This is a genomic window from Weizmannia acidilactici, assembly GCF_008974185.1.
GTDB classification, from domain to species: Bacteria; Bacillota; Bacilli; order Bacillales; family Bacillaceae_C; genus Weizmannia; species Weizmannia acidilactici.
This window is the reverse complement of sequence record NZ_BKZP01000001.1, coordinates 1-115,343: the sequence shown is the minus strand read 5'-3', so window position 1 is coordinate 115,343 and position 115,343 is coordinate 1. Positions and strand designations below refer to the sequence as shown.

General features: G+C 46.8%; 118 protein-coding genes, 1 pseudogene and 1 other annotated feature (1 of these 120 running past the window's edge). Of the genes and pseudogenes, 8 read left to right on the top strand and 111 right to left on the bottom strand.

Annotated elements, in window-relative coordinates; all coding sequences use genetic code 11:
• From BpJC4_RS00590 to BpJC4_RS00260, 67 genes are all read right to left on the bottom strand, one after another.
• Positions 1-438: the 5' portion of a hypothetical protein gene (locus tag BpJC4_RS00590; protein WP_151679156.1), read on the bottom strand. The gene continues 114 nt to the left of window position 1, outside the view; 438 of the gene's 552 nt are visible here — the first part of the coding sequence; its start codon is at positions 436-438; its stop codon lies beyond the left edge, outside the window.
• A gap of 45 nt (positions 439-483) precedes the next feature.
• On the bottom strand, positions 484-1,257 hold the full coding sequence (locus BpJC4_RS00585; protein ID WP_151697413.1) for a FliA/WhiG family RNA polymerase sigma factor: 774 nt from the start codon (positions 1,255-1,257) through the stop codon (positions 484-486).
• 84 nt (positions 1,258-1,341) lie between these two features.
• The gene (locus tag BpJC4_RS00580; protein ID WP_151679154.1) at positions 1,342-1,842 is read right to left on the bottom strand and encodes a chemotaxis protein CheD; all 501 of its coding nucleotides are present in this window, start codon (positions 1,840-1,842) and stop codon (positions 1,342-1,344) included.
• Positions 1,835-2,473, bottom strand: a complete 639-nt coding sequence (locus BpJC4_RS00575) for a chemotaxis protein CheC (protein ID WP_151679153.1) — start codon at positions 2,471-2,473, stop codon at positions 1,835-1,837. Before BpJC4_RS00575 ends, BpJC4_RS00580 begins: the two co-directional genes overlap by 8 nt.
• Positions 2,474-2,488: 15 nt before the next feature.
• Positions 2,489-2,917 carry a chemotaxis protein CheW gene (locus BpJC4_RS00570; protein ID WP_151679152.1) on the bottom strand — a complete coding sequence of 143 codons (429 nt, stop codon included), beginning with the start codon at positions 2,915-2,917 and terminating at the stop codon, positions 2,489-2,491.
• A gap of 168 nt (positions 2,918-3,085) precedes the next feature.
• The gene (locus BpJC4_RS00565) at positions 3,086-5,134 is read right to left on the bottom strand and encodes a chemotaxis protein CheA (RefSeq protein WP_151679151.1); all 2,049 of its coding nucleotides are present in this window, start codon (positions 5,132-5,134) and stop codon (positions 3,086-3,088) included.
• A gap of 12 nt (positions 5,135-5,146) precedes the next feature.
• The gene (locus BpJC4_RS00560) at positions 5,147-5,824 is read right to left on the bottom strand and encodes a CheB methylesterase domain-containing protein (protein WP_308689559.1); all 678 of its coding nucleotides are present in this window, start codon (positions 5,822-5,824) and stop codon (positions 5,147-5,149) included.
• A gap of 92 nt (positions 5,825-5,916) precedes the next feature.
• A complete protein-coding gene (locus BpJC4_RS00555) occupies positions 5,917-6,777 on the bottom strand; it encodes a MinD/ParA family protein (protein WP_151679150.1) in 861 nt (286 codons plus the stop codon).
• Positions 6,774-7,928, bottom strand: coding sequence for a flagellar biosynthesis GTPase FlhF (flhF, locus tag BpJC4_RS00550; RefSeq protein WP_151679149.1), 1,155 nt, complete (start codon positions 7,926-7,928; stop codon positions 6,774-6,776). Before flhF ends, BpJC4_RS00555 begins: the two co-directional genes overlap by 4 nt.
• Positions 7,925-9,961: a flagellar biosynthesis protein FlhA gene (flhA, locus tag BpJC4_RS00545; protein WP_151697412.1), complete on the bottom strand. Its 2,037-nt coding sequence runs from the start codon at positions 9,959-9,961 to the stop codon at positions 7,925-7,927. The genes flhF and flhA overlap by 4 nt, the downstream gene beginning before the upstream one ends.
• 32 nt (positions 9,962-9,993) lie before the next feature.
• Entirely contained in the window at positions 9,994-11,076 is a 1,083-nt protein-coding gene (gene flhB / locus BpJC4_RS00540) for a flagellar biosynthesis protein FlhB (RefSeq protein WP_151697411.1), read from the bottom strand.
• The gene (gene fliR, locus BpJC4_RS00535; protein WP_151697410.1) at positions 11,073-11,852 is read right to left on the bottom strand and encodes a flagellar biosynthetic protein FliR; all 780 of its coding nucleotides are present in this window, start codon (positions 11,850-11,852) and stop codon (positions 11,073-11,075) included. Before fliR ends, flhB begins: the two co-directional genes overlap by 4 nt.
• Positions 11,853-11,855: 3 nt before the next feature.
• The gene (fliQ, locus tag BpJC4_RS00530) at positions 11,856-12,125 is read right to left on the bottom strand and encodes a flagellar biosynthesis protein FliQ (protein WP_151679146.1); all 270 of its coding nucleotides are present in this window, start codon (positions 12,123-12,125) and stop codon (positions 11,856-11,858) included.
• Between the two features lie 14 nt (positions 12,126-12,139).
• A complete protein-coding gene (gene fliP, locus BpJC4_RS00525; RefSeq protein WP_151679145.1) occupies positions 12,140-12,805 on the bottom strand; it encodes a flagellar type III secretion system pore protein FliP in 666 nt (221 codons plus the stop codon).
• Positions 12,798-13,481, bottom strand: coding sequence for a flagellar biosynthetic protein FliO (locus tag BpJC4_RS00520; protein ID WP_151697409.1), 684 nt, complete (start codon positions 13,479-13,481; stop codon positions 12,798-12,800). The genes fliP and BpJC4_RS00520 overlap by 8 nt, the downstream gene beginning before the upstream one ends.
• A 23-nt stretch (positions 13,482-13,504) precedes the next feature.
• Positions 13,505-13,867, bottom strand: a complete 363-nt coding sequence (locus tag BpJC4_RS00515; RefSeq protein WP_151679143.1) for a response regulator — start codon at positions 13,865-13,867, stop codon at positions 13,505-13,507.
• A gap of 16 nt (positions 13,868-13,883) precedes the next feature.
• Positions 13,884-15,002: a flagellar motor switch phosphatase FliY gene (gene fliY, locus BpJC4_RS00510; protein WP_151679142.1), complete on the bottom strand. Its 1,119-nt coding sequence runs from the start codon at positions 15,000-15,002 to the stop codon at positions 13,884-13,886.
• Entirely contained in the window at positions 14,995-15,993 is a 999-nt protein-coding gene (gene fliM, locus BpJC4_RS00505; protein ID WP_151679141.1) for a flagellar motor switch protein FliM, read from the bottom strand. Before fliM ends, fliY begins: the two co-directional genes overlap by 8 nt.
• 86 nt (positions 15,994-16,079) lie before the next feature.
• Positions 16,080-16,502, bottom strand: coding sequence for a flagellar basal body-associated protein FliL (fliL, locus tag BpJC4_RS00500; protein WP_151679140.1), 423 nt, complete (start codon positions 16,500-16,502; stop codon positions 16,080-16,082).
• Positions 16,499-16,714 (bottom strand): flagellar FlbD family protein, encoded by a 216-nt coding sequence (locus BpJC4_RS00495; RefSeq protein WP_151679139.1) that lies wholly within the window; start codon positions 16,712-16,714, stop codon positions 16,499-16,501. Before BpJC4_RS00495 ends, fliL begins: the two co-directional genes overlap by 4 nt.
• A gap of 38 nt (positions 16,715-16,752) precedes the next feature.
• Positions 16,753-17,523: a flagellar basal body rod protein FlgG gene (gene flgG / locus BpJC4_RS00490; RefSeq protein WP_151697408.1), complete on the bottom strand. Its 771-nt coding sequence runs from the start codon at positions 17,521-17,523 to the stop codon at positions 16,753-16,755.
• A gap of 73 nt (positions 17,524-17,596) precedes the next feature.
• Positions 17,597-18,004 carry a TIGR02530 family flagellar biosynthesis protein gene (locus BpJC4_RS00485; RefSeq protein ID WP_041818962.1) on the bottom strand — a complete coding sequence of 136 codons (408 nt, stop codon included), beginning with the start codon at positions 18,002-18,004 and terminating at the stop codon, positions 17,597-17,599.
• Positions 18,005-18,015: 11 nt separating this feature from the next.
• On the bottom strand, positions 18,016-18,642 hold the full coding sequence (locus tag BpJC4_RS00480; RefSeq protein WP_253724273.1) for a flagellar hook capping FlgD N-terminal domain-containing protein: 627 nt from the start codon (positions 18,640-18,642) through the stop codon (positions 18,016-18,018).
• A 6-nt stretch (positions 18,643-18,648) separates the two neighbouring features.
• The gene (locus BpJC4_RS00475; RefSeq protein ID WP_151697406.1) at positions 18,649-20,409 is read right to left on the bottom strand and encodes a flagellar hook-length control protein FliK; all 1,761 of its coding nucleotides are present in this window, start codon (positions 20,407-20,409) and stop codon (positions 18,649-18,651) included.
• 34 nt (positions 20,410-20,443) lie between these two features.
• Positions 20,444-21,067, bottom strand: a complete 624-nt coding sequence (locus BpJC4_RS00470; RefSeq protein ID WP_151697405.1) for a MotE family protein — start codon at positions 21,065-21,067, stop codon at positions 20,444-20,446.
• Positions 21,068-21,081: 14 nt separating this feature from the next.
• Positions 21,082-21,522 carry a flagellar export protein FliJ gene (gene fliJ / locus BpJC4_RS00465; RefSeq protein WP_151697404.1) on the bottom strand — a complete coding sequence of 147 codons (441 nt, stop codon included), beginning with the start codon at positions 21,520-21,522 and terminating at the stop codon, positions 21,082-21,084.
• Positions 21,519-22,844 carry a flagellar protein export ATPase FliI gene (fliI, locus tag BpJC4_RS00460; RefSeq protein ID WP_151697403.1) on the bottom strand — a complete coding sequence of 442 codons (1,326 nt, stop codon included), beginning with the start codon at positions 22,842-22,844 and terminating at the stop codon, positions 21,519-21,521. The genes fliJ and fliI overlap by 4 nt, the downstream gene beginning before the upstream one ends.
• Positions 22,841-23,602 (bottom strand): flagellar assembly protein FliH, encoded by a 762-nt coding sequence (fliH, locus tag BpJC4_RS00455; protein ID WP_151697402.1) that lies wholly within the window; start codon positions 23,600-23,602, stop codon positions 22,841-22,843. The genes fliI and fliH overlap by 4 nt, the downstream gene beginning before the upstream one ends.
• Positions 23,595-24,608, bottom strand: a complete 1,014-nt coding sequence (fliG, locus tag BpJC4_RS00450) for a flagellar motor switch protein FliG (protein WP_151679131.1) — start codon at positions 24,606-24,608, stop codon at positions 23,595-23,597. Before fliG ends, fliH begins: the two co-directional genes overlap by 8 nt.
• A gap of 10 nt (positions 24,609-24,618) precedes the next feature.
• Positions 24,619-26,205, bottom strand: coding sequence for a flagellar basal-body MS-ring/collar protein FliF (gene fliF / locus BpJC4_RS00445; RefSeq protein ID WP_151697401.1), 1,587 nt, complete (start codon positions 26,203-26,205; stop codon positions 24,619-24,621).
• 185 nt (positions 26,206-26,390) lie between these two features.
• The gene (fliE, locus tag BpJC4_RS00440; protein ID WP_151679129.1) at positions 26,391-26,702 is read right to left on the bottom strand and encodes a flagellar hook-basal body complex protein FliE; all 312 of its coding nucleotides are present in this window, start codon (positions 26,700-26,702) and stop codon (positions 26,391-26,393) included.
• Between the two features lie 39 nt (positions 26,703-26,741).
• On the bottom strand, positions 26,742-27,191 hold the full coding sequence (gene flgC, locus BpJC4_RS00435; protein ID WP_151697400.1) for a flagellar basal body rod protein FlgC: 450 nt from the start codon (positions 27,189-27,191) through the stop codon (positions 26,742-26,744).
• A 1-nt stretch (position 27,192) separates the two neighbouring features.
• Positions 27,193-27,582, bottom strand: a complete 390-nt coding sequence (gene flgB, locus BpJC4_RS00430; protein ID WP_151697399.1) for a flagellar basal body rod protein FlgB — start codon at positions 27,580-27,582, stop codon at positions 27,193-27,195.
• Between the two features lie 531 nt (positions 27,583-28,113).
• Positions 28,114-28,893, bottom strand: a complete 780-nt coding sequence (gene codY / locus BpJC4_RS00425; RefSeq protein ID WP_151679126.1) for a GTP-sensing pleiotropic transcriptional regulator CodY — start codon at positions 28,891-28,893, stop codon at positions 28,114-28,116.
• A 110-nt stretch (positions 28,894-29,003) separates the two neighbouring features.
• The gene (gene hslU / locus BpJC4_RS00420; protein WP_151679125.1) at positions 29,004-30,422 is read right to left on the bottom strand and encodes an ATP-dependent protease ATPase subunit HslU; all 1,419 of its coding nucleotides are present in this window, start codon (positions 30,420-30,422) and stop codon (positions 29,004-29,006) included.
• Between the two features lie 56 nt (positions 30,423-30,478).
• A complete protein-coding gene (hslV, locus tag BpJC4_RS00415; protein ID WP_151697398.1) occupies positions 30,479-31,021 on the bottom strand; it encodes an ATP-dependent protease subunit HslV in 543 nt (180 codons plus the stop codon).
• Between the two features lie 46 nt (positions 31,022-31,067).
• Positions 31,068-31,970, bottom strand: a complete 903-nt coding sequence (xerC, locus tag BpJC4_RS00410; RefSeq protein WP_151679123.1) for a tyrosine recombinase XerC — start codon at positions 31,968-31,970, stop codon at positions 31,068-31,070.
• 466 nt (positions 31,971-32,436) lie between these two features.
• On the bottom strand, positions 32,437-34,512 hold the full coding sequence (topA, locus tag BpJC4_RS00405; protein WP_151697397.1) for a type I DNA topoisomerase: 2,076 nt from the start codon (positions 34,510-34,512) through the stop codon (positions 32,437-32,439).
• A gap of 437 nt (positions 34,513-34,949) precedes the next feature.
• On the bottom strand, positions 34,950-35,822 hold the full coding sequence (gene dprA / locus BpJC4_RS00400) for a DNA-processing protein DprA (protein ID WP_151679121.1): 873 nt from the start codon (positions 35,820-35,822) through the stop codon (positions 34,950-34,952).
• A gap of 118 nt (positions 35,823-35,940) precedes the next feature.
• Complete coding sequence (sucD, locus tag BpJC4_RS00395; protein WP_151679120.1) at positions 35,941-36,843, bottom strand: succinate--CoA ligase subunit alpha; 903 nt, start codon at positions 36,841-36,843, stop codon at positions 35,941-35,943.
• Positions 36,844-36,910: 67 nt separating this feature from the next.
• Complete coding sequence (sucC, locus tag BpJC4_RS00390; RefSeq protein ID WP_151697396.1) at positions 36,911-38,071, bottom strand: ADP-forming succinate--CoA ligase subunit beta; 1,161 nt, start codon at positions 38,069-38,071, stop codon at positions 36,911-36,913.
• Between the two features lie 99 nt (positions 38,072-38,170).
• Positions 38,171-38,470, bottom strand: a complete 300-nt coding sequence (locus BpJC4_RS00385) for an EscU/YscU/HrcU family type III secretion system export apparatus switch protein (RefSeq protein WP_151697395.1) — start codon at positions 38,468-38,470, stop codon at positions 38,171-38,173.
• Complete coding sequence (locus BpJC4_RS00380) at positions 38,467-39,720, bottom strand: TP0910 N-terminal domain-containing protein (protein WP_151679117.1); 1,254 nt, start codon at positions 39,718-39,720, stop codon at positions 38,467-38,469. Before BpJC4_RS00380 ends, BpJC4_RS00385 begins: the two co-directional genes overlap by 4 nt.
• 49 nt (positions 39,721-39,769) lie before the next feature.
• Entirely contained in the window at positions 39,770-40,540 is a 771-nt protein-coding gene (gene rnhB / locus BpJC4_RS00375) for a ribonuclease HII (RefSeq protein ID WP_151697394.1), read from the bottom strand.
• A 41-nt stretch (positions 40,541-40,581) separates the two neighbouring features.
• Positions 40,582-41,424: a ribosome biogenesis GTPase YlqF gene (ylqF, locus tag BpJC4_RS00370; protein WP_151679115.1), complete on the bottom strand. Its 843-nt coding sequence runs from the start codon at positions 41,422-41,424 to the stop codon at positions 40,582-40,584.
• 70 nt (positions 41,425-41,494) lie between these two features.
• A complete protein-coding gene (gene lepB / locus BpJC4_RS00365) occupies positions 41,495-42,046 on the bottom strand; it encodes a signal peptidase I (protein ID WP_151679114.1) in 552 nt (183 codons plus the stop codon).
• Between the two features lie 197 nt (positions 42,047-42,243).
• Positions 42,244-42,588: a 50S ribosomal protein L19 gene (gene rplS, locus BpJC4_RS00360; protein WP_151679113.1), complete on the bottom strand. Its 345-nt coding sequence runs from the start codon at positions 42,586-42,588 to the stop codon at positions 42,244-42,246.
• A gap of 131 nt (positions 42,589-42,719) precedes the next feature.
• On the bottom strand, positions 42,720-43,460 hold the full coding sequence (trmD, locus tag BpJC4_RS00355) for a tRNA (guanosine(37)-N1)-methyltransferase TrmD (RefSeq protein WP_151679112.1): 741 nt from the start codon (positions 43,458-43,460) through the stop codon (positions 42,720-42,722).
• On the bottom strand, positions 43,457-43,975 hold the full coding sequence (gene rimM / locus BpJC4_RS00350; RefSeq protein ID WP_151679111.1) for a ribosome maturation factor RimM: 519 nt from the start codon (positions 43,973-43,975) through the stop codon (positions 43,457-43,459). The genes trmD and rimM overlap by 4 nt, the downstream gene beginning before the upstream one ends.
• A gap of 4 nt (positions 43,976-43,979) precedes the next feature.
• Positions 43,980-44,372 (bottom strand): YlqD family protein, encoded by a 393-nt coding sequence (locus BpJC4_RS00345; protein ID WP_151679110.1) that lies wholly within the window; start codon positions 44,370-44,372, stop codon positions 43,980-43,982.
• 230 nt (positions 44,373-44,602) lie between these two features.
• Positions 44,603-44,836: a KH domain-containing protein gene (locus BpJC4_RS00340; protein ID WP_151679109.1), complete on the bottom strand. Its 234-nt coding sequence runs from the start codon at positions 44,834-44,836 to the stop codon at positions 44,603-44,605.
• An 11-nt stretch (positions 44,837-44,847) separates the two neighbouring features.
• Positions 44,848-45,120: a 30S ribosomal protein S16 gene (gene rpsP, locus BpJC4_RS00335; RefSeq protein WP_151679108.1), complete on the bottom strand. Its 273-nt coding sequence runs from the start codon at positions 45,118-45,120 to the stop codon at positions 44,848-44,850.
• A 95-nt stretch (positions 45,121-45,215) separates the two neighbouring features.
• Positions 45,216-46,559: a signal recognition particle protein gene (ffh, locus tag BpJC4_RS00330; protein WP_151697393.1), complete on the bottom strand. Its 1,344-nt coding sequence runs from the start codon at positions 46,557-46,559 to the stop codon at positions 45,216-45,218.
• Positions 46,560-46,570: 11 nt separating this feature from the next.
• Positions 46,571-46,876 carry a putative DNA-binding protein gene (locus tag BpJC4_RS00325; protein WP_253693291.1) on the bottom strand — a complete coding sequence of 102 codons (306 nt, stop codon included), beginning with the start codon at positions 46,874-46,876 and terminating at the stop codon, positions 46,571-46,573.
• 107 nt (positions 46,877-46,983) lie between these two features.
• The gene (gene ftsY, locus BpJC4_RS00320; RefSeq protein ID WP_151697392.1) at positions 46,984-47,982 is read right to left on the bottom strand and encodes a signal recognition particle-docking protein FtsY; all 999 of its coding nucleotides are present in this window, start codon (positions 47,980-47,982) and stop codon (positions 46,984-46,986) included.
• 21 nt (positions 47,983-48,003) lie between these two features.
• Complete coding sequence (gene smc, locus BpJC4_RS00315; protein ID WP_151697391.1) at positions 48,004-51,573, bottom strand: chromosome segregation protein SMC; 3,570 nt, start codon at positions 51,571-51,573, stop codon at positions 48,004-48,006.
• A 28-nt stretch (positions 51,574-51,601) separates the two neighbouring features.
• Positions 51,602-52,339 carry a ribonuclease III gene (gene rnc, locus BpJC4_RS00310; RefSeq protein WP_151679103.1) on the bottom strand — a complete coding sequence of 246 codons (738 nt, stop codon included), beginning with the start codon at positions 52,337-52,339 and terminating at the stop codon, positions 51,602-51,604.
• A gap of 233 nt (positions 52,340-52,572) precedes the next feature.
• Positions 52,573-52,806 carry an acyl carrier protein gene (gene acpP / locus BpJC4_RS00305; protein ID WP_151679102.1) on the bottom strand — a complete coding sequence of 78 codons (234 nt, stop codon included), beginning with the start codon at positions 52,804-52,806 and terminating at the stop codon, positions 52,573-52,575.
• A gap of 90 nt (positions 52,807-52,896) precedes the next feature.
• On the bottom strand, positions 52,897-53,640 hold the full coding sequence (gene fabG, locus BpJC4_RS00300; RefSeq protein WP_151679101.1) for a 3-oxoacyl-[acyl-carrier-protein] reductase: 744 nt from the start codon (positions 53,638-53,640) through the stop codon (positions 52,897-52,899).
• Between the two features lie 26 nt (positions 53,641-53,666).
• Positions 53,667-54,605 (bottom strand): ACP S-malonyltransferase, encoded by a 939-nt coding sequence (gene fabD, locus BpJC4_RS00295; protein ID WP_151697390.1) that lies wholly within the window; start codon positions 54,603-54,605, stop codon positions 53,667-53,669.
• A gap of 19 nt (positions 54,606-54,624) precedes the next feature.
• On the bottom strand, positions 54,625-55,617 hold the full coding sequence (gene plsX / locus BpJC4_RS00290; RefSeq protein ID WP_151679236.1) for a phosphate acyltransferase PlsX: 993 nt from the start codon (positions 55,615-55,617) through the stop codon (positions 54,625-54,627).
• A gap of 63 nt (positions 55,618-55,680) precedes the next feature.
• Positions 55,681-56,256, bottom strand: a complete 576-nt coding sequence (fapR, locus tag BpJC4_RS00285; RefSeq protein ID WP_151697389.1) for a transcription factor FapR — start codon at positions 56,254-56,256, stop codon at positions 55,681-55,683.
• A 131-nt stretch (positions 56,257-56,387) separates the two neighbouring features.
• Positions 56,388-58,436, bottom strand: coding sequence for an ATP-dependent DNA helicase RecG (gene recG / locus BpJC4_RS00280; protein ID WP_151697428.1), 2,049 nt, complete (start codon positions 58,434-58,436; stop codon positions 56,388-56,390).
• A complete protein-coding gene (gene sdaAA / locus BpJC4_RS00275; RefSeq protein ID WP_151679098.1) occupies positions 58,429-59,316 on the bottom strand; it encodes an L-serine ammonia-lyase, iron-sulfur-dependent, subunit alpha in 888 nt (295 codons plus the stop codon). Before sdaAA ends, recG begins: the two co-directional genes overlap by 8 nt.
• An 88-nt stretch (positions 59,317-59,404) precedes the next feature.
• The gene (gene sdaAB / locus BpJC4_RS00270) at positions 59,405-60,067 is read right to left on the bottom strand and encodes an L-serine ammonia-lyase, iron-sulfur-dependent subunit beta (protein ID WP_151679097.1); all 663 of its coding nucleotides are present in this window, start codon (positions 60,065-60,067) and stop codon (positions 59,405-59,407) included.
• Positions 60,068-60,113: 46 nt separating this feature from the next.
• Positions 60,114-61,793, bottom strand: a complete 1,680-nt coding sequence (locus BpJC4_RS00265; protein WP_151697388.1) for a DAK2 domain-containing protein — start codon at positions 61,791-61,793, stop codon at positions 60,114-60,116.
• A gap of 16 nt (positions 61,794-61,809) precedes the next feature.
• Positions 61,810-62,172 (bottom strand): Asp23/Gls24 family envelope stress response protein, encoded by a 363-nt coding sequence (locus BpJC4_RS00260; protein WP_151679095.1) that lies wholly within the window; start codon positions 62,170-62,172, stop codon positions 61,810-61,812.
• 307 nt (positions 62,173-62,479) lie between these two features.
• Between BpJC4_RS00260 and rpmB the strand changes: the two genes are divergently transcribed.
• Positions 62,480-62,668 carry a 50S ribosomal protein L28 gene (gene rpmB / locus BpJC4_RS00255; protein WP_151679094.1) on the top strand — a complete coding sequence of 63 codons (189 nt, stop codon included), beginning with the start codon at positions 62,480-62,482 and terminating at the stop codon, positions 62,666-62,668.
• A gap of 97 nt (positions 62,669-62,765) precedes the next feature.
• On the opposite strand, the gene spoVM is transcribed toward rpmB, so the two are convergent.
• From spoVM to BpJC4_RS00175, 16 genes are all read right to left on the bottom strand, one after another.
• On the bottom strand, positions 62,766-62,846 hold the full coding sequence (gene spoVM, locus BpJC4_RS00250; RefSeq protein ID WP_017551496.1) for a stage V sporulation protein SpoVM: 81 nt from the start codon (positions 62,844-62,846) through the stop codon (positions 62,766-62,768).
• Positions 62,847-62,946: 100 nt separating this feature from the next.
• A complete protein-coding gene (locus BpJC4_RS00245; RefSeq protein WP_151679093.1) occupies positions 62,947-63,603 on the bottom strand; it encodes a thiamine diphosphokinase in 657 nt (218 codons plus the stop codon).
• Between the two features lie 238 nt (positions 63,604-63,841).
• Positions 63,842-64,492, bottom strand: coding sequence for a ribulose-phosphate 3-epimerase (gene rpe / locus BpJC4_RS00240; protein WP_151679092.1), 651 nt, complete (start codon positions 64,490-64,492; stop codon positions 63,842-63,844).
• Positions 64,493-64,494: 2 nt separating this feature from the next.
• Entirely contained in the window at positions 64,495-65,382 is an 888-nt protein-coding gene (gene rsgA / locus BpJC4_RS00235) for a ribosome small subunit-dependent GTPase A (RefSeq protein ID WP_151679091.1), read from the bottom strand.
• A 91-nt stretch (positions 65,383-65,473) separates the two neighbouring features.
• Complete coding sequence (gene pknB, locus BpJC4_RS00230) at positions 65,474-67,576, bottom strand: Stk1 family PASTA domain-containing Ser/Thr kinase (RefSeq protein ID WP_151679090.1); 2,103 nt, start codon at positions 67,574-67,576, stop codon at positions 65,474-65,476.
• On the bottom strand, positions 67,576-68,328 hold the full coding sequence (locus BpJC4_RS00225; RefSeq protein ID WP_151679089.1) for a Stp1/IreP family PP2C-type Ser/Thr phosphatase: 753 nt from the start codon (positions 68,326-68,328) through the stop codon (positions 67,576-67,578). The genes pknB and BpJC4_RS00225 overlap by 1 nt, the downstream gene beginning before the upstream one ends.
• 54 nt (positions 68,329-68,382) lie before the next feature.
• Positions 68,383-69,723, bottom strand: coding sequence for a 16S rRNA (cytosine(967)-C(5))-methyltransferase RsmB (rsmB, locus tag BpJC4_RS00220; protein ID WP_151697387.1), 1,341 nt, complete (start codon positions 69,721-69,723; stop codon positions 68,383-68,385).
• Complete coding sequence (fmt, locus tag BpJC4_RS00215) at positions 69,716-70,669, bottom strand: methionyl-tRNA formyltransferase (RefSeq protein WP_151681067.1); 954 nt, start codon at positions 70,667-70,669, stop codon at positions 69,716-69,718. Before fmt ends, rsmB begins: the two co-directional genes overlap by 8 nt.
• Entirely contained in the window at positions 70,666-71,148 is a 483-nt protein-coding gene (gene def / locus BpJC4_RS00210) for a peptide deformylase (protein WP_151681066.1), read from the bottom strand. Before def ends, fmt begins: the two co-directional genes overlap by 4 nt.
• Positions 71,149-71,171: 23 nt before the next feature.
• Positions 71,172-73,577: a primosomal protein N' gene (priA, locus tag BpJC4_RS00205; protein WP_151697386.1), complete on the bottom strand. Its 2,406-nt coding sequence runs from the start codon at positions 73,575-73,577 to the stop codon at positions 71,172-71,174.
• Complete coding sequence (gene coaBC, locus BpJC4_RS00200) at positions 73,574-74,782, bottom strand: bifunctional phosphopantothenoylcysteine decarboxylase/phosphopantothenate--cysteine ligase CoaBC (RefSeq protein WP_151681064.1); 1,209 nt, start codon at positions 74,780-74,782, stop codon at positions 73,574-73,576. The genes priA and coaBC overlap by 4 nt, the downstream gene beginning before the upstream one ends.
• Before the next feature lie 163 nt (positions 74,783-74,945).
• Entirely contained in the window at positions 74,946-75,152 is a 207-nt protein-coding gene (rpoZ, locus tag BpJC4_RS00195; protein WP_151681074.1) for a DNA-directed RNA polymerase subunit omega, read from the bottom strand.
• Between the two features lie 2 nt (positions 75,153-75,154).
• Complete coding sequence (gmk, locus tag BpJC4_RS00190) at positions 75,155-75,769, bottom strand: guanylate kinase (RefSeq protein ID WP_151681063.1); 615 nt, start codon at positions 75,767-75,769, stop codon at positions 75,155-75,157.
• 2 nt (positions 75,770-75,771) lie between these two features.
• Entirely contained in the window at positions 75,772-76,056 is a 285-nt protein-coding gene (remA, locus tag BpJC4_RS00185) for an extracellular matrix/biofilm regulator RemA (RefSeq protein ID WP_151681062.1), read from the bottom strand.
• A gap of 15 nt (positions 76,057-76,071) precedes the next feature.
• Positions 76,072-76,947 carry a YicC/YloC family endoribonuclease gene (locus BpJC4_RS00180; RefSeq protein ID WP_151681061.1) on the bottom strand — a complete coding sequence of 292 codons (876 nt, stop codon included), beginning with the start codon at positions 76,945-76,947 and terminating at the stop codon, positions 76,072-76,074.
• Positions 76,948-77,126: 179 nt separating this feature from the next.
• Positions 77,127-79,808, bottom strand: coding sequence for a cation-translocating P-type ATPase (locus tag BpJC4_RS00175; protein ID WP_151681060.1), 2,682 nt, complete (start codon positions 79,806-79,808; stop codon positions 77,127-77,129).
• A 146-nt stretch (positions 79,809-79,954) separates the two neighbouring features.
• Between BpJC4_RS00175 and BpJC4_RS00170 the strand changes: the two genes are divergently transcribed.
• From BpJC4_RS00170 to BpJC4_RS16425, 5 genes are all read left to right on the top strand, one after another.
• Positions 79,955-81,664, top strand: a complete 1,710-nt coding sequence (locus BpJC4_RS00170) for an Rqc2 family fibronectin-binding protein (protein WP_151681059.1) — start codon at positions 79,955-79,957, stop codon at positions 81,662-81,664.
• Between the two features lie 381 nt (positions 81,665-82,045).
• A complete protein-coding gene (locus BpJC4_RS00165; protein WP_151681058.1) occupies positions 82,046-83,020 on the top strand; it encodes a bile acid:sodium symporter family protein in 975 nt (324 codons plus the stop codon).
• Between the two features lie 139 nt (positions 83,021-83,159).
• On the top strand, positions 83,160-83,597 hold the full coding sequence (locus BpJC4_RS00160; RefSeq protein WP_151681057.1) for an Rrf2 family transcriptional regulator: 438 nt from the start codon (positions 83,160-83,162) through the stop codon (positions 83,595-83,597).
• A 922-nt stretch (positions 83,598-84,519) separates the two neighbouring features.
• A complete protein-coding gene (locus BpJC4_RS16430) occupies positions 84,520-84,672 on the top strand; it encodes a hypothetical protein (RefSeq protein WP_253693768.1) in 153 nt (50 codons plus the stop codon).
• Positions 84,673-84,972: 300 nt separating this feature from the next.
• Positions 84,973-85,224 (top strand): hypothetical protein, encoded by a 252-nt coding sequence (locus BpJC4_RS16425; RefSeq protein WP_253693765.1) that lies wholly within the window; start codon positions 84,973-84,975, stop codon positions 85,222-85,224.
• Between the two features lie 828 nt (positions 85,225-86,052).
• On the opposite strand, the gene BpJC4_RS16420 is transcribed toward BpJC4_RS16425, so the two are convergent.
• The 6 genes from BpJC4_RS16420 to BpJC4_RS00125 all read right to left on the bottom strand — a co-directional run bounded on the left by BpJC4_RS16420 (position 86,053) and on the right by BpJC4_RS00125 (position 91,257).
• Positions 86,053-86,352: a GNAT family N-acetyltransferase gene (locus BpJC4_RS16420; protein ID WP_253724271.1), complete on the bottom strand. Its 300-nt coding sequence runs from the start codon at positions 86,350-86,352 to the stop codon at positions 86,053-86,055.
• Positions 86,312-86,563, bottom strand: a complete 252-nt coding sequence (locus tag BpJC4_RS16415) for a hypothetical protein (RefSeq protein ID WP_253693759.1) — start codon at positions 86,561-86,563, stop codon at positions 86,312-86,314. Before BpJC4_RS16415 ends, BpJC4_RS16420 begins: the two co-directional genes overlap by 41 nt.
• Before the next feature lie 18 nt (positions 86,564-86,581).
• The gene (locus BpJC4_RS00140) at positions 86,582-87,712 is read right to left on the bottom strand and encodes an AI-2E family transporter (RefSeq protein ID WP_151681056.1); all 1,131 of its coding nucleotides are present in this window, start codon (positions 87,710-87,712) and stop codon (positions 86,582-86,584) included.
• Positions 87,713-87,993: 281 nt separating this feature from the next.
• Positions 87,994-89,334, bottom strand: coding sequence for an MFS transporter (locus tag BpJC4_RS00135; protein ID WP_151681055.1), 1,341 nt, complete (start codon positions 89,332-89,334; stop codon positions 87,994-87,996).
• Between the two features lie 13 nt (positions 89,335-89,347).
• The gene (locus tag BpJC4_RS00130; RefSeq protein WP_151681054.1) at positions 89,348-89,905 is read right to left on the bottom strand and encodes a 5-formyltetrahydrofolate cyclo-ligase; all 558 of its coding nucleotides are present in this window, start codon (positions 89,903-89,905) and stop codon (positions 89,348-89,350) included.
• 224 nt (positions 89,906-90,129) lie between these two features.
• On the bottom strand, positions 90,130-91,257 hold the full coding sequence (locus tag BpJC4_RS00125; protein WP_151681053.1) for a transposase: 1,128 nt from the start codon (positions 91,255-91,257) through the stop codon (positions 90,130-90,132).
• Between the two features lie 116 nt (positions 91,258-91,373).
• On the opposite strand from BpJC4_RS00125, the pseudogene BpJC4_RS00120 reads away from it, so the two are divergent.
• A pseudogene (locus tag BpJC4_RS00120) lies at positions 91,374-92,275 on the top strand (nuclease-related domain-containing protein).
• Between the two features lie 372 nt (positions 92,276-92,647).
• Here BpJC4_RS00120 and pyrE read toward each other — a convergent pair.
• The 19 genes from pyrE to pgeF all read right to left on the bottom strand — a co-directional run bounded on the left by pyrE (position 92,648) and on the right by pgeF (position 111,933).
• Positions 92,648-93,271, bottom strand: a complete 624-nt coding sequence (gene pyrE / locus BpJC4_RS00115; RefSeq protein ID WP_151681052.1) for an orotate phosphoribosyltransferase — start codon at positions 93,269-93,271, stop codon at positions 92,648-92,650.
• Positions 93,271-93,978 carry an orotidine-5'-phosphate decarboxylase gene (gene pyrF, locus BpJC4_RS00110; protein WP_151681051.1) on the bottom strand — a complete coding sequence of 236 codons (708 nt, stop codon included), beginning with the start codon at positions 93,976-93,978 and terminating at the stop codon, positions 93,271-93,273. The genes pyrE and pyrF overlap by 1 nt, the downstream gene beginning before the upstream one ends.
• A complete protein-coding gene (locus tag BpJC4_RS00105; RefSeq protein ID WP_151681050.1) occupies positions 93,971-94,891 on the bottom strand; it encodes a dihydroorotate dehydrogenase in 921 nt (306 codons plus the stop codon). Before BpJC4_RS00105 ends, pyrF begins: the two co-directional genes overlap by 8 nt.
• The gene (locus BpJC4_RS00100; RefSeq protein ID WP_151681049.1) at positions 94,888-95,661 is read right to left on the bottom strand and encodes a dihydroorotate dehydrogenase electron transfer subunit; all 774 of its coding nucleotides are present in this window, start codon (positions 95,659-95,661) and stop codon (positions 94,888-94,890) included. Before BpJC4_RS00100 ends, BpJC4_RS00105 begins: the two co-directional genes overlap by 4 nt.
• Positions 95,658-98,864 carry a carbamoyl-phosphate synthase large subunit gene (gene carB, locus BpJC4_RS00095; RefSeq protein WP_151681048.1) on the bottom strand — a complete coding sequence of 1,069 codons (3,207 nt, stop codon included), beginning with the start codon at positions 98,862-98,864 and terminating at the stop codon, positions 95,658-95,660. The genes BpJC4_RS00100 and carB overlap by 4 nt, the downstream gene beginning before the upstream one ends.
• A complete protein-coding gene (locus BpJC4_RS00090) occupies positions 98,848-99,945 on the bottom strand; it encodes a carbamoyl phosphate synthase small subunit (protein WP_151681073.1) in 1,098 nt (365 codons plus the stop codon). Before BpJC4_RS00090 ends, carB begins: the two co-directional genes overlap by 17 nt.
• Complete coding sequence (gene pyrC / locus BpJC4_RS00085; protein ID WP_151681047.1) at positions 99,942-101,228, bottom strand: dihydroorotase; 1,287 nt, start codon at positions 101,226-101,228, stop codon at positions 99,942-99,944. The genes BpJC4_RS00090 and pyrC overlap by 4 nt, the downstream gene beginning before the upstream one ends.
• Positions 101,229-102,122, bottom strand: coding sequence for an aspartate carbamoyltransferase catalytic subunit (locus BpJC4_RS00080; RefSeq protein WP_151697385.1), 894 nt, complete (start codon positions 102,120-102,122; stop codon positions 101,229-101,231).
• Between the two features lie 319 nt (positions 102,123-102,441).
• Positions 102,442-102,981: a bifunctional pyr operon transcriptional regulator/uracil phosphoribosyltransferase PyrR gene (pyrR, locus tag BpJC4_RS00075; protein WP_151681045.1), complete on the bottom strand. Its 540-nt coding sequence runs from the start codon at positions 102,979-102,981 to the stop codon at positions 102,442-102,444.
• Between the two features lie 162 nt (positions 102,982-103,143).
• Positions 103,144-104,055 (bottom strand): RluA family pseudouridine synthase, encoded by a 912-nt coding sequence (locus BpJC4_RS00070; protein ID WP_151681072.1) that lies wholly within the window; start codon positions 104,053-104,055, stop codon positions 103,144-103,146.
• Positions 104,027-104,524 (bottom strand): signal peptidase II, encoded by a 498-nt coding sequence (gene lspA / locus BpJC4_RS00065; RefSeq protein WP_151681044.1) that lies wholly within the window; start codon positions 104,522-104,524, stop codon positions 104,027-104,029. Before lspA ends, BpJC4_RS00070 begins: the two co-directional genes overlap by 29 nt.
• A gap of 109 nt (positions 104,525-104,633) precedes the next feature.
• Complete coding sequence (locus BpJC4_RS16410; RefSeq protein ID WP_253718618.1) at positions 104,634-105,077, bottom strand: hypothetical protein; 444 nt, start codon at positions 105,075-105,077, stop codon at positions 104,634-104,636.
• Complete coding sequence (gene ileS / locus BpJC4_RS00055; protein ID WP_151681043.1) at positions 105,064-107,832, bottom strand: isoleucine--tRNA ligase; 2,769 nt, start codon at positions 107,830-107,832, stop codon at positions 105,064-105,066. The genes BpJC4_RS16410 and ileS overlap by 14 nt, the downstream gene beginning before the upstream one ends.
• A gap of 94 nt (positions 107,833-107,926) precedes the next feature.
• Positions 107,927-108,148, bottom strand: a binding site (T-box leader).
• Positions 108,149-108,203: 55 nt separating this feature from the next.
• Positions 108,204-108,713 (bottom strand): DivIVA domain-containing protein, encoded by a 510-nt coding sequence (locus BpJC4_RS00050; RefSeq protein ID WP_151681042.1) that lies wholly within the window; start codon positions 108,711-108,713, stop codon positions 108,204-108,206.
• A gap of 113 nt (positions 108,714-108,826) precedes the next feature.
• Positions 108,827-109,603, bottom strand: coding sequence for a YlmH family RNA-binding protein (locus BpJC4_RS00045; RefSeq protein WP_151681041.1), 777 nt, complete (start codon positions 109,601-109,603; stop codon positions 108,827-108,829).
• A gap of 73 nt (positions 109,604-109,676) precedes the next feature.
• Positions 109,677-109,949: a YggT family protein gene (locus tag BpJC4_RS00040; RefSeq protein WP_151681040.1), complete on the bottom strand. Its 273-nt coding sequence runs from the start codon at positions 109,947-109,949 to the stop codon at positions 109,677-109,679.
• 5 nt (positions 109,950-109,954) lie between these two features.
• Positions 109,955-110,407, bottom strand: a complete 453-nt coding sequence (locus BpJC4_RS00035) for a cell division protein SepF (RefSeq protein ID WP_151681039.1) — start codon at positions 110,405-110,407, stop codon at positions 109,955-109,957.
• A 21-nt stretch (positions 110,408-110,428) separates the two neighbouring features.
• Positions 110,429-111,112, bottom strand: coding sequence for a YggS family pyridoxal phosphate-dependent enzyme (locus BpJC4_RS00030; protein WP_151681038.1), 684 nt, complete (start codon positions 111,110-111,112; stop codon positions 110,429-110,431).
• Positions 111,109-111,933 carry a peptidoglycan editing factor PgeF gene (gene pgeF, locus BpJC4_RS00025; protein WP_151681070.1) on the bottom strand — a complete coding sequence of 275 codons (825 nt, stop codon included), beginning with the start codon at positions 111,931-111,933 and terminating at the stop codon, positions 111,109-111,111. Before pgeF ends, BpJC4_RS00030 begins: the two co-directional genes overlap by 4 nt.
• A gap of 287 nt (positions 111,934-112,220) precedes the next feature.
• On the opposite strand from pgeF, the gene BpJC4_RS00020 reads away from it, so the two are divergent.
• The gene (locus tag BpJC4_RS00020) at positions 112,221-112,760 is read left to right on the top strand and encodes a 3D domain-containing protein (protein WP_151681037.1); all 540 of its coding nucleotides are present in this window, start codon (positions 112,221-112,223) and stop codon (positions 112,758-112,760) included.
• Positions 112,761-112,800: 40 nt separating this feature from the next.
• Here BpJC4_RS00020 and BpJC4_RS00015 read toward each other — a convergent pair whose 3' ends face one another.
• The 3 genes from BpJC4_RS00015 to sigE form a co-directional block, all read right to left on the bottom strand.
• A complete protein-coding gene (locus tag BpJC4_RS00015) occupies positions 112,801-113,079 on the bottom strand; it encodes a YlmC/YmxH family sporulation protein (protein ID WP_151681036.1) in 279 nt (92 codons plus the stop codon).
• Positions 113,080-113,558: 479 nt separating this feature from the next.
• The gene (sigG, locus tag BpJC4_RS00010) at positions 113,559-114,335 is read right to left on the bottom strand and encodes an RNA polymerase sporulation sigma factor SigG (RefSeq protein WP_151681035.1); all 777 of its coding nucleotides are present in this window, start codon (positions 114,333-114,335) and stop codon (positions 113,559-113,561) included.
• A 156-nt stretch (positions 114,336-114,491) separates the two neighbouring features.
• Complete coding sequence (gene sigE, locus BpJC4_RS00005) at positions 114,492-115,211, bottom strand: RNA polymerase sporulation sigma factor SigE (protein ID WP_151697384.1); 720 nt, start codon at positions 115,209-115,211, stop codon at positions 114,492-114,494.
• Between the last annotated feature and the right edge of the window lie 132 nt (positions 115,212-115,343).

Here is a 115,343-nt window from a genome sequence, read left to right as displayed (position 1 = left end):
CTGGAAAAGGCTTGTTTCTTCTTCAGGGCTTTCAGGAAACAGGTAGTCATCCTGCCCTTCCTGCTCCATATTTTCCGAAAGCGGCGGTTCTGCCGCTTTACGGTATGCGCGGCCCGCAACAGCACGCACAAAAGCTTCTGATTTCACTTCGGCGATTTTCCCGTCCGCGCCCGGCGGCTCATTTTGTTTTACGCTTCCTTCCGCCCGTGGAGATCCGGTGTCTGCAGTTCGGGCAGCCTTTACTTTCCGGATAAAGGCATCATTTTCTTCTTTCATTTCCAAGAGATACGCTGCAAAAATTTCTTCAATTTCCTTCACCATTTTATTATAGTTTTCTTCAGCCTGTACTGTGCGGTTTTGCCGCAAATACAGCAAAATAATAGCAAAAATGGAGAGTACATTCAGAAGGAAAGATAATGCCAGTAAAAAAGCAACCAAGTTTCTTCACCCCCTCCATTGCGGCCGACCGGCGGTATATTTCCATTATGGAAGCAGCTTTTTTTCCAAAGTATTCCTCAATTTATAAATGGCCTTCGAGTGGATTTGGGAAATTCGGGAAGTTGACAGACCCAGGATTTCGCCGATTTCCGTAAGCGTGCATTCTTCGTGGTAAAAGAGGCTTAACACGAGCTGCTCTTTTTCCGACAGTGTCCGGATCACTTCTGCCAATTCCTTCACTGTCTCTTTTTTTACCAATTCGGCTTCCGGCTGGTTGGCATTTTGGTCCTTTAAGCCGAATGGGGATGCGGTTTCGCCTTCTTCGTAATCGGTTCCGATTTCTTCAATGGACAGCACATTGGCAAAAAATTGTTCATTCATTGTTGTATATACCTCTTCCTCTTTCATCCCCAATTCGGAAGCAATTTCTTTTGGGGAAACCGGGCGCATATATTTTTGCTCAAGCTTTTCGATCGTACTTTCAATTTTTTTTGCTTTTTCCCTCGTTCCTCTTGACAGCCAATCTTCTTTTCTTAAACCATCCAAAATAGCACCGCGGATGCGGAAAGAAGCATATGTATCAAATTTCAGCTCACGTGAAGGATCAAATTTGTTCAAAGAATCCAAGAGTCCGAACATTCCAAGGCTTTTCAAATCATCTTTCGATACATTGCGGGGAAGTCCGGCAGCAATCCTTTGGACATGGTAAGAAACGAGCGGCATATATTTTTTCACGAGGGCATCCCCGGCTTTCGGGTCCCGGCAGCGCACCCACAAATCCCAATACTTCTGTTCTTCTTGCTGTACTGGTTCTGCCATGCGGCCATCCCTCCTTGTTGCCTTTATTGGTGAATCGCAAAGCCAAAAATAGGGCCATCAAAAACGTAAACGTCCGTTCCTTCTTTATATATCTATGACCCCATGATTGACAGTTTTGACGGTCAACACCGCCGTTTCAGGATTGAATTCGATCGTGCGCCCACTTTTTCCGCCTGTATCTTCTGCCACAAGCTTGATGTGGTTTTCCTTCAGCTCTTTTTTTACAGCTTCCACATTACGGGGACCGATCCGCATGGCTTCATTCATGGAAGAAAAGGAAAACATCTCGGCCCCGCCCGCAATCTTTGCAAGCAGCCGATGTGCGCTGCAGCCGGCGCGCAGGAGCCTGCCAATCAACTCTTCGATGGCGGTATCCGCAAACTTTGCCTTATTAATATGCTCAGAATTCCTTGCAATTAACGAAGACGGCAGCATGATATGCGCAAGCCCGGCAGTTTTAGCAGGCAGATCATATAAAATAACGCCTACACACGAACCAAGCCCGGTCGTCCTGATAAGGCCAGGCGCCGTTACAATCTTCATTTCGGCAATGCCCACTTTTATGATTTCCGGCCGGCTATCCATCGAGTTCAACTCTTAAGGAACGGAGAAGGATTTCATAAGATCCCGGATCCGGGAAAAGGAAAAAGTGGCCTTTCACATCAGAACTGGACGCTTGTTCGTCGCTTAATACCGTATCAATCACGATCGCATAGTCGCTGACCTGGGAAAGCTCGATCAGCCCATAGCTGATAATGGATCCGAACATATCGATGCTGAGGGCCGGGACAGACGGAAACATATCGAGATGCGTAAAATCGGAAAGTGCAGTCAAATAAGACCCCGACAAAATATTCCCCAATTCCAGCATGGCTGACAACCCTAATTCGGGGTACGGCGGTTTGTCGAACGAAAACGCAGGATCCCCGATCATTTCTTTAATAAATCTTTCCCCCTGGGCAACCGGCACAATGAAAAAGATATTGCCAGGCGCATCGCCTTCAATCCGCAAAAATACGCTCACCACAACGATTTCCGCCCCGCCGATCAGCTCCATAATTTCTTCAAAAGAGGCGATATGGACGTCTGGCACTTTCATATCAATTTTTTTATGCAGCAGTCTGGAGAGGGATGTTGCCGCATGCCCTGCCCCAATGTTCCCAATCTCTTTTAAAACATCCAAGTGGAGTGATGTGATTTTATTTTTGATATCCATATAGAAATACCTCTATTATATTGGCATTAAAATTTTTTCTAAATCAAGCAGCATCAAGAGCCTCTGATCCAAATTCGCCACACCGGAAATAAATTCTTCTTTGCTGCTGTTGACCACTTCGGGCTCTGGTTCGACCGTATCCTCATTTAAATCAAGGACATCAGTTGCCTCATCAACGAGAAGGCCCACTTCAATATCCGAAATCCGGACAATAATCAATTTGCTGTCCCGGATGCTTCCGGCTTCATCGTCTTCTTCCATTCCGAACCGTTTTTTCAAATCAATTACCGGAACGATCACGCCCCGCAGATTCATCACACCGAGCACAAAAGGCGCGGTCAGCGGCACCCTCGTAATATGCTGCAGTTTTTCGATGGACAGCACCTGCTTCACCGGCAGGGCATATTCTTTATCGTTTAATTGGAATACGATCACTTTCTCCAATACTATCAACCTCTTTCTTTTAGGGGATAGAATTTGCTTAGCCTTCTTCGGACCCTTTCGTTGAAGATTTATTGCATTCTGCGGCAAGAGGGCATCGGATCGTTCGCACCGTTTCTTCCTTATCTCAACCGATAGCCTTTTACGACGAATGATGGAAACCTCTCATTTTTATTTAATTAGTACGTTGCAGTCAATAATCAGTGCAACCTGGCCATCTCCGAGTATCGTTGCCCCTGAAATAGCAAACACATTCGTTAAGTAATTTCCCAAGGATTTTAAAACAATTTCTTGCTGGCCGATAAATGAATCAACAACAAAGGCGGCCATTTTCTCCCCTTTGCGGACGATCAGGACGGAAACCAATTCATCACTTGTCTTCGAATCCGTTACTTCAAATACTTCATTCAAAAATACAAGCGGCACAACTTTGCCCCGGAAATCGATCACTTTTTGGTGGTGCGCATTTAAAATCTGGTCCTTTTTGATAATTGCCGTTTCTACAATAGAAGTAAGCGGCACTGCATATTTTTCGGATCCAATTTCAACCAGCATGACGGAAATGATAGACAATGTCAGCGGAAGCTGGATCGTAAAAATGGAACCACGCCCTTCCTCAGAATGGACGGAAATCGATCCCCCCAAAGATTGAATGGTTGATTTAACAACATCCAGACCGACACCGCGCCCTGAAATATCCGAAATTTTATCGGCTGTGGAAAAACCGGATTCAAAAATCAGGTTAAAAATCTGGCTGTCCGTCAAAGCGTTCGCTTCTTCTTCTTTCACAATGCCTTTTTGAATCGCTTTTTCCAATACCTTTTCGCGGTTAATGCCGGCCCCATCATCTTCAATTTCGATGAAAACATGGTTGCCGCTGTGGTAGGCTTTTAATGTAATAGTTCCCGTCTCAGGCTTTCCAGCTTTTAATCTTTGTTCCGGCAGTTCAATACCGTGGTCGCATGAATTGCGGATTAAATGGACGAGCGGATCGCCGATTTCATCAATCACGGTGCGGTCCAGTTCCGTTTCGGCACCGATTATTTCAAGATTCATTTTTTTATGCAGGTCCCTTGCCAATTGGCGGACCAGCCTCGGGAACCGGTTAAACACTGTTTCGACCGGCACCATCCGCATATTAAGAATAATGGTTTGCAGATCACTAGAAATGCGCGACATCCTTTCAACCGTTTCATTTAATTCCGAATGGTTGACTTCCTTTGCAATTTGTTCAAGCCGCCCGCGGTCAATGACAAGTTCCTCGAATAAATTCAGCAGGTTGTCCAGCCTTTCGATATTCACACGGATCGTCTTTGATGTATTTTTATGTTTTTTGGCGGGCGCTCCTTTTATATTAGGCACCGGCCCTTTGTTTTCCTTCTTCTTTAGAGCGGTAGCCTTTTCTTTGCTAAGAGGGGGGGACGGTTCCGCCTTATTGTCCCGGCTTTGTTGTTCTGATTCTATCACAATTGTTTTTGCATTGACTTGTTCGATCTCTGAAACTTTTAAAATTTTTTGCCTGATCTCTTCCCGATCTTCTTTTGATATCAATGTCACCGTAAATTCTTTGTCAAACTGTTCTTCTTCAAGCTGGTCTACCGGCGGATTGGACTGGATGATTTCCCCGCATTTTTCGAGAATATCGAACACCATAAAAACACGTGCCGCTTTTAACAGACAGTCGTTGCGCAACCGGACCGTAAACTGGTAGCAATTGTACCCTTGTTCTCTGGATTGAACAATGACCGTCTGCTTATACTCATCATATACGATTTCGTTGGATTCCGGTTTTTCCGCCACGGGAACGGATACTTCTTTTTCATCCTCCCCAATTGCGTTATCCCCGTTTTCTACCGCATGCAATCGGGCAATGGTTTCACTCACATCCAATTTTCCGTCCCCGCCATTCGCAACGGAATCCACCATCGCTTCCAGATGGTCAACCGCAGTAAATATGACATCAATAGTGGAAGGTGTAACGGTCAGCTTTCCATTCCGGATCGCATCGAGTACGTTTTCCATTTTATGTGTCAAATTGGCCAAATTTTCGAAGCCCATTGTAGCCGACATGCCTTTTAACGTATGCGCAGACCGGAAAATTTCATTGACAATCGCCAAGTCTTGCGGATTCTTTTCCAAATTCAGCAAATTTTCATTTAAAGACTGGATATGTTCTTTGCTTTCTTCAATAAAAACTTCTAAGTATTGGCTCATTTCCATCTATACCACACCTTACTCACATATAAATTTCACGATCGCATCCGCAATATGGTTAAGATGTACAATCTCATCAATTAGATTCGTTGCGATCGCGCTTCTTGGCATACCGTAAACAATGCAGCTTTCCTCTGATTCGGCAATGGCCCTGACATTGCCGCGTTTTTTTAATTCTATCAGCCCCTTTGTCCCGTCCGAACCCATTCCGGTCATGATCACAGCAATTTTTTCATAATGTTTCAAATGGCTGGCCGACTCAAATGTTTTATCGACCGCCGGCCTGTGCCCGTTTACAGGCGGTGATTTATCGAGACGGATCATAATCCGGCCGCCTTGTTCTTCAATCATCATATGAAAATCCCCCGGCGCAATGTAGGCAACCCCCTTTTTCAGCATTTCGCCGTCTTCTGCCTCTTTTACTGTCATGCTGCATATGGTATTCAGACGGTTGGCAAGCGATTTCGTGAATCCGCTAGGCATATGCTGGACAATCAAGACAGGCGCCTCCAAATTTTCCGGAAGAGAAGAAAGCACGGTTTGCAGCGCACGCGGCCCCCCGGTCGATGTTCCGATACAGACAATTTTTTTGTTGTTCATCCGCTCTTTTTGCGGGGATTCCTTCGCAAAATGTACAGGCATTTGATGATGGATCCGTTCTGCCGGTTCTTTACCATTTGTTTTCTGTGTATTCACAAAAACTGCCCCCTACTTTTCAACAACTGTCATTTTATGAATACTTCCGTCTCCCGGCCGGTAATGTTTTTTACACATCGGGCCGGGCACATTCAGTTTTTCAGCCAAAGCCCTTTCAGTTTTCGCACAAAAACGGACGCTCGCGTTGTGGGCCTTTCGAAATTGCCGTTTAAATAACTTTCAAGCAAAGCATCAATTTTTTTAGCGGCAGATGAATGCGGAAAAGCATCGTAAAACGGCAGCTGCCTTGAAACGGCTTTTTTGACGTTCGAATCTTCCGGCACAACCCCGAGAATTTCCACTTCTTTTTGCAAAAACTTCTTTACCGTATATTGAAGGCGGTTTAATGTCAAAATCCCGTCTTTTTCCTTTTCGGCGCGATTGCAAATTAAATAAAGGGCCGAGTCGAACCGCTGCATGCAAATATATTTAATCATGGAATAAGCATCAGTAATGGCGGTTGGCTCCGGCGTTGTCACGATAAAAATATCATCCGCCGACAGCAAAATCTCCAGGCTTGCCGGCGCGGCACCGGCCCCCATATCGAAAATAATGTAATCAAAATCATATTGTAGCAATTCAAGTTCATTGACGAGTTTTTCAATCTCGGCTTCTTCCATTTGGATAATTTCTGCGAACCCGTTGCCCGCCGAAATATAGGAAATGCCGTTTGGCCCTTTGCACATAATTTCCGAAAGCGACATTTCACGGTTGATAAAATCCGAAATGGTATACGGGGCATCAAGCCCGAGCAGCACATGGATATTGCCCATGCCAATGTCAAGATCAAATAAAAGCACTTTCTTCCCCTGTTTGGCAAGCGCCATCGCCATATTGACCGAAATATTCGATTTTCCGACACCGCCCTTGCCGCTTGCAACCGCAAACGTTTTCGCCGGCTGCCCATACTGCATTTTTAGTTTTGCACGAAGCTGTTCTGCCTGGTCCCTCATTTGCCTTTCTCTCCAAATAAGTATTCGACAAAAATTTCCGGTGATGCCTCAAGCATATCGTCCGGGACATCCTGGCCGTTCGTCAAATAGGCACAGCCTATTTCATACTGCTCCATTAAATTAACAGCTGCCCCGTATGTCGTCGTTTCATCCAGTTTCGTGAAGATGAACCGGTCAATCCGGATGCTTTGAAAACTTTCCACAATATCTTGCATGTCTTTCTCCTTCATCGTCAGCGATAAAGTCAGGAATGTTTCCATTTCCGCATTGAAATCGATCAAATTTTCCAACTCGCGGACATATTGCAATTCCCTGTAATTCCGTCCCGCCGTATCAATAAAAATACGGTCAAAATCGGCAAATTTTTCAATTGCTTTTTGGAAATCGGACAGTTTGTATATGACTTCGAGTGGGACGTTCAGCAGATTTGCATATGTTTTCAGCTGTTCGATCGCCGCAATCCTGTATGTATCCGTCGTTACAAAAGCAATTTTTTCTTTTTTGTCCAAAACGGCCTGTGCCGCCATTTTTGCCAATGTAGTCGTCTTGCCGACACCCGTGGGGCCGATAAGATTCACGTATTTTTGCCGGCTCCGCCCGTATGAAAAACGGGACAGCCTTTTTCGGATCAGCGCTTTTCCCCACCGCAAAATCTCTTCTTCAGACGCTTCACCATTTGCTTCATCCCACTTTTTCAGCAACGAATCGCCGACCGGCAAAAGAAAAGAATCATCCAAGCCCTGGGATGAGCACCAGTTTAAAAATGTTTGGATGGGCAGCGGGTATTTTTGGAAAGTGGCATTGGCAAATTTGGAAATTTCATGCACAACCTTTTTCAATTCGGCAATTTCTTTATACAGGCTTTCTTTTTCGGCGTAAGGCGCCGTTTGCTCCATAACGGTCGGAATGAGAGGCCGCTGCAGCTGCTCCGGCTTGGTTTTGGCAGGCTGCGCCGCTTTTTCATGTTTATTTTTTCCCGCTTCCGGATCAACAGCAGCAATGACTTCAATATTCCTCTTTTTCATGAAGCCTAGAAATCCTTTCCGGTGAACGACTTTCGAATTCAGGATCACCGCCTGGTCCCCCAGTTCAAGGCGGATTTGTTTCATTGCTTCAGCCATACTCGGCGCCAAAAATTTTTTTATCTTCATTCAATGTTCACCAACCCTACGCTTTGTACTTCAACATTTGCTTCGAGTTCATTATAGGAAAGTACCGGAACCTGCGGAAAATATCTTTCTATCATTTGCCGCAAATACATGCGGACTGCAGGCGAACAAAGAATAACCGGCGCGCTTCCTGTGAGGGATACCCGCTCCACCTGCTGTGTAACTGACTGAACAATTTTTTGCGAGACAGCCGGGTCTATGGAAAGATAATTGCCGTGTTCCGTATGCTGGACGCCGTCCGCAATGAGCTTTTCCACTTTTCCCGATACAGTGATCACTTTCAAATTCTGCCCGCCCGCTGCATACTGCTCCGTAATTTGCCTTGCCAAGCTTTGGCGGGCATATTCCGTCAGCAGATCAGTATCTGTTGTTAATTTACCATAGTCGGCCAGCGTTTCAAAGATCACCGGCAGTTTGCGGATGGAAACATTCTCTTTTAACAGCTTTGCCAAAACTTTTTGGATATCGCCGATCGACAGCGGATTAGGCGTGACTTCCTCCACTAACACCGGATAGGATTTTTTCAAATGGTCCACAAGGGCTTTTGTTTCCTGCCTTCCAAGCAGTTCGTGGGCGTTCTGCCGGATCGTCTCGGTAATATGGGTGGATACAACGCTCGGCGGATCTACCACGGTGTAGCCCATCATCTCCGCCTGTTCTTTTTGGTCTTCCGTAATCCATTTTGCTGGCATTCCGAATGCCGGTTCCACCGTATCAATCCCTTCAATGGCGCCGTCATCCTCGCCGGGTGCCATCGCCAAATAATGGTCAAGCAATATTTCTCCTTTTGCAAGTACATTCCCGTTTATTTTCAAGTGGTATTCATTCGGTTGAAGCTGGATATTGTCGCGGATCCGCACAACCGGGATGACAATCCCGAGCTCAATGGCAAGCTGACGGCGGATCATGACAATCCTGTCAAGCAGATCCCCTCCCTGGTTGACGTCCACAAGCGGGATGAGCCCGTAGCCAAACTCGAATTCAATCGGGTCAATATCAAGCAAACTCATGACACTCTCAGGACTTTTCAATTCTTCTGTTTGCAGCTCTTCCGCCCCTTCAACGCTTTCTTGTCCCGCTTTATCCGGTATTTTTTGGAGCCGGTATCCTCCGAAAGCAAGGGCGGCTGCGACAGGAATGGTTAAAAAATCGTTAATCGGCGTAAAAAGCCCGAGCAGAAAAATGGTTCCCCCCGCAACATACAGCATCTTCGGGTAGGCCAGCATCTGCGCCATGACATCCTGGCCAAGATTGCCTTCTGAAGCCGCCCTTGTCACCACAATGCCGGTTGCTGTCGAGATTAGTAGTGCCGGAATTTGGCTTACAATTCCGTCGCCAACCGTCATCAGCGAAAACTGGCTGGCGGCATCGCTGATGGAAAGGCCGAGCTGTGTCATCCCGATAATAATCCCGAAAATTAAATTGATTAAAACGATGATGATGCTGGCGATCGCATCACCTTTTACAAATTTGCTGGCACCGTCCATTGCTCCGTAAAAATCCGCTTCCCTGCTGACCTTTTCCCTGCGGGCGCGCGCTTCCTGGTCCGAGATCATGCCTGCATTCAGGTCTGCATCAATGCTCATTTGTTTACCCGGCATCGCATCAAGCGTAAAACGCGCCGCCACTTCGGCGACCCGCTCGGCGCCTCTTGTGATGACGATAAATTGGATAATGATCAAAATTAAAAAGACGACAAGCCCGACAACGATATTTCCGCCTACAACAAATGACCCAAATGTTTCAATGACCCCGCCGGCATTCCCCTTTGACAGGATCGAACGGGTTGTTGAAATGTTCAACCCAAGCCGGAATAGCGTCAAAATCAAAAGTAATGACGGAAAGACAGAAAACTGGAGCGCCTCTTTCATATTCATTGAGATTAAGAGGACCAATAATGCAAGAGAAATATTGCATATGATTAAAAAGCTTAATGCCCATGTCGGAAACGGAATGATCAGCATCGTGACAATTAAAATAACGCCGGCGACCACGGGTAGGTCTCTTGCACCCATCATTTTTTCTCTCCTAACTAGCATGCAAAAACTTAAATTTTATGCTTGATTTTATAAACATAAGCCAAAATTTCGGCGACAGCCTTGAAAAACTGTTCCGGGATCGCATCGCCCACTTCAACCTCCGCATACAATGCCCTCGCCAGCGGGCGGTTCTCCATCATGACAATGTCATGTTCCTTTGCAATCGACTTGATTTTTTGCGCCAGGAAATCCGCCCCTTTTGCAATCACAACGGGCGCATCGCTTTTCGTTTCATCGTATTGCAAGCAGACGGCAAAATGGGTCGGGTTCGTGATCACGACATCGGCATTCGGCACTTCCTGCATCATCCTTCTCATCGCCATTTCCCTTTGCCTTTGCCGGATTTTTGATTTGATGAGCGGATCCCCTTCCGTCGTTTTAAATTCTTCCTTTATTTCCTGCTTTGACATCCGGATATTTTTTTCAAAATCAAAGCGCTGGTACAAATAATCAAGAATGGCAAGCGCAAATAAAGCGATGGATGCGATGATGCCGATGGAAAGCGTCAAATGCCCAACGGACTGCAAGGCTGCACCCGCGCTCTTGAACGACAGCCCGGAAACTTCCGAGATGTTCATCCACAGCACGGCAAAGACGACAATCCCAATTACAGTCATTTTTAAAATCGACTTTAATAATTCCACAAGCGCCCGGATGGAAAAAATCCTCTTTAGGCCGGCAACCGGATTGATTTTGTTTAAGTTTGGCCTCAGTCCTTCTCCGGTAAAAAGGATTCCAGTCTGTGCCAGGCTGCCGATAGCGCCGGCAAGCATCGCCACCCCCATAATTGGTAAAAGCATTGCAGCCATTTGTTTTACGATCTCTGTGAAAATTTTGCGGATGCTTTGCTCAGTAACATCCTGCAGCATATATTTTGTAAACGAATAATGGAGAAGTTCCATCATTGGGCCGCCGATAGAAGATGCACCGAAAGATAAAAACAGAAACACCGCGAGCAGGCTGATGGCCGTTATCACATCCTGGCTTTTCGCCGCCTGCCCTTTTTTCCGAGCTTCCTGCCGTTTTTTTGGCGTTGCTTTTTCTGTTTTTTCACCGGCAAAAAACTGCAAATCCAGCCAGAGGTAATTCAAGCAGATCCCCCCAAAAGCTCCATCACATTGCGCATTGTGTAAAACATCGTTTCAAACAAATGCTCCACGACGATATATACTGTGCCCATTGTGGCAGCCATAACAATAAAACCAACGGCGATCTTAACCGGAAAACCGGCCACAAAAATATTCAGCTGCGGAACAGTCCTAGCCACAATCCCAAACGCAACATCCACCAAAAAGAGAATCGCGACAACCGGCGCTGACATTTGAAAAGCGATCAAGAAAATCCGCGCCAGCAAAAGCGCCAAATATTTTGCAAGATTGGCAGAGCCCAGATGGATCCAAGGCTGGTCAATCGGAATAAACTGATAACTGTAATAAATGCCGTCCAAAATTAAATGATGGCCATTTAAGGAAAGGAGGAGCAGCAGCGCAAAACTGTATAAATATTGACTGGTAAGCGACGTCTGCGCCGCTGTATGCGGGTCAATCACATTGGCCAGCGAAAATCCCATTTGAAAATCAATAAATGTGCCGGCCATTTGGATGGCTGAGATAACCAAATAAGCGGCAAAGCCGATCAGCAAACCGACGAGCGCTTCTTTTATAATCAGCAGAAAATAGGATCCATAAAAGTCAAACGGCCGGACGTGGATCGTATAAGCTATGATAAGCGACATGAAAAAGCCGAGACCGATCCGAAACGGCGTAGGCACGCTCCGGTTGGAAAACAAAGGCATCATGATGAAGAATGTCGTCACCCTGACCAAGACGAGCAAAAAGATGCTGAATGACGGAATCAGTTCGTTCATCTTTTAACCTATATACTGGGTTAAATTCGTGAAAATTTCTTTCGTGTATGAAAGCATATGGCTCAGCATCCAAGGGCCCAATAAAATCAGGCCAAGCAGCACCGCTACAATTTTCGGGATAAACGCCAATGTTTGTTCCTGAATTTGCGTAGCAGCCTGGAACACGCTGACGATCACCCCGACAACAAGCGCGATCAAAAGCAGCGGCCCACAGACCAATAATGTCACCATGACGCCTTTTTCAGCCAACGAAATGACCATTTCCTCACTCAAATGATTCACCTTCTTTAAAAACTTTCAAGCAGCGACTTCACAACGAGATACCAGCCGTCAACAAGAACAAACAACAAAATTTTAAAGGGAAGCGAGATGGTAACCGGCGGCAGCATCATCATCCCCATCGACATCAGCACACTTGCCACAACCATATCGATCACCAAAAACGGGATAAAAATCATAAACCCCATTTGAAAAGCCGTTTTCAGCTCGCTGATGGCAAAAGCCGGAACAAGTGTCGTAATCGGGATATCCTGCACCGACTTTGGCTGTTTCTCGTGCGCATAATCCAAAAACAGCTGCAGATCTTTCTGCCGGGTCTGTTTTGCCATAAATTCCTTAAACGGCACCTGCGCTTTGTCGTACGCCTCCTCAAGCGTTATTTTATCCTTAAACAACGGCGTAAGGGCTTCTTTATTCACCTGCGAAAACGTCGGAGCCATGATGAAAAAAGTCAAAAACAGCGCCAGCCCGATGATGATCTGGTTCGGCGGGGCGGTCTGCATGCCGAGCGAACTCCGGACAAAAGACAGCACAATGACAATACGCGTAAATGAAGTCAACAATATCAGAATGCTCGGTGCCAATGAAAGAACGGTCATCAATAAAAGGATTTTGACGGAGACGGAAACCGTGTCCCCCGAAGTGCTGCTCAACGCGTTCATCAAATCATTCATCTTTCCGTTTCTCCTTTAGTTCCAGCTCTTTCATCGCCGCCGCCCGCTCCTGCTTCATGGCAAGGATTTGCGATTTCAGCAATTCCCCGAATGGCGTCTGCACTTTTGTCGTTTTCTGCCTGTTTTTCAAATAATTCAGAAGCTTTGTGACCACATCCCTCGGCTCCAAAGTCTGTTCCAATTTTTGATTGTATTGGTCGACAAAAGTCTTGACCTCTTCCTGGTCGTCGATTTCTTTTATGAGATGCACATCCTCACCTACGCCCAAAATCAAAATCATGCGCCCCGCTTTTACGACTTGCAGGGATTTATTGCCGCCCAAAGGCGTTCCTCCAAAGTTCTGGATCAGTTTGCTGTTTTGATAGGATCGGCTTCTTTTGTTTATAAACTTTAAAACAACATATAATAAACAAATGACAAAGATAAGTGCGAAAATCATCCTGGCAATATCCCAAATCGTTACCACCGGGCTCGCCGATTCTGATCCGCTGCCGGACTGTTTGGATGATGTTTTTGCGTCCGTTTGTTGTTTTTCGCATTGTTTCGGATTATCAATGCATTCTTTTACATTTCCGTTAAAGGAAGCGGCATGGGCATAGCCGGGCGTATACAGCCCGTATAATAAATACAGGAGAACGCCCAGAAACGTTAGTCCTTTACTAAATTGGCTTTGCAAACTGTTGTCACCTTCTTGCCGGTTTAACTCAATGTTTTTTGAATTGCTTCAATGACGCGGTCAGCCTGGAACGGTTTTACGATAAAGTCTTTTGCGCCCGCCTGGATGGCGTCAATGACCATCGCCTGCTGCCCCATTGCCGAACACATGATGACTTTTGCGTTCGGATCGATTTTTTTAATTTCCTTCAGTGCGCTGATACCATCCACTTCCGGCATGGTGATATCCATTGTGACGAGATCGGGGCGGTATTCCCGGTATTTTTCGATCGCCTGGGCGCCATCAGCTGCTTCAGCGACAACCTCGTATCCATTTTTCGTCAAAATATCTTTAATCATCATGCGCATAAATGCGGCGTCGTCTACAATTAAAATTTTGTTTGCCATATCGTCGTCTCCCCCATTATTTCAATTTTTTTAGCCTGTCTTTCTGGCTTACAATATCTGTCACACGCACACCGAAGTTTTCATCAATCACGACAACTTCCCCGATGGCGATTAATTGATGGTTAATGAGAATATCGACAGGTTCCCCTGCAAGCTTGTCCAGTTCAATGATTGAGCCCGGCCCCATTTCCAAAATTTCCCTCACTGTTTTGGATGTTCTCCCCAGCTCGACCGTAACCTGCAGCGGAATATCAAGCAGCATATCAAGGTTTTTCGTTTCAATATGCGGTTCTGTTTCTTCAAAACTTGTAAATACAGCAGGCTGCACATTTTGGTACGTTTCCTGCTTTATGCTGTCTTTATTGGCATCTGCCTCCTGAACGGGAGAATGGACATGACCTGTACCGGCTTCTTCCCCGCGTTTTTCCTCCTGCCCGTTGCCTCCGGCTATATCGTCTGGCTGAATGAGGTCATGGGCAAGTTTTTTCGCGAATGTAAGCGGCAAAAGCTGCATAATTTGCGAATCAATTAAAGATCCGATCATAATCCTGAAAGATACTTTGACAAGCAGATCCTGATCCGGAAGCTTGTCCGTACCTTCCCCTTCCAAAATATTTAAAACCGATACCGTCGGCGGGGAGATATCGATCCTTTTGTTGAAAATCGTTGACATTGAAGTCGCGGCGGAACCCATCATTTGGTTCATCGCTTCCTGGACCGCGCTTAAATGGATTTCATCAAGGTCGCTGCTTGGATTTTCCCCTGTGCCCCCCAGCATTAGATCCGCAATAATCGCCGCATCTGACTGTTTAATGACAAGCACATTAATTCCGGAAAAGCCTTCTGTATATTTCACTTGAATCGCAACATACGGATGCGGGAATTCATCCGCCAGATTATCGTGCCGGACTATGCTCACTTCCGGCGTCGTAATTTCAACCTTTTGTGAAAGCAATGTGGACAATGCTGTCGCGGAGCTTCCGAAAGAAATATTTCCGATTTCCCCGAGCGCATCCTTTTCCATTGAATCCAAATAATCTCCAACATCCAGGGATTTTGCGGCGCTTGTATCTTCCAGACTGGCATTGCCATTTAGAAGGGCATCGATTTCCTCTTGAGATAGCATATCACTCATACTTTTCTACTTCCCCTTCCTCTATGATGTCCATGATCTGGACAGCCATTTTCGAGCCTGATTTGCCCGGCTGTCCGAGAAATTTCGGGATTTTATCGACTTTAACGACTAAGGGCTCTTCAATTGTTTGGTTTAATCGGATACAATCGCCAATCTCCAAATTCAGAAAATCTTCTATTTTAATTGTTGTCGTACCGAGCTCCACGGCAAGCGGGACTTTCGCGTCTTTAATTCCTTCTTCCAGCAGCCGGATATTCTCCGGATCCGCCTGTTTATCGTTCTGCTGCATCCAGTAATGCCCGGACAGTTTTGGCATCATCGGATCCAGTACGACTTGCGGCAGGCACAAATTAATCATGCCGCTTGTATCCCCGATCGTTGTATTAAGGGAAATCACCACCACGGTTTCATTTGGGGAAATCATTTGCAGAAATTGCGGGTTCACTTCCAATTCCGATAAAAAGGGGGAGATGTCCACAATTTCACTCCATGCTTCCCTCAACTGGTCGATCATCTGTTCAAAAATCCTTGTCATAAGCTTTTTCTCAATTTCGGTGAGCTTTTCGATTTTATTAATGCTGTCCCCGTAGCCCCCCAACATCCGATCCATCATGGTATAAGCGATATTCGGATTGATTTCCATAATGATACTGCCCTCTAGCGGCGGAACGTCATAAACCGTCAAAATGGTCATTTTTGGAATGGACCGGATAAACTCTTCATATGGAATCTGGTCGGCCGATGCCACTGTAATTTGCACATATGTCCGGAGCTGGGCGGACAGGAAAGTCGTCAAGATCCTCGCGAAATTTTCATGTATTCTTGTCAGGCTCCTGATCTGGTCTTTTGAAAAACGGAGCGCCCGTTTGAAATCATATACTTTGACTTTCTGTGTCTCTTCTTTTTTAATTTCTTCGGCCTTCATCTCGCCCGTTGACAATGCGGATAGCAGCGCATCGATTTCAGACTGCGATAAAATCTCCTCTGGCAAAACTCACCCTCCTTTCTTTAAAAACACAGGCGCCGAACCGGGATATTGAACAGCCCCTTGTTTCCTGCACAGACGCCGGCCTGGCATTATTGGATGACGTAAGAAGTAATGTAGACATTTACAACTTGGCCATCCTGCATGATTTTATTTAACCGGTTTTTTAAATCGGTTTTAAATTTTTCTTTCCCCTGGACGCCCTGCAGATCCTGCATCGTCATGCTGGAAAGTTCATCAATCATAATGTCTTTGATTTGAAAATCCCTTTTTGTCAGTTCTTCTTTTGCCTTTTTATCGTTTCCTTCAATTTTGAGTGCGATTTGGACAATATGGTTATCCTTTAAATTGGTTGTCATCGTATCGATATCAACCGAAGAGTTTACAACATCATCAATACTTGGCGATGTTGCTTGCGTTGCCTGATTCGATTTATAAATGACAATGATGGCAATAATGCCTGCGAGTAATATGACGGACATCATTACCAGCATGATACGCACCATTTTATTCATTCCGGCCCCACCTCCCCGGTATTTCTTCCAAGCAAAGAAACGGACCGGTAAAATGCAGTGATTTTATGTTCAACTTCTTTGCTTGATTCTTTCACAATGTAAGAATGGCCGTTTGTTAAGGTAATCTTTGTATCCGGCATACTTTCGACGGTTTCGATTAAGAGAGCGTTAATCAAAAATGCCCTGCCGTTTAATTTTGTCACTTCAATCACAAAGTGCGGGCCGGGGCTAAAGCCCTGGCCCCTGCCCCCTATCGTTTCAGATTGACAAGCTCCTGCAAAATCTCATCCGATGTAGTGATGATCCGCGTGTTCGCCTGGAATCCGCGTTCCGCAACGATCATATTGGTCAACTCTTCGGATAAGTCGACATTGGACATTTCAAGGTAGCCGGATTCGATTGTGCCATTGCTGCCGGAACCTGGAGTAATATTCGTATTTGGATTACCTGAGTTTATACTTTGCCTAAATAAGTTTCCGCCTACCCTTGTCAAACCGGCCGGGTTCGGGAAAGTTGCAATGCTAATGGTCCCAATTGTATCACCGTTTTGATCTGTGATTGTTCCGTCAGATGCGATCGAAAAATTTGAAACTGTTGACGAATTGATTTGTATTGGATTCCCATTTGTCCCTAACACGCTGTAACCATCGGAATTAACAATATTACCATTGCTATCCAAATAGAAATTTCCGGCACGTGTGTAATAAATCTGCCCATCGTTGCCTCTGACTCTAAAATACCCGTCCCCGCTGATTGCCAAGTCGAGCGTACGGCCGGTCGATTCAAAGCTTGTTTCCGTATCGATTGTATCTATGGAACCGATTTGGGAACCAAGCCCTACCTGCTGGGCGCTTGTTCGGGCCGTTGCACCTTGCAGCGTCTGGCTGATCGCATCTTTAAACGTGACGCGGCTTTTTTTGTAGCCGTACGTGTTTACATTAGCGATGTTATTGCCGATCGTATCCAATTTCGTTTGGAAATTTTTCATTCCGCTAACGCCTGAGTATAATGAACGTAACATAAGATAACCCCTCTCATTTTTTGATTTAGCTGCTTCCGTCATTCGGCAGCTGCGGCTTCCATTACGGTCCAGCCTATGATTCTAAAATAATCGCCCCGTTAATATTGCTGAATATTTGGGAACCTGCTTCATTTCGGCCCATTGCAGTAATGACGGTCGAATTTTTCGCGCTGACAATCAATGCTGCATCATTTACAAGAACAAGCGTTTCATTCAATCCTTTTTGTTTTGCTTCCGCTACTTTACTGCCGATTTGCTTCCATGTTGAAGCATCCAATTTAATTCCGCGCTCTTGCAGCCTTTCGCTTGCATGTTTACTAATTTTCAAAGAAACAGGATTGGATGGTTCCATCAGCGCCTGCTGCAAATACCCTGAAAAGCCGCTTGCCTGATTCTGATTCTGCGCGGTTCGGCTTGTTCGACTAAAAGAACGAAAAGGCTCGGATTGCTGCAGTGGAATGGATGGATGCCATTTATCCATTCAATCACTTCCTAGTTTGCAATTTTGGAGAACTGCGCGATTGTAATTTTTTCCCCATTATCCAGTGTGAAGACCGCCGTCCCGTTTTGGATGGAAACAGCGCTTACCGCAGCGGTTTCCTCTTCTCCCGCATCATTTTTATAGGTTACTTCTTTTCCAATTAAATAGCTTGCCTGGATCAAGGCTGATTCAGTGGAAGTACCGCCAATGATTTTCTTAATATTGGAAGAACTGATTTCCGTCCCGTCATTTAACGTGAACGTCACGGAATGATCATCACCGAATGTAACACCGGTAATGGTGCCAGTTCCCGAAGAAGTGGACGTTGTGCCGTCATCCGCAGTCACTGTCTTGCTCCAGGAAACTTCCTTGCCGATGTAAGTTTGCTGTTCCGCTTCAATCAAATTTTCCATGTAGGACGCTAAATTCGTCATTTGTTCCAATGTTGAAAATTGGGCCATTTGCGAAACGAATTCCGTGTCGTCCATCGGATTGGTTGGGTCCTGATTTTCAAGCTGCGCGATTAAAATTTTTAAAAAAGCATCTTTATCATCTAATGTATTGCTTCCACTGCTAGTGTTTTTGGAAGTTGAATGAGCGCTGCTCAATAGCAGGCTTGTGTCAATAGAGGTCAACATGTTCACCTACGCTTCCGTTTCGAATATATTGCTTTGTAAAACAGCTGAAAATCGGCCTGATTCTTTTGCTTTTTGCCGCTTTTGTTGTTGAGGCTGCCGCCTTTCCTGCTCCCCCTGCATTTGCGGCTGGCTGTTTGCATTTTGTGTTACCTGATCTCTATTTAGAACATCCATTTTTGTTAACTGCACATGCTGCACGGCCAAAGCCTCTTTAAGTTGCTGCAGCTGGGAGTCGAGCAAATCTTTTGCTGCCCCGGTATTTGTAATAATTTTTGCTTCCAACCTGCCATTTTGCTCCAAAAGCTCCACCCTTAATGAACCTAAATGCTCTGGTTCAAGCCGGATCAGCAGTTTGGTTGTGCCTTTCTGGTTTGAATAAGCCGCTTTTTGGATCATATTTGTAAATTCCTGGACAAACTTTCGGTACGAAACCGGGCTGTCTTTTTCGCCGGAGGAGATTGTAATGTGTTCGAATTTGCCTGTATTGTTATAAGTTTGGGCAACAGGATCTGTTTCCGTTTTTAAATCTGAATGGGGCCGGGCAATTTCCCCAGGATGCAATTCATCCCCGTGACTAGAACTGGCGTTTTTAACTGCCGGCAATCCGTTGGGATCCTGTACCGTGTTTACCGGCTGCTGCACGCCGGTGCCCTGTATCGAATCCGGTATGGTTGCCCGTAAAAATTCACCTGCCATATTCGGCCGGCTACCCCCCGGCTGTGTCGTTTTAACCTGCCCGGTGTTCTGTGTAATTTCCAGCAAAGCTTTTCCTGAAAGATCATTGAACGGTTTCCCTACGGTTTCCTGCCCGCTTCCCGCAGATTGGATCCCATTGCCGGTTTGCAGTACGGCCCTTTGGGTGGTATTCCCTTCACGATTTAGCCGTCCTGCAAGCGGGATTCTGTTGTTCACGGAAGCGTTTTGCCCCGTATTTGAACTGCCGGAAGCTGCATTGCTTTTTTCCGGTATTGGCCTGTCCAAAGTTTCCTCTGCAAACGGACCGCTGGCAGGCTTTCCATCAGCAAAATCAGACCCATCCGAAAATCCGCCGGTGGCATGCAAATAAGCCGTTTTTAAAATTTCTTCTTTCTCCTGCATGCCCAATCGCGGCTGTTTCCCGGAAACGGTTTGGCCTTGGTCGGCATCATTCTCTATATAGGTTTTTAAATAGCTATCAATTTTTTGGGATAGTTGGCTTAACTGCTCAGACATTTTTACAATTTTAATGCCCATTTCGACGGTGATGGGATATTCTTCCTCAATAGATTTTGCTTGCTCAAGCAGTGCTTCTATATCGGGCAGGCTCAGCTTTTGCAGTGATGCAACAGGCAAAATTCCCATTAAATTGACCATACTCACAACTGCGTCCGCTGAATCATGATTTTCCATCGCAGTCTTCGTTTCTTGCAATAATTTTTTGCTGTTCCCGTCAGCCGGATTGGCTAATTTGGCAAGCAGGTTAGAAAGTTTGGAAATTATTTCCATCCTTTCCCCACCCCCGCTTTCGCTGCTATCCCCATTTGATGGTGCACTTCCAAGGTCGGCTGCAGTTTGATCTAAAAATTCAGTAATCATTTGCTGAAGATTTTGATAAAAATCAATAACGGACAAATCACCCGCCATTTGGCTGCTATTCGCGTTCTGTGCTGCATTGAACAAGTTTAAAACGTTTAAAAAACCTGTTGATGGTTGCAGGGCGGCATTTGCTCCCCCTTGCGCCCCAATTGTCGAAATTAGTATGATTTGTTGCGCCAGGCCCACGTTCATGTATTTCACCTCCTTTCAAGTTTTGCAACCTGCATTATGACCCTTTTTGGGAAAGCAGTTGCGTGTATTTTGCCGCCTTACTGGCACTCATTTTCTCAAGCACGCCGGCAAGCGTTTCAGAGCTGAGCTGCGAAAGAATCTGCGTTGCTTCCGTATCGCTCATTTTCTCAATAATCGCCGCTGCATTATCCGGATTCATATTTTCATATGTGCTCGCAATTTCTTTTAATTTTTTCTTGTTTGCCGCCTGTGTTTGCTGCGCTTTCTTTAACTGCGACTGCAAATCCAAAACAGTTTGTTTCATTTTCAAGTTGTTTTGCTGGCTTTTGTCGAGCTCGGATTGTAGTTTGCTGATCTCCTTGTCTTTTTGTTCCATCTGCTTTTTTAATGAATCGATCTGACCGACGTACTGCTTTGCGGAATACGTCCCGCCCTGGTTTTGATTCTGCTTATCTTCGCCCGAACCGAAAATCCCGGCCACTTTATGCCCAATGCCGGCTGCTTCGCTTATGACATTTACACCCGAGAAGGTTGCAACAATCAGCCCCACCGCAATCGCAAACAGCAGCGGGATCAGGACGACGTAAAAAAACCACTGTAATTTGCTGCCGCTCTTCTTTTCGTCGATTGCTTCAATTTCTTCTTGCTTTTTGCCCATGTCATCACCCCGTTTCAGGACTTGCGGAAAAATGCCTGGGTGGAGATCTCATCCGCCTGTTTTTCTTCCAACATTTTTAACTTCTCAAGAAAACGGCTGTAATCTTTATCTCTCATTTTTTCGTATTTCTTGACTTCAATATTTTTTTCTTGAAGTTTTTGCTGGTACCAATTCATCTGGTTTCTTGCTTTCACAACGAGCTGTTGATAGTGATTGATCGTTTTTTCCATATCATCAATAAACTTTCGGTAATGCCTGATTTTCTGGACAGATAAGCCCGATGCCATTTTTTCTGCCTGGTACGATTCGAGGTCTTCTTTCTTTTTCAAAAGCGTGTAGAGTTCGCGGGCCACGTTTTCAAAAGCCCGAATAGCATTTTGATAAGCAGAAAGCGCCTCATCTTTTTCCCTTTCTTTTACATCCAGTATTTTTTCAAATTTATAATGGTAGTTCATGCCCAGTCACCTGTTTCCGCCAATTGGATTAAAGCCTGAGTGCTTTCTTCCATGCTGCATTTTTGCCCTGTGCTTTGTTTAATGAAAGAAATGATTTTCGGGTAACGTTCAATTGCCTCGTCAATTTCTTTTGAGGCCCCCGGTTTATAAGCTCCGATATTGATCAAGTCTTCCGAATTTAAATAGGTGCTTAACTGTTCGCGGATTTTTTCCGCCGCTTTTTTGTGCGCATCGTCCACCAGCTGGCCCATCAGCCGGCTGACGCTTTTTAAAATATTGATCGCAGGATACTGCCCTTTATTGGCCAAATCCCTGTCCAATACAAAATGCCCGTCCAAAATCCCGCGCACCGTATCGGCAATGGGTTCGTTCAAATCATCAGCGTCAACCAGCACAGTGTAAATGCCGGTAATGGTTCCGGATTCATTTGTCCCGGTTCTTTCAAGCAGTTTCGGCAAAATCGCAAAGACAGAAGGGGTGTACCCTTTTGTTGCAGGCGGTTCCCCTGTTGCAAGCCCGACTTCGCGCTGCGCCATCGCAACGCGGGTAACCGAATCCATCATAAACATGACGTCCATGCCGCGGTCCCTGAAATATTCCGCTATCGCGGTTGCCGTATAGGCTCCTTTTATCCGCATTAGGGCAGGCTGGTCGGATGTTGCTACGACAACGATCGATTTTTTCAGTCCTTCAGGGCCGAGATCCCGCTCGATAAATTCTCTTACTTCCCTTCCCCGCTCGCCGATGAGGGCAATCACATTCAAATCGGCGTTCGTATTGCGTGCGATCATACCTAGCAACGTGCTCTTGCCGACGCCGCTGCCGGCAAAAATGCCGATCCGCTGCCCCTTACCTACCGTCAGCAAACTGTCGATTGCGCGGACGCCGAGTTCAATCGGCTCCCTGATCGGCGGCCGCATAAGAGGGTTCGGGGGCATGCGGTCGATCGGAATCGATTTCAAACCGGCTGGAAGCGGCGACGAATCAAGCGGATTACCCAAAGGATCAATCGTTTTACCCAACAGCTGGGGCCCTGCTTTTACCTGCATCGGTTTCCCGGTTGCTTCCACCAGGCTCCCCGGCGAAATTTCCTGGATATTGGTATACGGCATTAAAATAACATTTCCATCCCTAAAGCCGACTACCTCGGCAAGAATTTTTTTCGGATTTTGTTTGGTTTCAACGTGGATATAGCATACATCTCCAATCGAACTTTTAGGCCCAAGTGATTCGATCATTAAGCCAATCACTCTTTTTACTTTTCCGTAATGTTTAAATGTATGGATTTCGGATATATAATTCACGAGTTTGGCAGCTTTCAATTCGCATCATCCTCAAGCAGTTCCATCAGCCTTGCCTTCAATTCCGCCAATTGGCTGTCAAGACTTGCATCAATTCTGCCACTGCCGCTCTCGATAAAGACTTGGAACGGTTCAAGCGACTCGTCCGGATATACATAACACTTCGTATCATTCGGGAAAATAGCATCAATGTCTTCTTTGTTGTCCATCACAAAAGCATACTGCCCTGGGTGGACATGGAGATCAACTTCTTTATACCCGATCGCTTCTTTCAAAACGGATTTTACGATGGAAAGAATTTTTTCCGGCGAGGTTTCAATCGTGTCGTGCAAAATATGGCCCGCTGCTTTCATCGCAATGTCCAAAATTTCTTTTTCGGACGCTTCCAAATGCTTTTTATAAGCCTGTTTCGAGCGGTCAACAATTTGAACGGACGCACGGATGTTTTCCCGGAAGCTTTCCAACCCCTCTTTGCGGCCGTCGGCATAGCCGGCTTCAAACCCTTGGCTCCTCGCTTCCTCGATCAGTCTGGCTTTATCTTCTTCCCAGGTCTTTTTTTCTTCTTCGATCTGCCGGCGGATTGCTTCTGCTTCTTTTTGGCTGTCTGCAAGCAGCTGTTCCGCTTCGGATTGGTATTTTGCGAAAAGTTTCTGTCTCAGTGCATGAACTTCTTCAGCGTCTCTACCGCCCGCCGGAAAAACAGGCAGCGCGCGCACGCCGATCAGTCTGGTTTGGGAAACAACATTTGCATTGCGCTTTGTTTTAATAATATTAGACAATGATATCGTCCCCTCCGTTTCTCGCAACAATGATTTCGCCGCTGTCTTCGAGCCTGCGGATAATGGAAACGATTCTCGACTGGGCTTCTTCAACTTCGCGCAGGCGCACCGGGCCCATATATTCCATTTCTTCTTTGATCGAATCGGCCATGCGGGTCGACATATTCCGGAAAATAATTTCCTTAACTTCATCGCTTGATGCTTTCAGGGACAAAATCAAATCTTCATTATCGCATTCGCGGATCACGCGCTGGATCGAACGGTTGTCCAAAGTCACAATGTCTTCGAATACAAACATTCTCTTCTTGATTTCTTCGGCAAGTTCCGGATCTTTCAACTCAAGCGAGTCCAATATCGTTTTTTCCGTGGCACGGTCGACACCGTTCAGGACTTCAACAACAGATTCAATTCCGCCCGTCTGCGTATAGTCCTGTGTCACGGTGGCCGACAATTTTCTCTCCAGGATCGATTCAACTTCGCTGATAATTTCCGGGGAGGTGCCCTCCATTAAAGCAATTCTTCTTGCGATGTCCCCCTGCATTTCAGGCGGAAGCTCGGAAAGAATCTGCCCCGCTTTTTCCGGATCAAGATACGATAAAATCAGGGCGATCGTCTGCGGGTGTTCGTCCTGGATAAAATTCAGGATTTGAGCAGCATCGGCTTTTCTTGCAAAATCAAATGGCCGCACCTGCAGGGATGATGTTAATCGGTTAATAATAGAGGCTGCCTGCTCCGGGCCGAGCGCTTTTTCAAGAATCGTTTTCGCGTAGCCGATTCCACCCTGGGAAATATAGTCCTGCGCTAAAGCGATATGATGAAATTCGTTTAAAACTTGTTCTTTCGTCTCGCTGTTCACTTTTCTTACAGCGGATATTTCCAGCGTCAGCTTTTCGATTTCTTCCTCCGTCAAATGTTTGTATACGGAAGCCGCCACATCCGGGCCGAGCGCAATCAGGAGAATGGCTGCTTTTTCTTTGCCGGACAAAGGTTTCTCTTTCGTGGCCATATCATCCCCCCTATTCAGAAAGCCATGACCGCAATAGTTTTGCAAACTCATCCGGTTTTTCTTTCGCCAGTTTTTCGAGCTGCTTCCTTCGTGCTGTTGCTTCTGTTTCTTTTTCCTCATTCACGTCCGGAATTTCAATTGGAGTTGTCGTTTCGGCTGCTTCTTCCACAAATTCTTCTTCTTCCTGATTCTCTTTTCTTCTGCCGCGGACCATAAAGAAGACGAGTGCCGCAATGACGAGAAGTAGCGCTCCGCCAATTGCGTAAACCCACCATGGAATAGCGGATGACTTTGCCGTATTGGCCGTTGCGTTCGCTGCAAATGGCTGGACGGAAACCGATATTTTATTCGCTACCGAACGGTTTGATAAATTCGTGCCGCTTGATTTATCAATTGAGGTACGCACAATTGTTGATAGCATTGTTTTAATATCTTTTAAACGCGATGCAGGCAGGGAAGACCGCTTTGTCCTGACCGGCGGTTCCACCATAACTTCAATGCCAAGGTCGCGAATTTTGTAAGGACTCTCCACGATTTTCCGTTTGATCCGGTTCACTTCATAATTAATTGTATCGGATGTTTTTGAATAAGTGCCGTTCCCGTTTGAACCGGAAATGTAAGAAGAACCGAGCGAATCCGAACTGCTGGAAGTTGTTCCGCTTGCGGCGCCGGTACCTTTATACGTTTCCTGAATTTTTTTGGCGCTGATTTCAATGCCTTTCATATTGGTTTTGTCGACCGGTTCAACCAGGTTTTCCTCGCGTTTTTCCTGGGTAAAATCAATATCGGCTGTTACATTGACAACCGCTTTTCCCGGCCCCATTAAAGTGGAAAGCATCGTTTGGACCTGCTGCTGGATATCACGTTCAATCTGTTTTTTGATCGATTGCTGCTGGGTATAAGCATTGCCGGAAGAATTTGAGGAATTTAAGTCATAATACTCAAAATCCTGGTTCATAATGACGATATTATCAGTGGGAAGATTTGGCACACTTTTTGACACAAGATTATAAACAGCTTTTACCTGGTTTTGATCCAATTCATAGCCGTTTTTTAACGTCAGCACAACAGATGCGGAAGCTTTGGCCTGGCTGTCGGTGACGAAAACACCCTGGTTCGGGAGGTTAATCATCACTTTTGCTTTTTCGACGCCGTTCATTTGTTCTATCAAGTTCTCAAGCTCGGTTTGCATTGCATCTAATTTTACAACATTAAATTCATTATCCGTCATGCCGAAACTGGCATTTTGGCTGAAAAAGGAATAATCGATGCTGCCGGTCTTCGGCAACCCTTTGGCAGCCAATTTTACTTTTAATTCATCAACCTGGTCTTCCGGCACTTCGATCGTTTTGCCGCCGTCTGTAACTTTCGACGGAATTCCTTCGTGATCCAGTTCGTCCTTGATCGATCCGGTTTCGGAGACGTCCAGCCCGCTGTAGAGCGGCGAGTATTTCGTTCTCGTCATAAAATACGTTACACCCGCAGCAAGCAATAGAACAAGGATAACGGCTGATATGCCGAGTGTTTTCTGTTTTTTGTTTCTGCTGTTCCAAAACCCTTTAAGGTTTTGGAACGATTTTTTTAACTTTTCATTCATCATTATCCCCCGGGATAAAAAATTCGCATTGTTTCATAAATAGAACAAATGGATTAATAATATCACAGCCACCCGTAATTTCGCCCTGCTTGTAAAACAAGCAATAAAAGCAACTTCGGACATTTTTATATAAGACTTGCAATTCTGCGGAGACTGGTTGCGCAAAAATACTTAGGATGGTTTTTTCACACCTGCATCCGCATGATTTCCTGGTATCCTTCTACCGCTTTATTCCGGATTTCCAGTGCCGTCTGCATTGAAATGTTCGCTTTTTGGGCAGCGATCATCACCTGGTAAAGATCGACATTTTCCCCGTTTGCAAGTTTTGTAATCAGGCTGTCGGAGTTGTTCTGCTCTTGGTTAAGCGCCTCAATGGACTGTTTAAGCACGCTGGAAAACGAGGCGGATCCATTTGCGGACGAAGAAGCATTTGTTGTTTTTTGGGACGGTCCGCTGAAAATATTGGTCACTGCCGAACTTACATTTTGAACAGCCATTTTTGTATCTCCTTCCTTTTCGGATCTTACTAAGGTTTATCACTGGCCGATTTCTAATGTCTTCATCAACATCGCTTTGGAAGCGTCAAGCGCCGTGACATTCGCTTCATATGAGCGGGTGGCGCCGATCATATCGGTCATTTCCTTTAAAATATCCACATTTGGTTCCGTGACATAACCATTCGCGTCCGCATCCGGGTCATCCGGATTATATACTTTCTTAAAATCGGAATTATCCTCTAAGATTCCGGCCACCTGGACGCCACTTCCGGCATCGGAAAGGCCAAGCTTCGACCGGAAAATGGAAGAAAAAGAACCCGAGCCTGTTGAAAGCACGACTTCTTTTCTGCGGTACGGCTGCCATTTCCCGTTCACATATGTATCCCTTGTCGTATCGGCATTCGCAATATTCGATGAAATCACATCCATCCGCAAGCGCTGGGCCGACAGCGCTGAGGCAGAGATGTTCATTCCAGAGAACATAGACATCCTATTGTCCTCCTTTCACAACATTTAGCAAGGATGAAAGCTTGCCTTTCTCCAACTCTATCAATGATTCGTAATAAATCTGATTGCTTGCCAGATTGGCCATTTCAGTGTCAACGTCGACACTGTTTCCGTTGTTATTGTATGTAACGTTTGGTTCTGTTACGATACTGGCGCCCGCAGTGTCTGTGGAAAAATCAAAGTGCCGGGGATCCGTCCGGTACGTTTTGATGGAATCGACCGAATCCTGAAGTACATTTTTAAAGCTCACATCCTGCGCTTTATAATTCGGCGTATCGGCATTCGCAATATTGTTGGAAATGACTTTCTGCCTCAAGGAAGCATACTGGAGGGCATTTTCAAGCGACGTAAACGTGGTTGAAAACAAGTTCATCTTCTGCACCTCTTTACAAGCACATGACAATTTTTTCTTTTATACGACAAATTGTTTGCTAACATTTATTTTAATTGTTTCAAATCGGGCTGTAAATGAAGATATTTATAAAATAAGTGAAAAATTTTAATCAAAAGTTTAAAATAGGCCTTTTGGATTAAAAGAGAGGAAAGAAAGTTTTTCTTTCAACGAATCGGAGGAGGATACGGCGCCATTGATAGGCTGGCAGGAGTGAAAATTTTACTCATTTTTCCAATTCCCATTCGCGCATATTTATGCATTTTTCTTTTTAATTTTAAGAGTTGGAATATTTTTCGATATTCCATAGAATTGGCAGATATTTATAGGATTTAGCATTTCTAGGGGAATGATGTCCGATCATGTCAATGGCTTCCAGTAAAAAAGGGATACAATTATTGTATCCCTTTTTTACTCATCTATATCATTTTGCAGGCAGGCGCAGCGAAGCCCGGAAGCGTTACCTGCAGGATATGCTTATCTCCGCGCCTGCAAAGACCGACGAACGTAAACTTAATTGGAACGGACTTTTTCCAGTTCAACCAGGAACTTATCGTTCAGCACTTTAATGTAAGTTCCTTTCATACCGAGCGAACGGGACTCGATTACTCCGGCGCTTTCCAGTTTGCGTAAGGCATTTACGATAACAGAACGTGTAATGCCGACGCGGTCTGCGATTTTGGAAGCAACAAGCAGCCCTTCTTTGCCGTTTAATTCTTCAAAGATATGTTCAATGGCTTCCAATTCACTGTACGACAAGGAGCTGATTGCCATTTGGACAACCGCTTTGCTGCGTGCTTCTTCTTCAATTTCCTCCGCTTTTTCACGCAAAATTTCCATGCCGACAACGGTTGCACCGTATTCAGCCAGCACGAGGTCTTCATCGTTGAATTCCCGTTCAAGGCGCGCCAAAATTAAAGTTCCGATTCTTTCGCCGCCGCCCACAATTGGAACAATGGTTGTCAAGCCTTTTGCAAACAAGTCTTTGTTTTCAACCGGAAATGCGGTGTACTCACTTTCAACCGTTAAGTTTGGCGATGTTTCAGTAATGTTAAACAGGCTGTTCGTATATTCTTCAGGGAACTGGCGATCCTCAAATATTTTTTTCGTACGCTCATTCTCAATATGCTGGTTCGCCGCAAGCCCCAGCAGCTTGCCGCGGCGGCTAACAACATACACATTCGCTTCAATCACTTCGCTCAAAGTTTCAGCCATTTCCTTGAAATTCACCGGCCGGCCAGCAGCCTTTTGCAACATCGAATTAATTTTGCGTGTTTTATCTAACAAACTCATTCTAATTCCTCCTAGATCGATTCATTATCATAAATTGAATTGCATTGAATTGCAAAGATGAATGCGTACCGCAGGAAAAGCCCTTTTCAACACTTTCTACCCTTATCAGGTTATAAAATATATTGGCTTAAATCTTTGTTCTGTGAAATGGTTCCGAGCTTTTCATCGACATATTGCGGGGTAATGGTCACTTTTTCCAAATGGATATCCGGCGCTTCAAACGATAAATCTTCAAGCAGTTTTTCCATAATGGTGTGGAGCCTCCTTGCCCCGATATTATCCGTGTTTTGATTAACCTCATAAGCAATTTCTGCAATCCTGGTAATAGCATCGTCAGAAAATTCTATTTGTATACCTTCAGTTTCCAATAATGCAATATACTGTTTTACTAACGCATTGTCCGGTTCCACCAGAATTTTGACAAAGTCTTCTACCGTAAGTTTGCCAAGCTCCACCCTGATCGGGAAGCGCCCCTGCAGTTCCGGGATCAGATCGGATGGTTTCGCCATATGGAACGCCCCGGCCGCAATGAACAAAATATAGTCTGTCTTAATCGACCCGTATTTTGTTACAACTGTGGAACCCTCCACAATTGGCAGAATATCGCGCTGGACGCCTTCCCTGGAAACGTCCGTGGAAGAAGCATTGCCGTTTTTGCTGGCGATTTTGTCGATTTCATCGATGAAGATGATCCCGGTTTGTTCCGCCCGATAAATGGCCTCCTGAGTCACTTCATCCATATCGATCAGCTTCTGTGCTTCATCCTGGGTGAGCACTTTTCTCGCTTCCCTGACCGGAAGCTTCCTTCTTTTTATTTTTTTCGGCAGTAAGTTGCCAAGGGCGTCCTGGACATTCATGCCCATTTGTTCCATTCCGGATCCTTGGAACAAATCAAACATGGAAGGGGCCTGCTCTTCGACTTCCACTGTAACGAGTTCTTCTTCCAGCTCGCCGTTTAAAAGTTTTTCCCTGATGCGCTGCTTTTGTTCCCTTTTTGACAGTTCGTCTTCATCATCATTTTGGATGGCAGCATCCTGTGTACCGCTTCCGAAGAGCATTTCAAAAGGGTTTTTAAAATTCGACTGTTTTTTCCGCACGGGAACGAGCAGGTCGACAAGGCGTTCATTTGCGTTTTTTTCCGCCTGTTCCAGGACCCCATTCATCTTTTCTTCTTTTACAAGCCTTACGGATGTCTCAACCAGGTCGCGCACCATTGACTCAACATCTCGGCCCACATAGCCAACTTCTGTGAACTTGGTGGCTTCCACTTTCACAAACGGGGCACCCACAAGCCTTGCCATTCTTCTGGCAATTTCCGTTTTGCCGACGCCAGTCGGGCCGATCATCAAAATATTTTTTGGAATGATTTCTTCGCGCAATTTTTCTGGCAGCAAGCTTCTCCTGTAACGGTTCCGCAGCGCGACGGCGACTGCCCGTTTTGCCTCTTTTTGCCCTACAATATATTGGTCCAGGCGCTCAACAATCTGCCTAGGCGTTAAACTTTTTGCGTTTCTCAACGTATTTGCCAAGCCGCTCACTCCTTTATGGAAATCATGCCGCTTCCGGCTTTCGGTTTTCGCTGTTGTTACAATTCTTCCACAATAATATTCGAATTTGTAAATACGCAAATTTCGGATGCAATTTCAAGCGATGCCTGCGCGATTTCTTTCGCGGAAAGGCTGTCGGAAGCATACCGCTTCAACGCACGGCCGGCAGCCAGCGCGTAGTTTCCGCCCGAGCCGATCGCAAGGATCCCGTCATCCGGCTCAATGACTTCACCTGTTCCGGAAACAAGCAGCAAATTATGCTCATCCATCACGATCAACATGGCTTCCAACTTACGGAGGACTTTATCGCTTCTCCACATTTTGGCAAGCTCCACGGCAGCGCGTGTTAAATTTCCGTTATATTCTTGGAGTTTCCCTTCAAACATCTCGGATAGCGTAAAAGCGTCAGCAACAGATCCCGCAAAACCGGCAAGGACCTTTCCATTAAACAGCCTGCGTACTTTTTTGGCAGTATTTTTCATGACGACGGAATTTCCGAGTGTCACCTGCCCGTCTCCGGCCATTGCGCTTTTGCCGTTATGCCGGATGGCAAATATCGTCGTAGCGTGAAAATCGCCCATTTCAGCACCTCCTATGTAATCGAAAGCTCAATGAACCACGCATTTGCTATGCTCTTGGATGGAATGACATATACGTTTGCCGCAAATGCTCCTTAGTGACATGTGTATATACTTGCGTCGAAGACAAGCTTTCATGCCCAAGCAGGTCTTGTACTGTGCGCAAATCGGCCCCATGATTCAGCAAATGGGTTGCAAATGTGTGCCGCAGCATGTGGGGGTGGATTTTTCCGGTAAGCGCCGCTTTTTTGATAATCCCGTTCAAAATATAGCGGACACCATTTTCCGTCAACGGCCCGCCGCGCGCATTTACAAATAAATAAGGATGCCTTTCTTTTCCGTGCATCAAAGCTTTACGCGCATGCTCCATATAATCGGAAACCGCATTACTGGCAAAATGGCCGAACAGAACGATCCGTTCTTTGCTGCCTTTACCTTTTACATGAATCGTTTCAAATTCAAAGTCAATATCCTGCAATTGAATATTCACGCATTCGCTGACACGGATGCCGGTCGCGTAAAGGATTTCAAGCAGCGCACGATTACGGGCAGATAAATCATCCTCCCCTTCACAGGCGTGGAACAACTGCTCCATTTCATCTTCATAAAAAAATTTAGGTAAGCGCTTATGTTGTTTTGGCTGGGATAAAAGTGCAAATGGATTTTCTTTGACAAGATGCTCCCGCAGCAGAAATTTAAAAAAACTGCGGATGCTCGATATTTTTCTCGCTACGCTTGCCCGGCTGTATTGGCGCTCGTAAAGTTTCGTTAAATACAGCCTCCCGTCCGGATATACGACTTCATCCAGCGAGGCAATTCCCTGTTCGGACATAAACGCAAAAAAATCTTCCAAATCCTGGCGATAATAACGGACGGTGTACGTCGAAAAGTTTTTTTCAACCTGCATGTACTCCATAAAAGAATGCAAATAGCCGGACAGTTCACCATTCATCTGTTTAACACCTCACAAGGGCGATTAAATCATAACATACTTTGCACCGGGATTGCAACAAATGTTACAAATTTTTCACAAAGTTTTGAATTATCTAAGATACATATGAAACATACCTACAAAAGCCCTTTGCAGGATTCGGAACGGCATTTAAACACCCCGCTGCAAGCCCTTGGCGTCTACTTTTAGGTGATTATGTCGTTTTTTGTCATCTTTGCCCTCTAGCATTTTACACCAGGATGCACAAGAAGTAAAAGAATAAGTTATATTTTCTCGTAAAAATTTAAATTTTCTTTTTTATAGACTCCCCAGTTGATTATGCAACGATTTTACCGTGGCAGGGGAGCGGACTTTCAGGCCCGTTCCCCCGTATAAAACATTTTCGTCAGTTAGGAAATGTCCTGAAATCGTGCATTCCCTTTATGATTCGGCAAAAACCCAAAAATATAAAGTGGTGCAGCCATTTTTATTCCACCGATTGTTCTTTATAATCACAATTAACGCACTGGATCTGCGTGCCTTTTTTCAGCTTTTTCTCCACGAGCATTTCGCAGCATTTCGGGCATTTTCTGCCGACCGGCTTATCCCAAGAAACGAAATCGCACTCCGGATAACGGTCACAACCGTAAAAAATACGGTTCTTTTTCGTTTTTCTTTCAATGATTTCGCCTTTTCCGCATTTCGGGCACGCCACTCCGATTTTTTTGACAATTGGCTTTGTATTGCGGCATTCCGGGAAATTACTGCAAGCCATAAATTTGCCGTAGCGCCCCATCTTATACACCATTGGGCTTCCGCACAGCTCGCACATCTCCCCGGTTTCTTCATCCTTGATTTCAACTTTTTCCATCTCAGCTTCGGCTTTTTTCAAACTAACCTCGAAATTCTTATAAAACTCATCAATGATTTTGACCCAGGCAACTTTTCCTTCTTCAATACTGTCAAGGTCTTTTTCCATTTCCGCAGTAAATTCAACATCGATAATTTCCGGAAAAAATTCCTTGATCAGTTCCAGCACGATCTCACCAAGCTCAGTCGGTACGAATCGTTTGTTTTCAAGGGCAACATACCCGCGCTTTTGGATTGTATCAAGCGTTGGCGCATAAGTGGACGGCCTTCCGATCCCGAGCTCCTCCAGCGTTTTTACGAGACGCGCTTCCGTATAGCGCGGAGGTGGCTGTGTAAAATGCTGTTTCGGTTCGATGTTTTCAGAAGAAATGGTATCGCCGTTTTCCAAATGCGGCAAATAACTTTCCCCTTCTTCCTGCTGGTCGTCGGTTCCTTCCACATATACTTTCATAAAACCGGGGAAGTTGATTTTCGAACCGGAAGCGCGGAATACAACCGTTCCGTTTGTGAGGGCCACACTCATTGTATCCAGCACAGCAGGCGACATTTGGCTTGCCGTAAAACGTTCCCAGATCAATTTATATAATTTATACTGGTCCCTGCTAAGGTATTGTTTTACCGAAACCGGATCGCGGAAAATGCTCGTCGGCCGGATCCCTTCGTGTGCATCCTGGGCGTTGGCCTGTTTTTTCTCTTTCCTTTCTTCCTGACGCAAATACTTTTCCCCAAATTTTCCAGAAATATATTGCTTAGCTTCTGCTTTTGCAATTTCCGATATACGGGTCGAGTCAGTCCTCATATAAGTGATCAGCCCGACACTCCCTTCTTTTCCGAGATCAATCCCTTCATACAGCTGTTGGGCCACCATCATCGTTTTCTTTGCCCTGAAGTTGATTTTACGGGCGGCTTCCTGCTGTAAAGATGAAGTCGTAAACGGCGGCGCCGGATTTCGTTTCTTCTCTTTATGGGTTAAAGATGTGACGGTAAACTGGTCGTTTTTGATCATGCCAAGTATTTTTTTTACATCTTCTTCAGATTTGAGCGGCATTTTTTCGCCGTCCACTCCGTAAAAGGAAGCCTGGAACGTATCTTTCCCTTTTTTGAATGTGCCCGTGATCGTCCAGTATTCTTCCGGAACAAATGATTTGATCTCATTCTCGCGGTCAATGATCAGACGGACTGCAACGGATTGCACTCTACCCGCGCTCAATCCTTTTTTCACTTTTTTCCATAAAAGCGGGCTGATGTTGTAACCGACTAAACGGTCCAGTATCCTTCTTGCCTGTTGCGCGTCCACCAGATCCATATTGATCGGGCGCGGATGTTTGAAAGATTCTATGATCGCATCTTTTGTAATTTCGTTAAACACAACGCGGCAGTCCGAATTGACATCAAGATCAAGGCTGTTGGCCAGATGCCACGCGATCGCTTCCCCTTCGCGGTCAGGGTCGGCCGCCAGATAAACTTTCTTTGCTTTTTTGGCCGCGCTCTTCAATTCTTTTAATACAGGGCCTTTTCCCCTTATCGTAATATATTTCGGTTCAAAATGGTTCTCAATATTGACCCCCATTTGGCTTTTCGGCAAATCGCGTACATGCCCCATGGAAGCTTTCACTCTATATTTTTTTCCCAAATATTTTTCAATGGTTTTCGCTTTTGCGGGTGATTCCACAATTACTAAGTAGTCTGACATTCAAAATCCTCCCCGGAGAGCATATACCCTCTCTTTGCAACAACTTTACGCGTATTTCTGTTTTTTAACTTAAAGGTTATGTTCGTGAAACAATGTTGATGACCACGAAATCCGCTTCGCACATGTCTATCCCGCGGGACTTTATGACGAAGTCCCGGAAATGGGCTGCCACCAACAATGAAATTTAATAGAGTCAACTTAAAATCATTTGTAAATATTAGCCTTGAAGCCCGCATTTGTCAATTTTAACAGCGTTGTCGCAAAAAAACAAATATGGCAAACGGTTTCATTTGTAATATTTTATCTTTTCTTTCTCTATTTTATATACATCATATCCAAAAATCATGAGTTTTTTCATCGAAATGGAAAATTCTTCATCCATTTATGAATTTTTATTTACAATTTGCCCTTTGTACCCCGATACAGGGAAATTTTTTTCAGATGCGCAGTTCTTCCAAAATATCGGAGCTGTTAGCCACAAGTTTCGCTCCCTGCTGGATTAAATGGTTTGTGCCTTCCGACAGGCTGTCCAAAACGTTTCCGGGTATGCTGAATACTTCCCGTCCCTCCTGAAGCGCAAAATCAGCGGTGATCAGCGAGCCGCTCCGCCTTTCCGCCTGGATGACCACCACCCCTTCGGAAATGCCGCTAATGATCCGGTTTCGTTCCGGAAAATGCCATTTTTGCGGGCGTGTAAAAGGGGGGTATTCGGACAACAGCAAATGATTCTGCTTGATCTTTTCAGCCAGCACTGTATTTCCCCGCGGATAAATATGAAAAAACCCGCTGCCCAAGACTGCAATCGTTTTTCCGCCGAATTTCATGGCGGCTCGGTGGGCGATTGTATCAGCTCCCTTGGCCAGCCCGCTGACAATGACAAAATTTTTTTCGATCAGGTCCGGAAATAACCGGTCCACCACTTTTTCGGCATAGGTACCGGACTTTCTTGAACCGACAACTGCGAGGCACCTGCGTTTCAATAAAGAAATATCCCCCATGGAGTATAATACAATAGGCGGCTCGTACGTTTCTTTTAACAGCGCGGGATATTCCGGTTCAAAGGCTGCGGTGGCCCGGATTCCTTTCTTTTTATAAAGCGCTAAATATGGTTTGAGTTCAAGATGATGGAGATCATTATAAAAAGTGTCGAAAGCGTTACGATTCATGCGGAGCAGCGTGCGGAGGGCTTCGCGGGGCATCCGGTAGAGTTTTTCAAGCTGCGGGTCAAATTGTAGAATGTGCATTTTTTGCCTAAGGCTTAATCCCCGGCAATGGTCCAAATGGATATACTTTATTTTTAGTGGTTCCATATCACTCCTCGCTTCCTATAAAAACGGCTTTAGCCGAAAAAACATAAACCGAATAGACCCGGCCGGCACGTTTTACAGCATCGCATGGCCGGATCCGGTCCGGTTTATTTACACGGCATTATAGGTTTTTACATTTTTCGTATAAACCTCTTTCTTTGAGGACGCGGATCAGTGTTTCGCCAATGACAGCTGGTGTTTCCGCCACCTGGATGCCACATTCATTCATCGTGCGGATTTTTTCGGCTGCGGTCCCTTTGCCGCCGGAAATGATCGCGCCGGCATGGCCCATCCGTTTTCCTGGAGGTGCTGTAACACCGCCGATAAAGCCGACGACAGGTTTCTTCATGTTTGCCTTGATCCAGCGTGCCGCTTCTTCTTCCGCCGTTCCACCAATTTCGCCGATCATGATGACAGCTTCCGTATCCGGGTCGTTGTTAAATTCTTTCAAAACATCAATAAAGTTTGTCCCGTTAACTGGGTCGCCGCCGATTCCGATCGCATTGGACTGGCCGATGCCCGCCTGGGTGAGCTGATGGACAGCTTCATAAGTCAACGTGCCGGAGCGGGAGACAACGCCGACATGGCCTTTTTTATGGATGTAACCAGGCATGATGCCGATTTTACATTCATCAGGCGTGATGATGCCAGGGCAGTTCGGGCCGATCAGGCGGGTTTTCTTCCCTTCCATGTAACGTTTCACTTTGACCATATCCAAAACTGGAATATGCTCTGTGATGCAGATGACAAGGTCGAGTTCCGCATCGACAGCTTCCATAATGGCATCCGCCGCAAACGGGGCCGGGACGAAAATGACCGATACGGTGGCGCCTGTCGCTTTTACAGCTTCTTCCACCGTGTTAAAAACCGGTACGCCTTCCACTTCTGTTCCACCTTTTCCCGGAGAAGTCCCGCCGACAATTTTTGTGCCGTACTCCAGGCATTGTTTCGTATGGAAAAGCGCTGTTTTCCCCGTAATTCCTTGAACAATGACTTTTGTATCTTTATTTACATAAATACTCACTTTTTTCCCCTGCCTTCTTTATTCAAGAATGTTTGTTCGTATTCATAACACTGACATGCGCATTGAATCAGCTTACGAGTTCAACAATTTTTTGCGCGCCGTCCGCCATCGATTCGGCCGCAACAATTTTAAGCCCCGATTCATTTAAAATTTTCTTTCCGAGTTCAACATTCGTCCCTTCCAGACGGACAACGAGCGGAATGTCAAGGCCTACCTGTTTCGTAGCCGCAACCACACCGGCCGCGATAACATCACATTTCATGATGCCGCCGAAAATATTGACGAAAATCCCTTTTACTTTTTCATCGGAAAGAATAATTTTAAACGCTTCCGTAACTTTTTCTTCTGTTGCGCCGCCGCCGACATCCAGGAAGTTGGCAGGTTCGCCTCCGTAATATTTAATAATGTCCATCGTCGCCATCGCAAGGCCGGCGCCGTTTACCATACATCCGATATTCCCGTCAAGAGCGACATAGCTCAAATCGTATTTCGATGCTTCAACTTCTTTCGGGTCTTCTTCATCCAAATCACGATATTCCAAAATATCCTGCTGGCGGTACAATCCGTTTGAATCGAAATTCAATTTGGCATCGAGCGCCATGACTTTCCCGTCGCCAGTCACGACAAGCGGGTTGATTTCCGCAATCGAGCAGTCTTTTTCAACAAATACTTGGTACAAGCCCATCATGAATTTAACAGCTTGGTTTACAAGTTTAGCAGGAATATTGATATTGAAAGCAATGCGGCGCGCTTGGAACGGCAACAGTCCGACTGCCGGATCGATCGTTTCCTTGAAAATCTTTTCCGGTGTTTTGGCCGCCACTTCTTCGATTTCCGTCCCGCCTTCTTCAGACGCCATCAGCACAACCCTTGAAGAAGCGCGGTCCAGCACAAGGCCGACATAGTATTCTTTTTGGATATCGCATCCTTCTTCAATCAACAGACGTTTCACTTCTTTTCCTTCTGGGCCTGTTTGATGCGTAACAAGCGTTTTCCCAAGCAACTCCTGCGCGTATGTACGAACTTCATCCAAATTTTTCGCTACTTTGACGCCGCCCGCTTTTCCGCGGCCGCCGGCATGGATTTGCGCTTTTACAACACATACCTCTGTACCGAGTGCTTTCGCCGCTTCCACCGCTTCATCCACGGTGAAGGCAACTTTCCCTTTCGGCACAGAAACCCCATATTTTCTGAGGATCTCTTTGCCTTGATACTCGTGAATATTCATGTTCCATCCTCCTATCAAACTGTTCAAAAAATTAACTGCGCTTTCATTTTAATAAACATCAGAAAATATGTCTACCATAATGAACTGAAACCGCTATTATTATTTAAAAATATTTTTTTGTTCGTTTTCAAAAGATTGGTCAAGCCTATAAATAAACGCAAACACCTCGGCAACGGCAGCATAAAGTTCTTCCGGTATCGTTTCATTAATATTGAGCTGCCCGAGCAACGCAACCAGATCCCGGTCTTTTTGTATCGGGACATTTGCTTCGAGTGCTTTTTCGATGATCCGCTTGGCAACTTCGCCTTTTCCTTTCGCCTTTACAACCGGCGCAGAATGAATTTCCGACCGGTATTGGAGCGCAACGGCTTCTCTTATCTCTTTCTCTTTTCCGTTCATATCCGTATATCCACCCCTTTATAGGAAGAATCCGCCTGATATGCCGCATTCCGCACGCTTTTTCCCTTCACTGTCCGGAAATGCACGCCGGACAGCTTATAATTGAGTTCATCCAGCCCTTCCTTTAATGCGGGGACAAACGGCGCACAAACCGCCTGCAAATCTTCTTTGGCGCTTGCAACTTGAACCGTGACAACACGGTTCTGCACATTCATCTCCACCAATGTTTCTTTTAAAAACTGCAAATTCAAATAAAAAATGATTTTACAATAATCGCTGTCAATTTTTCCGTTTTTTTTCTGCCTGCCCGACCACTGCATCACCGCGTTTGTTTGAAAATGAGGAAAAGACAGCGGGATTTCCATCCAGATGTGCTGGACCGCTGCATCCGGGACAGAAAGCAGCTGCTGGCCGTTCATTTTCTGTATAATTTGGTCCGCAATTTCTTTTGCTTCTGGGGAACCGCCTTCTTTTTGCAGAAATTCAACAAGAAGCGCCTTTAAAGGCAGTTCGCTTTGTTTTGTCAGCCCATCGTTTTGCAAAATTCTGCCTTCGTAAAAAATCCCTAATTTCTGTACCGTCTCCTGGATTTGCGCACGCAACATATCGCCTGTCACGTGATCCCCGCCCGTCATTTGAAGATCCTGAAGGCTGCTTAACAGCTGTTGGACGAGCGGTGTTGGATGTTCCGCCCCGAGCGCCGCCTGCAGACGGTTCAGGAGGTTTGTTGCCGGCTCGCCCTGCCCGGCCGAAAGAAGAGCGGTAAGTATTCTTTTTGTTACAGGAAGGTCTTTTGACAACATAAAACCCGCTGCTTCTAATCCTTTTTCAAGGTCCGGCACCTGTTTCAGCCAGCCGCCGATTTTAACGGCCATGTTTTTCGTAAACGGGATGCCCCGTTCTGCCAAATAGGAAACAAGGGATTGGTATGTTTTTTCGGAAGGCAACTGCATTTGCGTTAATAGGGCTTTTTCGTGTGAGCCTGCTGCGGCATCTTCCGCGGCAAGCATTTTCAACTGTATGCCGCCTTCCGTTGAAACAGTTTGGAACCAGTAGCCTTTCCCGGTTTCAAGCGGAATTTGAAGTTTGGCGGCAAAAGTGCGCCCGCCTGCCTGCACAAGAGCCGTATCATTCGGAAACAGTTTTTGAATGGTGCCGAAAAAAATCTGTCCCGTTTTAAATTCAAATGCGCGGATTTTTGAGCCGGAAAGCGCGGAAAGGGCCTGCTCCGTAATGGAAGAAAATTGCATATATGCCCCCTGCCTTATAACTGTCTCATTTTTTCTATATTTGTTATCGTCAAAATGCCGGCCAATTTTTAACCGGTGCAAACGTTTTTCTATGTATTGGGCATGGTCCGTGCCGTTTCAGGGCTTCCAAATGCTCTTTCGTCCCGTACCCCATATTTTTGGCAAATCCGTATTCAGGGTATTTTTTATCCATTTCCTGCATCAAACGGTCCCTTGTCACTTTGGCGATGATGGATGCGGCCGCAATTGAAACGCTCTTTGCATCGCCTTTTATTATGGAAGTTTGCGGATAAGGGGCAGGAATTTCCATCGCATCGATCAGCAAATGGTCTGGTTTTTCCAGCAAGTTTTCCACAGCCAGCATCATCGCTTTTTTGGCTGCCTTGTAAATATTGATTTTATCAATTTCATCCGCATCCACAATTCCAACCCCAATATAGCCGGCTTTTTCACAAATTGCGGAATAATACTTTTCCCTCTGCTTTCCGGACAGCTGCTTAGAGTCGTTCAAGCCGGCCAGATAAAAATCCTCTGGGAGGATGACCGCCGCCGCCACGACCGGCCCGGCAAGCGGCCCCCTTCCCGCTTCGTCAATGCCGGCGATCAGGCGATGCCCTTCCAGTCGCAATGCATTTTCATAGCGCATCATTTCCCGGAACTTTTCAAGCGCCTGATGCTCTTTTTCTAATTTTCTCTTCCATTTTTCAAGTGCTTCTTGTGCGCCTTTCCTCCCGTCTTTTTGCAAGGCCAATATAAACGGATTGTCCGGGTCTTTGACAACCGCAAGCCGTTCTTCAATTTCACTGATTTTCACTTTCATCCACCCCTTAAAAAAATAAGCCCTCCAGAAAAGGGGAGAGCTTACAATGTATCGAATGTCAAAGGACCGAGCTTTTGCCCGCGGATATCGCGGATGATGATATCAGCCGTTTTGTCGTAATCAATTTCCCCCCCGGCTCTTAAGCACCCGCGCAGGCGCCCGATATGGTCAAAAAGCGCAACGATATCTTCCGGGATCTCATCCAGCTTGTAACGCGCCTTTAAGGCTTCAGTGTAATGTGCCTCAAGAAAGCGGAGACTGAATACCGCGACATCCTGCAGATTGAGAATCGTATCCTTAATCGCACCGGTCAGAGCAAGCTTGTAACCGACTTCTTCATCTTCAAACTTCGGCCATAGGATACCCGGCGTGTCCAACAGTTCCATCGATTTGCCGACTTTTATCCAAGCCTGCGCTTTTGTGACACCGGGTGTATTGCCGGTTTTTGCGATGTTTTTTCCGGCAAGCCTGTTAATCAAGGTCGATTTTCCGACATTTGGAATCCCGACAATCATCGCCCTGATTGCACGCGGTTTAATGCCCTTCGCACGCTTTCTCTCCCACTTTGGCTGCAAAATTTGTTCAGCGAGTTTCACCATCTTGTCCAGGCCCTTTCCGCTTTGCGCATCAATGGCCAGCACAGATGTGTTTTCGCCCGAAAACTTGTCAAGCCAGCGGGATGTCATTATGGGATCCGCCATATCCGCTTTGTTCAATAGTTTGATACGCGGCTTTTGCTGGATGATTTCATCGAGCATCGGGTTTGCAGATGAAACGGGGATTCTGGCATCAAGCAATTCAAAGATGATATCCACCAGCTTCAATTTTTCGGAAACTTCTCTCCTTGCCTTGGCCATATGCCCCGGAAACCATTGTATTGCCATCGTGTGTCAACTCCAAATCTCTCGTTCTTCCGCTTATAACGGCCCTGACCCCAGACAGCCATTGAAATGTCTAATGATTGACAACATGGGCATCTTTCAGCGGCCAGTAAACGAAATTGGTTTCGCCGACGACTTTGCTCAGCGGAATCGTGCCAATCTGGCGGCTGTCTTTGCTGTAGCGACGGTTATCGCCCATGACAAAGATTTGGCCCTTCGGCACGGTGTCCCTGCCAATGATGTCTTTTAACGTAAAATCTTCCGTCAGTGGTCCGTCGGCAACCGCTTTTTTATACTTGTCAAGGTAAGGCTCTTTATATGCTTTTCCATTAATGTACAAGACGTCATTCTTATATTCAATCCGGTCGCCGGGCAGCCCGATGACCCTTTTTATATAATCCTTGCCTTCGGGAGCATGGAAAACGACTATATCAAAACGTTTCGGCGTTCCGAGCTTATTGACAATCATCCGGTCCCCGTTTTTCAATGTCGGCATCATGGAAGAGCCGTCGACAATGATCGGGGCAAAGAAAAAGTAGCGGAGAATCCCGGCAAGTGCCACGGCAATCAGCAGCGCCTTCACCCATTCCCAAAGCTCATTTTTCGGTTGTTTCTGTTTTGCCATTCTCACACCGCCTCATCAATACAAGTTTCCATCGCGTGTATTCCTTATTATCATATTGCATTATAACTGGTTTGAATCATGTTTTAAAATCGGGTTTTGCGATGACCATAGCCATTAAAAACCGCACGGAAATTTTGTATAATATGAAGAAAAGGGGCCTTTGGAAGGAGCCCCTTTTCGAACCTGTCATTGCTGCATCAGCGGATTTCTTTAATACGGGCGGCTTTACCGCGCAGATTACGCAGGTAGTAAAGTTTCGCACGGCGAACTTTACCGCGACGCACGACTTCAATCTTCGCAATTTTAGGTGTATGGAGAGGGAATGTACGTTCAACGCCTACACCATAAGAAACTTTCCGTACCGTAAATGTTTCGCTGATCCCGCCGCCGCGGCGTTTGATCACAACACCTTCAAAAACCTGGATACGTTCGCGGGAGCCTTCAATAACTTTTACATGCACGCGAACCGTATCACCCGGGCGGAAATCAGGAAGATCAGTGCGAAGTTGATCTTTTGTAATTTCATCAATAATATTGTGCATCGTATTCAACTCCTTCCAACAGATGCTCTTGCAAACCTTTTAACATTTTGCAGCGGAACATCGTTTTACGGTGGTTTGCAGCAACAAACCACAAGTGAAATCATAGCATAAACGCCTTGTGATTGCAACAGCTAATCGCGGCTTTCTTCCCATTCTTTCAGCCATGCTTTTTGCTTTTCAGAAAGCGGATAACTGCGCAATAAATCCGGCCTTCTCGTATATGTTCTGTACAAGGACTGCTTTTCGCGCCATTCTTCAATCAGCTTATGGTTGCCTGACAGCAGCACATCCGGGACCTTCATGCCGCGGAAATCGGCCGGCCGCGTATAGTGCGGATATTCCAAAAGCCCGGTCGAAAACGAATCCGTAACAGGCGATTCTTCATTGCCCAACACACCCGGAAGAAGGCGGACAATGCTGTCGATCATCACCATGGCGCCGAGCTCCCCGCCGGTTAACACATAGTCACCGATTGAAATTTCATCTGTCACAAGATGTCCCCGGATCCGTTCATCATAGCCTTCGTAATGGCCGCAAATAAAGACAAGATGCTCTTCTTTTGCAAATTCCTCCGCTTTTTTTTGTGTGTATGTTTCGCCTTGGGGGCAGAGCAGAATAATGCGCGGTTTCCTTCCGTCCTCTTTTTTCAAAAGATCTTCAACCGCATCGAAAACAGGCTGTGGCTTCAGCACCATGCCCGCGCCGCCACCGTACGGGTAGTCGTCGACTGTTTTATGCTTATTGTCGCTGTATTCGCGGAAGTTTATAAGATGATAGCTAGCAATCCCTTTTTCGCTTGCTTTTTTCAAAATGGAAGAACCGAGAACGCCTTCAAACATTTCCGGAAATAGCGTTAAAATATCGATTTTCATGACAGCAAACCTTCCATTGGTTCAATCACAATTCTTTTTTCAGCAGGATCCACTTCTTTTACCACATCTTCTATAAAAGGGATCAAATACTCTTTTTGGTGTTCCGCCTGCACAACCCAGACATCATTTGCACCCGGCGTTAAAATTTCTTTGACGACACCAACTTTGTCACCTGCAACAGTCCAAACTTCACATCCGATGATTTCATGGAAATAATACTCGTTTTCGCCGAGCTCCCCCAGCTGTTCTTCAGAAACTTTCAAAATGCCGTCTTTCCATTTCTCGACTTCCTGAATCGAATCATACCCTTCAAATTTGAGCAAATCAAATTGCTTATGTGGGCGGCTCAACTCAATTTGTAGCTTGAGCGGCTCCTTTTCGCCGGGAAGGAATAAATAAAGCGTATTGCCGGGTTTGTAGCGTTCCTCCCTGAAATCCGTCATCGATATGACCCGCACTTCTCCGCGGATGCCGTGTGTGTTGACAATTTTTCCGACGTTAAACCATTGTGCCATGTTCTCACCTCTCGCGAATTTCGTGGATGATGCCATCTTTTACGATAATCGTTTTTTCTTTTGACACCGCGTCCCAATCATCGCCTTCATGGATATCCACGACGGCCTGGATTTCTGTTTCTTTCAGTTCCGTACCGAGCGGCAGCAAAAGCAGCTGTTCGATTTGGAAATCGACAAGCTTTATTTTTTCCTGCCTGCTGTTGATTTCTTTCTCAAAATGCATTTTTAAGCTCGTTCCGGAGTACTTTTTTGTTTTTTCCAGCCTTTTCGATTCAAACCGCAGCTGGTCGCATTCTTTCTGCAGCTGCTGTTTTGTTTGTCGGTATGTACTCAGCAACGCTTCCTTGCTCTTTTCGGTAAGGATTTGCTTTACCGTGACTTTCTGAAGAATTTTCAAATTTTCCCGCCCCCTTTGGCTAATCGATTTATCACTTAAAAGAGTCTTTGTTCCATAAAACTGTACCACGTCCAGTACGGGTTGCCTGTATCAGATAAGGCCGACAGAAAAGAAAGCAGCCGGAAAGGAGTATGTAAATCAGTTTTTTGTGCAAGCTTTTTCAAAAGAAGTTATGTAAAAAGGGAGGCATACTCCTCCCTTTCTCCGGTGTTCTATCACAAGTCTGTTTTTTAATCGGCAATTTCGAGATGGATTTTCTTATGCCCATGCGCGCCGGCCGCAGCATAAACGACCGTTCGGATGGCTTTTGCGGTGCGCCCTTTTTTGCCGATTACCTTACCGATGTCATCCGGGTGGACAAACAGCCGGTAAATGGTTTCTGTTTCCTCTTCATTCCATTCCACCCGTACATCATCCGGATGGCCGACAATAGGTCTGACGATCGCCAAGATTAATTCATCCATATTGCCCACGATTATTTGACGTATTTTTCGTTATGGAATTTTTCCATAATCCCTTGCTTCGAGAACAAGTTGCGTACCGTATCAGACGGCTGCGCACCGTTTTTCAACCATTTGAGTGCAAGTTCTTCATCAATTTTTACTTCGGCAGGATCTGTAACCGGGTTGTACGTTCCTACTGTTTCAATGAAACGGCCATCTCGCGGTGAGCGGGAATCAGCTACAACGATACGGTAAAATGGGGATTTTTTCGCACCCATGCGTTTTAAACGAATTTTAACTGCCATTAAAAATAGCACCTCCGATTAAGTTTCTCACAAGACAGTATCATATCAAAAAAACAACATGGTGTAAAGTCTTTTTTCTTAACACCATATTTTTCTTACATAAACGGGAACCTGAAGCCTTTTTTTCTGCCTTTCTGCGTCAGCCCCTGCATTTGCTTCATCATCTTTTTCATTTCTTCAAACTGCTTTAAAAGCCGGTTTACTTCCTGCACCGGGCGGCCGGAACCTTTCGCGATCCGTTTTTTCCGGCTCGCATTGATGATTTCGGGATGCAATTTTTCCTGTTTCGTCATCGACTGGATGATCGCTTCGACATGGGTAATCTGTTTTTCGTCAATCTGGAGATTATCCATCCCTTTAATCCGGTTTGCGCCCGGGATCATTTTCAGCAAATCGCCGAGCGGCCCCATTTTGCGCACCTGGCCAAGCTGCTCCAAAAAGTCTTCCAACGTAAAGGACAAATCGCGCATTTTCTTTTCCAGTTCGCGCGCTTTTTCTTCATCAACCGTTTCCTGTGCCTTTTCGATGAGCGAAAGGATATCGCCCATGCCAAGAATACGCGAGGCCATTCTTTCCGGGTGGAACGGCTCGAGCGCATCCATTTTCTCGCCCATCCCGGCAAATTTAATCGGTTTATTGGTTACAGCGCGGATAGACAATGCCGCCCCGCCGCGCGTATCACCGTCGAGTTTCGTCAATATAACGCCGGTAATGCCGAGCTGGTCGTTAAAGCTTTGCGCGACATTGACAGCATCCTGCCCGGTCATAGCATCGACAACAAGAAAAATCTCATCAGGATGCACAAGTTCCCTGATTCCTTTTAATTCATCCATCAGCTCGCTGTCAATATGAAGGCGGCCGGCGGTATCGATAATCACATAATCATGATGGTCTTCTTTAGCCTTTTGGATGGCTTCTTCGGCAATTTTCACCGGGCTGACCTTATCCCCGAGCGAAAAAACCGACATACCGAGTTGTTTGCCGAGCGTTTCAAGCTGTTTAATTGCAGCCGGCCTGTATATATCGGCCGCGACAAGCAACGGATTGCGGTTATATTTTTTCCGCAACAGGTTCGCCAGCTTCCCGGTTGTTGTCGTTTTCCCGGCACCCTGCAGCCCGACCATCATAATAACTGTCGGCGGGCGTTTCGCAACGGCAATCTGGCTCTGTGACCCGCCCATCAAGTTGGTTAGTTCTTCCTGAACGATTTTAATGACCTGCTGCCCCGGCGTCAAGCTTTTTAGCACATCCTGCCCGACAGCCCGTTCACCCACTTTTTTTACAAAATCTTTCACGACTTTAAAGTTGACGTCCGCTTCCAGAAGCGCGAGGCGGACTTCCCGCATCATTTCTTTTACGTCGCTTTCCGTAACTTTGCCTTTGCCTCGGATTTTCCGCATTGTCCCCTGCAGGCGCTCAGCGAGTCCTTCAAATGCCATTTTTACGCCCCCTATTCCAATTTTTCAAGCGCATCGAGTAAGCGTAAAAGTTCCGGATCGACGCTATCACCCAATATTTCCCGCATCGATTGGAAAATTTGCTTGCGCGCCTGGAACTTTTCAAATAAACCCAGTTTTTTCTCGTATTCTTCGAGCATTTGTTCAGTGCGTTTAATATTATCGTAAACCGCCTGGCGGCTCACCCCATATTCTTCGGCAATTTCGCCAAGCGAAAAATCGTCCAGGTAATAGAGGGACATATAGCTGCGCTGCTTTGGAGTCAACAACGACTGGTAAAAATCATATAAATAGTTCATTCTCGTTGTTTTCTCAAGCACGGCTTCTTCCCCCTGTTAAGTGAAATGTCTTTACATAATGTTAGAATACAAAGGTTCCTGCTTTTTGTCAATGGAACGATTCGTTTTCAAGCTTCTTCCGCATGCTCCTGCTCGATCAACTCGGAAAACAGCCCATATACATATTTTTCGGCATCAAACGGCTGGAGGTCATCCATTTTCTCACCGAGCCCGACAAATTTTACAGGGATTTGGAGTTCGTTGCGGATCGCGAGCACAATCCCGCCTTTTGCCGTTCCGTCCAGTTTCGTCAGGACAATCCCTGTTACATCCGTCGCTTCTTTAAACGTCTTCGCCTGCACCATCGCGTTCTGCCCGGTTGTAGCATCCAAAACAAGCAGCACTTCATGCGGCGCGCCCGGAATTTCCCGCCCGATCACGCGTTTTACTTTTTCCAGTTCTTTCATTAAATTGACTTTGTTTTGCAGACGGCCGGCGGTATCGCACAGCAGAACATCCGCTTTCCGGGCTTTGGCTGCCTGGATGGCATCGTACATGACGGCGGCCGGGTCGGAACCTTCCGTATGCTTAATGACTTCAACGCCAACCCTGTCGCCCCACACTTCGAGCTGTTCGATCGCGCCGGCACGGAATGTATCGCCGGCAGCCATCATCACTTTTTTCCCTTGCTGTTTCAACATATAGGCAAGCTTGCCGATCGTTGTCGTTTTACCGACGCCGTTGACACCGACAAAAAGGATAACCGTGAGCGACCCTTCCTGGATATTGAGCCGGTTTGGAGATTTCTCGCCGGCGGTATAAATTTCCACAAGTTTTTCGGAAATAGCGGACTGGACTTCCGATGGTTCCTTAATGTTTTTCCTTTTGACTTCCATTTTCAATTCGTCAATCAACCCCATTACGGTTTGGAAGCCGACGTCCGCCTGGATTAAAATTTCTTCCAGTTCTTCAAAGAAGTCTTCGTCAATTTTCCGGTAGCGCGCCACAAGATTGTTCACTTTCACCGTAAAATTGTCTCGCGTTTTCGTTAATCCGCTTTTAAATTTATCTGTCACCGCATCTGTGGACTGGGTGAATTTTTCTTTTAGTTTTTTAAAAAAGCTCATTTGCACACTTCCTTATACATCTTAAGTTTGGCCGACAAGATCGGCCGATTCCTCGAGTTTTACCGAAACAAGTTTGGAAACGCCGGATTCCTGCATCGTGACGCCGTAAAGGACATCGGCTTCTTCCATCGTCCCTTTCCTGTGCGTAATCACGATAAACTGCGTTTCTTCGCTGAACTGTTTCAAATATTTGCTGAACCGGTATACATTCGCCTCATCCAGCGCCGCTTCCACTTCATCCAAAATACAGAACGGCACCGGGCGCACACGTAAAATCGCAAACAACAGGGCAATTGCGGTGAGCGCCCTTTCCCCGCCGGAAAGTAAACCGAGATTTTGCAGCTTCTTGCCAGGCGGTTGTGCAACAATTTCAACCCCTGTGTTCAGAAGGTCTTTCGGGTCTGTCAGCCTTAAGTCGGCCCGGCCGCCGCCGAAAAGTTCCCTGAATACCGGTTCAAATTCATTCCGGATCGCCTTGAACGTCTCATCAAAGCGCCGGATCATTTCACCGTCCATTTCAGTAATGACCTGGTCGAGCGTTTCTTTCGCTTCCAGCAGGTCGGTTTCCTGTTCTTTTAAAAACCGGTAGCGTTCCGAAATACGGTCGTATTCTTCAATAGCGCCGAGATTGACAGTACCGAGCTCATCAATCGCAAGCTTGATCAGTTTCACTTTTTTCCTCGCTTCTTCAAGCGGAACCGGAAGCGTATAAGCTTCTTTTGCCGCCTCAAAGGTGAGCGTATACTCTTCGCGGAGACGGCTGAGCCGGTTTTCCAGTTCAACGTCAAGCCGGTTTGCCCTTACTTCTTCGTCTTGGATCGCTTGCTGCAACCCTTTTTGCTGCCGTTTTAGTTCCTTTATGCCGAGTTCAAGGTCTTCGATTTCAGCCTGCAGCTGTACCCTTTCTTCCCTGCGTATGGAAATAAATTCAATTGTGTCGTTTTTATCGCGCGCTTTTTGTTCGGCAGCCTCAACCAGCTCGCTTTCCGACATATGGTGCCGGCTTTCTTCATCCGTCAGCAGGCGGTACTGTTCCTCATAACTTTCTTTGCGTGACCGCCACTCCCGGATACTTTCACCAAGACGCCCAAGTTCTTCGCGGTTCCGGTCCCATTGTTCCATTTTAACGGCAAGTGATGCTTTTAAATCGCTCAATTCAGCCTGGAGCTTCGATCTCGCTGTGGAATCATCATTTTTCTTCTCCGTCAGCGTTTCAATTTCCGACTCAAGTTTTTTGGCTTTTTCCCCGTTTTCGGCTAAAATCCCTTCCAGTTCGCGGATCCGGTTCCGTGCTGAACGATTCTGTTCTTCCGCTTCCGCTTTTTCCATATCATAGACGAGCAGATGCTCATTCATATTTTTTTCTTCGATTTCAAGCCTTTCGAGTTCCGATTTTGCCTGCTGCTCCCGGAGCCGGAGACTCTCCCCATTTTTTCTCGTTTCCTCAAGTTCCTGCGACATCCAGGCCGCTTCAGCTTTTATTCCTTTTACATCCGATTCCAGCTGCAGCGTTTTTGCTTCCATATCCGCCAATTTTTCTTTTAATGCTTCCAGTTCGCTTTTCCGGCCAAGGAGCGACGTGCCGTTCTGTTTCGATGCGCCGCCTGTCATTGAACCGCCCGGATTTACAATATCCCCGTCGAGCGTTACGATGCGGTAGCGGTAACCGAGCATCTTTGCAATTTGGTTTGCGCTTTTCAAGTCGCGGACAACGAGAACATTGCCGAGCAGGTTAGAAACAATCGTACGATAACGGCTTTCGGATTGGACAATATCCCCGGCAATACCGATATACGCTTCCTCGTTTTGGAGAGGGGCAAGCTGAGAAGCAGGAATTGTTTTCGGCTTCATAATATTGAGCGGCAAAAATGTCGCCCTTCCTGCATTGCGCTGTTTTAAAAACGCGATGGCGCGCCGGCCGTGATGTTCCGTCTCCACGACAATATGCTGCATCGAAGCGCCCAGAGCCGTTTCAATCGCTTTTTCGTATTGTGAAGGAACACGGATCAGTTCGGCCACGGCACCCTCAATACCATCCAGCTGTTTGCCGCGGGCTTTCAGGACTTCCCGTACGCCCTGGTAAAATCCGGTAAAATCCTCTTCCATTTCTTCCAGTGTTTCTTTTCGTGATTTTGCTTTTTGCAAATATTGGTATGCCTTATAAAGATTCGACTCCTGCTTTTGATAACGGTTGTTTAATATTTCAAGCTTCCGCTTTTTTTCCACGAATGCTGCGGCCGCTTCTTCCAACTCCTGCTGAATCTTTTCAAGCTGCTCTCCCGCCACTTTTTTCTTCTCTTGGATTTTTTCCCTCTCCTCCACGTATTTCCGGTTGTCGGCGTCAAGACGCTCGATGCGGTACCCGAATTGTTTCAGCTGTTGTTTCAAATAATTTTTTTCGTTTTTCGCACTTGCCTGCCCGTTCAACAGTTCAATGTAATCGCTTTTTAGCGACTCGATTTTTTCTTCCAGATTCGTGCTGAGCAGGGCAAGCTGCTCTTGTTTTTCCTTTACGCTGTTTCTTAATGAAGCAACGGCTTTTTCGTTCTCCCCGACTTCCCGCAGAAGCTTTTCCTTTTGTGCCGCCAAGGCTTCAAGCGTATTCGCGGATTCTTTTATATTTCTTTCAAGCTGCGCTTTGTTTTGGCCTGCGTTTTTTTTGCGCTCTTTTAAAACTTCTTTTTGCCCTTCCAGTTTTTCCAATTCTTCCGTCGTGGCCAGCAGCACATTTTGCAGCGCGCTGATCGATTCATCGAGCGCATCCAGCTGATTGCGTTTTTCTTCAAGATGCGCTTCCTGCTTCCGGATTTCGGAAGCAAGCCCGGCTTCCTTGTCCCGGTGTTCCGCAAGCTGCGTTTGGAGTAACTCCCATTTGCCATGCAAATCTTCTATTTCGTGCACCATCACGGCAATTTCATAGTTTTTTAACGCCTCTTTCTGTTCCAGGTAATCTTTTGCAATCGACGCCTGGATTTGGAGCGGTTCAATCTGGCTTTCGAGTTCATAAAGAATATCGCTGACACGGTTTAAGTTTTCCTGCGTTTCCGCAAGTTTCGTCTCAGCTTTTTTCTTGCGGGTCTTGTATTTTAAAACACCGGCAGCCTCCTCGAAAATCGTCCGGCGCTCCTCCGCTTTACTGTTCAGGATTTCTTCCACTTTCCCCTGGCTGATAATGGAAAACGCTTCTTTTCCAAGGCCCGAATCCATAAACAGCTCAATAATGTCTTTCAAACGGCATTGCTGTTTGTTGATGAAAAATTCGCTGTCACCGGAGCGGTAGACCCGCCGCGTCACGCTGACTTCCTGATAATCGATCGGAAGCGCATGATCCCCGTTATCAAGCGTCAGCGTCACTTCAGCAAAGTTCAACGGCTTTCTTGCGTCGCTGCCGGCAAAAATGACATCCTCCATTTTCCCGCCGCGCAAGTGTTTTGCCGATTGTTCGCCGAGTACCCAGCGGACCGCATCAATGACATTGCTTTTTCCGCTGCCGTTCGGCCCGACAACCGCTGTAACGCCCGGGACAAATTCGATCGATATCCGTTCTGCAAAAGATTTAAATCCAATCACATCCAGACGTTTAAGAAACAATCACTTCCCCCTCCATTCTTTCACTTCTTTACTGTTTTTCTTTTTTCCGCAAGTTGGATAAAGCCGTTTGCGCAGCGTGTTGCTCCGCCTCTTTTTTGGAACGTCCTTTTCCGGTGCCGAGCTCTTCGTCATTCAGCGACACGCGTGAGACAAATTCCTTGTCGTGCGCCGGGCCGCGTTCATCCAATATCGTGTATTCCAAAACGCCGGATGACGTTTTTTGAATATATTCCTGCAATTTGCTTTTGTAATCGGTCGTATGCGAAAACATGCCCTCCTCAATTTTTGGAAAAACAATTCTCTCAAGCAGTGAAACGACTGCCGCCAAGCCCTGGTCCAAAAATAATGCCCCGATAAACGCTTCAAACACATCAGCCAACAGTGCAGGGCGCGTCCTGCCGCCGGTCATTTCTTCTCCTTTTCCAAGAAAAATATACTCGCCGAAATGCAGTTCATTTGCAAAAATAACAAGTGAAGGCTCACAGACAACTGAAGCGCGCAATTTCGTCATTTCCCCTTCAGTCATCGATGGGAACCGTTTAAACAAATAGTGCGAAACGGTCAGTTCCAGCACGGCATCGCCCAAAAATTCGAGTCTTTCATTGTCGTTCTGCCGCTTTTCCGGATGTTCGTTAACATAAGAGGAATGCGTAAATGCCTGCTTTAAGAGTTCTGGATTTTTAAAACGGATATGGATGCTGTCCTGCAGCTTGCGGAAATGGTCAAGTGCAACATATTCATAGTCCGGTTTTGATTTTTTTGCCATGATTAAACCACCCGTATCTTTTTAGTTTCAGCTTAACTTAAGTGTATAGAAAAATGCCCGTGAACGCAAAGGCATTCTTGAAATCCGAACGGTCGTAAATGCGCAAAAAAGTTGCGTTTTTACGCATTTACCATCGCCAGGTTTCAGCCTGAATACTTTCAAAAATCAAAAAGAAGCATCCGGAATGAGAAAAATGCCCCGCCACCAAAGCGGGACATTTACCATCAAGACGCTTACTGCTGATTCTGTATGTAATTCACAGCGTCACCCACTGTTACAATTTTTTCAGCATCCTCGTCTGAAATTTCCATTCCAAATTCATCTTCGAGTTCCATCACCAATTCTACCACATCCAGTGAATCGGCGCCAAGATCTTCTTTGAATTTCGCATCAAGTGTAACTTTGGATTCTTCGACTCCAAGGCGGTCAACGATGATCTTCGTCACACGTTCTAATACGTCTGCCATACGGTTCACCTCCCCTCAAGGTATTATAGAGGATTTTCCATAAATAATAAAGTAAAACTTGAAAACAAGCCGTTCTGCTGCGGCACGCCGCTACATCACCATTCCACCGTCAACATGGATGGTCTGTCCCGTGATATAGCCGGACCAGTCGCTTGCCAAAAACAAGGCAATTTTAGCCACATCCTCCGGCCCGCCAAAACGGGAGAGAGGAATTTGGCTTAACATGCTTTCTTTGATGTCTTCATTGAGTTTATCCGTCATATCGGTTTGGATAAACCCCGGGGCAATCGCGTTTACGGTAATGCCACGGCTTGCCATTTCCCGCGCCGACGTTTTGGTAAGGCCGATCACCCCTGCCTTGGCGGCAACATAATTGGCCTGTCCAGGATTGCCGCTGATGCCAACAATGGAAGCGATGTTGATAATTTTTCCGTTCCGCTGTTTCATCATCGGACGCGCGGCCGCTTTTGTGCAAAGGAAAACGCCCTTCAAGTTCGTATTGATGACATCATCCCATTCAGATTCTTTCATCCGCATTAATAGATTATCGCGGGTAATGCCGGCGTTATTCACCAAAATATCAATTTTTCCGAACTTTTCAAGCACCTGCTTGAACATGCCCTGGACTTCCGCTTCGTTTGAAACATCTGCTTGAACGGCTAACGCTTCAACGCCGAACGAGCGGGCGGAAGCGGCAACTTCTTCAGCTTTTTCGGCGCTGCCGGCATAATTGATGACAACATGTGCGCCGTTTTCAGCAAACTCAAGCGCGATTTCGCGGCCGATTCCCCGCGATGCGCCGGTAATCAGCGCTACTCTGTCTTTTAACAGCATCGGGTTCCCTCCTATTATCTGATCCATTATTTTTGCAATGCATTGACAGCCGCTTCAAGGGACTCCATATCCTGAACAGCGAATGTTTTTACGTTGCGGTCAATTTTCCGAATTAAACCGGAAAGCACTTTTCCGGGGCCGACTTCAACAAACGTATCAACGCCGAGGCTGATCATTTTCACAACAGAATCTTCCCATAATACAGGGGAATACAGCTGTCGGATCAGCTTTACTTTAATGTCTTCCGCGTTTGTCTCCGGCTCGGCGTCGATATTCGCGATAACAGGAATTTTGGCATCCCGGATTGGGATATGATCCAACACCGCTTTGAATTTTTCCGCCGCCGGCTCCATCAGCTTCGAATGGAATGGCCCGCTCACCTGCAGCGGCAGCACCCGTTTGGCGCCTCTTTCTTTTGCAAGGGCGCCCGCCTTTTCAATGCCGGCCGCCGTCCCTGAGATCACGATCTGGCCGGGGCAGTTCAAATTGGCCAATTGGACCGTTTCGCCTTCCTTCGTGATTTCGTCCGCGGCTTCGGAAAGCGCGCCCCGGTCCATCCCGAGCACGGCCGCCATCGCACCGGCGCCGTTTGGAAACGCCTCATCCATATATTCGCCGCGTTTTCGCACCGCATAAACAGCATCTTCAAACGTTAAAGCTCCTGCTGCCACCAGTGCCGAATACTCGCCCAAGCTGTGCCCGGCCGTATAATCCGCTGTGATGCCGGCATCTTTTAACACCTGCAAAATCGCCGTGCTGACCGTCAAAAGCGCCGGCTGGGCATTTGCGGTGTGCGTCAGTTTTTCCTGCGGCCCGTTTTTGATGATATCCGTCAAAGCAAATCCGAGTTTTTCATCCGCTTTCTTAAACACTTCCGCCGCTTTTTCATTTGCATCGGCAACGGACTGCCCCATGCCGACAGTTTGGGAACCCTGCCCCGGAAAGACAAACGCAATTTTTCCCATCCTTTTTCCTCCATCATCCTTAGTTTATTTTAAGCGATTGGATCGCTGCTTTGATTTTGCCGGTAACGTCCGACTGCACCATTTCGCGCGCCTGCCGCACCGCATTGTAAATGGCATTGGCATTTGAAGAGCCATGCGCTTTAATGACCGGCGCATTCAGGCCCATTAACCCCGATCCGCCGTATTCGGAGTAGTCGAGCATATTTTTCAGGCCCGTTAATTCCGATTTGATCATGGCAGCGGCAATCTTCGTCTTTATATTGGATAAAAAGACTTTTTTGATCATAGAAAATAACGAACCGGCTGTTCCCTCAATCGTTTTCAGCACCATATTGCCGGTAAATCCGTCCGTAACGACGACATCAGCCGGCCGTTCCAACAGGTCGCGCGCCTCAACATTTCCGATAAAATTCAAGTCCGCATTTTTTAACAACTGGAACGTTTTTTTCGTTAATTCATTACCTTTCTTTTCTTCTGTGCCTATATTTAAGAGTCCGACACGCGGGCTTGCGATGCCCCTTACTTTTTCGGCATACAGCGAACCCATGATGGCAAACTGCAGCAAATGCTCCGGCTTAGCATCCGCGTTTGCACCGAGATCGAGCATAACGAAGCCTTTTCCGTCCATTGTCGGAAGCACCGGGGACAGCGCTGGCCTTTCAATGCCTTCGATCCGCCCGACGACAAAAAGCCCGGATGCCATTAAAGCGCCCGTATTCCCCGCTGAAATGCACGCATCCGCTTCACCGTCTTTCACGGCCTGGGCCATGCGGACCATCGAAGAATTTTTTTTGCGCCGGACTGACCGCACCGGTTCATCGGTTCCGGCGATCACTTCATCCGTATGGACAATGGTGATGCGCCCGGAGGCTTCCAAATACTCCCGAATTTTCGTTTCATTGCCATAGAGAATAAATTCAATATCCGGAAACGCTTTTGCCGCCCGGTTGATGCCAAGCACGATTTCTTTCGGGGCATAGTCCCCGCCCATTGCATCGATTGCTAATTTCATTCTGTTCAGCCCCGTTTCTAACCTGTTCACACTTTTCCGCCAAGAAGAGCGACATTTTCCATGTTATTCATCTTTTCCGGCATGATTTCGGTACATTTCAAATTCGCCCTTAAACACAAGATCATGCCCTACATAACTTTCAACAAGCACCGTAGTCCGGTCGATTTCTTTATTAACATTTACGACTTTTGCCTTGGCCACAACGCGGTCGCCTTCTTTTACGGACCGCAAAAACTGGATATTTGCTTTTGCCGTTAACGCAAGTTCTTCATCGATTACGGCAACGGCAAGCGAATTCGCCTGCGCAAACAAATGGTGGCCGCGGGCGATGGAATTGCGCTTAAAGACATGTTCTTTTTTAACATCAAAAATGGAGATGGCGCTTTTATCCAGTTCAATATCAATAATTTCCCCGATGACTTCGTCGATCGGCAGCGCTTTTACCTCATCCGAAAATCGCTTCTCGGCTACATTTTTTATTCTTTCCCGGAGTTCCGGAATCGAAAGCTCCATGCGGTCGAGGCGGATCGTCTGTACGCTGACATGGTATTTTTCCGCCAGCTCTTCATCCGTGATGAAAGGATTTTTCCGTATTGTTTCCTGCAAGCTTCTCTGCCGATCTTTTTTCTGCATTCTCATGAAAAGAAACACCATCCAAAACTTAGGACTTGGTACTAACAGTAGTATATAGAAAGAAAAAGAAGTTTGCAAGATTTGCCAACAGGCGGCTGTACCTCATCTTCCGCATTGCCGGCAAAAAACAAACTTCTTTAGTCGAGTTTTTCCCCTGCAAGCACCCCGGATTTTTCGAGTTGGCGGCGCAAATGCCGGTACTCGGCGGCCTTCCAGAATTCATCCGAATCAATCAGCTTTTGCGCATCTTGCCTGGCCGTTTCCAATGCGCGGAAATCATGGACCATATCGGCAACTTTAAATTCCGGAAGCCCGCTTTGCTTTTTCCCGAAAAAATCCCCCGGCCCGCGCAGTTCAAGGTCTTTTTCGCTCAAAACAAAACCGTTATTGGTTTCCGTCATGATTTTCATCCGCTCTTTGCCGATGTCGGTCTTCGGATCGGCAAGCAAAATGCAGTACGATTGCGCGTCCCCCCTGCCGACCCGGCCGCGCAGTTGGTGGAGCTGGGCAAGGCCGAATCGTTCGGCATCGTATATTACCATTATCGTTGCATTCGGGACATTGACCCCGACTTCAACTACGGTCGTCGAAACAAGAATCTGGATTTCGTTGCGGCTGAACGCTTTCATGACCGCTTCCTTTTCTTCGCCCGGGAGCCGGCCGTGCATCAGCCCCGCTTTATACCTGCCGCCGAAATAAGCATTTAAAACCGTATAAGCATCAATGGCGTTTTGTACATCAAGCTTGTCCGATTCCTCAATGAGCGGGCAAATGACGTACGCCTGCCTGCCCTTCCGGAGTTCTTTTTCAACAAAACCGAGCACCCTTTCCAGCATGTTATGTTTGACCCAGTACGTCTCAATTTTTTTCCTTCCCGCCGGCATTTCATCAATGATGGAAACATCCATTTCACCGAACACTGTAATGGCGAGCGTCCGCGGAATCGGGGTGGCCGTCATAAATAAAACATCGGGGTCAACCCCTTTTTCACGGAGGACCCTTCTCTGCTCCACGCCGAAGCGGTGCTGCTCGTCCGTGATCACAAGGCCGAGGCGGCGGAATTCAACATCTTCCCGGATTAATGCATGGGTTCCAATCAAAATATCAATTTCGCCGTTTCCGAGCTGTTCCAAAAGCTCTTTCCTCCGTCTTCCTTTTACCGAACTCGTCAGCAGGGATACATGAACGCCGTGCGGTTCGAGCAGTTGATACAGCGATTCTGCATGCTGTTCCGCAAGTATTTCGGTCGGGACCATCAGCGCCCCCTGGAAGCCTGCCGTCACCGCCGCATAAAGCGCGATCGCCGCCACAACCGTTTTTCCGGATCCGACATCACCCTGCAAAAGCCGGTTCATACGGTACGGAGATTTCATATCAGCGCAAATTTCATTGACAACCCGCTTTTGCGCGTCCGTCAGCCGGAAAGGAAGAGAGTCGATGAAATTCCTTAATTTCTGAAGGTCATAGTGGACCGCCTGCCCGCGCGAATGCTCGCGCTCAAATTTCCGCAAAGCCTGCATTTTCAGCTGGAAAGCCAAAAATTCTTCATATACTATTGTTCTTCTCGCCATCTTTACTTCCCGTTCCGAAGAAGGGAAATGCATGGCGTACATCGCCCGGCGTTTCGGAAGCAATTTATATTTTGCAAGCATGGCTTCCGGCAGGGCGTCTTCAATCGCATTGCCGAACGCCGTGAAAGCGGATTTGATATATTTCCGCAAATTTTTCACAGTGATTTTTCCTTTAACGGAGTAAACAGGTTCAAAACCGGAAGAACGCTCCGCCGGGCCCGCTTTCAAACTTTGCGCGGTGATCATCTGCCGGTGTATGTCCCATTTTCCGGTAACGGTTATTTCATCATGAATTTGGATTTTCTTTTTCAAAAAAGGCTGGTTAAAACATACAACAGTGATTAAAAAGTCCCCGACAAGCACTTTCATCGACAGCCGCGAACGCTTCCTAGAGTAAAAGATAAGAGAAGGTTCGCTGTGAACCCTCCCTTCCACCGTCACCCTTTCGTCATGCCGTACTTCCTGCAAATCTTTCAGCCTGTAATCTTCATACCGGAATGGAAAATATCCGAGCAGATCACCGACTGTATAAATCCCCATCTGCCCGAGGACGTTTTCCGTTTCTTCCCCAATGCCTTTTAATACGGATACCGGCTGGTTCAGCGGGCTATTCATGCACATCAAGCGGCATGCCGAATATTTTTGCTTCCAATTTCCTTGCTGTCGGCGTGTCCGCCAATCCCCCTTGGGCCGTTTCCTTCAGCGCAGCCGGCATCCTTTGCCCGACACGGTACATCGCATCAATCACTTCATCGCACGGAATCCTGCTTTTAATCCCCGCAAGCGCCATATCAGCCGCGACCATTGCATTGGCCGCACCCATCGCATTTCGTTTGACGCAAGGGACTTCTACAAGGCCGGCAACAGGATCGCAAACGAGGCCTAGCATATTTTTCAAGGTAATGGCCATCGCATGCGCGCTTTGCTCCGGTGTTCCGCCTGCCATTTCGACGATCGCTGCGGCAGCCATGCCGGCAGCCGAACCGACTTCAGCCTGGCATCCGCCGGCTGCGCCAGAAATAAACGCGTTATTGGCAACAACGAAACCGAATGCCCCTGCTGTGAACAAAAAACGCACCATCTGCTCACGCGTCGGATTCAGTTTGTTTTTTACCGCAAACAATGTTCCCGGGACAACACCGGCGGAACCGGCAGTCGGCGTTGCACAGATCAAACCCATGGCCCCATTGACTTCATTGGTAGCGACCGCTTTGCTCACCGCATCTAAAATCGTTTCGCCCGATAAAAAATTTCCTTTCTCAATATATTTTTGCAGGAGAACGGCATCTCCGCCGGTAAGCCCCGAATAGGAGCGGACGCCGGCAATGCCTTTATCCACCGCTTTTTCCATAACGGCCAGATTTTCCTCCATTTTTTTCATAATCTCTTCCCGGGATCTGCCGGTCACTTCTATTTCCTGTTCGATCATGATCTCCGAGATTTTTTTGTTCTGCTGTTCGGCTAATGCCACCAACTCAGCAACGTTCCGAAACATATTTTTCCTCCTTACAAACCGAAAGAAAGCGATACCATCGCCCTACACCGACCCAGTCAGGCAAAAGGCACCGCCAAAATTCCAATCCTTAATCTACAACTCTCGCAACTTGCGAGATATTCGGCAAACGCTGGATTTCTTCCACGATGGCATCATCCAGATTCTGGTCGACTTCGATCGTCATCAGCGCCATTTTTCCTGCTTCTTTGCGCGACACTTCCATATGGCCGATATTGATCTTGTGTTTCGATAAAATATTGGACACTGCCGCAATTGCACCATAGCGGTCCTGATGCACGACGAGAATCGCCGGGTGATGCCCGGACAAGCGCAGCTCAAATCCGTTTAATTCAATAATTTCGATTTTCCCTCCTCCGATCGAAATGCCGACAAGCTCCAAATCGCCGGAGTCGTCACCAATTTCAATTTTAACCGTATTCGGATGGTCGGGGACCGCTTTTTCCTCGAAAAATTGCACCGCAAGCCCAAGCTGCTTTGCAAATTCAAGCGAGGATTTGATCCGCTCGTCATATGTGTCAAAATCAAGCAGCCCCCCGACAACCGCCACATCCGTCCCGTGCCCTTTATAAGTGCTCGCAAACGAACCGTAAAAATGGATGTTGGCCCATTTCGGCTGCCGCCCGAATAAACTCCTTGCCACCCTGCCGACGCGGGCGGCGCCGGCTGTATGCGAACTTGACGGCCCGATCATCACCGGGCCGATAATATCAAAAACGCTTTTATACTTCACCTTACCACACACCTAAACCTTCTTATGCAGCGCGGAGTTTTTTTCTCTACTCCACTGCAAAAATAAAAGAATATAACGGCTGCCTGCCATCATGGACTTCAATTTCCACATCCGGATAGCGGCTTTCAATATATGAAACGAGCTCATCCACCTGGGAGGAGGCGACATCCTTGCCGTAAATGACCGTCACAATCTCATCCTCTTCACCAATCATTTGCCCTAGCAGCTGCTTGGAAGCCTCCAGCAATGCCGGACTTGTTTTGACGATTTTGCCTTCAAAAATACCCATATAATCGTCTTTTTTTATGGAGATCCCGTCAATATTCGTATCCCTGACAGCATACGTCACCTGCCCGGATTTTACGCGCCCGAGCGCTTCTTCCATTGCTTGCATATTTTTCTCAAGCGGCTGCGAAGGATTGAACGCCAAAAGCGCCGCCATTCCCTGAGGCACCGTTTTGGAAGGGACGACCACCACTTTCGCTTCCGCCAATTCGGCAGCCTGTTCACTTGCCATTACGACGTTTTTGTTATTCGGAAGGATGATGATTTGTTCTGCATTTGCCTCTTCAATCGCCTTTAAAATATCTTCCGTGCTCGGGTTCATCGTCTGTCCGCCTTCAATGACGACATCCGCGCCGATACTTTTAAACATTTCGGCAATCCCGTCCCCCATTGCTACGGTAATGACCCCGTATGCCTGCTTTTCTTTTTTCACTTCTTTTTTCCCGCTGACGAGCGTATGCTGGGTTTCTCCGACAATCGCGCTGTGCTGTTCGCGCATATTGTCCACTTTCAACTTAATTAAACTGCCGTACTGCTGGCCATAATTCAGGACATCACCTGGGCGTTCAGTATGGACATGGACTTTGACGATATCGTCATCGGAAATGACAAGCAGCGAATCCCCCAAATGGCTTAAATCCTGCCGGAACCGGTCCTCGGAAAAAGCTTTACTTGCCGGTATAGAGCGGTCCAGCCTTACCATAATTTCCGTACAATACCCGTATTTGATATCTTCCGTATTCATAAAATCCTGCACATGTTTATGGTGTTCGGCGCTCACAAGCTCGTCCATTGACGGGATGGCAGACGGTGTATCCGGCAACTCTTCCCCTTTCAATTCGGCAAGAAACCCTTCATAAATAAAAACAAGCCCCTGACCGCCGCTGTCGACGACGCCGACTTCTTTTAAGACCGGTAGCATTTCCGGCGTCCGGCTCAACGTCTTCTTCGCTTCATCTAGGATTTCCTCCATCACGGCGGCGATATCTTTTTCCGTTTTGGCTACTTGCACGCCTTTTTTTGCTGCTTCTCTTGCAACGGTCAATATCGTCCCTTCGACCGGCTTCATAATCGCTTTAAAAGCGCTCTTGATTCCGGCCTGAAAAGCTTCCGCGAACTCTATGGCCGAAATGCTCGCTTTTGCTTCAATCGATTTGGAAAATCCGCGGAAAAGCTGTGAAAGGATCACGCCGGAATTGCCCCTTGCCCCCATCAGGAGCCCCTTCGCAAAAGCCGCGGAAAGGGCACCGATATGCTCCTGGACATTTTTTTGCACTTCCTTTGCGCCGGAAGTCATAGTTAAGTTCATGTTTGTTCCCGTATCACCGTCTGGAACGGGAAAAACATTCAGGGCATCAACCGTTTTCGCGTTTGCCGCCAGGTGGTTCGCCCCTTGTATAATCATTTCTGCAAATCGTTTTCCATCCAATGATGTAACCACAAAAATTTCCTCCTCGTTACGGGTTCGTCACGCGGACACCCTGAACGTATATGTTGATGGCGTCAACCGATAAGCCGACCATTTTATTGAGCGTATATTTAACTTTTTGCTGGACATTGTGAGCGATCTCGGAAATTTTTGTCCCGTAGCTCACAATGATGTACATATCAATTTCTACTCTTTCATTCTGTTGACGCACAATAACGCCCCTCGAGAAGTTTTCTTTGCGCAGGATTTCAGTGATACCGTCTTTGATCTGGTTTTTCGAAGCCATCCCGACGATACCGAAACAGTCGATGGCAGCACCTCCCGCAATCGTTGCAACCACTTCATTCGATATATCAATTTGACCGTAACGCGTATTCATTTCAATCGGCATATAACGCTCCCCCTTACTGCAATGTGCCAAACTGGATTTGGCTGCTACCGCCATTGTACTATAAGATAGAAAACATGGAAAGCCGGAGTTGAATAAGCAAAAACCGGCCCGTATTGTTATAGTTTACCACAAAACAGGGCGGCATGCAGAAATGCGCGCCGCCTGTTTTACGGAACCGGCTGGGGAACAGTTCTTGCATTGTGATGTTCAATATGATAAATTATTATAGTAATTTTATGTGGAAAAATGAAGTAATGAAAGCATAAATATGTTCTATTTCTGCTTCGTAACAGGAGGAGGGAATAAAATGCCGAAAAAATGTGTGGTTACCGGCCGTAAAACCGTTTCGGGCAATAAACGTTCTCACGCGATGAACGCAAATAAACGCACTTGGAAAGCAAACCTGCAAAAAGTGCGCATCATGGTTAACGGTAAACCAAAACGCGTTTGGGTTTCTGCCCGCGCATTGAAATCCGGAAAAGTGGAACGTGTATAATTTTCCAATCCAGATAAGAAACCGGCCGGGCCGGTTTCTTTTTTTCGAAGGGCAAAACCCCACAAAAAAAATCGGCGGATCCGCCGATTTTTTATGATTACCCTTTTTTAAAAGTCCCCAGCATTGCTCTGACAATCCCGCCTAAAAATTTTGGCAGTTTGATTGTATAAAATTTCATATGTGTCCCTCCCCTATACAATAACAATCCGGTCTCCCGCATATTATATTCATGTGTATGCGATAAGTATACAGCTCTGTTCGTTCATGATAAAGAATGGTTAATCATGGCTTCTTACCATCATTAATATGCCGCTAGAAAAAGAAAAAGTACCAAAATCCCGGATAAGTTCATTGCTGACGCAGAGCGTTGTCCCTCTTTCCACACGGCAGTTTAGCAGCGGATATTTAAATCCGCTCAATGTTAAATTTTCTACCGTTTCCGTAATCGGCAGAAAAGAAACATACGGGAAGGACTCCATTTTTTCGATTGTATAGGAGCCGGGTTTCAGCATGGTAATTTCGTTCTTTCGGTCGATGATTTCAATTTTTCCTTTAAATTGAAGGCATTTTTCATGCGCCAATAGCAGTATATTGGTAAAAGCATGGTCGGCCCGCCCGCCGGTTGCCCCGAAAATGCGGATTGTCTCCGGTTCCTGGCTTATGGCCCACATGAGTGCCAGTTCCATATCGGTTTCATCTTTTTCCGGCTGGGACTTCCGGATATTCTCAAGCCGGCTTCTAATCATCATCCATTCTGCTTCACTAACGGAATCAAAATCACCAAAGGCAATCCGGGGTATAATGCCTTGCTCCAACAAATGGAATACACCCCTGTCAACGCCGGCCCATACGGCTTCTTTATCGTTTGCATACTCGCCGAGGTCCGGAACATTTTCCACCGGTCCGCCTGCCAAGATATAAATTTTCTTTTCCATAGCTGCTTCCCCTTTTGTAAATAAAAGGGGCAGTCCCAAAATAAACTGGGCAAAAGGGGTGCCCGTTTTAAATGATCGTGAAATTTGCTTCTTTTTCTCACGCGTCGCGAGCCTTCCCGCCCGTACCTCAGCACGAGGGGCCTCGCTTGGCTCGCATTTCCCGCAGGAGTCTCAGAAATTAACGATCACGAATTTTCCCGGTTTTTAAAGGCTTTTGGGACAGCCCCATTTCTTTTTCTTACTGCCCAAATTTTAAAGCTTGGATGGCTTTTTTGCGGCTTTTGCTTTTGTACACGTTGGAGCCCGCTACAAGCACCGTTGCACCGGCATGTTTACATTTTTTGGCCGTTTCCGGATTAATGCCGCCGTCAACTTCGATTTCAAGCTTCAACCCCTGCTCTTCTGCAAGGCTGCGTACTTGCGCGATTTTGGGCACCACCGATTCGATAAACGCCTGGCCACCAAAGCCCGGATTCACTGTCATGAGCAGGACAAGATCGACATCCTGCAAAATGGGGGCAATCCATTCCACCGGCGTAGCTGGATTGATCACGACGCCCGGCTTTACCCCTAGGGACCGGATATGTTGGATCGTGCGGTGAAGATGCCTGCAGGCTTCCGCATGCACAGAAATATAATCCGCTCCTGCTTTGGCAAAAGCTTCTAAATATTGGTCGGGATTTTCAATCATCAAATGGACATCGAGCGGAAGTTTCGTGACCGGACGGACCGCTTCGACTACGAGCGGGCCCATCGTAATGTTCGGGACGAAATGTCCGTCCATCACATCAATATGGATCCAGTCCGCCCCGCCGGTTTCCACATCTTTTATTTCCTCCCCCAATTTTGCAAAATTTGCAGATAAAATAGATGGCGCGATTTTCACCATGGTCAATACCTCGGCTTTCTGTTTTTAATTTCCTGAAGAAATTGGATGTAATGGTTATACCGGAAAGATGCAATTTCGTTTTGGCCTAAAGCCGCTTTGACCGCGCAATTCGGTTCGTTTTCATGCAAGCAACCACGGAATTTGCATGTGCCGGATTTTTCGCTGATTTCCGGAAAGCAACCTCCCAAATCCGGAGCTTCCAAATCATTGAAATCAAGCGAACTGAACCCGGGCGTATCCGCCACAAGGCCGCCTGCAACCGGCAGCAATTCGACATGGCGGGTTGTATGCCTTCCCCTGCCGAGATGCGTTGAAATTTGGCTCGTTTTTAAGTTCAGGTTTGGATCGAGCCGGTTGAGGATGGAAGTTTTTCCAACCCCCGATTGGCCGCACACCACTGAAATTTTTCCGTGCAGTTCAGCTGCCAGTTCATCGATGCCTGTTTGTTCTTTAGATGAAGATAAAACGACCGGATAGCCGATATTCCGGTAGACTTCAAGCTTCGACGACAGCTCCCCTTCTTCATTTGGTTTAAGCAAATCGTATTTTGTAATCAAAATGACGGGCTGGACAAGGCTCGCTTCAACGGAAACCAAAAAGCGGTCCAACAGCAGTGTATGAAAATCCGGCTCTTTTGCGGAAAAAACCAAAATGGCTTGATCGACATTGGCAATCGGCGGACGGACCAGCTCATTTTTCCTTTCACGGATTTGCAAAATATACCCTTCGCGACCGTTTTCTTTTTTATATTCCACATCATCCCCGACAAGCGGAGTGATTTTGTTTTTTCTAAAAACGCCCCTGCCCCTGCATTGGTATATTTCTCCGTCTTCACGGTCCTCTACATAGTAAAATCCGCTTAAAGCCTTTAAGATTTTTCCTTCCGGCATACATCCACTTCCTTATTGTAAAATCGTATCATTCCGCCGCCTGCACTGGAGCCGGCGGAACTAGAGAAATCCCCCATATACAGGTACCGTATTATTTCGGGTAAGGAACCGTTTCTTCGGTGATGACGGTGCCGTTCCTTACAATTTTGTATGTGGCTTCTTTCCCGTATTCAATCGTGAATTCCAACTGTTTTTTGACCGTTTTTGTGATCTCGAAAGTTTCCGCCGGTTCCGACATCGTGTGGTTCATATCTTCAATGTAAATTTGAACTTCCTGCTTCGTTTTTTCCTGGTCGGCTGTTGTTGAATTTGTTGTGCCTGTTGTAGTATTGTCCGTTGCATCCCCTGTATGACCGTCTGGCTGGCTGCCCTGACCCGAAGTTGTACCGCCGCTGTTATAGCTGCCCCCATCTGTCTTTTCGCTTGAACTGTTGTACGGCTCATAAGGAATGGTGACTTCTTTTGTAACGGTTTTCGGCGGAAGTTCTTTCGGGCCTTTGCTGAATGTGACTTTAATGGTTGCGCCCTTTTCAAGTTCGGTTCCGGCTGCCGGTGACTGCGAGATGACATGGTTTTTTTTGACCGTATCCGAATATTCTTTTCCTAAAATTTCAATTGAAAAACCGGATTCCTTTTCATACTGGTCGAGCTGTGATTTTGAAAGACCGGTTAAGTCCTGCACGGTTACGGTTTCCGGGCCTTTGCTCACTGTAAATGTAATGATCGTATCTTCGGGAACAATTTTTTTATCCGGCGCCGGGTCCTGTGAGAGAATGGTTCCGGCTATACTGTCATCATACACTTCTTCTTTTTTGATGTCTTTAAAATGCTCCCCGCTTAACAACTTGACAACGTCATTGAACTGCCTGCCTGTATAATCGGAAAGTGAAAACTTCTCTTTACCGGCGCTGATATAAAGCGATACTTCCGAGCCTTCTTTTATTTTTTCCCCCGCACCGGGATCGGTTTTGATGATCTGCCCTTTTGGTACTGTTTCGCTTGTCTCCTTGAGTTTTTCCCCGATTTTCAAACCGTGCTCAGCAAGCACTGCAGCCGCCGCATCGGCACTTTTCCCTGCCACATCCGGCACGCTGACGGTTTTCGGTCCTAAAAACGACGGCAGAAACAAAGCTGCCAGCCCCGCTAACACGAGAAAAAAGAAAAGGATCCCTAAAACAACCGGCCATTTTCTCCGTTTCTTTTCCTTCCTGTCCCGCTTGCTTTCCTTTTTTTCCTCCTCATTTTCGTCAGCAGGGTTTACGACGATCGTTTCGTCATTGAGGCCGGGCCCCGCAGCCGTTTCGGAAAAGACCGGCATGATTTTCGTCTGCTCATCGTCATCCGGAATTTCAAATTTCGGTTCATCCAGCCTTTCCGGATTGAGCGCCGTCCGGATATCCTCCCCCATCTCATCAGCACTGTTGTACCGGTAAAACGGGTCTTTGGCGGTTGCCTTTAAAACAATATTTTCAACGCTCTGGGGAATGTCCGGATTCCATCGTTTCGGGGACGGCGTTTCACTCTGCAAATGCTTTAAAGCAATCGAAACCGCGGACTCCCCTGAAAACGGCAGCCTACCCGTCAATAGTTCGAACATGACAATGCCGAGCGCGTATATATCCGATTTATAAGTGGCCATGCCGCCCCGCGCCTGCTCCGGAGAGAGGTAATGGACCGAACCGAGCACCGCATTCGTCTGGGTGATCGAAGTTGCCGACAATGCCATGGCAATGCCGAAATCTGTAATTTTGACGACCCCGTCATGGCTGATTAAAATGTTTTGCGGCTTAATATCGCGGTGGATGATATGGTTCTGGTGGGCGTGCGAGATCGCCGCTGTCAGCTGTCCCATGATATCCAGCGTTTTTTCAACGGAAACCGGCCCGTTTTGCTGTATGTATTGTTTTAACGTCATGCCATCCACATTTTCCATGACGATATAATTTAAATCGTCCTCTTCGCCGATGTCATAGATGCTAACAATATTCGGATGCACAAGGCTCGTCGCCGACTGGGCTTCCCTGTGGAAACGCTGGATAAACTCGGGTTCATTTGCACAATCTAGACGCAGCACTTTTACGGCAACATCACGGTCCAAAATCATATCGCGGGCCAAATAGACGTTTGCCATTCCGCCGCCGCCGATCAGACTTTTTACTTTATAGCGGCCGCTGATCCGTCTTCCGATTAACATTAACCGCACCCGCCTTCATTCCTGCCAAACGCCATGAGGGCAATGGTGATATTATCTTCCCCGCCGTTTTCATTGGCGGCATTCACCAGCATTTCCGCTTTCCGTTCGAGCGGCAGGTCTTTCTCCAGCACTTCTTTCATCACTTCCGTCGGCACTTTATTCGACAGCCCGTCAGAACAAAGCAGCAGGTAATCATTTTCCTCAAAAACAATCGTTTTTAAGTCGGGGGAGATGGCGGCTTCCGTTCCGAGCGCCTTCAGAATCACATTTTTATGGGGATGGTTCTCGGCATCTTCTTTGGAAATTTGACCGGTTTTCACCAGTTCATTCACCAATGAATGGTCTTCCGTCAGCTGCTGGAAGCCATTTTCATTGAAAATATAGCCGCGGCTGTCGCCAATATTGGCAATCGAGATAAAACGGTTGGTGCAGACGGCCGCAACCAATGTCGTGCCCATCCCTTCACATTCCGGGTGATTTGCGGCATGTTCAAACAGACGGGTGTTCACATCCCGAATTGTTTCGGAAAGCCACGCCTCAGCAGTTTCCGCATCCGCAATCGGCCCGATTTTTTCAAATTCCTCTTTGAAATACTGCACTGCCATTCCGCTTGCGATATCACCCGCGCGGTGGCCGCCCATCCCGTCCGCAACGACGGCAAGACGATCCCCTTCGGCATTTTTAAAAATTCCCCCACTGTCTTCGTTATGCTGCCTTACTCTGCCTTTATCCGTTTTATAGACAGATTCCATTGTACCCCCACCTTTATAGTGATTGAAGTGTTTATGATCAGGCAAATATCAATTTTATTCCATCTCTTTTTTGCGGACGCTGGCGATGAAAAATCCATCCCCACCGAAATCCTGCGGAAAAATTTGCGTCCGGTACCCGTCCACATAATTCTCCATTGCTTCCGGCACATGCAGCGGATAAGGCTCAAAGCCCGGGTGCTGTTTCAAAAACGTTTCAATGTTCTCTTCATTTTCTGCGCGGTCCACCGTGCAGGTGCTGAACACCATAATGCCATCCGGCTTCAACAACCCCGCCATTTCCTCTAAAATTGAGAGCTGCACGTGTTGGAGCGTCTTCATATCTTTTATGTTTTTTACATATTTAATATCCGGCTTCCTCCGCACAACGCCGAGCCCGGAGCACGGCGCATCCACCAAAATACGGTCGAAAGATTCTTTTTCAAAATGCTGCCCTGCTTCCCGGCTGTCCATCACAACCGCTTCAATCTGGCTGAGCCCGAGCCTTTCCGCGTTTTCACGGATCAGCTTGATTTTGTGCGGATGCAAGTCAAGCGCGGTAACTTTTCCCGTTCCTCCGAGCTTTTCTGCAATATGGGTCGTTTTTCCGCCCGGCGCCGCACAGCAGTCGAGAATATGCTGTCCTTTTTGGATATCAAGTGCATATGCGACTGCCATAGAGCTTTCATCCTGGATCGTGATCAGGCCTTCTTTAAAACATACCGAGCGGGCAAGGTTTCCTTTCAACGACCGGACAGCTTCCGGGATCACCGGGCTCGGCTCAATTTTAAAGCCTTCGCGCCCGAGCCTGTCGACAACTTCTTCTACTGATGCCTTATTCACATTTACCCTAGCTGTTTGGACGGGAGGCGCCAAATTGGCTTCACACATCTCTTTTGTTGTCTTATAGCCGTATTCTTCCAACCATCTTTCAACAAGCCAGCGCGGGTGGCTCGTGGCCACAGACAATCTTTCAATCGGATCTTCTATTTCTTTAAAACTTGGGAGTCCCTTTCTTTGTATGGCCCGCAAGACCCCGTTGACCATCCCGGAGATCCCCTGATGGCCACGCTTTTTGGCGATTTCCACTGCTTCAAAAATGATTGCGCGGTCAGGGATTTTATCTAAGTATACCATTTGGTATAAAGACAAGCGCAACAAAATCCGCACCCATGTTTCGATTTTTTTCCGCAAAAACGGGGCGAGGAAAAAATCAAGCGTCTGTTTTCTCTGTAAGGTCCCGTAAGCAATCTCTGTTAAAAGCCCTGCATCCGGACCGGCAAAACCGTATTTTTCAATATAGCTGTTCAGCATCAAATTGCTGTACGACTGGTTTTTTTCCACAGTTTCCAAAAGTTCAAGGGCTGCTTCGCGGACGTTTTTCCTTACTTTATTCATCTTCTTCTCCAAATTTCATGCCGGCAGAAAAGTTAGAGCCGGCGCCGTTTAAAAATCGTGCTGCCGGCATCTTTTTCTTTCCGGCAGGCTGTAATTCTGTAATTTTTATCCCGGTCGTGTTACCTGTTGCAACGACAATCCCGTCCTTTTGCAGCTCAACGATTACACCCGGATCCATTTTTTGTGGAAGCGCCACTTTTTCGCTTTTCCATATTTTAATGGTTTTCCCGCCGAGAACGGTATACGCTACCGGCCAAGGGCAAAGGCCCCTGATCTGGTTATAGATGTCCTCCCCTGTTTTTTCCCAATTGATTTTTTCCTGCCCGCGCGTAATGTTATAGGCAAAAGTCGCTTTTTCCTCGTCCTGAGGAATGGCGGTAATTTCTTTCGCTAGGATTTTCGGAAGCGTCTCGGATAAAAGTTCCGCCCCAACTGCGCTCAGCTTCTCATGCAGCGTGCCGACATCATCGGTTTCATCGATGTCAACTTCCCTTTGGCTGATGATATCACCGGCATCAAGTTTTTCCGCCATATACATGATCGTAATGCCCGTTTTTTTCTTCCCCTGCAAAATGGCGTAATGGATCGGGGCCCCGCCGCGGAGCTCCGGAAGCAATGAAGCATGGACATTGATGCAGCCGTAAGGGGGCGCATCCAGCAAGGCTTTCGGTAGGATCTGGCCGTATGCGCAAGTCACAACCACATCCGGCTTCAATTCCAAAATCGGAGTGAGACTTTCCGACAGCCGCAGCTTTTCAGGCTGGTACACCGGAATATGGTGTTTTTCCGCTTCCACTTTGACAGGTGGAGTCGTTAATACGTGTTTTCTCCCAACCGGCCTGTCCGGCTGCGTGACAACACCGGCAATTTCATAACCATCGCGGATGAGCGCCTTTAAGACCGGTACGGCAAAATCAGGCGTCCCCATAAAAACAACTCTTGTCATTCGGCATCCGCCTCCTCAAACGTTAAATCTTCCTCATCAACATACTCGATAATTTTTGAAGTAAACAAAACGCCGTGCAGATGGTCAATTTCATGCTGCAAAGCGCGCGCCAGAAAATCTTCCGCTTCAATGATGAACGTTTTCCCCTGGGCGTTTTGTGCTTTCACTTTTACATAGTAAGCGCGCGAAACGGTACCGTAAACGCCCGGAAAACTCAGGCAGCCTTCTACATCGGTCTGTTCACCGCGCCTTGCGATGATTTTCGGGTTGACCAAATCAATTCTGCCGGTTCCATCTCCAATATCCACAACGGCAATTTGCTGCCCGATGCCTACTTGCGGGGCGGCAAGGCCGACCCCGTACGCTTCCTGCATCGTTTTGTACATATCATTTAAAACCGCCTTTAAAGAAGGGCCGAATTCCGTGACCCGTTTGCATTTTTTCTCCAAAATGGCGGCAGGGTATTTCACGATCTCCATATGAATCTCATCACTCGTCCCTTTTACATCATCATATTAGGATTGACATCAATCGAGATGCTTAATCCTTCCGAGGCAATTTGATGCTGGAAATGCTCCAGCAAAACGGTTAATGTTTCTTTCAGCCGCGTTTCCCGTTTGTATTTTATCAAACATTGGTAACGATATCTATTTTTCATCCGCGGGATCGGGCATGCTGCCGGGCCGAGAATTATCGTCCCGTCCGACACGCGCGACCGCACAAAGCGGGTGATTTTCTCCGCCGCGGATACGGCCTTCATCACATTTTCGTGGCTGACCGTAATCAAAGTTAAATAGTAGAAAGGCGGATACGACCCCATTTTGCGCATCATCATTTCCTGACGGTAAAAACGCCCGTAATCCTGCTCACCGGCGAATTGGATGCTGTAATGCTCAGGCGTGTACGTCTGGACGACAACTTCCCCTTTCAATTCATGCCGTCCAGCACGCCCGCTCACCTGCGTCAGAAGCTGGAATGTTTTTTCGGAAGCCCTGAAATCAGGCAGGTGCAGCATTGTATCGGCATTTAACACGCCGACAAGGGTGATGTTCGGAAAATCAAGCCCTTTGGCAATCATTTGCGTCCCGAGCAAAATATCGGCCTCCCCGTCCGCAAAACTTTTCAGCATCCGCTCATGTGCCCCCTTGCGTCCGGTCGTATCGACGTCCATCCTGATGACGCGTGCTTCCGGCAAAAGTCTGCCCAACTCTTCTTCCACTTTCTGCGTACCTGTCCCGAAGTAGCGGATGTGGGGGCTTCCGCATTCCGGGCAGGCAGTGGGTACAAACGTTTCATATCCGCAATAATGGCATTTCATTTCGTTCGTGGACCGGTGGTAAGTCAGTGATATATCGCAGTTCGGGCATTGCAGCACATAACCGCAGTCCCGGCACATGACAAAGGAGGAATATCCCCTTTTATTCAGAAGCAAAACAGTCTGCTGCTTTTTCTCAATCCGATCCTTCAGTTTCCCGAAAAGTTCCTTTGAGAACATAGAACGGTTGCCCGCGCGCATTTCTTCCCGCATATCCACAATAGAAACTTTCGGGAGCGGGTGGTTGTTCATACGTTTTTCCATTTTCAGCAATGTATAGACGCCTTTTTGTGCGCGCGCAAACGATTCAAGCGACGGCGTGGCGCTTCCGAGAATGACCGGACAGTGGTGGTTCCGGCTCCTGAATATTGCCACGTCCCTGGCATGATAGCGCGGATTGTCTTCTTGCTTGTAGCTGTTTTCATGCTCTTCATCAATAATGATGATGCCGATATTTTCAAAAGGAGCAAAAATCGCCGACCGCGCCCCGACGACCACTTTTGCTTCTTTTCGGGTGATTTTTCGCCACTCATCATATTTTTCGCCGATCGAAAGGCCGCTGTGCAAAACAGCAACGTCATTTCCAAAACGGCTTTTAAAACGATGGACCATTTGCGGCGTCAGCGAAATTTCCGGGACAAGCACAATCGCTTCTTTTCCTTCATTGAGCACTTCCTGGATCGATTGTAGGTAGATTTCCGTCTTGCCGCTTCCGGTTACCCCATAGAGCAAAAAAATTTCGCTCCTTTTCTCATGGATGGCGGAAAGAACCGGGGCAATCGCCTGCTTTTGTTCGCTTGTCAAAGTATGCGGAACGCTCCTTTGAAAATTCCGGTCTGCATATGGATCCCGGTACAATTCTTCGCTTGTTTCTTCCAGCCACCCTTTTTGGAGAAGGGTTTTGATGACCGACGGGGACACGCCGGAAACCTCGGCCAAATCACTTACGGTTGCCTTTATTTTCGGATTTTTCATGAAAAATTCTAGCACTTGCTTTTGTTTCCTGGCATTTCCCGAAATTTCTTCAATCCGCCTCCGGATTTCTTCTTCAGAAAGCGGGCAGGAAATCATGCGGACGGTTTTTTTATTGGCTTTGTTCTTCACTTCGTAGACGACCTCAACCGTCCCGTTTTTCGCTTCTTTTTGCAAAAATGGCAAGAGGCCGCGCTGATCGGCTTCTTTCCAGCCGATTTCATCCTTCTTTCCAAAAACCTCGTCGAGAAACGGGTTCTGATGTCCATCCATCCTCCGCACCCGTTTTTCGTACTTTGCTTTCATGGCTGCCGGCAGCATCGCCTGGTAAGCGGAAATTTTTAAACAAAGTGTTTCGCTTGCGAGCCAGTCCCCGAGCGCAAGCAGTTCTTTATTCAGGACAGGAGCGAGGTCCTGCGGTTCAATGATTTCACGCAAATGCCCAACTTCGGTGCTGCCCTTTATGCCGGCCACAAACCCCTGTACAGTCCGCGGGCCAAAAGGAACGATAACCCTCATGCCAGGCTGGATCACATTTTCCCATTTTTCCGGAATAAGATAGTCAAAACATTTATCCGTCTGCATGGCCGGAACGTCTACAATGACACTTGCAATCTTCATTTTCCGCCGTCCTTTTCGATCTCGTTGCAAATTTCGCGTAAAATTTCCCTTGCTGTTTCATGTTTGGACAGAAGCGGAAGTTCCCGTTTCGAGCCGTCCCGTTTAAAAATCGTAACAATATTCGTATCCCCGGCAAAACCGGCCCCCTGCCGGCTGACATCGTTGGCGACGATCATATCGGCACGCTTCCGTTCCAATTTATCCAGGGCATATTTTTCCAGATTGTCCGTTTCCGCGGCAAACCCGACCAAAAACGGCTTGTCCGCTTTTTCGCCCAATTCTTTTAAAATATCTTTTGTCCGCTTCAGTTCGAGCACAATGTTGCCCGGCTGCTTTTTCATTTTTTTATCCAGTACATTTACCGGCGTATAGTCCGCAACCGCAGCGCTTTTAATAATGATATCCGCTTCCTTGTAGCGTCCCATTACAGCTTCGTACATATCCGCCGCGCTCTCCGCTTTTACCACTTCAGCGCCGTGCGGGGCTTTTAAATTGTCCACACTTGTGACAAGCACAACCTTTGCACCCATTTTTGCGGCTTCGTCAGCGATCGCAAACCCCATTTTTCCGGACGAACGATTTGAAAGGAATCTTACAGGATCGATTTTTTCGATCGTCGGGCCGGCAGTAACGAGTACGGTTTTCCCGAATAAAGGTTTAGTCGCCCCTCTGAAAAAATCTTCAATGCGCGCGGCGATTTTCTCCGGTTCTTCCAATCTCCCTTTTCCGGTATAGCCGCAGGCAAGATGCCCTTCTCCCGGTTCGATCAAATGGTATCCAAAGCTTTGCAGCATTTCCATATTGCGGCGGACAACCGGGTGACCGTACATATGTACATTCATTGCCGGCGCCACCCAAACCGGCGCAGTGGTTGCCAATATTGTCGTCGTCACCATGTCATCAGCGATCCCGTTCGCCATTTTTCCGATGATGTTGGCCGTTGCCGGCGCGACAAGTACAAGATCGGCCCAGTCGGCCAAATCGATATGGGCAATTTTCTCCGGATGTTTTTCATCAAACGTATCCGTGTACACATCGTTCCGGGAAAGCGCTTGAAACGTTAAAGGCGTGACGAACTGACAGGCCGATTTTGTCATGATCACCTTTACGACCGCGCCGGCCTGCGCCAGTTTGCTAGTGAGCGCAGCCGCTTTATATACGGCAATGCCGCCCGTGACGCACAATAATATTTTTTTTCCTACCATCAGTAAGCCCCCTGTTTGGATTCTATCGGTAAATCATTCAGCTATGTTCATTCTAGCAAAAAAGCAAATATAAGAAAAAGGGCTGACGCAACTCTGGCCAGTCCCTGCTAAGCGTTTCATTTTCCATCCCATTCCGGCGCCAAAGCCGGGTCCTGCTTTCGGATTAGGAAGCCGGTTCATCTTGTTTAATCCGAAGCGCGCCGACATAAATTTCTTCAAGCGCCTTTCCTACATTTTTATCCGAAACATATTTTTCCAGCACTTCATTATGGTGTTCCTGCAACTCGCGAGCGCGTTTTGCCGCAATTGTGACAAGGGAGTATTTCGAATCGATGATTTTCAGCAGTTCGTCAATGGATGGATAGAGCATGTTCATTCAACCTCCAAAAGTTTTTTATACAGCTTGGCGACGCGCGAAGTTCGGCAATGTTCAGCAACGACAATTGCTTTAATTTTTTCGCAGGCGTTCTCTATTGTATCATTTTCCACGACATAATCATACAAATTCATCATTTCAATTTCTTTGCGGGCTTTCTCCATGCGGCCGCGAATCAGTTCCGCAGATTCCGTACCTCGCTGTGTAATCCGCGTCTCCAGCTCGGAAAGGCTCGGCGGCGCAAGGAAAATAAACAGGCCGTCCGGAAATTTTTCACGGACCTGTTTGGCACCCTGCACTTCGATTTCCAGAAAAACATCTTTTCCGGCTTCAAGCGTTTCCTCGACATAATCAACCGGCGTCCCGTAATAATTACCGACGTATTCTGCATACTCAAGCAGTTTTCCCTGCCTGATCAGCTCTTCAAATTCTTCGCGTTCTTTAAAAAAATAGTCCACCCCGTCAATTTCGCCTTCCCGCGGTTTTCTTGTCGTCATCGAGATGGAATATTCAAATTTCGTATCCGGCTGCGAAAAAATCGCTTTCCTTACTGTCCCCTTCCCGACACCGGACGGGCCGGATAACACAATCAGCAGTCCTTTTTTCTCCAATTCTATACCTCCTCGCCATCTGTTTCCCTGTCGCTGACACGGTGCGCCACCGTCTCCGGCTGCACAGCGGAGAGAATCACATGGCCGCTATCCATCATAACCACTGCGCGGGTTTTTCTTCCGTAAGTCGCATCAATTAAAGTGCCGCGGTCCCGCGCATCCTGGATCAGCCGCTTAATCGGGGCCGATTCCGGGCTCACAATCGAAATGATGCGGTTTGCCGAAATGATATTGCCGAAACCGACATTAATGAGTTTTACCAATTTTATCCTCTCCCCACTCGCCATTGATATAGTACAATTTCATTCTATATTTTGTACTTGCTCGCGCATCTTCTCAAGCACCGACTTCAGTTCCACAACGGCTGTGGAGATGGCGGAAGCATTCGCTTTCGAGCCGATCGTATTGACTTCCCGGTTCATTTCCTGGATCATAAAATCCAGCTTCCTGCCAATCGGTTCATGAAGCGCCAAAGTCTCACGAAACTGCAGCAGATGGCTCTCAAGCCTTGTGATTTCCTCATGAATATCGGATTTTTCGGCAAACAGCGCCGCTTCCTGCACAATTCTCGCTTCATCCAGCTGGCCGTTTGTGATTTCCTGCATCCGTTTTTCAAGCTTTAACATGTATGTATGGACCAGTGTTGCAGCGTGCGCTTTTATTGTTTCCAACAGTTTTGAAAGGGACTGAAGATGGTTTTCCAGATCCCGCTGCAGCTGGGCTCCTTCTTTTTCGCGCATCAACCTCAACTGCCCGGCCGCCTCCCTGCAGGCCTCCATAACAAGCGCGATAATCTCTTCATTGTCCTCTTCTATTTCTTCTATTGTAACTAAATCTTCGTGATTTAATAACTCACGGATGCCAAAACCTGATTCAATTCCGTATTTATCGCGGAGCCGGCTTAAAAACCGGTGATACTCATCGAGCAAATCCCAGTCGACCCGCAGCTGCCGCTTGACAAGCCCCTCGCCTGAGATCGTGACAAATACATCCACGCGGCCACGCTGGATATAGCGGCCGATGATTTTCTTCAGCTGGTCTTCTATTTTCACAAGCTGTTTCGGCATTCTCATTTGGTATTCGCAAAAGCGATGGTTGACAGACTTTATTTCTACCGTCACACTGAACAACTGTGTCTGCTGCCGCCCCCTGCCGTAGCCCGTCATGCTTAAAACCATCTTCTCACGCCCAATCTTATAACATCTTCCGCATTTTTACCGGCAAAATCGCTTTTATGGAGATTATACCGCGCCGGTTTTAAGAAGAAAAGGAAATTTTAATCGGGACTGTTTGGTGATTTTCTCCAAAAAGAAAAGTAATAGAGGTATCCCTATTACTTTTAAGATTATAGCATAGTTTAAGCTTTTTTTCTTATATAATATGTTCCGGCAAGCAAAAATGTCGGGATTGCACTCATACAAAGAATGAGCAGCCAATCACTTGGTAAAATCGGAAGCGTATGGAAAACCGGCTGGAGCGCAGGCACATAAATCACAACCAGCATCAGCAAAACTGATGACAGGACAGCCATAACAAGATACAGGTTCCCGAACGGGTTTCGCGCCAGCACAGAACGCTCGCTGCGGCAGTCAAACACATGGATCAGCTGGGCGAGGACGAGCGTGGCAAAAGCAACGGTCTGCGCATAAGCCAAATTGTCAGTATTTTGATAATAAACCGTCATAAAGGCGACCAATGTAACAAGCCCAATCAAAAATCCGCGCGAAACCACTTTCCATCCGAGCCCGCGCGCAAAAACGCCTTCGCGCGGGTGGCGAGGTTTCCGCTTCATCACATCTTCTTCCGGCTGGTCGAGCCCGAGCGCCATGGCCGGCAGCCCATCCGTAACAAGGTTGACCCATAGAATTTGGATCGGCACGACCGGGAGCGGCAAAGACAAGAGCATCGCAAACAGCATGACAAGAATTTCTCCGACATTTGACGCCAGCAGATAACGGATAAACTTTCTGATATTTTCATAGATATTGCGACCTTCCTGGATCGCCGCTTTGATCGTCGCAAAATTATCATCTAGCAGTACGAGCGAAGAAGCTTCTTTCGCCACATCGGTGCCCGTGATGCCCATGGAAATGCCGATGTCCGCCGTTTTGATTGCCGGCGCGTCATTGATGCCGTCCCCTGTCATCGCAACAATATGGCCCCGGTTTTGGAAAGCTTTTACGATTTTCAGTTTATGGTCCGGAGACACGCGCGCAAAAACGGAAACCTCCTCAATCATATCTTCCAGTTCATCAACCGTCATGTCGTTCAGCATCGTACCGTCGATCACTTTTGGATGTCCGCTGTGCAAAATCCCGAGCTGCCTTGCAATCGCTTTTGCTGTAACAGCATGGTCGCCAGTGATCATCACGGTCCGGATGCCTGCTTCTTTGCATTCTTTGATGGCTTGTCTGACTTCCGGGCGCGGCGGGTCAATCATCCCCTGTAATCCGATAAAAATCAAATCTTTTTCCGCATCGCGTTCGCTACTGATTTTTTCCCCGGCTATAACCGGCTTAAAGGCGATCGCGATTGTTCTAAGTGCCTGCGCAGCCAAACCATCGATCGATTCCTGCACTTTTTCGCGGTATTCATTTATTAGGGGTTGTTCCCGGCTCCTCCAAAGCACCGACCGGCATATATCCAGCAGCACGTCCGGCGCGCCTTTCGTGATCACGTATCGCTTGCCGTGCTTATCGCGGATCATCATACTCATCATTTTCCGCGTCGAATCAAACGGAAATTCTTGTTCAATCGTAAACTCTTTTAACAGCAAATCTCTTGTCAAACCGGCTTTCAGGGCGGAAACGAGTAGCGCGCCTTCCGTCGGGTCGCCGTCCACGAAATATTCTTCATTTTTCATTTTCAGTTCGGCGTGGTTGCACAAAAGGCCAAACGTCAACAGCTGGTATAAGCTTTTTTCTTTTAAAGGGTGGATTTCCGTTTCTCCTTGCTTAAAAATTCCTTTCGGCTCATAGCCCGTTCCGGAAACTTTCCAAGTCTCCCCGCCGCTCCACAAGTGGGTGACGGTCATTTTGTTTTGCGTCATCGTACCGGTTTTGTCCGAACAAATGACGGTTGCGCAGCCTAGTGTCTCGACCGCCGGGAGTTTCCTGACGATTGCATTTTTGCGGATCATGCGCTGGACACCGAGCGACAGGGCAATCGTGACAATTGCCGGCAGGCCTTCCGGAATCGCCGCCACCGCAAGCGACACGCCTGCCAAAAACATGGAATACAAATCATGCCCGTGCCAGACGCCGACAAGCACAACAAGAAGCGTTAAAAGAAGTGCAACCACAATCAAAATTTTCCCTAACTGCTCGAGCCTTCTTTGTAAAGGGGTTGTAAGAATTTCTGCATTTTGGATCATATCGGCGATTTCGCCCATCGCGGTTTTCATCCCGATTCCGGTGACAATGCCGATCCCGTTTCCGCGTGTCACCATTGTGCCCATAAACGCCATATTATGCAAATCACCCAGGCTCACATTTTCTCCAGAGATCGGGGTTGCCGATTTCGGTGAAGGGATCGATTCCCCTGTCAGCGCCGATTCTTCTATTTCCAAATTGTTCGCTTTTACAATCCGGAGATCAGCGCCGATCCGATCCCCGCTTTCAAATTTCAAAATATCGCCGAGCGTCACTTCTTTGGATGGAATTTTTACCCAGTGGCCGCTGCGCAGCACATTGACTTGCGGCGCCGAAAGTTCTTTTAACGCCTCGAGGGATTTTTCAGCCCGCCGCTCCTGGGAAAAACCAAGAAAGCCGTTAATCAAAACGATGGCAATAATCGCAATGGCATCAACATACTCGCCCAAAAGACCGGAAATCACCGTTGCGGCTAGCAGGACGAGCGTCATAAAATCTTTAAACTGGCTTAAAAAGAGGATGAGGGCAGATTTTTCTTCTCCTTCCTCCAGTTCATTAAAGCCGTACTGCCTGATCCTTTTTTCCGCTTCTTTTTCAGTGAGCCCTTTTTCAAGATCAGTGCTCAATGCCTGTTCTACATCTTTTCCGCTCATTTCATGAAACATCATTGGAATACACTCTCCCCCTGCTTCTGCCCATTATCGTCTTAATAGCAACATATTCAGCCCTGTCCAAAAAAATGATATAATTTAAAAAGCCAACAACCGGCGCTTGCGGCTCTGCCCGCGGGCGCCACAGAATTGAGGAATGTCATATGTCTTTTGACGGATTATTTACAAGGGCCATGGTGAAGGAACTTCGTGACGCGATAAAAGGCGGACGGATCAATAAAATCCACCAGCCTTACCAAAATGAGCTAATCATGATTGTGCGTGCGAACGGAAAAAACCATCGCTTGCTTTTGTCGGCACACCCGAGTTACGCAAGGATTCAGCTGACGAATGAAGCAACTGATAACCCGCCGGATCCGCCGATGTTCTGTATGCTTTTGCGGAAACACCTTGAAGGTTCGGTCATAGAAGATATTTACCAGATCGGCCTTGACCGTGTTGTTGTGTTCGAAATCAAAAGCCGCAATGAAATCGGGGATATTTCGTACAAACAGCTGTATATGGAAATCATGGGACGCCACAGCAATATTATATTAGTAGAAAAAGAACGGAACATGATTATGGACAGCATCAAGCATGTCCCACTGGCTGTGAATACGTACCGGACCGTCCTGCCGGGCCATGAATATGTTTTGCCGCCGGAGCAGCACAAACAGAACCCCCTGGAGGCTTCGAAAGATGATATAATTGCCGCGCTTGACTGGAACAGCGGAAAAATGGACAAACAGATCGTTTCGCAGTTTGCCGGGGTTTCCCCGCTCCTTGCGAAAGAAATCATGCACCTCGCGAAATTTTCCAACCCGGAAGCCGTTTCGGAAGCTTTTTTGTCCGTGATGGGGCGAATTAAAGTGTATGACATTGAACCCGTCATGATTACGGGGGCGCAAAAAGAGTCGTTTTATATGATTCCTCTCCAGTCTTTGGAAGGTGAAGTGAAAACTTTTGGCAGTTTAAGTACACTGCTTGACCGTTTTTATGTCGGGAAAGCAGAACGTGACCGCGTCAAACAGAAAAGCCATGATCTCGAGCGTTTTATTAAAAATGAACTGGAGAAAAACGAAAGTAAAATTAAAAAGCTTGAAGCGACGCTCGATTACGCACAAAATGCCGAGCAGTTCCAGTTGTATGGCGAGCTGCTGACGGCAAATCTCTATGCTGTGGAAAAAGGCATGAAAAAAATCGAAGTGCAAAACTATTATGATGAAAACGGCGCAATGGCGGTAATTGAGCTTGATCCGCTGAAAACCCCATCGGAAAATGCGCAAAGTTATTTTTCGCGCTACCAAAAGGCGAAACATGCGCAAACGGTGGTACAGGAGCAGATTGAAAACGCGAAAAATGAAGTGTTGTATTTCGAAAACCTCCTGCAGCAGCTCGAGACCGCATCCCCGAAAGATATTGAGGAAATCCGCGAAGAACTTGAGGAAGAAGGCTATTTGAAGAACCGCCATCGGAGGGCGCAGCGGCAAAAAGCGCACAGGATCACCCTTGAAAAATACGAAGCTTCTGACGGTACAGAGATTTTGGTCGGGAAAAACAATAAACAGAACGATTATTTAACAAATAAAGTAGCGGCCCGCGATGAAATTTGGCTGCATACGAAGGATATCCCGGGTTCGCACGTGGTGATCCGCAGCAAAAACCCGTCCCCGGAAACGATTTTAGAGGCCGCGAACCTGGCCGCCTACTTCAGCAAAGCGCGCCAATCCGCTTCCGTTCCTGTCGACTACACAAAAGTGCGCTACGTGAAAAAACCGAACGGTGCTAAACCAGGATTTGTCATTTACGAAAACCAGCAGACGGTATATGTCACCCCGGATGTAGAAAAAGTGCTGGTGATGAAGAAAGGGTGAACGGAGACAAAAGTGTGGAGGGCATTCTGCAGCCGGACAGCTGGCAGAATGCCCTCCATATTGCTTTTGAAAGGTAAAATTTCCGATTGCGTTATGGTTTTAAATACTTCCCCCACAATTACTCTCGGTCTTCATTTGGTTACTTATGATCAAAACGATCAATTTACAACTGTCTACTCGTTTTACAAAGCCCCTTAGGACCATTACGGTTCCTTTACTATTGCCTTTATATCTCTCCTAAAGTCTAAAACGCTGCCTTAACTAACGCATTACGCGCTTAATTGATTCAAAAATCTTAATATATCAAAATAATGTTCTTGATTTATTTTATCATATATTCTATCATTTTAGAAAACACTTTATATTTTTGGGGGTCTTTATATGGCAGTTGTTGAAAAAATCAGCGCTTTTGCAGGAAAGACATTCACCTTATGGGTGCTGATTTTTGCGGTGATTGCTTATCTCTTACCGCAGCATTTTGCATGGATTGGGAATTATATTGTACCTTTATTGGGAATTGTTATGTTCGGGATGGGACTGACACTTGATTTGTCGGATTTTAAAGAAGTATTTAAAAGACCGTTAGAAGTAGCACTTGGCGTGATCGGGCATTTTATCATCATGCCACTCATCGCCTTTTTGCTCGCTGCCAGCCTTAACCTTCCGAAAGATATTGCCATCGGGGTAATTCTCGTAGGATGCTGCCCGAGCGGCACCGCTTCAAATGTCATGGTATTTCTCGCGCGGGGGAATGTGGCGCTTGCGGTTGCGATTGCTTCTGTGTCAACGATTTTGGCGCCAATCGTGACGCCGCTGTTAATTCTGCTGTTTGCCAGCAAATGGGTACATGTCAGTGTGCTGTCTTTATTCCTTTCAGTTGTGCAAGTCATCATCGTCCCGTTAGTGCTCGGGTTTATCGTGAAAAAATTCTTTGGCAAACAGGCGAGGACAGGTGCAAAAGCGATGCCGCTCGTATCGGTTGTCGCCATCGTGCTAATCGTTTCGGGCGTTGTTGCCGGGAGCGCCGAAAAAATAGCACAGACGGCTTTATTGGTCTTTGCCGTAGTTATTCTGCATAATTTGCTTGGCTTTGTCATCGGCTTTTTCTTCGCCCGCTTGTGCGGCATGGATCTGGCCAAACAAAAAGCGGTATCCATGGAAGTCGGCATGCAGAATTCTGGGCTGGGCGTGGCCCTTGCTACAGCCCATTTCTCACCGCTTGCTGCCGTTCCAAGCGCGATTTTCAGCGTTTGGCACAACCTGTCGGGTTCTGTCTTAGCAAATATTTACAGCCGGATGAAAGATAAAAATCTCGAAACCGCCAATTCGGATCCTTCCGCAAGTCAGCACGCCTAAAATCTCGTACCTTGAAAATGCCATTAGGAACTTTTCCTAAGGGCATTTTTTATTCCTTTTCTCCCGAATATTAAGGTATACTTATAAATGAAAGTGTTACACGATTGATTGCTGTCATCACTTAAGGAGGATTTGCAATATGTCCATCAGCAGCCGTTTTGCTGTCGGCATTCATATACTCGCATTACTGGAGATCAATAAGAACGGTGTGAATGCATCGGAGTTCCTCGCCAAAAGCGTGAACACAAACCCGGTTGTCATCAGAAAAATTATGGGAATGCTGAAAAATGCCGGGCTCATCCATGTCCGCCCTGGAGTTGCCGGCGCGGAACTTGCCAGAGATATAAATGAAATTACCCTGCTTGATATCTATAAAGCTGTGAATGTTGTGAAAGAAAATGAATTGTTCAGCATTCACGACCATCCGAATCCGGAATGCCCTGTCGGGCGCAACATCCAGGGTACGGTGCAGGCGGTATTTGCCTGTGCGCAATCAGCGATGGAAAAAGTACTCGGGAACGTAACGCTTGAAAATATCGTGAAGGAGATTAAAAAGAAGGAAAAATTGAATGCATAATGATTCCAGGTAAAAGACCGAATTGCCGAGAAAAAGCCGTTCGGCCTTTTTTACATGTTCCTCTATAAATAAACCATATTCTTCCATAAACCGTTCTTCGTCTTCCAAATACGGATTGTGGTTACTTTTCTAAAAAAATAATCCATTTTGAATTTGGGTATAGGATCCGCCATTTTTTTGAGTACATAACTGGGTATTGGTCCCCCCTCGCCACACCTGGCATTCCTCCCCAGGAGTTACTACTAAGCTAATCTGTCCAAAAGTTGACGGTACAAAATTTCCTCTTTTTGACGGTAAACATGTCCAAGTGCTGTTCTTATTTAATTTTGAGTAATTTTTTGACGTAATGAAATGTCCGGTTTTTTAGTATTTTAACTCAAAAAGTAGCGGTGACGTTTAAGTTGTCCAAATGGGGGCGTTTCAGAGCATGATTTGGACAGAGATATTTGACTTCGCTACTGGGTGTACCGTTCTTAAAATAGCACGAAAATACATAGTCTTGCAGAGTCGAAATGTATAAAGGCAACTTGACATGGAGCCTCTGCGGGCATGATTCCCAAGCCAGGAAACCAGTAGTCTCTGGGGCTGGCTTCACCAAACGAGGCTATCATGCCCGCCTCTCACCACTAGTCATTGTATTTTTTATAGCAGTCGACATTTTAACACTTTTATAATTTGTACTTGACTGTTCTTTTCATGTTTGCTGACTAATGACGGAACGATCCAATCAAAAAACCTCCTTCTATTTGATTTTCAGGTAAAAACATATATACCCCTTTTCCGGAAATTTTCAACTTCCTTTTTAAAAAATATTTCATATTGTTATAATTTTTGTGAGAGAAACAGTTTAATAGGAAAGGAAGTTATACCACTGGAACAGTGGATGGATGCGTTAAAAATAAATAAGAAAGGGTGGGACCGGGTGGCCGGGGATTTTTTTGCCGCAACCGCACTGCCCGGATACGGCCCCTTTACCCCGGCAGAAAAGGAACTCAAATTGTTCGGGGATGTCCGGGGAAAGAAAATTTTAGAAATCGGGTGCGGCAGCGACCATTCGCTGAAATATCTGCATTGAACAAGGAGTAGGCGAATGATGGGGGCTTGACTTTTCTGACACACAGATCTGTACAGCGAAAACCGTTTTAGCAAATGCAGGAAATTCGGTCCATTTGTTCATCAGCCTCATGGAAGAAAATCCGAGTTTACCTGCCCAATATTTGACATTGTCTTTTCAATTTTTGCGTTGGGCTGGACAACAGACCTTCCAAAAACCTTGGCGAACATTTTCGGATACTTAAAACCCGTCGGAACGTTCATCTTCAGCTGGGAGCATCCTTTTTACAGCAGAATTGCATACAATGGAAAACAGTTCATCATGAAAGAATCTTATCATGATGAGGAGCCGCTTCAAAAAGAATCGTGGCATGGCGTCCCGATTGTGATGCATCAAAGGAAAATCAGTACCTTTGTTAATGAACTGATCCGCCACGGTTTTATCATTGAGAACATGGTAGAAGAATTTTTCGGCGAAACCGATACGAACAGCAATCCAAATGAATGGTATGTCTCTCAAAAAGCTGCGCTCGTCCCGCCGACGATTATTTTTAAAGCTTCCAAACCACAATAAGGAAGTTTTCCATGGAGCCCTGGGATATCTATGATATCAATAGGAATTTCACAAACAGAAAACATATCCGCGACATTCTACTGGCTGAAGGGGATTATCATCTGGTTGTACATGTATGGATTTAAATGATGAAGGGAAATATCTTACCACAAAACGGCATCCCGGCAAGCCCCCTCCAAATCTTTGGGATGTACGGGCAGGTCTGTTTTAGCTGGAGAAACGAGCCTTCAGGGCGTCCTCTGGGAAGTAAAAGAAGAAATTGGGATTGAGTTGCCAAAAAATAAAATGGAATGCATAAAAAGCGCGGACGGGACCAGTTTTATGATTTTTACGAAGTTTGGCTCATTCGGATAAACGTTCAATTTGATAACCTTACACTCCAAAAAAAAGAAGTGATTGATGCAAAATGGGTTTCAAAATCCGATTTGGAAAAATGTTTAAAGCTCATCAATTGGTTCCAACACTCGAATATTTTTCTGATCTTCTTCCCTAATGTCATAGGAATATGAAAAAAGAGGACTTACCAGCCGGTATGGGTAGACATTCATCACCTTTCCGCCGTTGATGTCTACCCCAAAATCACTGCAGAAAAGATTCTTTCTTTGATAGACAGGCCTATTTCTTCGTTTTCCGGGCAATCAAGATAATATTAAACACCATGCCAATTACGCTGACGATTCCGCATACTGTAAAAAGCGGATTTTGGGACTTTTTCCATAAATACAGATATGCGGCAATAACGGCAATGAAAACAAACAACTCCAGATTTAACACGAGAAACCCGGTTTTGTTTTTTCCTTTTCCACGTTTCTCCTCTCATTTCCTCGTTTACAACGTCATCCAGTATCTTTGTGTAACCCTATCTCCATGGTCCATTTCATTTTCAAGAATGCCGCCATTTTTTACGATCGTTTTGGCGGATCCAGTATTCTTTTTATCGCAGGTGAGCAGCACGCGTTCAAGCCCGAGTTCTTTTGCTTTTTCAAGTGGCATTTCAAGCATTTTCGAAGCTAAGCCTTTTCGACGTTCGGAAGGCCGGATGCCGTAGCCGACGTGGCCGCCGCTCTCAAGCAAAGCATCATTCAAATCATGCCTGATCTCTAGCGTCGTAAATTTTATTGTTTTCATCTGCCAAAACATACAATGTCGCCAGCACAAATCTCCACCTATACATGGCATCCGTTTCCTGAGAGCGCAAATTCCGGATAAAATCTTCACAGGAACGGCCGCCTAATTTTGATTTGGATGGGACAATCCTTTCCCCGCGATTTTCCCATTCCTGTAAATATTTCTTGTATTCTTCTTTCATTTTCAATACCGGTTTGACCAGTTTATACATCATGGCACCTTTTTTCTATCAATCTATTTGCGGAGAATGTAAACGTTTATGCACTTGATCGCCAGCCAATTTATAAAGGGTCGCAGCCACCGGAACGCCCAAAAGCATACCAACAACGCCGCCAAGACCTCCCCCGATAATCACCGCAGCCAACACCCAAAGACCAGGTAGGCCGATCGATGACCCGACCACTCTCGGGTAAATAATATTCCCTTCCACTTGCTGGAGTACAACAATAAAAATCAAGAAAAACAGGGCTTGCATCGGATTCACTGTCAGGATCATAAACGCGCCGAAAGCCGCCCCCAAATAAGCGCCGACGACCGGAATTAACGCCGTTGCGCTGATGAAAGCCCCGACCATGGCAGCGTACGGAAAATGGAGAAGAAACATGCCGGCCGTACATAAACAGCCTAAAATGACCGCTTCGACACACTGCCCAACGATAAAACTGGAAAAAGTATCATTTGCAACCCTTAAAACATAATATATTCTTTCCGACGTTTTCTTTTTCAAGAATGCCCGGATCACTTTATCGGCCTGCGCAGACAATTTTTCCTTGCTGGCTAAAATATAGACGGCAAAAATGATCGCAATGATGAGATTCATCACACCGCTTGTAAATGCCCCGGCAATGGAAAAGGTTGAATTCAGGATCCCGGTCAGCATTTTCGATAAAGAAGATGTCAATTTTTTCGTGACCGAATCAAGATCCACCTGCAGGCTTGATATTAATTTTCCGATACTGGAATATTGGCCACTGTTCGCCTGGAAATATGCCACGGTTTTGGAGTAGAATTCAGGAATGGCATTGATAACTACTGTAATAGCTTGTACCAATTGCGGAACAATAATCAGGATTAATATCGAAACGATCCCAAAGATCACCAGAAAGGATAACAAAATACCAGCCGTTCTCCGTGTTTTCCGGATCATTTTGTTGCCCGAATTTGGAAAATAAATGTGCTCGATTTTTTTCATTAAAATATTCAGGACGTAAGCGATCACCGCCCCCAGCACCAACGGAAATGCAACGTGCCAAATATTGCCGATCGCTTTAAGGATCGTTCCAAAATATTTGACGCAAAGCACGGCGATAACCGCCAGCAATATGTATTTTACCAATAAGCTAAACCTTATTTCTTTCATCCATGCCCCTCCATTTTTACCTCTTTCTGCACCAAGAAGTTTTTGCGGCAACTTTTCTTATTAACTTGATTATATTTGAAAAGAATAGAATTTACCGGATCATTTTGGCATCAAAAGAAAAATTAATTGTTGTCCAGTTTGACAATCAACCGAATAGCCGGATTTATCCTTTCCTACGCTGTTAAAAAGGTCGGTGTGTTTGAACCCCCCAGAAACAAGATAAGAAAATGCAGTTGAAAAAGGAATCAAGCTTATCAGAGAAAAGAGATGAAAAAGCTTTTTTAACTATCTGCAGCGTTTACTTCCCTCTCCGCACGATCATTTTGGATAAAGAAAGATGTCAAGAGTGCCAAAATACTGCCGCAGAAGCCAAACAAGAACAAGTGGTGTATGCCCTGCATATACGTTGCACCGCTTGTTAAAAAGGCGCCCATGACCGTCACCCCGATCGCAGTACCCATATTACGGGTAAACATAAAGAACGATGTTGAAATTCCTTTTTCGTGCCCGCTTACCATCTGCTGTGAACCAATAATCCCTACCGTTGAAATCAATCCAAAAGCTGCGCCGTGCACAATCATCACAAGAAAGACATAGTAGAAACCATGGCTTGGATTTAAGAAGATCCATAATAACCCTGAAATCAACAAAAGCAAATTTCCAATCATAAACAATATCCGGTAACCGTATTTTAAAATCCATTTTCCGGCAGGGACAGCGGCAGCCATCCAGCCGATGGACGATCCAAGCAAGGCAACCCCGCTCATTAACAGCGAAAGACCTGTCACTTTTTGCAGAAACAGCGGAATATAACTGGAAGCGCCAAACAACGCCACCGTTCCAATAAAGCTATTCACATTGATCCGTGCGATCGTTTTGTTTTTGAACATCGAAAGCGGAACAATCGGTGAACCTTGCCGTTTTTCATAAAAGTAAAAAACAATAAGAAAAACAACGCCAATTACTGCATATAAAATTTGGTTCCGGTGGACAACCGTGTCTAAAAGCAATAACGTGATCGACACGGCAAATAAAACCGCACCAATATAATCGACACTCGCCTTTTTCGGCTCGTAATGTTCTTGGTACGGCAACAGCGTGAGAAACGAAATGAGGCAGACCGGCAAATTTACAAAGAAGATCCATCTCCAAGTAAAATATGTAACGAAGAAAGACCCCAACAGCGGGGCAAGAACGGCGGACAAGCCCCACATGCCCGTAAACAGGGCCTGGATTTTCCCCCGGTTTTCAACGGAAAACAAGTCTCCAGCAATAATCGCCGGAAACGGCACCATGAACCCTGCCCCAATTCCTTGAATCGCGCGGAACACAATTAATTCGATCATCTCTGTTGCAAGCCCGCACATAAGCGATCCGACTAAAAACAAAAGAATGCCGAATCCAAACACTTTCTTTCGGCCGAATAAATCGGACAATCTTCCCGCGATCGGAGAAAGAATGGTACTTGTAATCATATAGGATGCAAATGCCCATGCATACAGGTCAAACCGGCCGAGCTCTTTTGCGATCACGGGCATCGTCGTGTTCATAATGGTCGAATCAATCGATGACACCAGCATCGCCAAGACGATACTGATCATAACGGAAGTTCTGTTGCTCATGTACTCTCCCCTTTTACTTTAAAATCCCGTTCTCAGTAACGATGTGCTTAACGGCAATATCATAAGATTGGAGAGGCAGGTCCTCTCTTATCTGTTCGGAATAAACCAAAGAGACCGTATCATTTGGAAAATCTGCAAGAAACCGGTCGTAATACCCGCCGCCAAAACCGATCCGGTAGCCTTTTGTGTTAAAAACAAGACCGGGAACAACCAGCAAATCGATTTTCTGCTTGTCGACTTGCTCCGTTTCATTAGTTTTCGGTTCCAAAAGGTTAAAGAAGCTTTTCTCCAGTTGCCCAAAAAGGTCGAGCCGGTAAAAGAGGAGCTTTTTTTCTTCCGGCACGCATTTCGGCACACAAACTGTTTTTCCCTGCCCCCAGCCGGTTTCGATGATGGGCTTTGTGTCCCATTCAAATCCTTGGGAAACCGTAATGCCGATCGTTTTGGCATGGTTCCATAAATTTGATGAAAATAATCGGGCATGCAGTTTCTCTTCTATGTTCTGTTTTTCCCGTGCGTCCAGGCTTTTTAAATAGGCAATCATTGACTTCCGCAGTTCCGTTTTGTCCATTTCCTCAACTCCAAAGCTCATTATGAAAAATTTTTTTCTTTTTCATCATAACATTTTATCCAGGGAGTTTAAAAGGAAAAGCGCCTAAGCCGTATACTTGGGGGTGTCCCAATGCAAGCTTTTATGGATTTGCCAAGTTATTTTTAATAATAAATTCATGGTCAGAACCGGAATGAAAGAACCTTGGGAAACCGCCCGGGTACATGGGGAATGAGGAAATTTTTTCAGTTCTCATTCTCTTCCAGGATCGATCGTTTCGGCAATTCCCGTATCACATCCCGGATCCGTTTCATTCGCTTGTTCCCCTGGCCGATGACGCGAAGCAGGTTATAGGCGAACATGCCAAAATGCAGGACGAGTTCGTTTGTTTTGTCATGTTTGGATGGCAACTGTTTAAAATGAAGATCAGACTTGAATTCACGATTGATTTGATTACAAACTTTCTGATGTTCGTTGTAAAGCTGCAAAACGGCTGCTGCCGGGATACCCAGCGTTGTCCAGTACAATTCCATCTCATATTGCGGCATCAAAAAGATTTGCCCGTTTTGATCAATGGTCCTTTCAATCATTTTAAAAACTTTACGGACGGTTCTTCCCTGACCGTTTACAGTAACGTTTTCAGGCACAAATCCAAAATATACATTCTCCCCTTCGCGTTCAATGCAGCACATGCCGTGTTTCAGGGCGTTTTCAATCCATGCATCCGTATTTTGCGGAGTTTGTCTCAAAATAAAATCCATTTCATGTTCAAGCAATACCGATACAATTTCAGTGCTGTCCTCCCCGGTATCAAGCCGCCAAAGAAAAGGGCCGGCTGCCAATTTTTGCGCAGACTGGACGGTTTTTTGAATGAATTGCAGTTCCGTAGCCGTTTCAAATTGGATGCAGTACCCTTCCTGACCGATGAAAGCAAATGGACCTTCAATCTCAACTGATACATACGCTTGATCTTTTATGAACACCGGGCTGACCGGCGCATTGGTTTGGTGAATCAGTTCCAGAGACTCTTCCATTAAAATGCCGTTCCATTCATCCGATAAGGCAGCCTCGTCCAACCGGTGCTCCAAAACCGCGCTGGAAGGCACCCTTTCGAGATTGAAAGAAGAGCGGAAAAACGTGTCATTGCGGAAAGCTTCAATTGCGCCAAAATCCTTCTTTCCAAGGCAAAGCAGCCCGATATAAGACTTGGCCACATCCCCGTTCGAATATCCAAGGTTTCGTTTAATATTTTCCGATATGGCATTGTCAAGCCTTGAAGCAAGGTTCGTTTGCTGGAGGAGAAACCCCACCACCGCCAAACCCGAACAGAATGGCACAGACCCTGTGGTATACTCGATGCGAAATTTGTTCATAACATCACCTAAATAGATTGATATTTTTATTATACTAAAAATGGGTGCCTAATTTTTCTATTTGATATATAATCAACTTGTAGTCTGAATTTTTTTAATCAGGGAGGAAGTGAACCATGCTTTATAAAGATCGTACAAAATCTCTTGAGCTGTTTATTTTTAAATCGTTAAACAGACGAATGGATCTCACTGAAAAAGACAAGCAGTACTATTGGAATCTCGAAAAAGGATACGAAGGGGAGCGTCACTTGGACTTGCTGACAGAGAAACTTGAATGCGATTGCTTAGTATTGAATGATTTGCGTCTCTACTTGAACAATACGACATTCCAGATAGATACGCTTGTGATTACCGGGGAAACCATTTACGTGTTTGAAGTGAAAAATTATGAAGGCGATTTTTACTACGAAGGGGAAAGAATTTATGAAATAAGTCCGAGATCAGCAACCCGCTTATTCAATTGAGGCGTTGCGAATCGCTTTTCCGGCAGCTGCTCCATTCGCTCGGATTTGACATGCCTGTCGCTGCTTCCGTTATTTTTATTCACCCCGAATTCACTCTTTATCATGCCCCTCTGAATACGCCACTTATTTTCCCGACTCAAATCAACCGGTATTTTAAACATTTGAATTCATTGCCTGCAAAGCTGAACGGCAAACATAAGAGACTGGCGGAAAAACTTCTGTCGCTTCATATTGAAGAATCGCCTTTTATGCAGCTGCCCCGGTATGAATATGAGCAGTTACGGAAAGGGATTATTTGCGCATCGTGCGGTTCGTTTTCTTGTGCTGTTCAGGGAAGGAGCATCGTTTGTGAAAACTGCGGGCACCGCGAAACCGTTGAAGCGGCGTTCATATGGAGTATCAGGGAATTTCAAATGCTGTTTCCTGATCGAAAAATTACAACGAAGGGAATCTATGATTGGTGTAAAATCGTGGATTCGAAGAAGAGGTTAAATAGAATACTGGAGAAAAATTTTAATAAAGCATGTAGCGGTAGGTGGTCCTACTACAAATAATTTTGCTGGCTGTATTTTTTTAAAGAACACTGTAAGTTTTAGTTAACACATTTCGTAAAGGGCGGCGTTTTTGTTTGTTCAATGATATATTTGCTTTATTCTTTTGATTATGCAGTTTCTTTGTTTTTCTTCCTTTAGTCTTGTTTGTGTCTCTGAAAAAGACAATATTTATCTTTTTGGCTGCCTCAATTAGACAATTGCTGAACGGGGCGGATCCCTTTTGTCCTTTTAGCTGCCTGTAAAAGATAATTCTTTTCGGGTTTGACAGACTTTTGTCTTTTTCCACTTTTGTAAATGACAGTTTCCCCTAATTTTTTCTGTACTGTGTCTTTAAACATAAAAAGGGCCTCAACCAGCCCTCCAGTTCACAAGTCATTTCCCCCAATTCTCCGAATCCTGCCTCCATTCCTGCAGCGTTGCCAAGTCTTCTTCCCGGATCAGGCCTTTTTCCACGCCTACCTCAAGCAGCGTGGTATAATTCGATAAGGAATAAGCCGTAATGCCTTCCCGTGTAAAATTCTCCGCCCCGGCCGGCAGTTCGTATGTAAAGATCGTGACAACGCCAAGCACTTCGCAGCCGGCATCACGCAAAGCACGGACAACTGTAAGCACACTTCCGCCGGTTGATATTAAATCTTCCACAACGACAACTTTCTGGCCGGGTGCGACCCGTCCTTCGATTTGATTGCCTTTCCCATGCTTTTTCGCGCTCGAACGCACGTAAACCATCGGCAGGTTCATCAGATCGCTTACAAACGCGGCGTGTGCGATGCCGGCTGTTGCGGTTCCGGCGATGACTTCTGCTTCCGGAAAATGCGCTTCAATCAGCTTTTTCAGCCCGATCGCAATTTCTTTCCGCAAATTCGGGTACGACAAAGTAATACGGTTGTCGCAGTAAACCGGCGACTTGATGCCCGATGACCATGTAAAAGGCTCGTTCGGTTTTAAAAAAACGGCTTCAATATCCAGTAATTGTCCGGCGATATAATTTTCCATTATTCTTTCCCCCATTGCTGTTTAACCTTTAAGTAGGCAGTATACGGATCGGCTGCTTTCGTAATCGAGCGCCCGACAACGATTGCGGTTGCGCCGAGTTCCCGCGCTCTCTCCGGCGTGACAACACGCTTCTGGTCGGACGCACCATCCCCGGCCAGGCGGATGCCCGGCGTCACTTTTAAAAAGGCAGCGCCGATCCGATCCATGATATCGCGGGCTTCGAGCGCCGAGCAGACCACGCCGTCAAGCCCGGATTCGTAAGCAAGCGCGGCATAATCGAGAACGGATTCGCGCAACGGCTTTAAAATGCCCTGTTCTTTCTGCATCTGCGTTTCTGATGTGCTGGTAAGCTGCGTCACCGCGATGAGCGCGGGGCGTTCTCTCCCGGCGCGGGTACCGGCATCAAGACCTTCGAGCGCAGCTTCCATCATCTCGGATCCCCCGGCGGCATGGACGTTGACCATGTTCACATCAAGCGCAGCCAGCCCTTTCATCGACTGCCGCACCGTATTCGGGATGTCGTGCAGTTTTAAATCGAGAAAAATGTCATGCCCCATTTCCTTCAGGGAAGCAATCAAGCCCGGGCCGGTTTGATAAAATAATTCCATTCCCACTTTCACATAGAGCGGTTCGCCGTGAAACCCCTGCAGAAATTCCCGGGTATCCTCCCACGAAGGAAAATCCAGGGCAATGATCGGTTTATGCATATTGTTTATGGCTCCTTCCAACAAACTCTGTAATCTTTTTAACGCCGAGCTGTTCCATCACTTCCGGCAGTTTTTGGATAATGCGAGGGCAGATGAGAGGTTCAATAAAATTGGCGGTGCCGACTGCGACTGCGCTTGCGCCGGCGTATAAAAATTCAATGACATCTTCTGCCGTTTGGATGCCGCCCATTCCAATGATTGGAACTTTCACCTGTTGACTTACTTGGTAAATCATCCGGATGGCCACAGGTTTAATCGCCGGCCCGGATAAGCCGCCCGTTTCATTGGCAAGCACCGGCCGCCCCGTCTTCAAATCCAGCTTCATGCCGAACAACGTGTTGATCATTGTCAGCCCGTCCGCACCGCCGGCTTCCACCGCTTTCGCAACCGCAACAATATCAGTCACATTTGGGGAAAGTTTCACATATACCGGCACTTCGGAGACGGTTTTGACTTTCCTTGTCAGTTCATACGCCATGACCGGATCAGTGCCGAACGTAATGCCTCCCGATTTTACATTCGGGCAGGAAATATTGAGTTCAAGTGCATGGACATTCGGCGCTTTTGAAATATGCTCCGAGACATACACATAGTCTTCAATCGTGGATCCGGCCACATTCGCAATGATCGGGACATCGTAGTATTCCAAAAACGGCAGCTCTTCGGCCATTACTTTTTCAAGTCCCGGGTTTTGCAGGCCGATCGCGTTCAGCATGCCGGCTTCCGTCTCCGCAATGCGCGGGGGCTGGTTACCGAAGCGCGGTTCTTTTGTTGTGGCTTTGATCATGATCGCGCCCAATTCGCTTAAATCATACCATTGGCTGTATTCCCGCCCGTAGCCGAAGCAGCCCGACGCCGGCATGACCGGATTTTTCAATGATAATCCGGGCAATTCCACACGCAAGTCGGTCATATGAGCACCTCCCCCATTTCAAATACAGGGCCGTCGCTGCAAACCTTTTTCGTGGCATTATCCGGGCTATTTTTTGTCCGGCAGACGCACCCGTAGCAGGCGCCGATTCCGCATGCCATCCGTTCTTCGAGTGAAAAAAATCCGCGCCGGCCCGGGTATTCCGTTTCCAATGCCCGCAACATCGCCGCCGGGCCGCATGCGTAAATACAGTCAAAGTTCCATCCATCACCGGCCAAAGCATCTGTTACAAACCCTTTTGTTCCGCGGGAGCCGTCCACTGTTGCTACGGAGGTTGGGGCGAGTGCAGAAAATTGATCGATATAAAAGGCGTGCGCCGCCGATTCAAATCCGAGCACATGCCGGACCTCGACGCCTCTTGCTTTGAGTTGTTTAGACAGTTCGTAAAGCGGGGGAACTCCGATGCCGCCGCCGACAAGGAGCGCTTTTTGCCCGTGCCGGAGTGCATCAACCGGAAACCCGTTGCCTAAAGGGCCGAGCACATCCAATTTTTCCCCTGGATTCATTTCCGCCATCATTTTCGTCCCTTTCCCCTGCGCCCGGTAAAGAATTGTGATTTCGCACCTGTCCCGGTCCAATTCCGCAATGCTGATCGGCCGCCTGAGCAGCGGGTCAATTCCGCTGCCGACTTTAATATGGATAAATTGGCCGGGGCGGGCTATTTGCCGGACCAAATCACCCGCAAGCACCATTTCATAGATGTCTTTTGCAATGCTGCTATGCTTTTTGACTACCATTTGTTCCTGCATCATGCGCGTATCACCTGCTGTTCTTCTTGTGCAATCGGACGGATCGAGAAGCTCATCGATTCCAAAATGGACAGGATCGCGGCTGCCGTATCGAGCGAAGTCAGACACGGGATGCCGCTTTCGACCGCTTGCCTGCGGATTTGGAACCCGTCGCGCTCGTACTGCTGCCCTTTTGTGATCGTGTTCAGGACAAACTGCACTTCGCCTTTTTGGATCGAGTCGAGCACCGTATCGCCATCTCCCCCGATTTTTTCCACTTCTTCAACAACTAACCCGTTTTCCCTCATAAATTTTGCCGTTCCTTCTGTTGCTTTTAACGTAAAGCCGATATCAATGAAGCGTTTCGCGAGCGGCAGGGCTTCCCGCTTGTCTTTATCGGCAATGGTAAACAGAATGCTGCCGTTCAACGTCAGTTTTGTGCCCGCAGCAGCCAGCCCTTTGTACAAGGCTTTTTCGAAAGTCAGATCGCGGCCCATGACTTCGCCTGTCGATTTCATTTCCGGCCCGAGCGTCGGTTCAACCCGTTTCAATTTGGCAAAAGAGAAGACCGGCACTTTGACGAACACTTCCTGTTTTTCAGGCCTCAGCCCGATGCCGAAACCGAGTTGTTCTAGCGATTCACCTATCATCACTTTCATGGCAAGTTTGGCCATCGGGACATCGGTAATTTTGCTTAAAAACGGCACGGTTCGGCTCGATCGCGGGTTGACTTCAATCACATAAAGCTCATTGTTTGAAACGATAAACTGGATATTCATCAAGCCTTTAATTTCAAGTCCTGCCGCCAGCTTTTTGCATGTTTCAACCATTTCCGCTTTCAGATCTTCTGCCAAACGCTGCGGCGGATAAACCGCTATCGAGTCTCCCGAATGGACGCCGGCGCGTTCGATATGTTCGACAATGCCGGGGATGAGCACATCTTTGCCGTCCGCAATGACATCGACTTCAAACTCTTGGCCGGTAACATAGCGGTCAACGAGCACCGGCTGGTTCGGGCTTACCTTTACCGCCGTCTTCATGTACTGGCGCAAATCATCTTCATGGTAGACAATTTCCATCGCACGGCCGCCGAGCACGAATGAAGGGCGCACCAAGACCGGATATCCGATTTCTTCCGCGATTGCGACCGCTTCTTCCACTGAAGTACCGGTTTTTCCAAGCGGGCGTTTAATGCCGAGTTGGCTTAAAACATGGTCAAACTTGTCGCGGTCTTCAGCACGTTCCAAATTTTCAAGCGTAGTGCCGAGAATGCGCACGCCGCGTTCAGCCAGTTTTTCCGCGAGATTGATTGCCGTCTGGCCGCCAAACTGGACTACAACTCCTTCCGGCTGTTCAAGATCAATAATGTGCATGACATCTTCAATTGTCAGCGGTTCAAAATAGAGCTTATTGGAGATGCTGAAATCGGTTGAGACCGTTTCCGGGTTGTTGTTGATAATAATCGCTTCATAACCCGCTTCCTGGATCGCCCAGACAGCATGTACCGTTGCATAGTCGAATTCAATCCCCTGACCGATTCGAATCGGGCCTGACCCGAGAACGATGATGCTTTTTCTGTTTGTGACAACCGATTCGTTTTCCTCTTCATATGTACCGTAAAAATACGGCGTTTCCGATGCGAATTCCCCTGCGCATGTGTCGACCATTTTATACACCGGCAAAATTCCATGCTGTTTCCTCCACTCGTATACTTTTTCTTCTCCCGTGTTCCACAATTTGGCGATCACGCGATCCGCAAAACCCATCACTTTTGCTTTTTGGGCAGCTTCAACATCCCACGATGAATCAAGCAGCGTTTTTTCGAAGCGGATGATTTTTTCGAGCTTATACAGGTAGAACAGGTCAATTTTGCTCCAGTCGTGAAGCTGTTCGATTGAAATCCTCCTTCTTAACGCTTCTGCCAGGTAAAATAGGCGTTCATCCCCGGCGTTGCGGATTCGCTTTTCGATCGTTTCCATGCTGATTTCCCCGCCGTTTTCCAGCTCCAAATGTTGGAGGCCGATTTCAAGCGAGCGCACGGCTTTTAACAGCGATTCTTCAAACGTGCGGCCGATCGCCATCACTTCGCCGGTCGCTTTCATCTGGGTGCCGAGCCTGCGGTATGCTTGTTCAAATTTATCAAACGGAAAACGCGGGATTTTTGTGACAACATAATCGAGCGCCGGTTCAAAATTGGCGTAAGAGGTGCCGGTAACCGGGTTTTTCATTTCGGCAAGCGTCAGGCCGACCGCTATTTTTGCCGACAGTTTCGCAATCGGGTAGCCGGTCGCTTTTGATGCAAGCGCCGATGAACGGCTCACACGCGGATTGACTTCGATGACATAGTAGTCAAAACTGTTCGGGTCAAGCGCAAGCTGCACATTGCAGCCGCCTTCGATGCCGAGCGCACGGATAATTTTTAAAGAAACATTGCGGAGCATTTGGTATTCTTTATCGCTCAACGTCTGGCTAGGAGCGACAACAATCGAGTCGCCGGTATGGACGCCGACCGGGTCGATATTTTCCATATTGCATACGACAATGGCGTGGTCTTCGCTGTCGCGCATCACTTCGTATTCGATTTCTTTAAAGCCGGCGATGCTTCTTTCAAGCAAGCACTGACGGACAGGGCTTTGGAGAAGGCCGTTAGTGACCGTTTCAACCAATTCTTCTTCATCATGGCAAATGCCGCCGCCGGTTCCGCCCAATGTGTAAGCCGGGCGCACGATGACCGGATAGCCTGCTTTCTGAACAAATTGGTATGCTTCTTTCAGCGAGTGGATGATCATGCTTTCCAGCACAGGTTCATGGAGTTTTCCCATCAGGTCGTGGAATGCTTCGCGGTCTTCCGCCTGTTCGATCGCGGACAGTTTTGTCCCGAGCACTTCAACGCCGTACTGGTCGAGAATGCCGGATTTCGCCAATTCCATTGCAATATTCAAGCCGGTCTGGCCGCCGAGCGTCGGGAGCAGGGCGTCCGGGAGTTCTTTCCGGATGATGCTGCTGACAAATTCAGCGGTAAGCGGTTCAATATAAACTTTATCCGCCATTTCCGTATCGGTCATAATCGTCGCAGGATTGGAGTTGACCAAAACGACCTGATAGCCTTCTTCTTTGAGGGCAAGACAGGCCTGCGTTCCCGCGTAATCAAATTCAGCAGCCTGGCCGATGACGATCGGTCCGGACCCAATCACAAGGATTTTTTGAATATCAGTGCGTTTTGGCATATTTGTGTTCCTCCTGATGCTGATCGATCATGTTTAAAAACTGGTCAAATAACCGGTTTGAATCGTGCGGGCCGGGTGATGCTTCTGGATGATACTGGACGGTGAAAGCCGGATATATTGTATGGGCCAGCCCTTCAATCGTACCGTCGTTTAATGCCCGTTCCGTCACCATCAGGCCGGTTCCCGATAGCGATTTTTCATCAACTGCATAGCCGTGGTTTTGCGATGTGATCACCGTTTTGCCCGTTTGGATGTCCTGGACGGGATGATTGACGCCACGGTGGCCGAATGTTAATTTAAACGTATCGGCGCCGCAGGCAAGGGCAAACAGCTGGTGGCCGAGGCAGATCCCAAACAGCGGCAATTTTCCAAGCAGGCCTTTGACCATTTGGATCCCGCATGCGACATCTTTCGGATTGCCGGGGCCGTTTGAAAGCATGACGCCATCCGGCCGGAGCGACAAAATCTCAGCTGCCGTAACGTTGTAAGGCATCACCGTAACGCGGCAATTCCGTTTCGTGAGCTCTGTTAAAATGCTTTTTTTTGCGCCAAAATCGACAAGAACGACATGTTTGCCCGGCCCATCTATTTCATACCGCTTTTTTGGGGAAACTTGCGCGACCGCATCACGGACGGACGGCTTCGCTTTCAGGCCGGCAATTACCGTATCAGCATCTTCATTTTCTGCGCAGATCGCCGCCCGCAGCGTTCCGAACGCCCGGATTTTCCGCGTTAATTTTCTTGTATCAATGCCGGCGATCCCCGGAATCTCTTTTTCCTTTAAAAATTCACCAAGCGACAAAGTGCTCCGCCAGTTGGACGGGTATTCCGCCGCTTCTTTTACAACGAGACCTGTTACATACGGCCTTGACGCTTCGAAATCGTTCCAGTTGATGCCGTAATTCCCGACCAATGGATATGTAAATGTCACGATTTGGCCGTAAAATGACGGGTCTGTCAATGTTTCCTGGTAGCCGGTCATTCCGGTTGTAAAGACGATCTCCCCATATGAATCTTTTAAACTGCCAAACCCCTCCCCTTTGAAAATGGTGCCGTCTTCCAAGATCAATTGTCTTTTCACTTTACCGCCAACTCCTTTCCCCATACCAATTCCCCGTTTGCCCATGTTGCTGCCGGAAAACCTGTGCAAACGCGGCCCCCAAACGGGGAGTTTTTCCCTTTTGATAAAAATTCATACGGAATGATGATTTTCCGCTCCTTTATGTCCACTGCCGTGATGTCGGCGGCTGCCCCCACTTCAAGCACGCCGTACGGAAGGCCGAATGCCTTTGAAGGTTTTACCGTCATCCAGTCGACAAGCTGTTTCAGCGTAAAAATTCCTTGTTCGACAAAATGCGTATATAAAAGCGGAAAAGCAGTTTCAAATCCGGTGATGCCAAACGGTGCCAGTTCAATGCCCTTTGCTTTTTCTTCCGCGGCGTGTGGAGCGTGGTCGGTTGCGATAAAATCGATCGTTCCGTCCAAAAGGCCTCCAATTAATGCGTCTCGGTCTTCTTTTGTCCGAAGTGGCGGGTTCATTTTCCAGTTTGCATCCGCATCCGGAATATCGTCTTCGCACAAAAGCAGGTGGTGCGGCGTTACTTCCGCCGTTACCGGAATACCGGCCCTTTTTGCATCGCGGACAACCCGGACCGACTCTTTCGTGCTGATATGGCAGACATGGTAATGGCAGCCGGTTGCCTCCGCAAGCAGTACATCGCGGGCAATCTGCACCGACTCGCATACGGAAGGGATTCCTTTCAAGCCGTGCGCTGCCGCAAATTTCCCGTCATGCACGCAGCCGCCGTGTATGAGCGAGTTGTCTTCGCAGTGGGCCACAATCGCCATTCCAAGCGCTTTTGCCTGTGCCATAGCGCGAAGCATTTGGTCCGCTTCCTGCACGCCCACGCCGTCATCAGAAAAAGCAAAGGCGCCTTGTGCTTTTAAACCGGCAAAATTGGAAAGCTCTTTTCCTTGTTCATCAAGCGTGATCGCCGCATAAGGCAGTACGCGCACCACCGCATCCTGTTTGATTTTTTCCTGCACAGCCGCTAGCCTCTCCGGCCGGTCGGTCACCGGGTTTGTGTTCGGCATCGCGGCGATTGTCGTAAATCCGCCTTTTGCCGCCGCCATCGTCCCGGTACGGATCGTTTCTTTATGTTCAAACCCGGGATCCCTCAAATGCACATGCAGATCTACAAAGCCCGGTAAAATCGCAAGCTCTTCCGCTTCAAATACAGCCTCGCCTGCGGTTTTCAGGCCCGCTCCGATTTCCGCAATTTTGCCTCCCTTTACTCGGATATCTTTTTGCACCAGCTTTCCGTTTTTATCCAATACAACGCCGTTTTTGATCAACCAGCCCATTCAGCAAACCACCTTTTCTTTTTGTAAAATTGCTTTTAAAATTGCCATCCGGACAAAAACCCCGTTTTCCATCTGTTTAAAAATCCGCGAGCGGCCGCATTCCACGAGGCAGCTTGCGATTTCAACATCGCGGTTGACCGGCGCCGGATGCATAATGATGCTATTCGGCTTCATCATCCGCTCCCTTTCCACTGTCAGCCCGTATTCGTGGTGGTATTCTTCTTTGGAAAGATGCGCGGTTTCTTTATGGCGCTCATGCTGGATCCGAAGAAGCATCACCACATCCGCTTCCCTGACGCCCTGGTCCACGGATATATAATCAATGTTCATTGTCGGATCATACCATTCGACAGGCCCCGAGCACTTTACGGTTGCGCCGAGCTTTTGCAGGGCGCACGCGTTCGACCTGGCCACACGGCTGTGCACGAGGTCCCCGATGATGCAAACGTTTAAGCCGCGGAACGTGCCAAATTCTTGTTGGATCGTTAAAAGGTCCAGCAGGCACTGGGACGGATGCTGGCCGCTGCCATCGCCCGCGTTTACAATCGAAAGTTCCACGTTCCCGGCCAGTTTTTTGTAATATTCATCTTCCTGATGGCGGATGACAACGACCCTGACGCCGATCGACTGCAAAGTTTTCACCGTATCGTACAAAGTTTCGCCCTTCAGCACGCTGGATGCCCCGACTTCAAACGGGAGCAGTTCCAAACCGAGCCGTCGCTCCGCCACTTCGAAACTGCATTTTGTCCGCGTGCTCGGTTCATAAAACAGATTTACTGCAAAAACCGGTTCCGGTGTTTTCCATTGCGCCCCTTTTGAAAAAGCATCCGCTTCTTCCAGCAGCTCAAGAATTTCATCATTCCTCAAATCGGACATCGTCAGGAAATGCTGCATGTTAACATCCTCCTTATTTTTTCAAGCGGCAGCCTGTGCTCGTGTTTCTCCAGCTTCATCGCCATCCTGCAGTTCCGTAAAAAAACACCCTGCAATCAAGCAGGGTGCGCGAGAACAGGCACAGCAAGGCGAATGCCATGCTACGCCGGCACCCTTTCAAGCCTCTCTGGACTTGTGATTAAAAGGTGTTCCGTATTGACTTTTCATATCTAGGCCACGCGATTTCAGCGATTCCCAAAAAAGCCCTCTTTGCCGCGAGGGTGCAAAGAGGGCCCTAAAACCATCCTTTGCACACCTCACGGGACATGTTTTAAAAGGATTATTCGTTGATGCTGACCTGGTCCCGCCCGTCAACATCTGTTAATTGTACGACAATTCTTTCCGACTGGCTCGTCGGGATATTTTTCCCGATAAAGTCGGCTCGGATCGGCAGTTCCCGGTGGCCGCGGTCGACAAGCACCGCCAGCTGGATCCGGCTCGGACGGCCGCTGTCCATGAGCGCATCCATGGCGGCGCGCACCGTTCTGCCCGTGTATAACACGTCATCCACCAAAATCACTTTTTTATCCGTAATGCTTGACGGCAGTTTGGTGCCTTTTACTTCCGGTTCGCCATCGGCCGTTTTTTTGCTTAAATCATCGCGGTACAGCGTGATATCAAGTTCACCGACTTCCACCGGGCACCCTTCAATCTGCTCAATCCGGGCGGCCAATCGTTCAGCCAAATAAATGCCGCGCGTTTTGATTCCGACGAGCATCGTATCTTCAATGCCTTTGTTCCGTTCGATAATTTCGTGGGCGATCCGCGTCAAAGCCCTGCGGATCATGACTTCATCCATTACGATCGCTTTTTGGACCATGTTGTCACCTCTGGGAAAAAATCAAAGCCTTCCGCTGGGAGAGGCAGGAAGGCTTATTTGTAAAAAGTATCGTTCCCTTGCCAGCCTCACGGGACTGTTTTTAAAAGGCTTATGAAGTTATTTTTACCTTAAACTTTTTTCGGCGGTTTGTCAATTCTTTTTTCACAAACCTAATCTCAGCTTGTTTAAAAGCGCTTGGAAATCGTCCGGCAGCGGTGATTCGAACTCAAGATATTCCCCCGTGCGCGGATGGCGGAACCCGAGCACCCCGGCATGGAGCGCCTGCCCGCCGAAATCGATCGTTTTTTTCGGGCCGTATTTCGGGTCGCCGGCAAGCGGATGGCCAATATATTTCATATGGACGCGGATTTGGTGGGTGCGCCCAGTTTCCAGCTGGCATTCAATAAACGTATACTTGTTAAAACGTTCCAAGACGCGGAAATGGGTGACCGCCGGCTTGCCATTGTCCACTACAGCCATGCGCTGCCGGTCAGCAGGGTCCCTTCCGATCGGGGCATCAATCGTCCCTGCATCATGCGGGATATTGCCGTGGACGAGCGCATAATATTTGCGCGTTACCGTTTTTTTGCTTAGCTGCTCCGCCAGTTTTTCATGTGCCATATCGTTTTTGGCGACCATTAAAAGCCCTGATGTGTCTTTGTCAATGCGATGGACAATGCCGGGGCGGAGCACGCCGTTAATACCCGATAAATCTTTGCAATGGTACATTAAGCCGTTCACAAGCGTTCCCGAGATGTGCCCGTTTGATGGATGGACAACCATGCCTTTTGGCTTGTTGACGACAAGCACATCAACATCTTCATAGTAAATATCAAGATCCAAATTTTCCGGCAGAATATCAAGCACTTCCGGTTCAGGCACTTCCACCCCGATAATGTCCCCCGCGGCGCATCTGTAATTCGCTTTTTCTTTCTTCCCGTTTACGATTACATTTCCATCTTTGATCCATTGCTGGACTTGCGATCTCGACCATTCTTCCTGCATGGAGGAAACGATTTTATCAAGCCTTTCATTTGCTTCATGTTCAAGAACGGTGTGGTCCATTTTTTCTATCAATTTTCTCCTTTGTCTTCCTCTCATCAAAAAGCATAAAAATAAATAACAGCACAACGCCAATGGTTAAACTGGAATCAGCCGCGTTAAAAACGGCAAAATCGTAGCTGCCGAAGCGCAAATGGACAAAATCGACCACTTCGCTGCGGAACAGGCGGTCGATAAAATTGCCTACCGCACCGCCCAAAATGAGCCCGAGACTGATGCCGAGCAATAACCTGTTTTTGGCGTATTTTTGGATGTAATAAATAATACCGGCAACCACGGCCACAGTAATCACATAAAACAGCCACATTTGCCCTTCCAGTATGCTGAAGGCAGCGCCTGTGTTGCGTGTCGATGTAATAAAAAAGAAGTTCGGGATGACTTCGATGCTCTCCCCGATGTACATATTTTTTAAGACAAGCCATTTTGTCAGCTGATCAATGCCGATTACAATGAGTGCAATAGCATAATATAAAATAAACAATTGGTTTTCCTCCGCCCATGTTTGTGTGGCCGCACGACTTACTTTGCCGCCGGCCGCATGTTTTCTTTCTGCATTTTACCATAAACAAAGGGCAGCGAAAAGAAAAGGACTAATGGAATATGTCATATGGGACGGGTACTTTTCCATACACCCAGATATTCTGCCAGTCCGCCGGCGACAGAAGCGTCGGGATTTCCTGCAGCCACTCCTGCGGAATTGCGTCTTCATCCACGGTATTGATTCTGGATAAAGCCGTTTCGATATCTTTTAGTTCTTCTTGAATCAAGCTTTGCACAACCTCGTGCTTCGATTCATAAGCGCTTAATTCTTCTTTCAGGGATTGCAGTAACGTCTCGATCTCATTGCCCAATTCGCCCAGCCCCCCATTCAGGTTGTTGCTTTTAGCATTCCCGGGCTGCCGGCGGATTTTCGGAAAAACGTTTACTAAAAGTAACAAAATCATGTAATGGTAAGCTGTTTTTCCAGCATAAAAAACCGGCGCTGCACCCGTAATAGAAGCAGCACCGGCTTCACCGAAATCACACTTGCGCATTCAACGTTTTCACGACAGATGCGCAGCGCGGGCAAAGGGTTGGATGATCATGGTCATGGCCGACATCAGGTGTAACAACCCAGCAGCGTTCGCACGTTTCGCCTTCCGCTTTTTCCACAATAATCGCGGCATGTTCCAATTTTAAAGCATTTTCCGGCGCTTCATCAAGCGAACCCGCCACTTCAAACCCGGAGATGATGAACAATTGTTTTTTGCTTTCCGAAATGCTGTCCAGCAACGCTTTTGTTTCATCATTGACATACAAAGTTACTTTTGCGGTCAGCGATTTCCCGATCACTTTTGCATTCCGTGCTTCTTCCAATGCTTTCAGGACATCATCCCGCAGCGCCATGAAGGCATTCCATTTTTCTTCCAGTTCTGCAGCATTCGGATAATCGACATATTCAGGCATATCGGTGAGCTGCACGCTTTCTTCCGTGACGCCCGGGATATACTGCCAAACTTCATCAGCTGTATGCGGCAAAATCGGTGAAAGCAATTTTGTCAATGCAATGAGACATTCGTACAAAACGGTTTGCATTGCACGGCGTTCCGGATTATCCGCCAGTTCAATGTACAGCACGTCTTTTGCAAAATCCATATAGAACGAGCTGAGGTCGACTGCGCAGAAATTGTTGACGGCATGGTAAATGGTTGCATACTCGTAATGTTCATAAGCATCGCGCACTTCTTTTACGAGTTTGTTCAATTTCACAAGCATAAATTGGTCGACTTCGCGCAGGTCTTCGTAAGCAACCTTATTTTTTGCCGGATCAAAATCGTTCAGGTTCCCGAGCATGAAACGGAACGTATTGCGGATTTTCCGGTAAACTTCTGACACTTGTTTCAAAATATCATTGGAGATGCGGACATCAGCCTGATAGTCAACTGATGCGACCCACAGGCGGATAATGTCTGCCCCAAGCTGGTCGACCACTTTTCCCGGGGAAATGACGTTGCCGAGCGACTTACTCATTTTGCGGCCTTCCCCGTCAAGTACAAAGCCGTGGCTTAAAACACCGTCGTACGGAGCGCGCCCTGTTACAGCAACACCGGTAATCAGGGAAGAGTTAAACCAGCCGCGGTATTGATCTGAACCTTCAAGATACAAATCAGCCGGGCGTTTTAAACCTTCCTGAGAAGCCAAAACGCCTTGATGCGAAGATCCGGAGTCGAACCAAACATCCATAATATCCGTTTCTTTTGTAAAAATGCCGTTTGGGCTGCCCGGATGCGTGAATCCTTCCGGAAGCAGGTCTTTCGCCTCCCGTTCGAACCAGACATTGGATCCGTACTGGCGGAACAGATCGGATACGTGCTGGATGGTTTCTTCCGTGATGATCGCTTCGCCGTTTTCCGCGTAAAATACCGGAATCGGCACGCCCCACGCACGCTGCCGGGAAATACACCAGTCGCCGCGGTCTCGGATCATATTATGCATGCGGATTTCGCCCCAAACCGGCGTCCATTTTACATCTTTGATGGCTTCCAAAATATCATCGCGGAACATGTCAATAGAGGCAAACCATTGCGATGTCGCCCGGAAAATGACCGGTTTTTTCGTCCGCCAGTCATGTGGATACGAGTGCGTCAAAAATTTCAGTTTCAACAGCGCACCCGCTTTTTCCAATGCTTCGCAAATCGGTTTATTCGCTTTGTCGTAAAACAAGCCTTCAAATCCCGGTGCCTCTTCTGTCATCATACCTTTGTCATCAACCGGGCAAAGCACATCAAGCCCGTATTTTTTGCCAACGATGAAGTCGTCTTCCCCATGTCCGGGGGCGGTGTGGACGCAGCCGGTACCACTGTCGGTGGTAACGTGGTCGCCGAGCATGACAAGCGAGTCGCGGCCGTAAAGCGGATGTTTTGCCACAATATATTCCAAATTTTTTCCCGGAACGGTTTGAACCACTTCCGCATTTTCCCATTCCAGCACCCCGCTGACTTCTTCCAGTAAGGCTTCGGCAACAAGGTATTTTTGCCCGTTTACTTTTGCAACGACATAGTTGATATCCGGATTCACGGCAATCCCAAGGTTTGCCGGAATCGTCCACGGGGTCGTTGTCCAGATGACGATTTTCGTATCTGTGTCCAGGACGCCTTTTCCGTCTTTCACGTCGAAAGCAACATAAATGGAAGGCGATTTGATGTCCTTATATTCGATCTCCGCTTCCGCAAGCGCCGATTCGCTCGAAGGGGACCAGTAAACCGGCTTTAGGCCTTTGTAAATATAGCCTTTTTTCGCCATCTCGCCGAATACTTTAATCTGCTCGGCTTCATATGCCGGACGCAGCGTCAAATAGGGATGTTCCCAATCGCCGCGCACGCCAAGGCGTTTAAACGCTTTTCTTTGGCGGTCAATCTGTTCATAGGCATATTCTTCACAGAGCTTCCTGAATTCGGCAACCGACATGGCTTTCCGGTTCACGCCTTTTTTCGTCAGCTCCTGCTCGATCGGCAGCCCGTGCGTATCCCAGCCCGGCACATACGGCGCATGGTAGCCGGACATTGATTTATAGCGGTTGATGATGTCTTTTAATGTTTTGTTTAACGCATGGCCCATATGGAGATCGCCGTTTGCGTACGGAGGCCCGTCATGAAGGACAAACAGCGGCCTGCCTTCCGTACGTTTCATCACTTTTTCATAGATGTTCATTTCTTCCCACCTTGCCTGGATTTCCGGTTCTTTTTTCGGCAAATTTCCGCGCATCGGGAAGTCTGTTTTTGGCATTAATAGTGTGTCTTTATAATCCATTCTGATCCTCCTGCCTTCTTGTAATGCAATTTAGAATTTTCCGTTAGGTTCATCCTTGCCAAAAATCCATTAAAAAAACCTTCCCATCCCCAAAAATAGGGACGAGAAGGTTTCCCGCGGTACCACCCTAGTAGGCATAAGACGATGCCCGCTCGACATCCGTAACGTGGATGGGGCGCTTTTATCTACTGGCCATTTCGGCGTTCAAGGCAAGAACTCAAGGGGGATATTCAAGTTACGTTCTTTGCCGGGCTCCCACTGTCCCCGGTTCGCTTTGAAAGTTGGCGTAACCCTACTGCCCTGTCATCGTTTTTTCATATACAGTATTTAATGTAATTCATTATATGTGGTTTTTTTCCTTTTCGTCAAGCCTAATTTACTTCTTCTTCTTCAAGTTCGAGGTCCGTTGCGTCGACTTCAAACTCCATCAGTTTATCCCAATCATCATTATTGATGAGGTCAAGCTGCGCTTCGATCAGCATTTTGAAGCGTGTTCTGAACACTTTCGACTGCTTTTTCAGCTCTTCAATTTCCAAAGCGATTTTCCTTGCTTTCGAGAGCGCTTCATTGACGATCCGGTCGGCGTTTTTTTCCGCCTCACGGATGATCAGTTTCGCTTCTTTCTGTGCGTTTCCCTTCACTTCCTCCGCTGCTTCCTGGGCAACAACAATGGATTTATTTAACGTTTCTTCAATGGAAGTAAAATGGCTCAAGCGCTCATTTAAAGAAGCCACTTTATCTTCCAGGCTTTTCTTTTCACGGATCAGCATTTCATAATCTTTAATGAGCTGGTCAAGGAATTCATTTACTTCGTCTTCATCATAACCGCGGAACCCTTTGCTAAACTCCTTATTATGTATATCTAACGGCGTTAAAGGCATGTGGCCACCTCCTGTTCAATTTGCCTTCTTCCTTTTTCAAAAGATTGCCTTCCCTCCTTGTTATTATACTGGAATTCGACGATTTTTTGGGAAAATCCTGCTAATAAATCAAATTATTTTAATATACCCGCCACAATTCGCCATTTTTCTTTTTTTGTTTTGCCTTCCACCCGGAACATCCGGCTTCTGCCGTATCCCCGCACCGAAAAATAATCGCCCTCCCGGCACTGGAACGCCGGGTCTTCAACCGTTTTCCAGTTCACTTTTATAAGACCGCGCCCGATCAGCATTTGCGTTTTCTGCCTTGAGATATTGTAAATAGCGGATAGGACCGCATCAAGGCGCAGCGAACTGACCGTTGCCTTTTTTTCCTGCCATTCCTCTTCAACGCTAATGGCTTCTTCCAGTGTTTTTTTCACTATCCGGACTGTCGTTTTGCCGATCTGACGGAACTCCATTTGGATAAAGTCCGTATATTCCGCCGCAATGAAAAATTGGGTACGGCCGCCGCGGATCAGGATATCCCCGAATTTTTCCCGTTTTAAGCCGAGGGACATCAGGGATCCGAGCACATGCTTATGCTCAAATGAAACAAATTTGGACGGATATTCCACTTCAAATAATGCGATTTGAAAATCTTGCGTTTCAGGTGAAAAATAGTCGGGAAAAAGCAACATCCTTTTCCGCTCGCTCTCCGGCCTGCCGCCATAAGCCTGTACGCGAATCCCGCTTTGCGTCCCGATAATCATTTCCACAATTTGCTGCATGCGCGGATCCAAAAAATCCGTTAGTTTTGGCGCATAAGCATCCTCTACATACTGCCTCCAGGCAATCACCTTGTCGACAAACTCTTTTTCATCCGGCCGAAAATGCTGATAAATTGAATCCATAGAAAATCTCCTTTGAATGAAAAAAAGGAACAGACATGTCCCTTTTTTTGGAAAAATAAACGTTCAATCTTACTCACATCAACCACGAGAAAACCTGCGCAATCCCAGCTCTTGCCAAATCCAAAACGAAAAAAGCCACAATCGGAGAAATATCAATCATGCCGATCGGCGGGATAATCCGGCGGAACGGTTCCAAATACGGTTCCGAAATCCGCGCAAACAGGCGCCCGATCTCGGTATCCCTGATATTAAACCATGACATAAAAATGTAAATCAGGAGGATGTAGGAGTAGATTCTCATTAAAAGTAAAATGATTGTTAAAATTGAGCCTAAAATTGAATCCATTCGGTTTAAGGCCACCTCGTATCGTTATAATCCTGCTCCTGCAGGAATTCGGAAATTTTTCCGGAAACTTCGACGTTATCCGGCGTACAGAGAAAAATATTACTTCCGATCCTTTGGATATCACCCGCAATTGCATAAACCGTCCCGCTCAAAAAATCGACAATCCGCTTTGCCTGGTCATGCGGCATGCTTTGCAAATTGACGACGACAGCCCGGCGGTTTTTTAAATGGTCGGCGATTTCCTGTGCATCGGCATATACCCTTGGCTCTTCAAGAATAACTTTTGATGATTTTTGGACACTCTGCAGGCTGACAACGTTTTGCCGCGCATGCCTTACCGGTTTTTGTGCCGGCGGTTCAGGCTCCGGTTCGTATTCTTTTTCCATCATTTCTTCTTCCTGGTCATCGTATTCATCATCAAGCAAAAAAAACGACTTAAATTTTGTTTTTAATCCCATTCCTTTACACCTCCGTTTGTTTTAACGTGAACCGACAAGTGCGGTACCAATCCTTACAAAAGTTGCGCCTTCTTCTACAGCAATTTCGAAGTCGTTCGACATGCCCATCGATAGCTCATGGCATGGGGCGTAATCCAAGTGGAGGCTCTCAACTTCCTGTTGCAACTGCTTTAATCCGCGGAACGTGCTTCTGATCGTGTTTTGGTCATCCGTCAGCGGTGCCATTGTCATAAGGCCGACAACAAGGATATGCGGAAAATCCTTCATTTTGTGGACAAAATCAAGCACTTGCCCGGGTTCCATCCCGTGTTTCGATTCTTCCCCCGAAACATTCACTTGGATAAAGCACTTCATTTGTTTATCGGCTTTAGCCGCCCGTTTTTCTATTTCTTCCGCAAGGCTGAGGCGGTCCAAAGAGTGTATGTAACTTACTTTATCAATAACATTTTTTACTTTTCTTGTCTGCAGCGTCCCGATAAAATGCCAAACAGGGCGGTTGCCGAGGGTTTTATATTTTTCAAGCAGGCCGTCATCCCGGTTTTCGCCGAGATGGCGGATCCCCGCATCAAGCGCCTCCTGTGCCCTATCTGCAGATACATACTTTGTCACTGCGATAATTTCAATATCCCCGCGTTTCCTTCCTGCGCGTTCACACGCTTTTTCGATCCTTTCATTGATGTTTGCGAGGTTTTCAGAAACTTTCATCTCTCTGGTGCTCCTTTTATCCCGATAAAGCCGAGCATTCTTCCGGTGCGGCCGCGGTCGCGCCGGTGCGAAAAGAAATCTTCTTCCCGGCAGCTTGTGCACAAATTGCTGATCTGTATGCGGCTTTCCGGAATGCCTGCTCGCTGCAATATGATTTGATTTAAATGTTTTAAATCCAAGGCGTACTGCCCCGGAGTTTTTTCAACATACGGCAAATCTCCGGCCTTTCCGAGCCAGGGGAGGGCAGCCTCGATAACACGGTTGTCAACGACATAACAATTCCGGCATATGGACGGCCCGATGACAACTTCAATTTCACTTTCCGGCACACCATCCTTTACCCAGTTTTCAACCATTTTAGCCGCGATGCCACGGGTTGTCCCTCTCCATCCTGCGTGCACTATCCCGATCCGCTCATGTTTCGGGGCAAAATAGAAAATCGGCACGCAATCCGCAAAGGCCAGCACAAGTAATATGTCTTTTTCATCGGTGTATAATCCATCAGTATGAGGAAAAGACGATCCGTAATCAGCCGCGCCTTTTCCACGGTCATGGAGGGTAACTTTTTGCACATGGTCTTCATGCGTCTGTTCGGCTCCCACCCAAGATGATAAAGGGAAACCGGTCCTTTCCGCAACAATTTGCCGGTTCTGCCTCACAAAATCAATATTGTCATTGACATGAAAAGCGAGATTTAAACTGCCGTTAAACATTTTGCTTGTACCGCCGCCTTTTACGGTAAACCCTGCGGCAATCCCGCTTTTCTCCCAGCTTCCGACCGTATAATATTCGGCTGCCGTTTTGGTAAACGGTTCTTCCATATGGCCTTCACCCGGCTTTCCTGGAAAAATTCTGTTTGTTTTATTATAACGTTTTACGCCGATATCTTCTATATCTTTTCTTTTTGAATACGTTTTTCCCATTCTGATTTTATTTATAACAAATTTACCCAAAATTCGCAACTTTTTATGTTGATAGGAAAAATACGCCTGCAACTCGACAAATGTAACCGGTTTGTAATATAACTAATAAACCGTTGTTACTTTCCTGTTATACAACTCTGCTATTCTATGAATAACAAAAAACTTACATAAAAGAGGTACTAGATTTGAAAAAAATTTGGTTATCTTTATTCACAGTCTGCATCTTTTCTTTTGGTACAGGCCATGGAGCATTTGCAGCAACGACGACTTACACAGTAAAAGCAGGAGATTCATTATATAAAATCGCAAAAAAATACCATGTTACCGTGGCTAAGTTAAAAAGCTGGAACCACTTAAAATCGGATATGATTAGAGTCAAACAAAAGCTGAAAGTGCAAAGCAGCTCATCCTCAAAAAAAGTTTCAACTTCATCCGTTTCTTACCGGACCATTAAGGTAAAAGCAACTGCTTATACGGCAGGTTCCGGCAGCGGAATTACGGCTACCGGCATCAACCTAAAAAAACATCCGAATTCGAAAGTGATCGCGGTTGACCCGAAAGTCATCCCGCTCGGTTCCAAAGTTTACGTTCCGGGTTACGGAACGGCAATTGCCGGAGATACCGGCGGCGCCATTAAGGGTAAAAAAATTGATGTTTTTATTTCGAGCAAAAAGAAAGCCATCCAATGGGGCGTCAAAACAATCACGATTAAAGTTTATAAATAAAAAACGGCTGTCCGCCGTTTTTTTGTTTTCCTCCTGCTGCCTATTTTTTCGGTTCCTGGAGCTGCTGCTGTGTATAAGGCGATTCTTTAAAGCGGACTAATATAACATCGGTGCCGATTTTGACGATGTTGTTCCAAGGGATGACAATTTCATCATCTTTTCCGAACAGGCCGAACATTTTCCCTGATGCACCGCCTACAATGATGCTTTCGATCGTCCCGGTATCCAAATTGATGTCTATATCCTCCACATTTCCAAGTTTCCTGCCGTCCGATATGCTAACAACATCTTTGATTTGAAAATCCGAAATACGGACCATGCGCTCTCCCCCCCTGTTGTCGTGCTGCTCTATAATACAAGTTTATGCGCACCGGGCGGGATTTACGAATAAAACATCCATAATCGTCTTACTCGCAACCATTGCATGAAAAAGGTCTTCTGCACACATTCGAACTATTTTTTCACAGAAAAAAAGAAGGCTGTGATAATCGCGAAATCCGCTTCGCTCCCTGCGTCCGCGAGCCTCCCCGCCGATACCTCAGCACAGGGATTCTTCTTGCACGCTTATCCCGCAGGAGTCTCAGAAATGAGCAATCATCAACAAAAAATAGCATAACCAAAAAGAAAAACGGGGGGCAGACTCCGCTTTTCTTGATCCAGCTGCGGCGCCATGGTTCTAGTGGATTTCTAAGCATTCTCCATGAAATAAGTCAGCATCGGGTCGCTAAGAGCACAGCGTGTTTCCTTTATTTAAGTCTAATATTATGAAATCCATACGCCCAAAGCGCCTACGCTTTCTTATTGAATATTCTTATTCATTTGCCTGATGGCTGCTTTTTCGAGGCGGGAAACTTGTGCCTGGGAGATGCCGATTTCCTCCGCGACTTCCATTTGTGTTTTGCCTTGGAAAAACCGTTTCCGGATGATCATCTTCTCCCGTTCATTCAAGCGCCTCATCCCTTCATGTAGCGCAATTTCTTCAATCCATTGGGAATCTTTATTTTTTTCGTCGCTCACCTGGTCCATGACATAAATCGGGTCGCCGCCGTCATTGTAAATTGGCTCAAACAGCGACACGGGATCCTGGATCGCATCGAGCGCAAACACAATATCTTCATGCGGAACATCCAGCTCCCTGGCGATTTCTTCTGTTGTCGGTTCTTTTGAAGTGGTGCTCATCAGTTTTTCCCTTACCTGCAGGGCTTTATAAGCGATATCTCTTAATGAGCGTGATACGCGGATTGGATTATTGTCCCTTAAATACCGCCGGATTTCCCCAATAATCATCGGAACGGCGTACGTAGAAAAGCGGACATTTTGATTTAAATCAAAGTTATCGATGGATTTCATGAGTCCGATACATCCAACTTGGAACAGATCGTCCACATATTCCCCGCGGTTGTTAAAGCGTTGGATCACGCTCAACACAAGCCGCAGATTGCCGTTGACGAGCTTTTCCCTTGCAGATGCATCGCCGGCATGCATTTGCTTTAAAAGTTCCCTCATTTCCTCGTTTTTCAGAACGGGGAGTTTGGAGGTATCCACCCCGCAAATTTCCACTTTGTTGCGCTTCAAATCTTTTCCCCCCTATCAGGAATCAGGAGCTGCTGTTCAAAAACAGTATCTCCCCGGGAGGGAAAATTATGCACCGCGCCCAATGCAAGGGCAGGGTGCAGAGCGCATCAAAAACTTTGCCGGCTGTGCTTTCCGGCCGCCTAAAAAATTTTTCTGCTATACCATTTTATTGAATTCTTTTCGTAATCTTTTAATTATCCTTTTTTCCAGCCTGGAAATATAAGACTGCGAAATACCCAGCATATCCGCGACATCTTTTTGCGTCTTTTCTTCTTTCCCCTTCAGCCCGAAACGCAGTTCCATAATTTGTTTTTCACGGTCAGAAAGCTGATGGAGCGCGCTGTATAATAATTTTTTATCCACATTTGCCTCGAGGTCTCTCGTAATGATGTCATCATCCGTGCCGAGTACATCCGAAAGCAGCAGTTCATTTCCGTCCCAATCGATATTTAATGGCTCGTCAAACGAAACTTCTGACCGCAGCTTGTTGTTCCGCCTTAAATGCATTAAAATTTCATTTTCAATACAGCGGGATGCATATGTTGCCAATTTGATCTTCTTTTCAGGGTTAAAAGTATTTACAGCTTTAATGAGGCCGATCGTGCCAATGCTGATTAAATCTTCAATGTTGATGCCGGTATTTTCGAATTTACGCGCGATATAAACGACAAGCCGCAGATTCCGCTCGATCAAAATCGATCGTGCCGCTTTATCTCCGGACGGCAATTTCTTCAATAGCATTTCTTCTTCTTCTTTTGAAAGCGGCGGGGGCAGTGCTTCATTTCCTCCAATATAATAAATTTCATCCGCTTTCATCCCAAGTTTGAACAGGAGTTTGTACCAAAAATAAGAGAGTTTCAACCGTAAATGTTTCACAACCATCCTCCTTCAATATAGTACAATTATCTCTTGATATCTCACTCATTCTCAAAATTTCATAGGTATTTGATTCACACCTAAATAGTTTTCACACCTTTAAATGGATATAGACAGAGTTTTCTTACATGG

Bases quoted from the DNA above. Each gene is read 5' to 3' on its own strand.
- BpJC4_RS00585 (WP_151697413.1), bottom strand. From the start codon at position 1,257: ATGGCAGAACCAGTACAGCAAGAAGAACAGAAGTATTGGGATTTGTGG.
- BpJC4_RS00580 (WP_151679154.1), bottom strand. From the start codon at position 1,842: ATGGATAGCCGGCCGGAAATCATAAAAGTGGGCATTGCCGAAATGAAG.
- BpJC4_RS00575 (WP_151679153.1), bottom strand. From the start codon at position 2,473: ATGGATATCAAAAATAAAATCACATCACTCCACTTGGATGTTTTAAAA.
- BpJC4_RS00565 (WP_151679151.1), bottom strand. From the start codon at position 5,134: ATGGAAATGAGCCAATACTTAGAAGTTTTTATTGAAGAAAGCAAAGAA.
- BpJC4_RS00555 (WP_151679150.1), bottom strand. From the start codon at position 6,777: ATGAGGGACCAGGCAGAACAGCTTCGTGCAAAACTAAAAATGCAGTAT.
- flhF (WP_151679149.1), bottom strand. From the start codon at position 7,928: ATGAAGATAAAAAAATTTTTGGCGCCGAGTATGGCTGAAGCAATGAAA.
- flhA (WP_151697412.1), bottom strand. From the start codon at position 9,961: ATGGGTGCAAGAGACCTACCCGTGGTCGCCGGCGTTATTTTAATTGTC.
- fliR (WP_151697410.1), bottom strand. From the start codon at position 11,852: ATGAACGAACTGATTCCGTCATTCAGCATCTTTTTGCTCGTCTTGGTC.
- fliP (WP_151679145.1), bottom strand. From the start codon at position 12,805: ATGAATGATTTGATGAACGCGTTGAGCAGCACTTCGGGGGACACGGTT.
- BpJC4_RS00515 (WP_151679143.1), bottom strand. From the start codon at position 13,867: ATGGCAAACAAAATTTTAATTGTAGACGACGCCGCATTTATGCGCATG.
- fliY (WP_151679142.1), bottom strand. From the start codon at position 15,002: ATGAGTGATATGCTATCTCAAGAGGAAATCGATGCCCTTCTAAATGGC.
- fliL (WP_151679140.1), bottom strand. From the start codon at position 16,502: ATGAATAAAATGGTGCGTATCATGCTGGTAATGATGTCCGTCATATTA.
- flgG (WP_151697408.1), bottom strand. From the start codon at position 17,523: ATGTTACGTTCATTATACTCAGGCGTTAGCGGAATGAAAAATTTCCAA.
- BpJC4_RS00485 (WP_041818962.1), bottom strand. From the start codon at position 18,004: ATGGATAAATGGCATCCATCCATTCCACTGCAGCAATCCGAGCCTTTT.
- BpJC4_RS00480 (WP_253724273.1), bottom strand. From the start codon at position 18,642: ATGTTGACCTCTATTGACACAAGCCTGCTATTGAGCAGCGCTCATTCA.
- BpJC4_RS00475 (WP_151697406.1), bottom strand. From the start codon at position 20,409: ATGAACGTGGGCCTGGCGCAACAAATCATACTAATTTCGACAATTGGG.
- BpJC4_RS00470 (WP_151697405.1), bottom strand. From the start codon at position 21,067: ATGGGCAAAAAGCAAGAAGAAATTGAAGCAATCGACGAAAAGAAGAGC.
- fliJ (WP_151697404.1), bottom strand. From the start codon at position 21,522: ATGAACTACCATTATAAATTTGAAAAAATACTGGATGTAAAAGAAAGG.
- fliG (WP_151679131.1), bottom strand. From the start codon at position 24,608: ATGGCCACGAAAGAGAAACCTTTGTCCGGCAAAGAAAAAGCAGCCATT.
- fliF (WP_151697401.1), bottom strand. From the start codon at position 26,205: ATGAATGAAAAGTTAAAAAAATCGTTCCAAAACCTTAAAGGGTTTTGG.
- fliE (WP_151679129.1), bottom strand. From the start codon at position 26,702: ATGGCTGTTCAAAATGTAAGTTCGGCAGTGACCAATATTTTCAGCGGA.
- flgC (WP_151697400.1), bottom strand. From the start codon at position 27,191: ATGTCTATGTTCTCTGGAATGAACATCTCTGCCTCAGCGCTGTCGGCC.
- flgB (WP_151697399.1), bottom strand. From the start codon at position 27,582: ATGAACTTGTTTTCAACCACGTTTACGTCGCTTGAAAATGCCCTCCAG.
- codY (WP_151679126.1), bottom strand. From the start codon at position 28,893: ATGAGTTTGTTAGATAAAACACGCAAAATTAATTCGATGTTGCAAAAG.
- hslV (WP_151697398.1), bottom strand. From the start codon at position 31,021: ATGGGCGATTTTCACGCTACGACGATATTTGCCATCCGGCATAACGGC.
- xerC (WP_151679123.1), bottom strand. From the start codon at position 31,970: ATGAATGGTGAACTGTCCGGCTATTTGCATTCTTTTATGGAGTACATG.
- topA (WP_151697397.1), bottom strand. From the start codon at position 34,512: ATGTCAGACTACTTAGTAATTGTGGAATCACCCGCAAAAGCGAAAACC.
- dprA (WP_151679121.1), bottom strand. From the start codon at position 35,822: ATGGAACCACTAAAAATAAAGTATATCCATTTGGACCATTGCCGGGGA.
- sucC (WP_151697396.1), bottom strand. From the start codon at position 38,071: ATGAATATTCACGAGTATCAAGGCAAAGAGATCCTCAGAAAATATGGG.
- BpJC4_RS00385 (WP_151697395.1), bottom strand. From the start codon at position 38,470: ATGAACGGAAAAGAGAAAGAGATAAGAGAAGCCGTTGCGCTCCAATAC.
- BpJC4_RS00380 (WP_151679117.1), bottom strand. From the start codon at position 39,720: ATGCAATTTTCTTCCATTACGGAGCAGGCCCTTTCCGCGCTTTCCGGC.
- rnhB (WP_151697394.1), bottom strand. From the start codon at position 40,540: ATGAAAGTGAAAATCAGTGAAATTGAAGAACGGCTTGCGGTTGTCAAA.
- ylqF (WP_151679115.1), bottom strand. From the start codon at position 41,424: ATGGCAATACAATGGTTTCCGGGGCATATGGCCAAGGCAAGGAGAGAA.
- lepB (WP_151679114.1), bottom strand. From the start codon at position 42,046: ATGGCAAAACAGAAACAACCGAAAAATGAGCTTTGGGAATGGGTGAAG.
- rplS (WP_151679113.1), bottom strand. From the start codon at position 42,588: ATGCACAATATTATTGATGAAATTACAAAAGATCAACTTCGCACTGAT.
- trmD (WP_151679112.1), bottom strand. From the start codon at position 43,460: ATGAAAATCGATATTTTAACGCTATTTCCGGAAATGTTTGAAGGCGTT.
- rimM (WP_151679111.1), bottom strand. From the start codon at position 43,975: ATGGCACAATGGTTTAACGTCGGAAAAATTGTCAACACACACGGCATC.
- BpJC4_RS00340 (WP_151679109.1), bottom strand. From the start codon at position 44,836: ATGGATGAATTAATCTTGGCGATCGTCAGACCTATTGTCGGCCATCCG.
- rpsP (WP_151679108.1), bottom strand. From the start codon at position 45,120: ATGGCAGTTAAAATTCGTTTAAAACGCATGGGTGCGAAAAAATCCCCA.
- ffh (WP_151697393.1), bottom strand. From the start codon at position 46,559: ATGGCATTTGAAGGACTCGCTGAGCGCCTGCAGGGGACAATGCGGAAA.
- BpJC4_RS00325 (WP_253693291.1), bottom strand. From the start codon at position 46,876: ATGAACTATTTATATGATTTTTACCAGTCGTTGTTGACTCCAAAGCAG.
- ftsY (WP_151697392.1), bottom strand. From the start codon at position 47,982: ATGAGCTTTTTTAAAAAACTAAAAGAAAAATTCACCCAGTCCACAGAT.
- rnc (WP_151679103.1), bottom strand. From the start codon at position 52,339: ATGGCAAAAAAATCAAAACCGGACTATGAATATGTTGCACTTGACCAT.
- acpP (WP_151679102.1), bottom strand. From the start codon at position 52,806: ATGGCAGACGTATTAGAACGTGTGACGAAGATCATCGTTGACCGCCTT.
- fabG (WP_151679101.1), bottom strand. From the start codon at position 53,640: ATGCTGTTAAAAGACAGAGTAGCGCTGATTACCGGCGCATCGCGGGGA.
- fabD (WP_151697390.1), bottom strand. From the start codon at position 54,605: ATGGGAAAAATTGCGTTTGTCTTTCCGGGGCAGGGTTCCCAAACTGTC.
- plsX (WP_151679236.1), bottom strand. From the start codon at position 55,617: ATGAAATTAGCAATCGATGCAATGGGCGGGGACTATGCCCCGAAAGAA.
- fapR (WP_151697389.1), bottom strand. From the start codon at position 56,256: ATGAGAATGCAGAAAAAAGATCGGCAGAGAAGCTTGCAGGAAACAATA.
- recG (WP_151697428.1), bottom strand. From the start codon at position 58,436: ATGAATAGCCCGCTGAACCAGCCGGTATCCGTATTAAAAGGCATTGGG.
- sdaAA (WP_151679098.1), bottom strand. From the start codon at position 59,316: ATGTTTCGGAACGTTGCTGAGTTGGTGGCATTAGCCGAACAGCAGAAC.
- BpJC4_RS00260 (WP_151679095.1), bottom strand. From the start codon at position 62,172: ATGCCGATTGAAATGAATACGCGTTACGGTCAAATTGATATATCGAAT.
- rpmB (WP_151679094.1), top strand. From the start codon at position 62,480: ATGCCGAAAAAATGTGTGGTTACCGGCCGTAAAACCGTTTCGGGCAAT.
- spoVM (WP_017551496.1), bottom strand. From the start codon at position 62,846: ATGAAATTTTATACAATCAAACTGCCAAAATTTTTAGGCGGGATTGTC.
- BpJC4_RS00245 (WP_151679093.1), bottom strand. From the start codon at position 63,603: ATGGAAAAGAAAATTTATATCTTGGCAGGCGGACCGGTGGAAAATGTT.
- rpe (WP_151679092.1), bottom strand. From the start codon at position 64,492: ATGGTGAAAATCGCGCCATCTATTTTATCTGCAAATTTTGCAAAATTG.
- rsgA (WP_151679091.1), bottom strand. From the start codon at position 65,382: ATGCCGGAAGGAAAAATCTTAAAGGCTTTAAGCGGATTTTACTATGTA.
- pknB (WP_151679090.1), bottom strand. From the start codon at position 67,576: ATGTTAATCGGAAGACGGATCAGCGGCCGCTATAAAGTAAAAAGTCTG.
- BpJC4_RS00225 (WP_151679089.1), bottom strand. From the start codon at position 68,328: ATGGAATCTGTCTATAAAACGGATAAAGGCAGAGTAAGGCAGCATAAC.
- rsmB (WP_151697387.1), bottom strand. From the start codon at position 69,723: ATGAATAAAGTAAGGAAAAACGTCCGCGAAGCAGCCCTTGAACTTTTG.
- fmt (WP_151681067.1), bottom strand. From the start codon at position 70,669: ATGACAAGAGTTGTTTTTATGGGGACGCCTGATTTTGCCGTACCGGTC.
- def (WP_151681066.1), bottom strand. From the start codon at position 71,148: ATGGAGATCGTGAAATACCCTGCCGCCATTTTGGAGAAAAAATGCAAA.
- priA (WP_151697386.1), bottom strand. From the start codon at position 73,577: ATGAAGATTGCAAGTGTCATTGTAGACGTTCCGGCCATGCAGACGGAT.
- coaBC (WP_151681064.1), bottom strand. From the start codon at position 74,782: ATGGTAGGAAAAAAAATATTATTGTGCGTCACGGGCGGCATTGCCGTA.
- rpoZ (WP_151681074.1), bottom strand. From the start codon at position 75,152: ATGCTCTATCCATCCATTGACGAACTGCTGAAAATCATCGATTCGAAA.
- remA (WP_151681062.1), bottom strand. From the start codon at position 76,056: ATGGCGAGTGGGGAGAGGATAAAATTGGTAAAACTCATTAATGTCGGT.
- BpJC4_RS00180 (WP_151681061.1), bottom strand. From the start codon at position 76,947: ATGGTTTTAAGCATGACGGGCTACGGCAGGGGGCGGCAGCAGACACAG.
- BpJC4_RS00175 (WP_151681060.1), bottom strand. From the start codon at position 79,808: ATGATGTTTCATGAAATGAGCGGAAAAGATGTAGAACAGGCATTGAGC.
- BpJC4_RS00170 (WP_151681059.1), top strand. From the start codon at position 79,955: ATGTCTTTTGACGGATTATTTACAAGGGCCATGGTGAAGGAACTTCGT.
- BpJC4_RS00165 (WP_151681058.1), top strand. From the start codon at position 82,046: ATGGCAGTTGTTGAAAAAATCAGCGCTTTTGCAGGAAAGACATTCACC.
- BpJC4_RS00160 (WP_151681057.1), top strand. From the start codon at position 83,160: ATGTCCATCAGCAGCCGTTTTGCTGTCGGCATTCATATACTCGCATTA.
- BpJC4_RS16425 (WP_253693765.1), top strand. From the start codon at position 84,973: ATGAAAGAATCTTATCATGATGAGGAGCCGCTTCAAAAAGAATCGTGG.
- BpJC4_RS16420 (WP_253724271.1), bottom strand. From the start codon at position 86,352: ATGAAAACAATAAAATTTACGACGCTAGAGATCAGGCATGATTTGAAT.
- BpJC4_RS16415 (WP_253693759.1), bottom strand. From the start codon at position 86,563: ATGTATAAACTGGTCAAACCGGTATTGAAAATGAAAGAAGAATACAAG.
- BpJC4_RS00140 (WP_151681056.1), bottom strand. From the start codon at position 87,712: ATGAAAGAAATAAGGTTTAGCTTATTGGTAAAATACATATTGCTGGCG.
- BpJC4_RS00135 (WP_151681055.1), bottom strand. From the start codon at position 89,334: ATGAGCAACAGAACTTCCGTTATGATCAGTATCGTCTTGGCGATGCTG.
- BpJC4_RS00130 (WP_151681054.1), bottom strand. From the start codon at position 89,905: ATGGACAAAACGGAACTGCGGAAGTCAATGATTGCCTATTTAAAAAGC.
- BpJC4_RS00125 (WP_151681053.1), bottom strand. From the start codon at position 91,257: ATGAACAAATTTCGCATCGAGTATACCACAGGGTCTGTGCCATTCTGT.
- pyrE (WP_151681052.1), bottom strand. From the start codon at position 93,271: ATGGAAAATTATATCGCCGGACAATTACTGGATATTGAAGCCGTTTTT.
- pyrF (WP_151681051.1), bottom strand. From the start codon at position 93,978: ATGCATAAACCGATCATTGCCCTGGATTTTCCTTCGTGGGAGGATACC.
- BpJC4_RS00105 (WP_151681050.1), bottom strand. From the start codon at position 94,891: ATGACCGACTTGCGTGTGGAATTGCCCGGATTATCATTGAAAAATCCG.
- BpJC4_RS00100 (WP_151681049.1), bottom strand. From the start codon at position 95,661: ATGATGCAGGAACAAATGGTAGTCAAAAAGCATAGCAGCATTGCAAAA.
- carB (WP_151681048.1), bottom strand. From the start codon at position 98,864: ATGCCAAAACGCACTGATATTCAAAAAATCCTTGTGATTGGGTCCGGA.
- pyrC (WP_151681047.1), bottom strand. From the start codon at position 101,228: ATGGGCTGGTTGATCAAAAACGGCGTTGTATTGGATAAAAACGGAAAG.
- BpJC4_RS00080 (WP_151697385.1), bottom strand. From the start codon at position 102,122: ATGCAGCATTTCCTGACGATGTCCGATTTGAGGAATGATGAAATTCTT.
- pyrR (WP_151681045.1), bottom strand. From the start codon at position 102,981: ATGGTCCAAAAAGCGATCGTAATGGATGAAGTCATGATCCGCAGGGCT.
- BpJC4_RS16410 (WP_253718618.1), bottom strand. From the start codon at position 105,077: ATGCGCAAGTGTGATTTCGGTGAAGCCGGTGCTGCTTCTATTACGGGT.
- ileS (WP_151681043.1), bottom strand. From the start codon at position 107,832: ATGGATTATAAAGACACACTATTAATGCCAAAAACAGACTTCCCGATG.
- BpJC4_RS00050 (WP_151681042.1), bottom strand. From the start codon at position 108,713: ATGCCTTTAACGCCGTTAGATATACATAATAAGGAGTTTAGCAAAGGG.
- BpJC4_RS00045 (WP_151681041.1), bottom strand. From the start codon at position 109,603: ATGGATTCAATTTATCAGCATTTTCGGCCGGATGAAAAAGAGTTTGTC.
- BpJC4_RS00040 (WP_151681040.1), bottom strand. From the start codon at position 109,949: ATGGATTCAATTTTAGGCTCAATTTTAACAATCATTTTACTTTTAATG.
- BpJC4_RS00035 (WP_151681039.1), bottom strand. From the start codon at position 110,407: ATGGGATTAAAAACAAAATTTAAGTCGTTTTTTTTGCTTGATGATGAA.
- BpJC4_RS00030 (WP_151681038.1), bottom strand. From the start codon at position 111,112: ATGAAAGTTTCTGAAAACCTCGCAAACATCAATGAAAGGATCGAAAAA.
- pgeF (WP_151681070.1), bottom strand. From the start codon at position 111,933: ATGGAAGAACCGTTTACCAAAACGGCAGCCGAATATTATACGGTCGGA.
- BpJC4_RS00015 (WP_151681036.1), bottom strand. From the start codon at position 113,079: ATGGTCCGTATTTCGGATTTTCAAATCAAAGATGTTGTTAGCATATCG.